Origin of the sequence: Flavobacterium sp. LAR06 (assembly GCF_041946075.1) — a bacterium.
Lineage (GTDB): Bacteria > Bacteroidota > Bacteroidia > Flavobacteriales > Flavobacteriaceae > Flavobacterium.
The window spans coordinates 1-115,343 of sequence record NZ_JAUTYT010000012.1 but is presented as its reverse complement, the minus strand read 5'-3'; the positions used below and the strand labels follow the sequence as shown (position 1 = coordinate 115,343).

The 115,343-nt window shown below is 32.2% G+C and carries 121 protein-coding genes and 1 tRNA gene (1 of these 122 running past the window's edge); 107 read left to right on the top strand and 15 right to left on the bottom strand.

The window, feature by feature from the left end:
* The 3 genes from Q7C23_RS17520 to Q7C23_RS17510 all read right to left on the bottom strand — a co-directional run.
* A protein-coding gene (locus Q7C23_RS17520; RefSeq protein WP_375033712.1) for a SusD/RagB family nutrient-binding outer membrane lipoprotein crosses the window boundary here: on the bottom strand, positions 1-685 show its 5' portion. 887 nt of this gene lie to the left of the window's left edge; the window shows 685 of its 1,572 coding nt (coding positions 1-685); the start codon lies at positions 683-685; its stop codon lies off the left edge, out of view.
* A 13-nt stretch (positions 686-698) separates the two neighbouring features.
* The gene (locus tag Q7C23_RS17515) at positions 699-3,824 is read right to left on the bottom strand and encodes a SusC/RagA family TonB-linked outer membrane protein (RefSeq protein WP_375033711.1); all 3,126 of its coding nucleotides are present in this window, start codon (positions 3,822-3,824) and stop codon (positions 699-701) included.
* Between the two features lie 84 nt (positions 3,825-3,908).
* Positions 3,909-5,609 carry a hypothetical protein gene (locus tag Q7C23_RS17510; protein ID WP_375033710.1) on the bottom strand — a complete coding sequence of 567 codons (1,701 nt, stop codon included), beginning with the start codon at positions 5,607-5,609 and terminating at the stop codon, positions 3,909-3,911.
* A gap of 183 nt (positions 5,610-5,792) precedes the next feature.
* On the opposite strand from Q7C23_RS17510, the gene rpsL reads away from it, so the two are divergent.
* From rpsL to ctlX, 37 genes are all read left to right on the top strand, one after another.
* Complete coding sequence (gene rpsL, locus Q7C23_RS17505) at positions 5,793-6,176, top strand: 30S ribosomal protein S12 (RefSeq protein ID WP_007136570.1); 384 nt, start codon at positions 5,793-5,795, stop codon at positions 6,174-6,176.
* 23 nt (positions 6,177-6,199) lie between these two features.
* A complete protein-coding gene (rpsG, locus tag Q7C23_RS17500) occupies positions 6,200-6,676 on the top strand; it encodes a 30S ribosomal protein S7 (protein WP_007803600.1) in 477 nt (158 codons plus the stop codon).
* Between the two features lie 10 nt (positions 6,677-6,686).
* Entirely contained in the window at positions 6,687-8,843 is a 2,157-nt protein-coding gene (gene fusA / locus Q7C23_RS17495; RefSeq protein WP_375033709.1) for an elongation factor G, read from the top strand.
* An 11-nt stretch (positions 8,844-8,854) separates the two neighbouring features.
* The gene (gene rpsJ, locus Q7C23_RS17490; protein ID WP_007803605.1) at positions 8,855-9,160 is read left to right on the top strand and encodes a 30S ribosomal protein S10; all 306 of its coding nucleotides are present in this window, start codon (positions 8,855-8,857) and stop codon (positions 9,158-9,160) included.
* A 403-nt stretch (positions 9,161-9,563) separates the two neighbouring features.
* The gene (gene rplC / locus Q7C23_RS17485) at positions 9,564-10,181 is read left to right on the top strand and encodes a 50S ribosomal protein L3 (RefSeq protein ID WP_007803612.1); all 618 of its coding nucleotides are present in this window, start codon (positions 9,564-9,566) and stop codon (positions 10,179-10,181) included.
* Positions 10,181-10,810 (top strand): 50S ribosomal protein L4, encoded by a 630-nt coding sequence (gene rplD / locus Q7C23_RS17480; RefSeq protein ID WP_026982957.1) that lies wholly within the window; start codon positions 10,181-10,183, stop codon positions 10,808-10,810. Before rplC ends, rplD begins: the two co-directional genes overlap by 1 nt.
* A 7-nt stretch (positions 10,811-10,817) precedes the next feature.
* Entirely contained in the window at positions 10,818-11,108 is a 291-nt protein-coding gene (rplW, locus tag Q7C23_RS17475; protein WP_017495018.1) for a 50S ribosomal protein L23, read from the top strand.
* Between the two features lie 9 nt (positions 11,109-11,117).
* Positions 11,118-11,942 carry a 50S ribosomal protein L2 gene (gene rplB / locus Q7C23_RS17470; RefSeq protein WP_007803623.1) on the top strand — a complete coding sequence of 275 codons (825 nt, stop codon included), beginning with the start codon at positions 11,118-11,120 and terminating at the stop codon, positions 11,940-11,942.
* Positions 11,943-11,948: 6 nt separating this feature from the next.
* Complete coding sequence (gene rpsS / locus Q7C23_RS17465; protein WP_012022488.1) at positions 11,949-12,227, top strand: 30S ribosomal protein S19; 279 nt, start codon at positions 11,949-11,951, stop codon at positions 12,225-12,227.
* A 6-nt stretch (positions 12,228-12,233) separates the two neighbouring features.
* Positions 12,234-12,647, top strand: coding sequence for a 50S ribosomal protein L22 (gene rplV, locus Q7C23_RS17460; RefSeq protein WP_007803631.1), 414 nt, complete (start codon positions 12,234-12,236; stop codon positions 12,645-12,647).
* Positions 12,648-12,652: 5 nt separating this feature from the next.
* Entirely contained in the window at positions 12,653-13,414 is a 762-nt protein-coding gene (rpsC, locus tag Q7C23_RS17455; protein ID WP_007803635.1) for a 30S ribosomal protein S3, read from the top strand.
* 19 nt (positions 13,415-13,433) lie between these two features.
* Complete coding sequence (gene rplP / locus Q7C23_RS17450; RefSeq protein WP_007803637.1) at positions 13,434-13,859, top strand: 50S ribosomal protein L16; 426 nt, start codon at positions 13,434-13,436, stop codon at positions 13,857-13,859.
* 13 nt (positions 13,860-13,872) lie between these two features.
* Positions 13,873-14,064, top strand: coding sequence for a 50S ribosomal protein L29 (gene rpmC / locus Q7C23_RS17445; RefSeq protein ID WP_007803639.1), 192 nt, complete (start codon positions 13,873-13,875; stop codon positions 14,062-14,064).
* A 17-nt stretch (positions 14,065-14,081) separates the two neighbouring features.
* Positions 14,082-14,342, top strand: a complete 261-nt coding sequence (gene rpsQ, locus Q7C23_RS17440; RefSeq protein WP_007803646.1) for a 30S ribosomal protein S17 — start codon at positions 14,082-14,084, stop codon at positions 14,340-14,342.
* 2 nt (positions 14,343-14,344) lie between these two features.
* The gene (rplN, locus tag Q7C23_RS17435; RefSeq protein WP_007803649.1) at positions 14,345-14,713 is read left to right on the top strand and encodes a 50S ribosomal protein L14; all 369 of its coding nucleotides are present in this window, start codon (positions 14,345-14,347) and stop codon (positions 14,711-14,713) included.
* An 11-nt stretch (positions 14,714-14,724) separates the two neighbouring features.
* Positions 14,725-15,039, top strand: a complete 315-nt coding sequence (rplX, locus tag Q7C23_RS17430; RefSeq protein ID WP_375033708.1) for a 50S ribosomal protein L24 — start codon at positions 14,725-14,727, stop codon at positions 15,037-15,039.
* 2 nt (positions 15,040-15,041) lie between these two features.
* Entirely contained in the window at positions 15,042-15,593 is a 552-nt protein-coding gene (gene rplE, locus Q7C23_RS17425) for a 50S ribosomal protein L5 (protein ID WP_017495015.1), read from the top strand.
* A 3-nt stretch (positions 15,594-15,596) separates the two neighbouring features.
* The gene (gene rpsN, locus Q7C23_RS17420) at positions 15,597-15,866 is read left to right on the top strand and encodes a 30S ribosomal protein S14 (RefSeq protein WP_007803655.1); all 270 of its coding nucleotides are present in this window, start codon (positions 15,597-15,599) and stop codon (positions 15,864-15,866) included.
* A gap of 105 nt (positions 15,867-15,971) precedes the next feature.
* The gene (gene rpsH / locus Q7C23_RS17415) at positions 15,972-16,370 is read left to right on the top strand and encodes a 30S ribosomal protein S8 (protein WP_017495014.1); all 399 of its coding nucleotides are present in this window, start codon (positions 15,972-15,974) and stop codon (positions 16,368-16,370) included.
* Positions 16,371-16,388: 18 nt separating this feature from the next.
* A complete protein-coding gene (gene rplF / locus Q7C23_RS17410) occupies positions 16,389-16,931 on the top strand; it encodes a 50S ribosomal protein L6 (protein WP_056195281.1) in 543 nt (180 codons plus the stop codon).
* 11 nt (positions 16,932-16,942) lie between these two features.
* The gene (gene rplR, locus Q7C23_RS17405) at positions 16,943-17,293 is read left to right on the top strand and encodes a 50S ribosomal protein L18 (protein WP_007803661.1); all 351 of its coding nucleotides are present in this window, start codon (positions 16,943-16,945) and stop codon (positions 17,291-17,293) included.
* Positions 17,294-17,296: 3 nt separating this feature from the next.
* On the top strand, positions 17,297-17,821 hold the full coding sequence (rpsE, locus tag Q7C23_RS17400; protein WP_085950926.1) for a 30S ribosomal protein S5: 525 nt from the start codon (positions 17,297-17,299) through the stop codon (positions 17,819-17,821).
* Positions 17,822-17,833: 12 nt separating this feature from the next.
* On the top strand, positions 17,834-18,016 hold the full coding sequence (rpmD, locus tag Q7C23_RS17395) for a 50S ribosomal protein L30 (RefSeq protein ID WP_017495010.1): 183 nt from the start codon (positions 17,834-17,836) through the stop codon (positions 18,014-18,016).
* Positions 18,017-18,027: 11 nt separating this feature from the next.
* Positions 18,028-18,480 carry a 50S ribosomal protein L15 gene (rplO, locus tag Q7C23_RS17390; RefSeq protein ID WP_026982954.1) on the top strand — a complete coding sequence of 151 codons (453 nt, stop codon included), beginning with the start codon at positions 18,028-18,030 and terminating at the stop codon, positions 18,478-18,480.
* Between the two features lie 13 nt (positions 18,481-18,493).
* A complete protein-coding gene (gene secY / locus Q7C23_RS17385) occupies positions 18,494-19,840 on the top strand; it encodes a preprotein translocase subunit SecY (protein ID WP_056195286.1) in 1,347 nt (448 codons plus the stop codon).
* 7 nt (positions 19,841-19,847) lie between these two features.
* Positions 19,848-20,063, top strand: coding sequence for a translation initiation factor IF-1 (gene infA, locus Q7C23_RS17380; RefSeq protein WP_007136545.1), 216 nt, complete (start codon positions 19,848-19,850; stop codon positions 20,061-20,063).
* 12 nt (positions 20,064-20,075) lie between these two features.
* On the top strand, positions 20,076-20,192 hold the full coding sequence (gene ykgO / locus Q7C23_RS17375) for a type B 50S ribosomal protein L36 (protein WP_072945378.1): 117 nt from the start codon (positions 20,076-20,078) through the stop codon (positions 20,190-20,192).
* A gap of 2 nt (positions 20,193-20,194) precedes the next feature.
* Positions 20,195-20,569 carry a 30S ribosomal protein S13 gene (gene rpsM / locus Q7C23_RS17370; protein ID WP_056245953.1) on the top strand — a complete coding sequence of 125 codons (375 nt, stop codon included), beginning with the start codon at positions 20,195-20,197 and terminating at the stop codon, positions 20,567-20,569.
* 8 nt (positions 20,570-20,577) lie between these two features.
* Positions 20,578-20,961: a 30S ribosomal protein S11 gene (gene rpsK / locus Q7C23_RS17365; RefSeq protein ID WP_007803677.1), complete on the top strand. Its 384-nt coding sequence runs from the start codon at positions 20,578-20,580 to the stop codon at positions 20,959-20,961.
* Between the two features lie 95 nt (positions 20,962-21,056).
* Positions 21,057-21,662, top strand: a complete 606-nt coding sequence (rpsD, locus tag Q7C23_RS17360; protein ID WP_026982953.1) for a 30S ribosomal protein S4 — start codon at positions 21,057-21,059, stop codon at positions 21,660-21,662.
* A 21-nt stretch (positions 21,663-21,683) separates the two neighbouring features.
* Positions 21,684-22,676, top strand: a complete 993-nt coding sequence (locus tag Q7C23_RS17355) for a DNA-directed RNA polymerase subunit alpha (protein ID WP_026109818.1) — start codon at positions 21,684-21,686, stop codon at positions 22,674-22,676.
* A 36-nt stretch (positions 22,677-22,712) separates the two neighbouring features.
* On the top strand, positions 22,713-23,201 hold the full coding sequence (gene rplQ, locus Q7C23_RS17350; protein WP_007803683.1) for a 50S ribosomal protein L17: 489 nt from the start codon (positions 22,713-22,715) through the stop codon (positions 23,199-23,201).
* A 245-nt stretch (positions 23,202-23,446) separates the two neighbouring features.
* The gene (carA, locus tag Q7C23_RS17345; RefSeq protein WP_375033707.1) at positions 23,447-24,565 is read left to right on the top strand and encodes a glutamine-hydrolyzing carbamoyl-phosphate synthase small subunit; all 1,119 of its coding nucleotides are present in this window, start codon (positions 23,447-23,449) and stop codon (positions 24,563-24,565) included.
* A 100-nt stretch (positions 24,566-24,665) separates the two neighbouring features.
* Entirely contained in the window at positions 24,666-25,958 is a 1,293-nt protein-coding gene (gene eno / locus Q7C23_RS17340; RefSeq protein WP_056195292.1) for a phosphopyruvate hydratase, read from the top strand.
* A gap of 155 nt (positions 25,959-26,113) precedes the next feature.
* Complete coding sequence (locus Q7C23_RS17335; protein ID WP_375033706.1) at positions 26,114-27,391, top strand: citrate synthase; 1,278 nt, start codon at positions 26,114-26,116, stop codon at positions 27,389-27,391.
* Between the two features lie 65 nt (positions 27,392-27,456).
* On the top strand, positions 27,457-28,371 hold the full coding sequence (locus Q7C23_RS17330; RefSeq protein WP_375033705.1) for a dimethylarginine dimethylaminohydrolase family protein: 915 nt from the start codon (positions 27,457-27,459) through the stop codon (positions 28,369-28,371).
* Between the two features lie 73 nt (positions 28,372-28,444).
* Positions 28,445-29,380: a citrulline utilization hydrolase CtlX gene (gene ctlX / locus Q7C23_RS17325; protein WP_375033704.1), complete on the top strand. Its 936-nt coding sequence runs from the start codon at positions 28,445-28,447 to the stop codon at positions 29,378-29,380.
* Positions 29,381-29,455: 75 nt separating this feature from the next.
* Here ctlX and Q7C23_RS17320 read toward each other — a convergent pair whose 3' ends face one another.
* Positions 29,456-30,085: a MarC family NAAT transporter gene (locus tag Q7C23_RS17320; protein ID WP_375033703.1), complete on the bottom strand. Its 630-nt coding sequence runs from the start codon at positions 30,083-30,085 to the stop codon at positions 29,456-29,458.
* A gap of 151 nt (positions 30,086-30,236) precedes the next feature.
* Here Q7C23_RS17320 and Q7C23_RS17315 point away from each other — a divergent pair, with 151 nt between their 5' ends.
* The 58 genes from Q7C23_RS17315 (at position 30,237) to Q7C23_RS17030 (ending at position 94,743) form a co-directional block, all read left to right on the top strand.
* A complete protein-coding gene (locus Q7C23_RS17315) occupies positions 30,237-30,602 on the top strand; it encodes a CoA-binding protein (protein WP_375033702.1) in 366 nt (121 codons plus the stop codon).
* Between the two features lie 162 nt (positions 30,603-30,764).
* Complete coding sequence (recR, locus tag Q7C23_RS17310; protein ID WP_375033701.1) at positions 30,765-31,385, top strand: recombination mediator RecR; 621 nt, start codon at positions 30,765-30,767, stop codon at positions 31,383-31,385.
* A 71-nt stretch (positions 31,386-31,456) separates the two neighbouring features.
* Positions 31,457-32,245, top strand: a complete 789-nt coding sequence (locus Q7C23_RS17305; RefSeq protein WP_375033700.1) for a polysaccharide biosynthesis/export family protein — start codon at positions 31,457-31,459, stop codon at positions 32,243-32,245.
* Between the two features lie 14 nt (positions 32,246-32,259).
* Positions 32,260-34,701, top strand: a complete 2,442-nt coding sequence (locus Q7C23_RS17300; RefSeq protein WP_375033699.1) for a polysaccharide biosynthesis tyrosine autokinase — start codon at positions 32,260-32,262, stop codon at positions 34,699-34,701.
* Between the two features lie 10 nt (positions 34,702-34,711).
* Complete coding sequence (locus Q7C23_RS17295) at positions 34,712-35,701, top strand: SDR family oxidoreductase (RefSeq protein WP_375033698.1); 990 nt, start codon at positions 34,712-34,714, stop codon at positions 35,699-35,701.
* A 24-nt stretch (positions 35,702-35,725) separates the two neighbouring features.
* On the top strand, positions 35,726-37,117 hold the full coding sequence (locus tag Q7C23_RS17290) for a UDP-glucose 6-dehydrogenase (RefSeq protein WP_375033697.1): 1,392 nt from the start codon (positions 35,726-35,728) through the stop codon (positions 37,115-37,117).
* A gap of 81 nt (positions 37,118-37,198) precedes the next feature.
* A complete protein-coding gene (locus Q7C23_RS17285; RefSeq protein WP_375033696.1) occupies positions 37,199-37,663 on the top strand; it encodes a UpxY family transcription antiterminator in 465 nt (154 codons plus the stop codon).
* Positions 37,664-37,960: 297 nt separating this feature from the next.
* The gene (locus Q7C23_RS17280) at positions 37,961-39,244 is read left to right on the top strand and encodes a nucleotide sugar dehydrogenase (protein ID WP_375033695.1); all 1,284 of its coding nucleotides are present in this window, start codon (positions 37,961-37,963) and stop codon (positions 39,242-39,244) included.
* A 14-nt stretch (positions 39,245-39,258) separates the two neighbouring features.
* Complete coding sequence (locus tag Q7C23_RS17275; RefSeq protein ID WP_375033694.1) at positions 39,259-39,681, top strand: adenylyltransferase/cytidyltransferase family protein; 423 nt, start codon at positions 39,259-39,261, stop codon at positions 39,679-39,681.
* A 1-nt stretch (position 39,682) separates the two neighbouring features.
* Complete coding sequence (locus tag Q7C23_RS17270) at positions 39,683-40,684, top strand: mannose-1-phosphate guanylyltransferase (RefSeq protein WP_375033693.1); 1,002 nt, start codon at positions 39,683-39,685, stop codon at positions 40,682-40,684.
* Between the two features lie 9 nt (positions 40,685-40,693).
* Positions 40,694-41,740 carry a dTDP-glucose 4,6-dehydratase gene (gene rfbB / locus Q7C23_RS17265; RefSeq protein WP_375033790.1) on the top strand — a complete coding sequence of 349 codons (1,047 nt, stop codon included), beginning with the start codon at positions 40,694-40,696 and terminating at the stop codon, positions 41,738-41,740.
* A gap of 44 nt (positions 41,741-41,784) precedes the next feature.
* Positions 41,785-44,190, top strand: coding sequence for an SLBB domain-containing protein (locus Q7C23_RS17260; RefSeq protein WP_375033692.1), 2,406 nt, complete (start codon positions 41,785-41,787; stop codon positions 44,188-44,190).
* Positions 44,191-44,197: 7 nt separating this feature from the next.
* Positions 44,198-45,274: a lipopolysaccharide biosynthesis protein gene (locus Q7C23_RS17255; RefSeq protein WP_375033691.1), complete on the top strand. Its 1,077-nt coding sequence runs from the start codon at positions 44,198-44,200 to the stop codon at positions 45,272-45,274.
* Between the two features lie 73 nt (positions 45,275-45,347).
* Positions 45,348-46,754, top strand: a complete 1,407-nt coding sequence (locus Q7C23_RS17250; RefSeq protein WP_375033690.1) for a lipopolysaccharide biosynthesis protein — start codon at positions 45,348-45,350, stop codon at positions 46,752-46,754.
* A gap of 2 nt (positions 46,755-46,756) precedes the next feature.
* Positions 46,757-47,761 (top strand): polysaccharide pyruvyl transferase family protein, encoded by a 1,005-nt coding sequence (locus tag Q7C23_RS17245; protein WP_375033689.1) that lies wholly within the window; start codon positions 46,757-46,759, stop codon positions 47,759-47,761.
* Positions 47,761-48,675 (top strand): glycosyltransferase, encoded by a 915-nt coding sequence (locus Q7C23_RS17240; RefSeq protein WP_375033688.1) that lies wholly within the window; start codon positions 47,761-47,763, stop codon positions 48,673-48,675. Before Q7C23_RS17245 ends, Q7C23_RS17240 begins: the two co-directional genes overlap by 1 nt.
* An 83-nt stretch (positions 48,676-48,758) precedes the next feature.
* A complete protein-coding gene (locus tag Q7C23_RS17235) occupies positions 48,759-49,934 on the top strand; it encodes an O-antigen polymerase (RefSeq protein ID WP_375033687.1) in 1,176 nt (391 codons plus the stop codon).
* On the top strand, positions 49,924-51,129 hold the full coding sequence (locus Q7C23_RS17230; protein ID WP_375033686.1) for a glycosyltransferase: 1,206 nt from the start codon (positions 49,924-49,926) through the stop codon (positions 51,127-51,129). The genes Q7C23_RS17235 and Q7C23_RS17230 overlap by 11 nt, the downstream gene beginning before the upstream one ends.
* A gap of 5 nt (positions 51,130-51,134) precedes the next feature.
* On the top strand, positions 51,135-52,340 hold the full coding sequence (locus Q7C23_RS17225) for an alginate lyase family protein (RefSeq protein ID WP_375033685.1): 1,206 nt from the start codon (positions 51,135-51,137) through the stop codon (positions 52,338-52,340).
* 4 nt (positions 52,341-52,344) lie between these two features.
* Entirely contained in the window at positions 52,345-53,463 is a 1,119-nt protein-coding gene (locus Q7C23_RS17220; protein ID WP_375033684.1) for a glycosyltransferase family 4 protein, read from the top strand.
* Between the two features lie 53 nt (positions 53,464-53,516).
* The gene (locus Q7C23_RS17215) at positions 53,517-54,710 is read left to right on the top strand and encodes a glycosyltransferase family 4 protein (RefSeq protein WP_375033683.1); all 1,194 of its coding nucleotides are present in this window, start codon (positions 53,517-53,519) and stop codon (positions 54,708-54,710) included.
* Positions 54,703-55,308 (top strand): sugar transferase, encoded by a 606-nt coding sequence (locus Q7C23_RS17210; protein WP_375033682.1) that lies wholly within the window; start codon positions 54,703-54,705, stop codon positions 55,306-55,308. Before Q7C23_RS17215 ends, Q7C23_RS17210 begins: the two co-directional genes overlap by 8 nt.
* Complete coding sequence (locus Q7C23_RS17205) at positions 55,295-55,915, top strand: acetyltransferase (RefSeq protein ID WP_375033789.1); 621 nt, start codon at positions 55,295-55,297, stop codon at positions 55,913-55,915. Before Q7C23_RS17210 ends, Q7C23_RS17205 begins: the two co-directional genes overlap by 14 nt.
* Positions 55,908-57,047, top strand: coding sequence for a DegT/DnrJ/EryC1/StrS family aminotransferase (locus Q7C23_RS17200; protein ID WP_375033681.1), 1,140 nt, complete (start codon positions 55,908-55,910; stop codon positions 57,045-57,047). The genes Q7C23_RS17205 and Q7C23_RS17200 overlap by 8 nt, the downstream gene beginning before the upstream one ends.
* Before the next feature lie 32 nt (positions 57,048-57,079).
* Positions 57,080-57,628 (top strand): dTDP-4-dehydrorhamnose 3,5-epimerase, encoded by a 549-nt coding sequence (gene rfbC, locus Q7C23_RS17195; protein WP_375033680.1) that lies wholly within the window; start codon positions 57,080-57,082, stop codon positions 57,626-57,628.
* Entirely contained in the window at positions 57,628-58,473 is an 846-nt protein-coding gene (gene rfbD, locus Q7C23_RS17190; RefSeq protein WP_375033679.1) for a dTDP-4-dehydrorhamnose reductase, read from the top strand. Before rfbC ends, rfbD begins: the two co-directional genes overlap by 1 nt.
* 68 nt (positions 58,474-58,541) lie before the next feature.
* The gene (rfbA, locus tag Q7C23_RS17185) at positions 58,542-59,426 is read left to right on the top strand and encodes a glucose-1-phosphate thymidylyltransferase RfbA (RefSeq protein ID WP_375033678.1); all 885 of its coding nucleotides are present in this window, start codon (positions 58,542-58,544) and stop codon (positions 59,424-59,426) included.
* An 85-nt stretch (positions 59,427-59,511) separates the two neighbouring features.
* Positions 59,512-61,482, top strand: coding sequence for a polysaccharide biosynthesis protein (locus Q7C23_RS17180; protein ID WP_375033677.1), 1,971 nt, complete (start codon positions 59,512-59,514; stop codon positions 61,480-61,482).
* 173 nt (positions 61,483-61,655) lie between these two features.
* The gene (locus tag Q7C23_RS17175; RefSeq protein WP_375033788.1) at positions 61,656-62,522 is read left to right on the top strand and encodes an ABC transporter permease; all 867 of its coding nucleotides are present in this window, start codon (positions 61,656-61,658) and stop codon (positions 62,520-62,522) included.
* A 50-nt stretch (positions 62,523-62,572) separates the two neighbouring features.
* The gene (locus Q7C23_RS17170) at positions 62,573-63,847 is read left to right on the top strand and encodes a polysaccharide ABC transporter ATP-binding protein (RefSeq protein ID WP_375033676.1); all 1,275 of its coding nucleotides are present in this window, start codon (positions 62,573-62,575) and stop codon (positions 63,845-63,847) included.
* Positions 63,844-64,746, top strand: coding sequence for a class I SAM-dependent methyltransferase (locus tag Q7C23_RS17165; RefSeq protein ID WP_375033675.1), 903 nt, complete (start codon positions 63,844-63,846; stop codon positions 64,744-64,746). The genes Q7C23_RS17170 and Q7C23_RS17165 overlap by 4 nt, the downstream gene beginning before the upstream one ends.
* Entirely contained in the window at positions 64,746-65,450 is a 705-nt protein-coding gene (locus Q7C23_RS17160) for a class I SAM-dependent methyltransferase (RefSeq protein ID WP_375033674.1), read from the top strand. The genes Q7C23_RS17165 and Q7C23_RS17160 overlap by 1 nt, the downstream gene beginning before the upstream one ends.
* A gap of 7 nt (positions 65,451-65,457) precedes the next feature.
* A complete protein-coding gene (locus tag Q7C23_RS17155; RefSeq protein WP_375033673.1) occupies positions 65,458-66,549 on the top strand; it encodes a glycosyltransferase in 1,092 nt (363 codons plus the stop codon).
* Positions 66,542-67,501, top strand: a complete 960-nt coding sequence (locus tag Q7C23_RS17150; protein WP_375033672.1) for a glycosyltransferase family 2 protein — start codon at positions 66,542-66,544, stop codon at positions 67,499-67,501. Before Q7C23_RS17155 ends, Q7C23_RS17150 begins: the two co-directional genes overlap by 8 nt.
* 122 nt (positions 67,502-67,623) lie before the next feature.
* Complete coding sequence (locus Q7C23_RS17145; protein WP_375033671.1) at positions 67,624-68,505, top strand: glycosyltransferase family 2 protein; 882 nt, start codon at positions 67,624-67,626, stop codon at positions 68,503-68,505.
* A gap of 66 nt (positions 68,506-68,571) precedes the next feature.
* Positions 68,572-69,507 carry a glycosyltransferase family A protein gene (locus Q7C23_RS17140; protein ID WP_375033670.1) on the top strand — a complete coding sequence of 312 codons (936 nt, stop codon included), beginning with the start codon at positions 68,572-68,574 and terminating at the stop codon, positions 69,505-69,507.
* Positions 69,494-70,363: a glycosyltransferase gene (locus tag Q7C23_RS17135; protein WP_375033669.1), complete on the top strand. Its 870-nt coding sequence runs from the start codon at positions 69,494-69,496 to the stop codon at positions 70,361-70,363. Before Q7C23_RS17140 ends, Q7C23_RS17135 begins: the two co-directional genes overlap by 14 nt.
* Before the next feature lie 215 nt (positions 70,364-70,578).
* Positions 70,579-71,607 (top strand): glycosyltransferase, encoded by a 1,029-nt coding sequence (locus tag Q7C23_RS17130; protein ID WP_375033668.1) that lies wholly within the window; start codon positions 70,579-70,581, stop codon positions 71,605-71,607.
* Positions 71,604-72,677: a glycosyltransferase family 2 protein gene (locus Q7C23_RS17125; protein ID WP_375033667.1), complete on the top strand. Its 1,074-nt coding sequence runs from the start codon at positions 71,604-71,606 to the stop codon at positions 72,675-72,677. Before Q7C23_RS17130 ends, Q7C23_RS17125 begins: the two co-directional genes overlap by 4 nt.
* Positions 72,677-73,825 carry a glycosyltransferase gene (locus tag Q7C23_RS17120; RefSeq protein ID WP_375033666.1) on the top strand — a complete coding sequence of 383 codons (1,149 nt, stop codon included), beginning with the start codon at positions 72,677-72,679 and terminating at the stop codon, positions 73,823-73,825. Before Q7C23_RS17125 ends, Q7C23_RS17120 begins: the two co-directional genes overlap by 1 nt.
* Positions 73,826-73,830: 5 nt before the next feature.
* Entirely contained in the window at positions 73,831-75,288 is a 1,458-nt protein-coding gene (locus Q7C23_RS17115) for a hypothetical protein (RefSeq protein ID WP_375033665.1), read from the top strand.
* Between the two features lie 53 nt (positions 75,289-75,341).
* Positions 75,342-76,382 (top strand): acyltransferase, encoded by a 1,041-nt coding sequence (locus tag Q7C23_RS17110; RefSeq protein ID WP_375033664.1) that lies wholly within the window; start codon positions 75,342-75,344, stop codon positions 76,380-76,382.
* Positions 76,383-76,577: 195 nt separating this feature from the next.
* The gene (locus Q7C23_RS17105; protein WP_375033663.1) at positions 76,578-77,744 is read left to right on the top strand and encodes a cytidylyltransferase domain-containing protein; all 1,167 of its coding nucleotides are present in this window, start codon (positions 76,578-76,580) and stop codon (positions 77,742-77,744) included.
* Complete coding sequence (locus Q7C23_RS17100; RefSeq protein WP_375033662.1) at positions 77,731-78,606, top strand: N-acetylneuraminate synthase family protein; 876 nt, start codon at positions 77,731-77,733, stop codon at positions 78,604-78,606. Before Q7C23_RS17105 ends, Q7C23_RS17100 begins: the two co-directional genes overlap by 14 nt.
* A 4-nt stretch (positions 78,607-78,610) precedes the next feature.
* A complete protein-coding gene (locus tag Q7C23_RS17095; protein ID WP_375033661.1) occupies positions 78,611-79,429 on the top strand; it encodes a polysaccharide pyruvyl transferase family protein in 819 nt (272 codons plus the stop codon).
* Between the two features lie 43 nt (positions 79,430-79,472).
* Positions 79,473-80,870, top strand: coding sequence for a UDP-glycosyltransferase (locus Q7C23_RS17090; RefSeq protein WP_375033660.1), 1,398 nt, complete (start codon positions 79,473-79,475; stop codon positions 80,868-80,870).
* 2 nt (positions 80,871-80,872) lie between these two features.
* Entirely contained in the window at positions 80,873-82,306 is a 1,434-nt protein-coding gene (locus tag Q7C23_RS17085; RefSeq protein WP_375033659.1) for an MBOAT family O-acyltransferase, read from the top strand.
* Complete coding sequence (locus tag Q7C23_RS17080) at positions 82,306-83,187, top strand: hypothetical protein (RefSeq protein WP_375033658.1); 882 nt, start codon at positions 82,306-82,308, stop codon at positions 83,185-83,187. The genes Q7C23_RS17085 and Q7C23_RS17080 overlap by 1 nt, the downstream gene beginning before the upstream one ends.
* Positions 83,188-84,354: a glycosyltransferase family 4 protein gene (locus Q7C23_RS17075; protein WP_375033657.1), complete on the top strand. Its 1,167-nt coding sequence runs from the start codon at positions 83,188-83,190 to the stop codon at positions 84,352-84,354.
* Complete coding sequence (locus Q7C23_RS17070; protein WP_375033656.1) at positions 84,351-85,889, top strand: glycosyltransferase family 2 protein; 1,539 nt, start codon at positions 84,351-84,353, stop codon at positions 85,887-85,889. The genes Q7C23_RS17075 and Q7C23_RS17070 overlap by 4 nt, the downstream gene beginning before the upstream one ends.
* The gene (locus tag Q7C23_RS17065; protein WP_375033655.1) at positions 85,886-86,884 is read left to right on the top strand and encodes a glycosyltransferase family 2 protein; all 999 of its coding nucleotides are present in this window, start codon (positions 85,886-85,888) and stop codon (positions 86,882-86,884) included. Before Q7C23_RS17070 ends, Q7C23_RS17065 begins: the two co-directional genes overlap by 4 nt.
* Complete coding sequence (locus Q7C23_RS17060) at positions 86,881-87,966, top strand: glycosyltransferase family 4 protein (protein ID WP_375033654.1); 1,086 nt, start codon at positions 86,881-86,883, stop codon at positions 87,964-87,966. The genes Q7C23_RS17065 and Q7C23_RS17060 overlap by 4 nt, the downstream gene beginning before the upstream one ends.
* Positions 87,963-88,889: an FkbM family methyltransferase gene (locus tag Q7C23_RS17055; RefSeq protein WP_375033653.1), complete on the top strand. Its 927-nt coding sequence runs from the start codon at positions 87,963-87,965 to the stop codon at positions 88,887-88,889. Before Q7C23_RS17060 ends, Q7C23_RS17055 begins: the two co-directional genes overlap by 4 nt.
* Complete coding sequence (locus tag Q7C23_RS17050; RefSeq protein WP_375033652.1) at positions 88,889-90,004, top strand: glycosyltransferase family 4 protein; 1,116 nt, start codon at positions 88,889-88,891, stop codon at positions 90,002-90,004. Before Q7C23_RS17055 ends, Q7C23_RS17050 begins: the two co-directional genes overlap by 1 nt.
* Complete coding sequence (locus tag Q7C23_RS17045) at positions 90,005-90,868, top strand: hypothetical protein (protein WP_375033651.1); 864 nt, start codon at positions 90,005-90,007, stop codon at positions 90,866-90,868.
* A 4-nt stretch (positions 90,869-90,872) separates the two neighbouring features.
* Positions 90,873-91,946: a glycosyltransferase gene (locus Q7C23_RS17040; protein WP_375033650.1), complete on the top strand. Its 1,074-nt coding sequence runs from the start codon at positions 90,873-90,875 to the stop codon at positions 91,944-91,946.
* Complete coding sequence (locus tag Q7C23_RS17035; protein ID WP_375033649.1) at positions 91,943-93,292, top strand: O-antigen ligase family protein; 1,350 nt, start codon at positions 91,943-91,945, stop codon at positions 93,290-93,292. The genes Q7C23_RS17040 and Q7C23_RS17035 overlap by 4 nt, the downstream gene beginning before the upstream one ends.
* A gap of 59 nt (positions 93,293-93,351) precedes the next feature.
* Positions 93,352-94,743 (top strand): exopolysaccharide biosynthesis polyprenyl glycosylphosphotransferase, encoded by a 1,392-nt coding sequence (locus Q7C23_RS17030; RefSeq protein ID WP_375033648.1) that lies wholly within the window; start codon positions 93,352-93,354, stop codon positions 94,741-94,743.
* Positions 94,744-94,748: 5 nt separating this feature from the next.
* Here the strand turns inward: Q7C23_RS17030 and Q7C23_RS17025 are convergent, their stop codons facing one another.
* Entirely contained in the window at positions 94,749-95,885 is a 1,137-nt protein-coding gene (locus Q7C23_RS17025; protein ID WP_375033647.1) for a DUF4105 domain-containing protein, read from the bottom strand.
* A gap of 37 nt (positions 95,886-95,922) precedes the next feature.
* A complete protein-coding gene (locus Q7C23_RS17020) occupies positions 95,923-96,906 on the bottom strand; it encodes a PorV/PorQ family protein (protein WP_375033787.1) in 984 nt (327 codons plus the stop codon).
* A gap of 274 nt (positions 96,907-97,180) precedes the next feature.
* Here Q7C23_RS17020 and Q7C23_RS17015 point away from each other — a divergent pair, with 274 nt between their 5' ends.
* Together Q7C23_RS17015 and Q7C23_RS17010 are read left to right on the top strand one after the other, a co-directional pair.
* On the top strand, positions 97,181-97,891 hold the full coding sequence (locus tag Q7C23_RS17015; RefSeq protein ID WP_375033646.1) for a CDP-alcohol phosphatidyltransferase family protein: 711 nt from the start codon (positions 97,181-97,183) through the stop codon (positions 97,889-97,891).
* 10 nt (positions 97,892-97,901) lie between these two features.
* Positions 97,902-98,759 carry a glycoside hydrolase family 25 protein gene (locus Q7C23_RS17010; protein ID WP_375033645.1) on the top strand — a complete coding sequence of 286 codons (858 nt, stop codon included), beginning with the start codon at positions 97,902-97,904 and terminating at the stop codon, positions 98,757-98,759.
* A gap of 140 nt (positions 98,760-98,899) precedes the next feature.
* Here the strand turns inward: Q7C23_RS17010 and lptB are convergent, their stop codons facing one another.
* From lptB to Q7C23_RS16990, 4 genes are all read right to left on the bottom strand, one after another.
* A complete protein-coding gene (gene lptB, locus Q7C23_RS17005; protein WP_375033644.1) occupies positions 98,900-99,640 on the bottom strand; it encodes an LPS export ABC transporter ATP-binding protein in 741 nt (246 codons plus the stop codon).
* Positions 99,641-99,727: 87 nt separating this feature from the next.
* A complete protein-coding gene (locus Q7C23_RS17000; protein WP_210665854.1) occupies positions 99,728-100,081 on the bottom strand; it encodes a carboxymuconolactone decarboxylase family protein in 354 nt (117 codons plus the stop codon).
* The gene (tatC, locus tag Q7C23_RS16995; protein ID WP_375033643.1) at positions 100,074-100,889 is read right to left on the bottom strand and encodes a twin-arginine translocase subunit TatC; all 816 of its coding nucleotides are present in this window, start codon (positions 100,887-100,889) and stop codon (positions 100,074-100,076) included. The genes Q7C23_RS17000 and tatC overlap by 8 nt, the downstream gene beginning before the upstream one ends.
* Positions 100,889-101,854: an SIS domain-containing protein gene (locus Q7C23_RS16990; RefSeq protein ID WP_375033642.1), complete on the bottom strand. Its 966-nt coding sequence runs from the start codon at positions 101,852-101,854 to the stop codon at positions 100,889-100,891. Before Q7C23_RS16990 ends, tatC begins: the two co-directional genes overlap by 1 nt.
* An 87-nt stretch (positions 101,855-101,941) precedes the next feature.
* Between Q7C23_RS16990 and recQ the strand changes: the two genes are divergently transcribed.
* Complete coding sequence (gene recQ / locus Q7C23_RS16985; RefSeq protein ID WP_375033641.1) at positions 101,942-104,137, top strand: DNA helicase RecQ; 2,196 nt, start codon at positions 101,942-101,944, stop codon at positions 104,135-104,137.
* 68 nt (positions 104,138-104,205) lie between these two features.
* On the opposite strand, the gene Q7C23_RS16980 is transcribed toward recQ, so the two are convergent.
* Positions 104,206-104,445, bottom strand: coding sequence for a hypothetical protein (locus tag Q7C23_RS16980; RefSeq protein ID WP_375033640.1), 240 nt, complete (start codon positions 104,443-104,445; stop codon positions 104,206-104,208).
* 249 nt (positions 104,446-104,694) lie between these two features.
* Here Q7C23_RS16980 and Q7C23_RS16975 point away from each other — a divergent pair, with 249 nt between their 5' ends.
* Both Q7C23_RS16975 and Q7C23_RS16970 read left to right on the top strand, forming a co-directional pair.
* Positions 104,695-106,254, top strand: coding sequence for an NAD(P)/FAD-dependent oxidoreductase (locus tag Q7C23_RS16975; protein WP_375033639.1), 1,560 nt, complete (start codon positions 104,695-104,697; stop codon positions 106,252-106,254).
* Positions 106,255-106,260: 6 nt separating this feature from the next.
* Positions 106,261-107,358, top strand: a complete 1,098-nt coding sequence (locus tag Q7C23_RS16970; RefSeq protein WP_375033638.1) for a hypothetical protein — start codon at positions 106,261-106,263, stop codon at positions 107,356-107,358.
* Positions 107,359-107,455: 97 nt separating this feature from the next.
* Here Q7C23_RS16970 and Q7C23_RS16965 read toward each other — a convergent pair whose 3' ends face one another.
* Positions 107,456-108,415, bottom strand: a complete 960-nt coding sequence (locus Q7C23_RS16965; RefSeq protein WP_375033637.1) for a quinone oxidoreductase — start codon at positions 108,413-108,415, stop codon at positions 107,456-107,458.
* 212 nt (positions 108,416-108,627) lie between these two features.
* Positions 108,628-110,037, bottom strand: a complete 1,410-nt coding sequence (locus Q7C23_RS16960) for an aminopeptidase P N-terminal domain-containing protein (RefSeq protein WP_375033636.1) — start codon at positions 110,035-110,037, stop codon at positions 108,628-108,630.
* A 262-nt stretch (positions 110,038-110,299) separates the two neighbouring features.
* Between Q7C23_RS16960 and Q7C23_RS16955 the strand changes: the two genes are divergently transcribed.
* Entirely contained in the window at positions 110,300-110,737 is a 438-nt protein-coding gene (locus Q7C23_RS16955; RefSeq protein WP_375033635.1) for an META domain-containing protein, read from the top strand.
* A gap of 56 nt (positions 110,738-110,793) precedes the next feature.
* Here Q7C23_RS16955 and msrA read toward each other — a convergent pair whose 3' ends face one another.
* Together msrA and msrB are read right to left on the bottom strand one after the other, a co-directional pair.
* Positions 110,794-111,402 (bottom strand): peptide-methionine (S)-S-oxide reductase MsrA, encoded by a 609-nt coding sequence (msrA, locus tag Q7C23_RS16950; protein ID WP_375033634.1) that lies wholly within the window; start codon positions 111,400-111,402, stop codon positions 110,794-110,796.
* Between the two features lie 7 nt (positions 111,403-111,409).
* Positions 111,410-111,964 carry a peptide-methionine (R)-S-oxide reductase MsrB gene (gene msrB, locus Q7C23_RS16945; protein ID WP_375033633.1) on the bottom strand — a complete coding sequence of 185 codons (555 nt, stop codon included), beginning with the start codon at positions 111,962-111,964 and terminating at the stop codon, positions 111,410-111,412.
* Positions 111,965-112,261: 297 nt separating this feature from the next.
* Here msrB and idi point away from each other — a divergent pair, with 297 nt between their 5' ends.
* The 6 genes from idi (at position 112,262) to Q7C23_RS16915 (ending at position 115,185) form a co-directional block, all read left to right on the top strand.
* Entirely contained in the window at positions 112,262-112,789 is a 528-nt protein-coding gene (gene idi / locus Q7C23_RS16940; protein WP_375033632.1) for an isopentenyl-diphosphate Delta-isomerase, read from the top strand.
* A 21-nt stretch (positions 112,790-112,810) separates the two neighbouring features.
* Complete coding sequence (locus tag Q7C23_RS16935; RefSeq protein WP_375033631.1) at positions 112,811-113,221, top strand: 6-carboxytetrahydropterin synthase; 411 nt, start codon at positions 112,811-112,813, stop codon at positions 113,219-113,221.
* A gap of 3 nt (positions 113,222-113,224) precedes the next feature.
* On the top strand, positions 113,225-113,683 hold the full coding sequence (locus tag Q7C23_RS16930; RefSeq protein ID WP_375033630.1) for a peroxiredoxin: 459 nt from the start codon (positions 113,225-113,227) through the stop codon (positions 113,681-113,683).
* Positions 113,684-113,740: 57 nt separating this feature from the next.
* Positions 113,741-114,709 carry a type I phosphomannose isomerase catalytic subunit gene (locus tag Q7C23_RS16925; protein ID WP_375033629.1) on the top strand — a complete coding sequence of 323 codons (969 nt, stop codon included), beginning with the start codon at positions 113,741-113,743 and terminating at the stop codon, positions 114,707-114,709.
* Positions 114,710-114,766: 57 nt separating this feature from the next.
* Positions 114,767-115,033, top strand: a complete 267-nt coding sequence (locus Q7C23_RS16920; RefSeq protein WP_026982865.1) for a hypothetical protein — start codon at positions 114,767-114,769, stop codon at positions 115,031-115,033.
* A 78-nt stretch (positions 115,034-115,111) separates the two neighbouring features.
* Positions 115,112-115,185, top strand: a tRNA-Thr gene (locus Q7C23_RS16915).
* Positions 115,186-115,343 lie beyond the last annotated feature (158 nt).

Sequence of the window (115,343 nt, the reverse complement as noted above, 5' to 3'; positions counted from 1 at the left end):
TCAATCTTAAAGAGTTTGCAAATTTGATAAGTTTTGCAGGGCTTTTGAAAAGCTGATCACCACTAGTAAGTATAGGTTCAGATGGAACAACCATTGCAGCTGCCTCTTTTAATTCTTTCATAAGATCCGTGTAAATCTTTACTTGAGAAGCAAATTTAGGTTTGATGTATTTGTCTAACTGTAAAGCTTGAAAATCTGGGTCAGCATTTCCATAAGAATAGTAAGGAACATCACCATAAGCATCGACAAGTTGTAAGAAAGTATAAGCTAACATTACTCTCGCTGCAGCGATTTGGTTATTGTTGTTTCCATAAACAGCAGCCTGAACTTTAAGATTTGGATCTGTATTCATTTGGATCATCGTCTTGAAGTCATTCGCAGTTAAATAGTAATCACCGTATAAACTTTGGTTGGTAACTTCTCTAAATTGGAAACGATCTTCTTCTGTATAATTTCTTTGTGCAGAATACTGAACCCATGGTAATGCCATTCTTCCTGAAGAAAAACTTCCTCTGGAGTTCGTCATTAAATTATATACAGCTCCGTTAAAAACTCCAGCAGGAGTAGTAGCTAAAATGTCTGGCTGGTTTGGGCTTACATTTAAGTCAGCTAAATTATCATCACAACTTACAGTAGTAGTAAGAAGTGTGGCAATCGATAATATTGATATGAATATTTTTTTCATCGTGATTTTTTTTTTAGAATTTTAATTCTAGATTCATTCCGTATGTTCTAGTTGAAGGTAAAGAACCTCCCTCTAAACCTTGTGTGTTACCACTGCCATATGAAGCCATCTCTGGATCCATTCCTTTCCAATCTAATCCCCATGTAAATAAGTTTCTGGCAAATAAAGAGAATCTGATATCAGCAAAAGGTCCGATTATTTTTTTTGGTAATGAATATCCAAAAGTAACTTCTCTTAGTTTTACATAGCTAGCGTCAAAAACGTTCATTGCATCAAGACCATAGTGCTGTTGAGCCCAAGCTTGTCCCGCTAATTCAGTTGTGTTTTTTGTTCCGTCTTCGTAAACTGCATCAACAACTACACCATTTTCTCTAAGACCAGGTGTTGCAGTGTGCTCTAACATACCAGAGTAAGATCCCCACATGTGTGAAGTAGAGAAATAACTTCCACCTTCCTGCATGTCAATTAAGAAACCAAAATTTAAATTTTTGTATTTAAAGTTGTTTCTTAAACCCATATTATAATCAGGAGTAATAGTTCCTAAAGATTTTTGTGCAGTAGGAATATAAGCTCCGTCAGCATCAACTACTTTATTACCATTAGCATCGTAAGTAAAATCAGTTCCGTAGATTTGTCCATACTGTTGTCCAACAACCGCTAATAATCTAGCTTGGAATGGAGCATTTGCAATCGTTAATTCGTTAACATCTGGAATTAGCTCAACTAATCTATTGTCGTTTTTAGCAAAGTTCCAAGTAATGTCCCATCTGAAGTCTGCTGTTCTTACAGGGTTCACCGTTACAGTAGCCTCAATACCTTTATTTTGTAATTTTCCTGCGTTTTGTAATGCAAAATTGTAACCAGTAGATGGATCAACTTGGATTGGTGTAATCAAATCTGTTGTTACAACATCATAGTAAGTTAAATCAATTCCTAATCTTCTGTCAAGTAAACTTAATTCTAAACCTACCTCTTTAGTAGTTTTTAACTCTGGTTTCAATAAAGGATTCCCAGCAGTTCCTGGCTGGCTGTATCTTGGTGCTCCTTGGAAGTTAATTGAGGTATCAGCTAAGTTTTGTTGTCTGTAAGCAAAAGTTGCGTTACCAGCTTGTGCCCATCCACCTCTAAGTTTACCATAATTTAACCAAGAGATATCAGTTAACTCTGAGAAAATAAAACTTCCAGTAACAGAAGCGTAGTTTACAGATTTGTATACTGTACTAAACCAATCTTGTCTGTCTGTAGCTTCTAAGAATAAAAAGTCATCATATCCTAATGAAACGAAACCATAAACACTATTAATTCTTTCTTTGTTATCTAAATTAGTAGATTGTGCAGGACTTGCGCTGTTTGATAAGTTGTATTGATTTGGAAGAACTAAACCTCCAACAGTATTTCCAGAAACTCTTGTTAAGTATGAATTTCTTCTGTTAACCCCTGCAAATGAATTAAGACTAAATTTATCAAATTTTTTGTCATAATGCAAACGACCTTCATAGTTGAAATCAGTTAAAGTTCTTGAGCTAGTTGTAAAGCTTGAAAGTGCTTGTGAACCAATAGCAACTCTTTCCTGAATAGCCAAGTTATAGATATCAGCATAAACGTTACCTACAGCATATAATTCTGGTGTAAAGTTGTAAGTGATTTTTCCGTTACCATAAATTCTGTTTCTTGTGTCATTTGATGTGTTCTCATTGATAATCCAGTATGGGTTATCTGAGTAGTTAGGCGTTGCATCATCCCAAGCAATTCTATTCCAAGATCTTTGAGCACCGTTTGCTAGTTTATAATCTTTCAATTCATCATAATCCAACTGTCTTTGACCCCATTGGTAAAATTTTTGCCCTAAACCATTATCACCATACCCAACTTCAGGTCTGTTAAAACCTCTTGTTTGAACATAAGTTACCATACTCTCAACTTTAAGCTTGTCGCTCATTTTTGTGTTAGCGTTAAGCGAGAAAGTGTTTTTTGTTAAACTAGAGTTTGGAACAATACCTTCTGTTTTTTGGTTTGTAAATGCAAATCTTACTCCAGAATCCTGAGTGTTTTTAGCGAAAGAGATCGAGTTAGTTCTTGTAATACCAGTATTAAAGAATGATCTAACATCGTTTTGTGGGTTTACCCATGATTTTTCTTTTAAATAATCATTAGAAAATTCCGGATCAAATGCGTTCCAAGGTAGATATTTTAAAGTTGGATCGTATTTTGGACCCCAGCTTTCGTCTGTAGCATAATCAGCAATCTTGTAAGTCTGACCGTTGATAACTTGTTCTTGAAAAGTTGAAGAACTACCTCCTCCATACTCATGTTGTAAGTTTGGCATGATGTACACGTTTTCGAACGTAATACCAGTGTTGAAAGCAATTTCCGCTTTACCACCTGATTTTTTTGCTGATTTAGTAGTGTACAAAATAGCACCGTTACCAGCTCTACTTCCGTAAAGAGCAGCAGCAGGTCCTCCTTTAAGTACAGTTACAGATTCGATATCATCTGGATTAATATCTGCAGAAGCATCACCGTAATCTCTACCTCCAGCACCTCTTTGAGTGTTGCTTGTGTTGTAGTTACCGTTGTCTAATGGAATACCGTCAATTACGATTAAAGGTCTGTTTTCTCCTGTTACAGATCCAACACCTCTAAGAACAACTCTTGTAGAACCTCCCATTGTAGACGGAGAAGTAACTTGCAAACCTGCAACGTTACCAGATAATGCAGAAACCGCATTATTAGTACCACCTTCATTAATGATGCTACCTTTTAAATCTTGAGCAGCATAACTGATGGATTTTTTCTCTCTTTTAATTCCTAAAGCGGCTGTAATAACAACGCTTTCAAGCTCTACTGAATCGTCAGTCAATTTTACGTTGATAACTGATGAGCTTGCCGCTATCTCTTGGCTTTTCATACCAATGTAGCTAAATACCAAAACTTGGCTTGTTGACGCTTTGATAGAGAATTTACCATCAAAATCGGTTTGCGTTCCAGATTTTGTTCCTTTCACCAATACACTTACACCTGGAAGAGGCATACCTGCATTATCAGAAACAGTTCCTGAAACAGCTCTTTCTTGCGCAAAAGTTAGTTGCGCCACTAGTACTAATAAAAGCACTAAGAATCCATTGAACTTTAGTTTCATTTTTAAATATTTTGAATTAGTCTCGCAAAACTCTTAATAATTTGTTAACTTTCCTAGTGATTTTTTTTTTTTTTTAATTAAACCCTAAAATTTAACATTATAACATAAGTTTACGATAGTGTTATATAATTGTAATTCGCTTGTGTTGGAACCCCCGTTTGTCAGAGTTATCGTTAGTAATCCGTTTGTTGTTTGAATAGTTGTGCCAATTCCTAATCCTATTAATTTTTTTATTTTTTCAGGGTCGGAAATCGTCGTTAAGTCTTGATATAAGCCATAATCTGTAATTGTGTTTGCATATATATTTTTTGAAAATTGATATCTGTACTCTGTAAGAATTAGTGAATTAAAGTTGGATTGCAGGCTGTTTTCTAAAAAGCCTCTAATGGAATTTATTCCCCCAAATCGAAAGAGTTCATTTGAAATGTAGTTTTTGCTCTTCAGGTAAAAATTTTGTGAATTTATGTTAATGAAATTTTTTTCATTAAGCTTGAAGTTATAAGACGCATTTAGATTGATGTAAAATTGTTGGCTTGGTTCAGCTGTATTTACGTTGTTATTTGTGTCTCTTTTTCCAAACCCAGTTATGAAGTTTAAAGTGGCTTTTTGCGCCATTAAATTATTGAGGTAATTTATTTTTTTGAACTCGTATGTTGAAGTGATGTATGAGTTTTTGAAATCGCTAATTGTTTTGCTGTTTGTGTTCTGAATGTCGCTGGATTCTGTTGATTGATATCCTAGATAGATTTTGGAATGGTAAGTAATGTAGTAAGCTAAATCGATTGCTGTTTTTGTGTTCTGAAAAGTGCTGTCTTGTTTGAAAATATTCAATTGTGCTTTTAGTCCCAATGAAGATTTAAATATATACGGGATTTCCAGTTTGGTGTTAAAAGTTGTTTGCTGGTTTCCGTCGCTTTTCCAGTATAATGAAAATTGTTCTCCGGCATGAAGGGTATTGAGTAGTGAAATGTCTAAGTACCCGTTTATGTTTATTTTTTGATCGTTGTCGTTTGAAAAACCAATGTATCCATCAAATGTATTTGCTTTTCTTTTTTCAAGATAAACGTAGATTTTGGTTGAGTCATTTGTGAATAGTATTTCTGGATATTTTGTTTGATTTGCAAAATCATAGCTATTGATTTCGTCGTAAAGTTGTTTTGTGATTTCTTGATTGAAAGTTTTGTGCAGGTATTTTTTATTGAGTTCTTTTAGATGTCCTTTCGGGAAAGTAGTCTTGTCTTTGCTGTTTGTGTAATTTAGAATAATGGAATTTACCTGTCTTTTTTTTTCGGATTTAAAATTTAGGCTTGCAAAAATTATTGAATCCTTTTTTTGAATATTTTCGAGTTTTATTTTGCTTAATGCAAATCCTTGTTTTTCTGCCTCGATTATTTTTTGACTTAGGTATGTTTCGGCTTCGTCGTAAGGTAAAATTAAGGTGTCCTTTTTGATTTTATCTAAAGCAAAAAAAGGATTATTTATACCTATATATATATGGATGTATTTTATTCGTGATTTCAGAGCGAGAATGGATATGTATGTACTGTCGTTTATCTTGTTTGTTTCCAGTATTTTATTGTCCAGGTAGCCTTTTTTGGAAAGCTTTTCTGAAGTGCTATTTATTTCGTTGTATAAGGATTTTATATTAGTGTGTTTAATAGTATAATTTAAGGAGTCAATCGTTTTGTTTTCAGGGTCGTTTGTTCCTTTAATTGTTAGATGAAAATTTTGAGCATAACAGCTTAGAGATATGCTTGAAAAAAATATGTATAATAACTGTTTCAAGGGGAATAATTTGATTTGTTAAAAGTATTGAAAATATATGTCGTTTGTTTCTAAAAAGATAAGCTTAAATAATGTTATTGAAAATTAATGGATTAACGTTTGTATAGTGAAAAATATTTTATACATTTGCAACCCCGTAAAAAGCGGGAATTTAATATACATAATAAATTTTTAGTATTAATTATGCCAACAATTCAACAATTAGTAAGAACAGGAAGAACTCAGATAACTAAGAAGAGTAAATCGGTTGCTTTAGATTCTTGTCCTCAAAGAAGAGGGGTTTGTACGCGTGTTTACACTACTACACCAAAAAAACCAAACTCTGCAATGCGTAAAGTTGCGCGTGTACGTTTGACAAATGGTAATGAGGTGAATGCATACATCCCTGGAGAAGGACACAATTTACAAGAGCACTCGATAGTATTAGTTAGAGGCGGAAGGGTAAAAGATTTACCAGGTGTTAGATATCATATCGTTCGTGGAGCGCTTGACACGTCAGGAGTTGCAGGAAGAACGCAAAGAAGATCTAAGTACGGTGCTAAACGCCCAAAAGAAGCAAAAAAGTAATTTAAAACTTTTAAGAAAAAGACATGAGAAAAAGAGCGGCAAAGAAAAGACCACTTTTACCAGATCCGAGGTTTAACGACCAATTGGTAACGCGTTTTGTGAACAACTTAATGTGGGACGGTAAGAAATCTACAGCTTTCAAAGTATTTTATGATGCAATTGATATCATCGAATCTAAGAAGCAAGATTCAGAAAAATCTTCATTAGAAATTTGGAAAGATGCTTTAACTAACGTTATGCCTCACGTAGAAGTACGTAGTCGTAGAGTTGGTGGAGCTACATTTCAGATTCCAATGCAAATTAGACCAGACAGAAAAATTTCTATGGCAATGAAGTGGTTAATACTTTATTCTAGAAGAAGAAATGAAAAATCTATGGCACAACGTTTAGCGTCAGAATGTTTAGCTGCTGCTAAAGAAGAAGGTGCTGCGGTTAAGAAAAGAATGGATACTCACAAGATGGCAGAAGCTAATAAAGCTTTCTCTCACTTTAGATTTTAATTCGTAAGAAATGGCTAGAGATTTAAAATATACAAGAAATATCGGAATTGCTGCTCACATTGATGCTGGTAAAACAACAACAACTGAGCGTATCCTTTTTTATACTGGGAAATCACATAAAATTGGTGAGGTGCACGATGGTGCTGCAACAATGGACTGGATGGCGCAAGAGCAAGAAAGAGGTATTACAATTACTTCTGCTGCTACAACTTGTGAGTGGAATTTTCCAACTGAGCAAGGTAAAATTTTGCCAAACTCATTGCCTTACCACTTTAATATTATTGATACTCCTGGACACGTTGACTTTACTGTAGAGGTGAATCGTTCTTTGCGTGTGCTTGATGGATTGGTTTTCTTGTTTAGTGCTGTTGATGGTGTTGAGCCACAATCAGAAACTAACTGGAGACTTGCAGATCAGTATAGAGTTCCACGTATGGGATTCGTTAACAAGATGGACCGTCAAGGATCTAACTTTTTGGCAGTTTGTCAACAAGTTCGTGATATGTTAAAATCAAATGCTGTTGCGATCACTTTGCCAATTGGTGAAGAAAATGATTTCAAAGGTGTTGTGGATTTAGTAAAAAACCAAGCTATCATTTGGCATGATGCAACTCAAGGGGCAACTTTTGATATTGTTGAAATTCCTGCTGATATGGTTGCTGAAGTTAAGGAATATAGAGATATTCTTATTGAAGCAGTTGCTGATTACGATGAGAACTTGCTTGATAAGTATATGGAAAATCCAGATTCTATCACAGAAGAAGAGATTAACAATGCTCTTAGAGCTGCAACTATGGACATGGCTATCATCCCGATGATTGCTGGTTCTTCTTTCAAAAACAAAGGAGTTCAATTCATGTTGGATGCAGTTTGTAAGTACTTGCCTTCTCCAATGGATAAAGAAGGTATCGAAGGAATTCATCCTGATGATGCTGAGCTATTAGAAGAAGATCAAACTAAAATCTTGCGTAAGCCAGATGTAAAAGAGCCGTTCGCTGCTTTAGCATTTAAAATTGCTACTGACCCATTCGTAGGTCGTTTGGCTTTCTTCCGTGCTTACTCTGGACGTTTAGATGCTGGTTCTTATGTTTTGAACACTCGTTCAGGAAATAAAGAAAGAATTTCTCGTATCTACCAAATGCACGCTAACAAACAAAATCCAATCGAATTTATTGAGGCTGGAGATATTGGAGCTGCTGTTGGATTTAAAGATATCAAAACTGGAGATACATTGTGTGATGAAAAACACCCAATTATTCTTGAGTCTATGAAATTCCCTGCGCCGGTAATTGGTATTGCAATTGAGCCTAAAACTAAAGCTGACGTTGATAAGATGGGTATGGCTTTAGCTAAATTAGCTGAAGAAGATCCAACATTTACTGTTAGAACAGATGAGGCTTCGGGGCAAACTATTATCTCAGGTATGGGTGAGCTTCACTTAGATATCTTGGTAGATCGTATGAAACGTGAATTTAAAGTTGAAGTAAACCAAGGTGAGCCTCAAGTTGAATATAAAGAAGCGTTTACAAGAACTGCAACACATAGAGAAACTTACAAAAAACAATCAGGAGGTCGTGGTAAATTCGGTGATATCGTATTTACGCTTGAGCCGGCTGATGAAGTTGATGGAAAAGTTCCTGTTGGATTACAGTTTGTTAATGCAGTAAAAGGTGGTAACGTTCCTAAGGAATATATCCCTTCTGTAGAAAAAGGTTTCCGTGAAGCTATGAAAACTGGTCCTTTGGCTGGTTATCAAGTGGATAGTTTGAAAGTAACTTTGACAGACGGATCTTTCCATCCTGTCGATTCTGATGCGCTTTCTTTTGAATTAGCAGCAAGAATGGGTTATAGAGAAGTGGCTAAGGCTGCTGGAGCAATTATTTTGGAGCCTATCATGAAAATGGAAGTTATTACTCCTGAAGAAAACATGGGGGATATCGTAGGTGATATCAACCGTCGTAGAGGTCAGGTTAATGACATGGGTGACAGAAATGGTGCTAAAACTATTAAAGCTGATGTGCCTTTGTCAGAGATGTTTGGATATGTAACAACATTAAGAACATTATCTTCTGGTAGAGCTACTTCAACTATGGAGTTTTCACATTATGCAGAGACACCTTCTAATATTTCAGAAGCTGTAATTAAAAAAGCAAAAGGTAACGCTTAATTCTTAAGAAAATGAGTCAAAAAATCAGAATAAAACTAAAATCTTACGATCACATGTTGGTAGATAAATCTGCTGAAAAGATCGTAAAAACAGTAAAAACTACTGGAGCAGTTGTAACAGGTCCAATTCCGTTACCAACTCACAAAAAACTTTTCACTGTGTTACGTTCTCCGCACGTTAACAAAAAAGCGAGAGAGCAATTTGAAGTAATGTCATACAAGAGATTGATTGATATTTATTCATCTTCATCTAAAACTATTGATGCTTTAATGAAACTTGAATTGCCAAGTGGGGTTGAAGTAGAAATAAAAGTATAATTTTTTATTATATTTTATATAGAAAAGCGAGACAGTAATGTCTCGCTTTTTTTATTGTTATGATTTCTTGTTTTATAATTTTTGATCATTAGCTTTAAGATTGTTGATGTTTTATTTTTGAGTGAAATGTCTTTTATTTAGGGCTTTGCGGACCATTTTTAAAGTTAAGATTGTGTAATTGTTAAGAAAAATGTTTTCGGGAGTAAAAATGCTTGTGATGAATTTTTATAATTAAAGCAAGATGTTTGAATGAAGCTTTGGAGCTTGAATTTTGATAATGAGCGATTTAATTTTTGTAACTGTTTGGTATATTCAATTTTAATGTCTACTTTTGCACTCCCTGTTTGGAAATTTCTGTTATTTTCAAATTGAAGGGAATTTTAGTAATTAATAATTAATATTTATGTCTGGGTTAATTGGTAAAAAAATCGGCATGACTAGTATTTTCGACGAAAACGGGAAAAACATTCCTTGTACAGTAATCGAGGCTGGGCCGTGTGTTGTTACCCAAGTCAGAACCAAAGGTGTTGACGGGTACGAAGCGTTGCAACTAGGTTTCGATGACAAAAACGAGAAACATTCTACTAAAGCGGCTTTAGGTCACTTTAAAAAAGCTGGAACTGTTGCTAAGAAAAAAGTCGTTGAATTCCAAGATTTCGCAACTGAACAAAAATTAGGAGATCTTATTGATGTTTCTATTTTTGCTGAAGGAGAATTTGTAGATGTACAAGGTGTATCTAAGGGTAAAGGTTTTCAAGGTGTTGTAAAACGTCACGGATTTGGTGGTGTTGGTCAAGCAACTCATGGTCAACATAACCGTTTAAGAGCGCCAGGTTCTGTGGGAGCTTCTTCATATCCATCTAGAGTATTCAAAGGAATGCGTATGGCTGGAAGAATGGGAGGAGATAATGTAAAAGTACAAAACCTTAGAGTTTTAAAAGTGGTTGCTGAAAAGAACCTGCTTGTTATTAAAGGATGTGTTCCTGGACATAAAAACTCTTATGTAATCATTCAGAAGTAATGGAAGTAAAAGTATTAGATTTCAACGGAAAAGATACTGGAAGAAAAGTTCAACTTTCTGATTCAGTATTCGCAATTGAACCAAACAATCACGCTGTATACCTTGATGTTAAGCAATATCTTGCTAATCAAAGACAAGGAACTCACAAAGCTAAAGAAAGAGCTGAGGTGACAGGAAGTACACGTAAGATTAAAAAACAAAAAGGAACTGGTACTGCTCGTGCGGGAAGTATTAAGAATCCATTGTTTAAAGGTGGTGGAACAGTTTTTGGACCAAGACCAAGAAGTTATTCATTCAAATTGAATAAATCTTTGAAAAGATTGGCTAGAAAATCAGCTTTCTCAATCAAAGCAAAAGAGGCGAATATCATCGTTCTTGAAGACTTTAATTTTGAAGCGCCAAACACTAAAAATTTCATTAACGTTTTGAAAGCTTTAGGGTTAGAAAATAAAAAATCTCTATTTGTGTTGGGAGAGTCGAATAAAAATGTATATTTGTCCTCACGCAATTTAAAGGCTTCTAATGTCGTAACTAGCTCGGAATTAAGCACTTACGCTATTTTAAACACTAACAATTTAGTGCTTTTAGAAGGTTCTTTGGAGTTAATTGAAGAAAATTTAAGCAAATAATAGGAATATGAGTATCATAATTAGACCTATAGTAACAGAAAAAGTAACCAAAGAAAGTGAAGTTTTAAACCGCTTCGGATTCGTTGTTGACAAAAAAGCAAACAAAGTTCAAATTAAGAAAGCTGTTGAAGCTGCTTATGGAGTAACTATCGTTTCAGTTAACACGATGAACGTAAGACCGGATAGAACTACAAAATACACTAAAAGTGGTTTGATCAGTGGAAAGACAAATGCAATTAAGAAAGCGATTGTTCAAGTACAAGAAGGAGAAACAATTGATTTTTACAACAATATCTAAGATAGAAAAATGTCAGTAAGAAAATTAAAACCTATTACCCCAGGTCAGCGATTTAGAGTTGTGAATGGTTATGACGCCATTACAACTGATAAGCCGGAACGCTCTTTGATAGCGCCGATAAAAAACTCTGGAGGTAGAAATAGTCAAGGAAAGATGACCATGCGTTATACGGGTGGTGGTCACAAGCAGAGATATCGTATTATTGATTTCAAAAGAACTAAAGACGGAATTCCGGCTACAGTGAAATCAATCGAATATGATCCAAATCGTACTGCATTTATCGCTTTGTTAGCTTATGCTGATGGAGAGAAAACTTATGTAATTGCTCAAAACGGATTGAAAGTTGGTCAGAAATTAGTTTCTGGTCCAGAATCTCAACCGGAAATTGGTAATACATTGCCTTTAAGCAGAATTCCTTTAGGAACTGTAATCTCTTGTATTGAGTTACGTCCAGGTCAAGGTGCGGTAATCGCTCGTTCAGCTGGTACATTTGCTCAATTAATGGCAAGAGATGGAAAATATGCTACAATTAAAATGCCATCTGGTGAAACAAGATTGATCTTGTTAACTTGTTCGGCTACAATTGGAGCTGTTTCTAATTCAGACCACCAATTAGTTGTATCTGGTAAAGCAGGTAGAACAAGATGGTTAGGAAGAAGACCTAGAACAAGACCTGTTGCAATGAACCCTGTTGATCACCCAATGGGTGGTGGAGAAGGACGTTCTTCTGGTGGACATCCACGTTCAAGAAATGGAATACCAGCAAAAGGTTATAGAACTCGTTCTAAGAAAAACCCGAGTAACAAGTATATCGTAGAACGTAGAAAGAAATAATAAGATATGGCACGTTCATTAAAAAAAGGACCTTTCGTTCATTATAAGTTAGACAAGAAAGTTCAGGAAAACGTAGAAAGTGGTAAAAATAGTGTAGTAAAGACATGGTCTAGAGCTTCTATGATTACTCCGGATTTCGTTGGACAAACAATCGCAGTTCATAACGGTCGTCAATTTGTACCAGTTTACGTAACAGAAAACATGGTAGGTCACAAATTAGGAGAGTTTTCACCAACTAGATCTTTTAGAGGTCATGCTGGAGCAAAAAATAAAGGTAAAAAATAAGAAGCAATGGGAGTTCGTAAAAGAGAAACAGCAGATGCGAGAAAAGAGGCTAATAAGTCTATTGCTTTCGCAAAATTGAATAACTGCCCTACTTCACCTAGAAAAATGCGCTTAGTAGCGGACTTGGTAAGAGGTCAGAAGGTAGAAAGAGCACTTAACATCTTAAGATTCAGTTCTAAAGAAGCTTCAAGAAAATTAGAGAAACTATTATTATCTGCAATCAACAACTGGGAGCAAAAAAATAGTGAAGGTAATTTAGAAGAAGCTGGATTATTTGTTAAAGAGATCAGAGTAGATGGTGGAATGATGTTGAAAAGACTTCGTCCAGCTCCACAAGGTCGTGCACACAGAATAAGAAAACGTTCTAATCACGTAACAATCGTGCTTGGAGCTATCAATAACACACAAAGCAATTCTTAAGCAGCATGGGACAAAAGACAAATCCAATTGGAAATAGACTTGGTATCATCAGAGGGTGGGACTCAAACTGGTATGGTGGAAATGATTACGGTGATAAACTTGCCGAAGATCACAAAATCAGAAAGTATATCCACGCTCGTTTATCAAAAGCTAGTGTATCAAAAGTAATCATCGAGAGAACTTTGAAACTTGTAACCGTTACTATCACTACTGCCAGACCTGGTATCATTATCGGAAAAGGTGGACAAGAGGTAGACAAGTTAAAAGAAGAACTTAAGAAAGTTACTGACAAAGAGGTTCAAATCAACATCTTTGAAATCAAAAGACCTGAATTAGATGCTTATCTTGTGGCGACAAGCATCGCTCGTCAAATCGAAAGCCGTATTTCTTACAGACGTGCAATCAAAATGGCTATTGCTGCTTCTATGCGTATGAACGCTGAAGGTATCAAAGTTTTGATTTCTGGTCGTTTGAATGGTGCTGAGATGGCGCGTTCAGAAGGTTTCAAAGAAGGTAGAATTCCTCTATCAACTTTCAGAGCTGACATTGATTATGCTTTGGCTGAAGCTCATACTACTTACGGTAGAATGGGTATCAAAGTATGGATCATGAAAGGTGAAGTTTATGGAAAGAGAGATCTTTCTCCACTTGCAGGAATGGATAAAAAACAATCTGGAACTGGTGGTGGTAAAGGTGGCGATTCTCCGAGAGGAGACAGAAAACCTTTTAATAAAGGTGGAAAACCAGACGCTCGTAAAAGAAAGTAAATTTTTAAACTAAAGAAAAATGTTACAGCCTAAAAGAACAAAATACCGTAAGGTACAGAAAGGTAAAATGAAAGGTAACTCTCAAAGAGGGCATGAACTTTCTAATGGAATGTTTGGTATTAAATCTGTACATGAAGATGGAATGTTCTTAACGTCTCGTCAAATCGAAGCTGCGCGTATTGCTGCAACTCGTTTCATGAAGAGAGAAGGACAATTATGGATCAAAATATTTCCAGACAAACCAATTACTAAGAAGCCTCTTGAGGTACGTATGGGTAAAGGTAAAGGTGCCGTTGAATATTGGGCTGCCGTTGTTAAACCCGGAAGAATTATGTTTGAAGTTGGAGGAGTTCCTTTATCAGTTGCAAAAGAGGCTTTACGTCTTGCAGCTCAAAAGCTTCCAGTAAAAACTAAATTCGTCGTTGCTAGAGATTTCGAAGCATAATTAAATTTATATTATGAAACAATCAGAAATAAAAGATCTTTCTGCAGCGGAGTTGCAAGAAAAACTTAGTCAAACTAAGAAAATATATGCTGACCTAAAAATGGCTCACGCTATTTCTCCAATTGAGAACCCACTTCAAATTAGAAGTGTAAGAAGAACAGTTGCAAGATTAGCTACAGAGTTAACTAAAAGAGAGTTACAATAATTGTATTCTGCTGAAAGATGGAAGAAAAAAGAAATTTAAGAAAAGAAAGAATAGGTGTTGTTACTTCAAATAAAATGGATAAGTCTATTGTTATTGCTGAAGTAAGAAAAGTAAAACACCCATTATACGGTAAGTTCGTGTTGAAAACAAAGAAATACGTTGCACACGACGAAACAAACGACTGTAACATTGGAGATACTGTAAGAATTAGCGAAACGCGTCCTTTAAGTAAAACAAAATGTTGGAGATTAGTTGAAATCTTAGAAAGAGCTAAATAATTATGGTACAACAGGAATCAAGACTAAAAGTAGCAGATAACACGGGAGCAAAAGAAGTTTTAACTATCCGTGTTTTAGGAGGTACCAAAAGAAGGTATGCCTCTGTTGGTGACAAGATTGTAGTATCTATTAAAGATGCAACTCCTAACGGTAACGTTAAAAAAGGAGCTGTTTCAACTGCAGTTGTTGTACGTACCAAAAAAGAAGTGAGAAGAGCTGATGGTTCTTATATCCGTTTCGATGATAATGCATGTGTTCTTTTGAACGCTGCAGGAGAAATGAGAGGAACTCGTGTTTTTGGTCCGGTAGCAAGAGAACTTCGTGAAAAACAATTCATGAAAATTGTATCATTAGCACCAGAAGTGCTTTAATTCGTTTTAAGATGATAAAGCTAAAAATAAAATCAGGAGATATCGTAAGAGTTATTGCTGGAGACCATAAAGGTGCTGAAGGTAAAGTTTTACGTGTTTACCGTGAGAAAAATAAAGCGATAGTTGAAGGTGTAAACATGGTTTCGAAACATACAAAACCAAGTGCTAAAAACCCTCAAGGTGGTATCGTTAAGAAAGAAGCTTCTATACAAATATCTAACATTTCACTAATTGATCCTAAAACAAAGGAAACAACTAGAGCTGGTATTAGAGTAGAAGGAGATAAGAAAGTAAGATTTTCAAAAAAATCTAATCAAGTACTATAGTAATGGCATATACACCTAGACTAAAAGAAGAATATAAGAGTAGAGTAATCTCTGCTCTTAAAGAGGAATTCGGATATACAAACGTAATGCAAGTTCCAAAACTTGAAAAAATCGTTTTGAGCCGTGGAGTTGGTGCAGCTGTATCTGATAAAAAACTTATTGACTATGCAGTTGATGAGTTGACAAAGATCACTGGACAAAAAGCAGTATCTACAATTTCAAAGAAAGACGTTGCGTCTTTTAAATTGAGAAAAGGGATGCCTATTGGAGCAAAAGTTACTTTACGTGGTGAAAGAATGTATGAGTTTTTAGATAGACTTATTACTTCTGCTTTGCCGCGCGTTAGAGATTTTAGTGGTATCAAAGCTACTGGTTTCGACGGAAGAGGTAATTACAATCTTGGAGTTTTGGAGCAAATCATTTTCCCTGAAATTGATATTGACAAAGTAAACAAAATTTCAGGAATGGATATTACATTTGTTACTACTGCAAAAACAGACAAGGAAGCAAAGTCATTATTGGCTGAATTAGGATTACCTTTTAAAAAGAATTAAGACATGGCTAAAGAATCAATGAAAGCCCGTGAGGTGAAAAGAGAGAAAACGGTAGCTAAGTATGCTGAGAAAAGAAAAGCTTTAAAAGAAGCTGGAGATTTTGAAGGTTTACAAAAATTACCGAAAAATGCTTCACCGGTTCGTTTACACAATCGTTGTAAATTAACAGGTAGACCAAGAGGTTATATTCGTCAATTTGGTATTTCACGTGTAACTTTCCGTGAGATGGCTAATAATGGATTAATTCCTGGAGTTAAAAAGGCGTCTTGGTAATCTCGCAATAAGTTACTACTTTTGCAAACCAAAAAATAATTTTTAATTGATTAAAGGTTCGGGAGGCGGGTGCCTCCCGAAAACCATAATCGCAATCAAATACATATGTATACAGATCCTATTGCAGATTATTTGACTAGAGTTCGTAACGCTGTGGCTGCAAACCACAAAGTTGTTGAAATTCCAGCTTCTAATCTAAAAAAAGAAATAACTAAGATCTTATTTGATCAAGGTTATATCTTGAGTTACAAATTTGAAGACAACTCTGTTCAGGGTTCAATCAAAATCGCTTTAAAGTATGATAAAGATACTAAAGAGCCTGTAATTAAAGATATCCAAAGAATTAGTAAACCTGGTTTACGTAAATATGCAGGTGCTGCCAAATTACCAAGAATCCTTAATGGATTAGGAATTGCAATTGTTTCAACTTCAAAAGGTCTTATGACTGGAAAGCAAGCGAAACAATTAAATGTAGGTGGTGAAGTAATTTGTTACGTATACTAATTTTAAAGACTAAATAAGATGTCAAGAATAGGTAAAAGCCCAATTGTAATCGCTGCTGGAGTAACTGTAGAAGTTAAGGACGGTATCGTTACGGTAAAAGGAAAAAAAGGTCAACTAACTCAGGAGTTTTCGGACATTACTGTAAAAGTTGAAGGCGATCAGGTTCTATTAGAAAGATCGTCTGATCATAAAGACCAAAGAGCAAAACACGGATTATACAGATCATTAATCAATAATATGATAATTGGTGTATCTGAAGGTTTTACAAAAGAACTTGAATTAGTTGGAGTTGGTTATAGAGCTTCAAACCAAGGTCAAAAGTTAGATTTAGCTCTTGGATATTCTCACAATATTGTTTTAGAAGTTGCTCCAGAAGTGGTTTTAGAAACAATATCTGAAAAAGGTAAAAACCCTATAGTAAAATTAACATCATTTGATAAACAACTTTTAGGTCAGGTTGCTGCGAAAATCAGAGGTTTCCGTAAACCAGAGCCATACAAAGGAAAAGGTGTTAAATTTGTGGGTGAAGTATTAAGAAGAAAAGCAGGTAAATCAGCTTAAAAAATAAGATTATGTCATTAACAAAATCTGATAGAAGACAGAGAATTAGATTCAGAATTAGAAAATCGATTAGTGGTACTGCTACTAACCCAAGACTATCTGTATTTAGAAGTAACAAAGAAATTTACGCTCAACTTATTGATGATGTAAATGGAGTTACTATATTAGCTGCATCTTCAAGAGAAAAAGAAATAGGAAAAGGTACTAACGTTGAAATTGCTGCTGCTGTTGGAAAATTAGTTGCAGAGAAAGCGTTAAAAGCTGGGATTGATACCATCACTTTTGATAGAGGAGGTTATTTATATCACGGTCGTATTAAATCATTAGCAGAAGGCGCAAGAGCGGCTGGACTTAAATTCTAATATATTATGTCTAAATACAAAAATGTAGAATTGGTAAAACCAAGTGGTCTTGAACTTAAAGATCGTCTGGTAAGTGTTAATCGTGTTACTAAGGTTACAAAAGGTGGTAGAGCTTTCGGTTTTTCTGCTATTGTAGTTGTAGGTGATGAAAACGGAGTGGTTGGTCACGGATTAGGAAAATCTAAAGACGTTTCTGAAGCAATTGCGAAAGCAGTAGAAGATGCTAAGAAAAATTTAGTAAAAATTCCTTTGAATGGACAATCTGTTCCTCACGAACAAAAAGGTAAATTTGGTGGTGCACGTGTATTCTTAATTCCTGCTTCTCATGGTACAGGAGTTATTGCTGGTGGAGCTGTTCGTTCAGTTCTTGAATCAGTAGGTATTCACGATGTATTATCTAAATCTCAAGGATCATCAAATCCTCATAACGTAGTGAAAGCAACTTTTGATGCTTTATTACAAATGAGAAGCGCTCACACTGTTGCAAAACAAAGAGGTGTTTCTTTAGAAAAAGTTTTTAAAGGTTAATTCAAGGAAATTATGGCTAAATTATTAGTAAAACAAGTAAGAAGCAAAATCAACTGTCCTCTTTCTCAAAAGAGAGGTTTGGAAGCTTTAGGTCTACGTAAAATGGGACAAGTTGTAGAGCATGATTCAAACCCTGCTATCCTTGGTATGATAAACAAAGTTAAACACTTAGTTTCTGTTGAAGAAGCTAAATAACAAATACTGTTATGAATTTAAGTAACTTACAACCAGCTGAAGGATCAACGCACAATCAAAATAAAAGATTAGGTAGAGGAGAAGGTTCTGGAAAAGGTGGCACTGCTGCAAGAGGTCACAAAGGGGCAAAATCTCGTTCTGGTTATTCTAAAAAGATTGGTTTTGAAGGAGGGCAAATGCCACTTCAAAGACGTGTGCCTAAGTTTGGTTTCACAAACATCAATCGTAAAGAATACGAAGGTGTTAATTTAGATACGCTTCAATTATTAGTAGACAATGGTGTGATTACTGATTCTGTTTCTATGACAGATTTCGTAGCAAATCGTCTAGCTACCAAAAATGAAATCGTTAAGATTTTAGGTAGAGGAGAATTGAAAGCAAAATTAAAAGTAACTGCCCACAAATTTACTGCTACTGCAAAAGCTGCTATTGAAGCTGCTGGTGGAGAAGCTGTAACTATATAACTTATCTATTAAGATGAAGAAATTTATTGAATCAATAAGTAATGTTTGGAAAATCGAAGAACTGAAAAACAGAATCTTAATTACATTAGGATTGCTTTTAGTATATCGTTTTGGTGCACACGTTACGCTTCCTGGAATTGACGCCACTCAATTAACTGGTTTAGCGGGACAAACTAAAAATGGTTTAGGATCTATCCTAGACATGTTTACTGGGGGTGCTTTCTCTAAAGCTTCAGTTTTTGCTTTAGGTATTATGCCTTATATTTCTGCGTCTATTGTGGTTCAGTTGATGGGAATTGCTATTCCTTATTTACAAAAACTTCAAAATGATGGAGAAAGTGGTAGAAAAAAGATTAATCAAATCACTCGTTGGTTGACTATAGCTATTACACTGGTTCAAGGTCCAACTTATATCTATAATTTATACAGAACATTGCCTGGTAGTGCATTCTTACTAGGCTTTAATTCTCCTGAATTTTTGTTCTCATCTGTTATTATTTTAGTGACAGGTACGATCTTTGCTATGTGGCTTGGAGAGAAAATTACAGATAAAGGTATTGGAAATGGAATTTCATTATTAATTATGGTTGGTATCTTAGCTCGTTTACCTCAAGCTTTTATTCAAGAGTTTACAACGAGAGTTACCAATAACAATGGAGGTCCAATGTTATTAGTTATTGAAATTATTGTGTGGTTATTAGTGATTATAGCTTGTGTATTGCTTACAATGGCAGTACGTAGAATCCCGGTTCAGTACGCTCGTCGTACAACAACTGGTGATTATGAGCAAGATTTAGCAGGTGGTAATAGACAATGGATTCCTCTTAAGCTTAATGCTTCTGGAGTTATGCCAATCATTTTTGCTCAGGCAATTATGTTTATACCTGCAGCTGTAGCTGGATTGTCTAAATCAGACACATCACAATCTATTGTTGGAGCATTTAGTAATATGTTCGGTTTTTGGTATAATTTTGTATTTGCAACTTTAATTATTGTATTTACATTCTTTTACACTGCAATTACGGTTCCTACTAACAAAATGGCTGATGATTTAAAAAGAAGCGGTGGTTTTATCCCGGGAGTTCGTCCAGGTGCTGAAACTTCGGATTTCTTAGATAAAGTGATGTCTTTAATAACTTTCCCAGGATCTTTATTCCTTGCTTTGATTGCTGTATTCCCAGCTATTGTTGTAAGTATTATGGATGTACAACAATCTTGGGCAATGTTTTTTGGAGGTACCTCATTAATAATTATGGTTGGAGTTGCAATAGATACTATTCAGCAAATCAATTCATACTTGTTAAACAAACATTATGATGGTTTAATGAAGACTGGTAAAAATAGAAAAGCGGTAGCTTAATATATTTATGGCAAAACAATCAGCAATAGAACAAGACGGATCAATCATTGAAGCATTATCAAATGCGATGTTCCGTGTAGAGTTAGAAAATGGACATATTGTAATTGCTCATATTTCTGGTAAGATGCGTATGCATTACATCAAATTATTACCTGGTGATAAAGTGAAACTGGAAATGAGCCCTTATGATTTGTCAAAAGCAAGAATTACTTATCGATATTAAAGGATATTCACTATGAAAGTTAGAGCATCAGTAAAAAAGAGAAGTCCCGAGTGCATCATTGTGCGTAGAAAAGGGAGATTGTACGTAATAAACAAAAAGAATCCTAGATTTAAACAAAGACAAGGATAATTATGGCAAGAATAGCAGGGGTAGATATCCCAAAAAATAAAAGAGGTGTTATAGCACTTACCTATATCTTTGGATTAGGAAGAAGTAGAGCTATTGAGATTTTAGAAAAAGCTCAAGTTAGCCAAGACAAAAAAGTTCAAGATTGGAATGATGACGAGATCGGAGCAATTCGTGAAGCTGTTGGAGCATTCAAAATTGAAGGAGAATTACGTTCTGAAGTTTCTTTGAACATCAAACGTTTAATGGATATTGGTTGTTACAGAGGTATCCGTCATAGATCTGGTCTTCCGTTAAGAGGACAAAGAACTAAAAACAACTCTAGAACAAGAAAAGGTAAAAGAAAAACTGTTGCTAACAAGAAAAAAGCAACTAAATAATAAGTAATATGGCTAAAGCAACTGCAAAAAAACGTAAAGTTATCGTTGAATCAACGGGAGAAGCTCATATTTCTGCTACCTTCAATAACATCATCATTTCTTTGACAAACAAAAAAGGTGAAGTTATTTCTTGGTCTTCAGCTGGTAAAATGGGTTTCAGAGGTTCTAAAAAGAATACTCCATACGCAGCTCAAATGGCAGCAGAAGATTGTAGTAAAGTAGCTCTTGAGGCTGGACTTAAAAAAGTAAAGGTTTATGTAAAAGGACCAGGAAACGGACGTGAGTCTGCTATCCGTTCTATTCATAACGGTGGAATTGAAGTTACTGAGATTATCGACGTTACTCCAATGCCTCACAACGGATGTCGTCCTCCAAAAAGACGTAGAGTTTAATTTTATTTATTCATAGTATAAACAAGGTAGAATATAGATTATCGAAGGATTTGACCTGAATTCATAATCTCTACCTTAAATTTAATTTTTTAGAAATGGCAAGATATACTGGTCCAAAAACTAGAATTGCTCGTAAATTTGGCGAAGCAATCTTCGGAGATGATAAATCTTTCGAAAAAAGAAATTACCCACCTGGACAACACGGGATGGCTAAAAAAAGAGGTAAAAAATCTGAGTATGCTGTTCAGTTAATGGAAAAGCAAAAAGCTAAATATTCTTACGGAATTTTAGAAAAACAATTCAGAAATTTATTCAAAAAAGCATCAGCTACTAAAGGTGTTACTGGTGAAGTTCTTTTACAATTATGTGAGGCAAGATTAGATAACGTTGTTTTTAGAATGGGTATTGCTCCTTCTAGAAGAGGTGCTAGACAATTAGTTTCTCACAGACACGTTACTGTTAATGGTGAAGTTGTAAATATCGCTTCTTACCACCTTAAACCTGGTGATAAAGTTGCAGTTCGTGAAAAATCTAAATCTTTAGAAGCTATCGAACGTTCTTTGTCAAATTCAAGTCATGTTTATGAATGGATTACTTGGAATAATGATCTTAAAGAGGGAACTTTTGTTTCTGTACCTGCAAGACTTCAGATTCCAGAAAACATTAAAGAACAATTAATCGTAGAGTTGTACAACAAATAATAATTGACTTAGTCGAAATTTATGGCAATATTTAATTTTCAAAAGCCCGATAAAGTTATCATGATCGATTCAACCGATTTTGAAGGTAAATTCGAATTTAGACCTTTAGAACCTGGTTACGGATTGACAGTTGGTAATGCACTTAGAAGAGTTTTGCTTTCAGCATTAGAAGGTTATGCAATTACATCTGTTCGTATCGAAGGTGTAGATCATGAGTTTTCTACTATTTCAGGTGTTGTTGAAGATGTTACCGAAATTATCCTTAATCTAAAACAAGTACGTTTCAAACGTCAGATCGAAGATATCGATAATGAAGCAGTTACAATTTCTGTTTCTGGTAAAGATCAATTAACAGCAGGTGATTTTCAAAAATTTATTTCAGGTTTTCAAGTTTTGAATCCAGACCTTGTTATCTGTAATTTAGATTCTAAAATCAAATTGAACTTCGATTTAACAATCGAAAAAGGTAGAGGATATGTTCCTGCTGAGGAGAACAAAAAACAGAATGCTGCAATTGGAACCATTTTTACAGACTCTATTTTTACTCCGGTAAAAAATGTAAAATATGCAATTGAAAACTTCCGTGTAGAGCAAAAAACAGATTACGAAAAATTAGTTTTTGAAATTAAAACTGATGGATCAATTAATCCAAAAGATGCTCTTACTGAAGCTGCTAAGGTTTTAATTCACCACTTCATGTTGTTTTCTGACGAAAGAATTACACTCGAGGCTGACGAAATTGCACAAACAGAATCGTATGATGAAGAGTCATTGCATATGAGACAATTGCTTAAAACTAAGCTTGTTGATATGGATTTATCTGTGAGAGCATTAAATTGCTTGAAAGCGGCTGAAGTTGATACACTTGGTGATTTAGTATCGTTCAATAAAAATGACCTAATGAAATTCCGTAATTTTGGTAAAAAATCTTTAACAGAGCTAGATGAACTTGTAGCGGTTAAAAATTTAACTTTCGGAATGGATTTAGCTAAATACAAATTAGATAAAGAATAATTCAATCCGCCACGGCGGATTAAATTTAAAATAGCAATGAGACACGGAAAAAAATTCAATCACTTAAGCAGACAGACTGGACATAGAAAAGCTATGTTGGCTAATATGGCTTGTTCTCTTATTGAGCACAAACGTATTAACACTACTGTTGCTAAGGCTAAAGCGCTTAAACAATTCGTTGAGCCTTTAATCACAAAATCAAAAGAAGATACGACTCATAATCGTCGTATTGTTTTTGCTTACTTACGTAGCAAATATGCGGTAACTGACTTGTTCAGAGACGTAGCTGCTAAAGTTGGAGACCGTCCAGGTGGATACACTCGTATCATTAAAGTTGGAAATCGTTTGGGAGATAATGCTGACATGGCAATGATCGAACTTGTAGATTTCAATGAACTTTACAATGGAGGTAAAAAAGAAGTTAAAAAAGCAAAAAGCCGTCGTGGTGGTAAAGCAAAAAAAGCTGAGGAAACTACTGAAGCTCCAGCTGCTGAGTCAGAAACGACTACTGAAGCTTCTGAATAATTATGAAAGTAATGATTCTATAAAAATCAAGGATAAGCTAATTTTTAGTTTATCCTTTTTTTTTGTTTTTTTTTAAAGAAATCAAAATATAACTTATTTCAATACTTAGGTTTTATTTTTATGAATGAAATTTTTAAAAAATCTTGGAAGCGCTCTTTTAAAGAAGTAAATTTGCAAAATATCTAATTACAAGTAAAACAAGTCTGGCTGGTTTTACACCGATTAAAAACAATACAAATTAAAGAATGAAATACACAACACGACAAAGCGCCATTTTATTACTAAGTGATGGGACTATTTTTCATGGAAAATCTATCGGGATTAGCGGTAAGACTTTTGGTGAAGTTTGTTTTAATACTGGAATGACGGGATATCAGGAGATTTTTACAGATCCTTCGTATTTTGGTCAAATTATGGTGGCTACTAATGCACACATTGGAAATTATGGTGTAAATGATTTAGAGATTGAATCTGATAGTATCAAAATTGCTGGTTTAGTTTGTAAAAACTTCAGTTTTAATTATTCCCGTGAAGATGCTTCAGGAAGTTTGGAGGATTACTTTGCAAAGCAAAATTTAATCTGTATTTCTGATGTCGATACTCGTGCACTTGTAAGTTATATACGTGACAATGGAGCTATGAATGCTGTTATTTGCACAGATGGGACTTCAATTGAAGAACTAAAAAAAGAACTGGCAAATGTGCCAAATATGGAAGGTTTAGAGTTGGCATCAAAAGTCTCAACTACTGAGCCTTATTTTTTTGGAGATGAAAATGCTACATATAAAATTTCTGCTTTAGATCTTGGGATAAAAAAGAACATATTGAGAAATCTTGCTAAAAGAGATTGCTACATTAAAGTTTTCCCATATAATTCTACTTATAAAGATTTAGCATCGTTTAATCCAGATGGATATTTCTTGTCAAATGGACCTGGAGATCCGGATCCTCTATTTGGTGCTATCGAAGTAGCAAAAGAAATTTTAGCTAATGATAATCCTTTGTTCGGAATTTGCTTAGGACACCAAGTTATTGCTTTAGCAAATGGAGTTCAAACTTATAAAATGTTTAATGGGCATCGTGGAATAAATCATCCAGTAAAAAATATCATTACCGGTAAAGGAGAAATTACTTCTCAAAATCATGGTTTTGCAGTTAATAAAGAGCAACTGGACAGTCATCCCGATTTAGAAATTACACATTTGCATTTAAACGATGAAACGGTTGCTGGTATGAGAATGAAAAATAAAAATTGTTTTTCAGTTCAATATCATCCAGAAGCAAGTCCTGGACCACATGATTCCTCTTATTTGTTCGATCAGTTTGTTGAGAATATAAAACTAGGTGCTGCTAAAACGATATAGTTAATAAATAAAGGTGTTTAATGGTAAGAATGCATTTTTTCTATTAAATATTTTTATAATTTCGAAAAAAAATATAATTTATTAATAAAAAACAAAAATAATGAGTATTATAATTAAAGTTCACGCAAGACAAATTTTTGATTCCAGAGGTAATCCTACTATTGAAGTTGATGTAGTTACAGAAAATGGTGTTCTAGGTAGAGCAGCTGTTCCATCTGGAGCATCAACAGGAGAACATGAAGCTGTTGAATTACGTGACGGAGGAAAAGCATTTCTAGGAAAAGGAGTTTTGAATGCAGTGAATAATGTAAATACTGTTATTGCTGAAGAATTAGTTGGAACTTCTGTTTTCGAACAAAACACTATCGATCAGTTAATGATTGATTTAGACGGAACGCCTAATAAATCTAAATTAGGAGCTAATGCTATTTTAGGAGTTTCTTTAGCTGCTGCAAAAGCTGCTGCAAATGAACTTGGATTGCCATTATACAGATATGTTGGTGGAGTTTCTGCTAATACGTTACCTGTTCCGATGATGAACATCATCAATGGTGGTTCTCACTCTGATGCTCCAATTGCATTTCAAGAGTTTATGATTTTCCCTGTAAAGGCAACTTCATTTACGCATGCTATGCAAATGGGAACTGAAATTTTTCACAGTTTGAAAAAAGTATTACACGACAGAGGTTTGAGTACTGCTGTAGGTGACGAAGGTGGTTTTGCGCCAAATTTAGCTGGTGGTACTGAAGACGCTTTGGATACTATTAAGTTGGCAGTTGAAAAAGCAGGATATTCTTTTGGTGACGAAATTATGATCGCTCTTGATTGTGCAGCTTCTGAATTTTATGTAAATGGTAAATACGATTATACTAAATTTGAAGGTGAAACTGGAAAAATCAGAACTTCTGAAGAGCAAGCTGATTATTTAGCTGAACTTGCTGCTAAGTATCCAATTATTTCTATCGAAGATGGTATGTATGAAGATGACTGGAATGGATGGAAATATTTAACAGATAAAATTGGAGATAAAGTACAATTAGTTGGTGATGATTTGTTTGTTACTAACGTTGAGCGTTTATCTACTGGTATTGAAAAAGGAATTGCAAATTCAATTTTAGTAAAAGTGAACCAAATTGGTACTTTGACTGAAACGATTGCTGCTGTAAACATGGCTAAGAATGCTGGTTATACTTCTGTAATGTCTCACCGTTCTGGAGAGACTGAAGATAATACTATTGCTGATTTAGCTGTAGCTTTAAACTGTGGTCAAATTAAAACAGGTTCTGCTTCTCGTTCTGATCGTATGGCAAAATACAATCAATTATTAAGAATTGAAGAAGAATTAGGAAGTACTGCTTATTTTCCAGGGTTAAAAGCTTTCAAGATTAAATAATTGTAAGGTTATATATAGATTTAAACCATCCATTTTTTAATGGGTGGTTTTTTTTTGGAGTTTTAACAAATTCATAGCAGTATTCCTTTTTTAATTAGTCTTAAATTCCTTAGATTTGATAAATTATTATTTTAAAGATTTATTTCCGATATATTATGTCAAAAATAGCTACATTAGAAGTAGATGGTCAAAAAATTGAGCTTCCGGTTATTACAGGGAGCGAAAATGAATCAGCTATCGATATTAACAAATTACGTGATTTAACTGGTGTTATTACAATTGATCCTGGTTACAAAAATTCTGGTTCTTGCAAAAGTGAAATCACCTTCTTAGATGGAGAGTTAGGAATCCTGCGTTACAGAGGGTATTCAATCGAAGATCTGGCTGAAAAAGCTAGTTTTTTGGAAGTATCTTATCTTTTGATTTTTGGTGAATTGCCAACAGCTCAGGAATTAGAGCAGTTCGAAAATGGGATCAAAAAACATACTTTGGTAAATGAGGAGATGAAAAATATCATCGATGGTTTTCCAAAAACAGCGCACCCAATGGGCGTTTTATCTGCATTGACAAGTGCTTTAACAGCATTTAACCCAAAAGCAGTAAATGTAGATAATGAAAAAGAAATGTATGAAGCCATTTGTAAAACAATGGGTAAATTTCTTGTAATTGCTACTTGGACTTATAGAAAATCTATGGGCTATCCATTAAATTATTACGATAACACAACAGGTTATGTTGACAATTTTATGCAATTAATGTTTAAATTGCCTACTGGACCTTATGCAGCAAATCCTGTTATAGTTGATGCATTAGATAAATTATTTATTCTTCATGCTGATCACGAACAAAACTGTTCTACATCTACAGTAAGAATGGTCGGTTCGTCTCATGCTGGTTTATTTGCTTCTATTTCAGCTGGAGTTTCGGCACTTTGGGGACCTCTTCACGGAGGTGCAAACCAAGCAGTTTTAGAAATGCTGGAGGAAATTAATAAAGATGGCGGAGATACTGATAAATTTTTAGCGAAAGCAAAAGATAAAAATGATCCATTCCGTTTAATGGGATTCGGTCACAGAGTTTATAAAAACTTTGATCCAAGAGCGAGAATTATCAAAAAAGCGGCTAAAGAGGTTTTAGAAACTTTAGGTGTTGAAGATCCAATTTTGGAAATTGCTAAAAAATTAGAAGCGGCAGCTCTTGAAGACGATTACTTCAAATCAAGAAACTTGTATCCAAACGTAGATTTCTATTCTGGTATTATTTACAGAGCATTAGGAATTCCGACTGATATGTTTACAGTAATGTTTGCTATTGGAAGATTGCCAGGCTGGATCGCACAATGGAAAGAAATGCGTGAAAACAAAGAACCAATTGGAAGACCTAGACAAATTTATACAGGACATCCTTTAAGAGACTTTAAGTCTAATAAATAAAATAACTTTAAAGCTTCACTTAACTGTGAAGCTTTTTTTATATTTGCTCAAAATATAATAGAGTTATGTTGCAATTAAATATAAAGAACGAAACGTCAAGATTGCGTGCAGTAGTTTTGGGTTCAGCCGTTCATAATGGGCCAACTCCATCTATTGACGAAGCCTACGATCCCAAATCATTGGAACATATTAAAGCGGGGACTTATCCTGTTGAAGAAGATATGGTTGTTGAAATGAATGCTTTTAATGCTGTTTTTCAAAAATATGATGTAACTGTTTATCGTCCGGAAATGATTGAAAATTACAATCAAATATTCGCAAGAGATATTGGTTTTGTACTTGATGATGTTTTTGTAAAATCAAATATTTTGCCTGATAGAGAACGGGAGTTAGATGCAATTCAATATGTAATCGATCAAATGGATCCTCTAAAAGTAGTTCGTCCTCCTGAAGAAGTTCATATTGAAGGGGGAGATGTAATGCTTTGGAATGATCATATTTTTATCGGAACTTATAAAGGAAGTGATTATAAAGATTACATCACTGCAAGAACTAATATGTATGGTGTAAACTATATTAAAGAATTATTTCCTAATAAAATTGTCAAAGAATTTGATTTAGTGAAATCTAAATTAGAAGCTCGTGACAATGCTTTACACTTAGATTGTTGTTTTCAGCCTGTTGGAAAAGATAAAGGAATAATTTATAAAAGAGGTTTCCGTGAAGAAGCTGATTATCTGTATTTGGTAAATCTTTTTGGAAAAGAAAATCTATTTCATATTGAAAGAAACGAAATGTATAATATGTTTTCAAATGTCTTTTCAATAGATGAAAATGTAGTGGTTTCTGAGAAAAATTTTACCCGTCTGAACAATTGGCTTCGCGCTAATGGATTTACTGTTGAAGAAATTCCATATGCTGAAATTGCAAAGCAGGAAGGTTTGTTGAGATGTTCCACTTTACCATTAATTAGAGATTAGAAAATAAAGTTTCAAGTTTGAGGTTGGTTAGTAAACTTGAAACCTGACACTTGAAACAAAAAAAATAAAGAGAATGAGACAAACAACAAATGCAATCGTAATGATTCGTCCAGTTGCTTTCAGGATGAATGAGCAAACGGCAGTAAATAATTACTATCAAAAAGTACTGGATGGACTTTTGCCAAGTACTGTAAATGCAAAAGCACAACAAGAATTTGATGCTTTCGTTGAAAAACTAAGAGCAGTTGGGGTTGATGTTACAGTTATAGACGATAATCTGGAGACTGATACTCCGGATAGTGTTTTTCCAAACAATTGGGTTTCTTTTCATGAAAATGGCGATGTGGCATTGTATCCTATGTTTGCTGAAAATCGTCGTCAGGAACGTCGTGAAGATATTCTGGACACTCTTGAAGAGAAAGGTTTTGAGATTTCTAATATAATGGATTATACATCTGCTGAAGAAGATGGGTTTTTCCTGGAAGGAACAGGGAGTTTGCTTTTAGATCGTGCGAATGGAAAAGCGTATTGTGCATTATCTCCACGTGCAGATGAAGAATTGTTTATAGAGTTTTGCGAAGATTTTGATTACGCTCCTGTAATTTTTGAAGCGTTTCAGACCGTTGACGGTGAACGTAAATTAATTTATCACACAAATGTGATGATGTGCCTGGGTGAAACTTTTGCAGTTATCTGTGCTGATTGTATCGATGATAAAAAAGAGCGTAAAATGGTTCTTGAAAATTTAAAAGCCGATAAAAAAGAGATTATTCTGATCACAGAAGCACAGGTGAATAATTTCGCAGGAAATATGTTAGAAGTTCGAGGTGCAAATGACAAGAAATACATTGTTATGAGTGCATCGGCACATCAAAGTTTGACACCAAAACAAATTGCTCAATTAGAAAATCATGCTGAAATTTTAAGTTCAAGTTTGGATACTATCGAAGCTTGCGGCGGAGGAAGCGCAAGATGTATGATGGCTGAAGTGTTTTTACCAAGAAATTAAAGGAATCCACAGAATATAAAAAAGGGATATAACGTATGTTATATCCCTTTTTATTTAGGTGAGAGTTAAATCTATTTACATCAGATTTCCTTTGATAATGTTAATGATTGAACTTACTATGTATTGAATACCAATTGATATTACGATAAATCCAACAATTCTGGAAATTGCGACAATTCCTGAAGCACCTAATATTCGGGCTAAATAGTGGGCACTTTTTAAAATGGCAAAAATGGCAACTGCAATCGCTAAAATGGCTAAACTCGAAATAATAATTTCATTCATTTGGTGATGTTCCTGATAGAAAGCAATCAATAATGATATTGAACCTGGTCCCGCTAACATAGGAATAGCTAAAGGAGTTAAAGCAATGTCATTTCTTTGGTGAGCTTCATTTTCAATCTTTTTATTAATTCCTCTCTTTTTATTGAATTTGCCGGAAAGTAAAGAAAAACCTGAATTTACAATCACAATTCCGCCGGCAATTCGAAGCGCATCAATACTAATTCCGAAAAAAGTCAGAACATATTGACCGATAAAAAAAGAGACAATTAGAATAATGAAAACATTTATAGCTGTCCATAATGAAATACGGGATCGTTCTTTTTGAGAATCATGTTGGGTAAGGCCTACAAAAATAGGGACTGTTCCAATAGGGTTCAAAACGGAAAATAGTGCAGCAAATAAATAAATGAAAAGATCCATAAAGTTTGGGTTAGTAATGTAAAAATAGATAATTTTTAATTGTGTAAAGTAAATTCATGTTAGGATAATGTTTTTTATTACTCCAATTCTACATTAATAACCTAAACCAAGCTCGTTCTTTTTGATTACTTTTGTACAATATTCTAAAATAATGAAAAATAAGAAAACTTTAGTTCTGGGAGCTACCACAAAATCAGATAGATATGCCTATAGAGCTATAAATATGTTGGTTCAAAAAGGACATACGGTATTGGCAATTGGTCAAAATACTGGCGAGGTTGCCGGAGTGAAAATTTACACGAAAGCAATTCCAGTTAAAAATATAGATACTGTAACTTTATACTTAAATCCTGCCCGTCAGCGCGATTATTATAATTATATTATCGAAGCGCAGCCAAAAAGAGTTGTTTTTAATCCTGGAACTGAAAATCCTGAGTTATATCAATTGTTAGAGCTGAATAATATCAAGGCTGAAGTTGCTTGTACTTTGGTCTTATTGGCTACTAATCAATATTAAGTTTTTTAAGAGCTAATTCAGCTATAAGTTTTAAGCAAAGTTCACGGAACTCCAATTAAATCAAAACAGGCTGAAGTAATTTTTTTGTTTTTAATGGAAAACAATAGGATTTCCACTTCTATCGGCACTAAAAAGAAACATTAAAGTATTACTTTTGTCGTCATGGAATTTTCATCAAAATTAATAGAAAAAGCAGTTAATGAAATGTCTCAATTACCGGGAATTGGTAAACGCACGGCATTGCGATTGGTTCTTCATTTGCTAAAACAACCGAAAGAGCAAACCGGTTTTTTGTCTCAGGCATTATTAAACATGCGGGAAGATATTAAATTTTGTGAAAGTTGCCACAATATTTCAGACACAAAAGTTTGTGAAATCTGTGCCAACGTGGCAAGAAATCATCAGACAATTTGTGTGGTTGAAGATATTCGGGATGTAATGGCTATTGAAAACACAGGTCAATATAAAGGAATCTATCATGTACTTGGGGGTAAGATTTCGCCAATTGAAGGTGTTGGTCCAAGTCAGTTAAATATTTCCAGTTTGGTTGAAAAAGTAAAAAGCGGAAAGGTAGGAGAAATTATTTTCGCACTTAGCTCAACGATGGAAGGTGATACCACAAACTTTTATATTTATAAACAAATTGCTGAATCTGAAATTGTAATTTCAACAATTGCCAGAGGAATTGCTGTTGGTGACGAATTAGAATATGCTGATGAAATTACACTTGGAAGAAGTATTTTGCATCGTGTTCCGTTTGAAAAAACGTTCAAAAACAACTAAATAAGATCAAATAAAAGTTAGATTTCCTGAAAGTTAAAGGAAAAGCTATATTTGCGATAAATTTTTTAATAATGACAAGAAACGGCTTTTATATAGTACTATTCGTTAGTGTGCTTTTTACATCCTGTATCCCTGTAAAGGATCTATGGTATCTGCAAGATAAAAACAATACAGGTGAGCAAAATACAGTTACTGCTGTAGAATCTAAACCATACAGATTACAGGTAAATGATATTATAAGTGTTAATATAAAAGCAATTGATCCAAAACTGGTTTCGATTTTTAATACCACAGAAAATGCGACAACAGCAAAGTCTGAATCCGGTTTGTATTTTGACGGATTTACAGTTGATGATCATGGTAATATTCGAATGCCAATCTTAGGAGAAATAAATGTTATTGGTTTTACTCTTGAGGAAGTTAGAGTTAAAATTGAGAAAAAATTACTTGAAGAATATTTTAAAAGCGAAGCAAATGTTTTTGTAACAGTAAAACTTGCTGGTTTCAGATATACAATAAATGGAGAAGTTGGAAGCACAGGAACAAAAACATTGTTTCAGTCGCATGTAAACATTATGGAAGCGGTTGCTAACGCAGGAGATATAACGACTGTGGGTAATAGAAAGGCTGTAATGATTATTCGTCAAACTCCAACTGGGGTTCAAATGAATGAAATTGATCTTACAGATGCTAACGTAATGAAATCGCCTTATTATTATTTGCAACCCAACGATTATGTTTACGTAAAACCGTTGAGACAGAAAACATGGGGAACGGGACAAACGGGTATACAGTCAATCGGTACTATAATTACCTTATTGTCATTGGCAACAACCGTATATTTAATTATCAAAAACTAAAGTAAATTCAAGAAATGTTAGATATAAAAGATTTTTCCATTTTTGAAAATCATTCAAATTTTGATTTTAAAGGATTTATATTAAAGATTCTTAGTTACTGGAAATGGTTTTTGGCTAGTTTAATCATTGCATTTACGATTGCCTATCAGGTAAACATCCGTAAAGAAAAGATTTACGGGATGAAAACAATGATTTCTATAAAGGAAGAAAGTAATCCGTTTTTTACATCTAATACAAGCTTAGTTTTTAATTGGGGAGGAATTTCAGATCAGGTAAATGGAATATCAACAATATTACAATCAAGGTCTCACAATGAGTTGGTTGTAAGTAAGCTACAGTTTTATATTGATTATTTTACACAAGGAAAGTATAATTTGGTAGATTCGTATGGTGCGGTTCCATTTTATATTGATATTGATAAATCGAAAGGTCAGCTTGCGAATGTTTTAATCCGTATAAAATTTTTAAGTCCTAATGAATATGAAATTAGAGTTCCATTTGAACAGAACTCAGTTTCATTAATTAACTATTCGGATAATTTATATTCCAGGACAGCTGTTCAGCCAGTCGAATTTGTAAAAAAATACAAAGTTGGAGAACAGGTTTTACTTCCGTTTCTAAATTGGAAATTACAGATTAATGACAACCCAGGTATTTATAACGGAAATGAATACTTTGTTCGATTCAATGATTTTGATGGGACAGTTTCTCGTTATAGAGGTATAAATGTTGATTCGGACGATAAAGGAGGTTCGATATTGACATTAGGAATGCAAGGCACCAATAAGGCTCGAATGGTGGAATATTTGAATGCGACAGTGAATATGCTGATCAAAATTCAACTTGATGGTAAAAATCAGTTTGCTACTAATACAATACGATTCATTGATAGTACTCTTGTTGCAATGGAATCTCAATTGAAGGACACGGGAAATGAGTTAAAATCATTTAGAAAGGATAAGAATATCTACGAGATAGAAGGTGGTGGCGCTAAGTTTTCGGATAAAATAATGGATTTTGATGTAGAAAGAGATCAGGTTTCTAGAAAGATAGCTTATTACAATTCCCTAAAAATGTATTTGAATAATAGTGTAGATTATTCAAGGTTGCCAGCTCCGTCTGTTGCAGGAATTGAGGATCCGAATATTGTTGCCAGTGTCTCAAAACTTATAGCGCTTTCAACACAAAGGTCTGAAATGGCATACGCAGTTAAAAGTGAAAAGATTTTTAAAGATTTTGATAATCAGATGCAGGCCGTTAAAAGTGTACTGTTAGAAAATATAGCTTCTGCAAAAGCGTCATTATTGTATGATTTGTCTCTGGTAAATGCTAAAATTGGTCAGGCTGAAAATACGGTAAAAAGGCTTCCTGAGGAGCAACAGGAACTGTTGAAGATTAAAAGAAAGTATGATCTAAATGATAATATTTATACTGAATTTCTTCAAAAACGAAATGAAGCAGAAATCGTAAAAGCTTCTAATTTATCCGATATTCATTTTATAGATCCAGCAAAAGATATTGGAGGTGGTTTAATTGGACCTAAGACCTCAGTAAATTATGTTTTGGCTCTTTTTCTAGGTTTGTTGATTCCATTATTGTTTGTTTTTGGAATTTTCTTTATAAATAATTCAATTCAGAATACTGACGATATTAGTAAGTTGACGCAGATTCCGTTGATTGGTGTTATTGGTATTAATAAGGATAACGTGAGTCTGGCGGTATTTGATAAGCCTAAGTCGGTGCTTTCTGAAGGTTTTAGAACCATTCGCTCATCCTTACAGTTTTTGTATAAAAAACAACAGGTTAGTGGTTCTAAAACGTTAATGATAACTTCTTCTATTAGTGGGGAAGGAAAAACATTTTGCTCGATTAATATAGCAACTGTTTTTGCTTTAAGTGAAAAGAAAACAGTGATTATTGGTCTGGACTTAAGAAAACCAAGACTAGCAGATGAATTTAATTTGAAGAATTCAATAGGTGTTGTAAATTATTTAATTAAGCAGAATAGTTTAGATGAAATTACGAATCCTACTCAAATTGCGAATCTTGATGTTATCCTTTCAGGGCCAATTCCACCAAATCCTTCTGAGCTTATTTTAAGCGATGCAATGACAGAATTGATAGATGAACTGAAGCAAAAATATGATTATATAATTTTAGATACACCGCCGGTTGGATTGGTTTCGGATGCAATAGAATTGGCTCAATATGCTGATGTCACCTTGTATATTGTTAGGCAAAATTATACTAAAAAGGATATGATATCGTTGTTAAATACCAGAATAAAAAGAGGAGAACTTAATAATGCCAGTATTGTTTTTAATGGTTATGAAAATAAAGCGAAGTATGGATCTGGTTATGGGTATGGCTATGGGACATATTCAAACGGATATCATGATGAAGAAGTTAAATTAAGTTTTTGGAAAACTATTTTAAACAAATTCACTAAAAGATAATTTGAAGTAAATGAAAGAATCAACTCAGAATACAATTCTAATTACTGGAGGGGCGGGATTTATTGGTTCCAATTTATGTGAGTATTTTTTAGGGTTAGGTCATAAAGTAATTTGTTTGGATAATTTTTCGACAGGTCATCGTCATAATCTAAAGGATTTTATAAATGATCCAAACTTTAAATTAATTGAAGGAGATATTAGAAATATTGCTGATTGTTCACTAGCTCTTGAAGAAGTTGATTACGTTTTGCATCAGGCTGCTCTTGGTTCAGTTCCAAGATCGATTAATGACCCTATAACGACAAATGATGTAAATGTGTCAGGTTTTTTGAATATGCTTGTTGCTTCTCGCGATGCGAAAGTGAAACGTTTTATTTATGCAGCGAGTTCATCGACATATGGAGATTCTCAAGGGTTACCCAAAGTTGAAGAAGTTATCGGCAAGCCTCTATCTCCTTATGCTATTACAAAATATGTAAACGAATTGTATGCTGAAATTTTTAGTAAAACATATGGTTTAGAAACTATTGGATTGCGTTATTTTAATGTTTTTGGAAGAAAACAGGATCCTAAAGGAGATTATGCAGCAGTAATTCCGAAGTTTGTAATGCAGTTGATGAATTATGAGAGTCCAATAATTAATGGTGACGGAGATTATTCAAGAGATTTTACTTATATTGATAATGTGATTCAAATGAATGAATTGGCGATGACAAGTCAAAATCCGCAAGCAATAAATACAGTTTATAATACGGCATTTGGTGATCGAAATACTTTAAATGATTTAGTTGGGTATTTAAAAAAATATTTATCTGAATTTGACCGTAATATCACTGATGTAGAAATAGTGTATGGTGAAAATAGAGCAGGTGATATTCCGCATTCATTAGCAAGTATAGATAAAGCAAAAAAGATTTTGGGGTATAATCCGAAATATTCTTTGCAGGAAGGATTAAAAGAAGCGGTTGATTGGTATTGGAATAATTTGCGAAATAAATAGAAATAGAATAATAAAATTGATAAAATGAAAATTACAAAAATTTGTTGTATCGGTGCAGGGTATGTTGGCGGTCCTACAATGGCAGTCATTGCTCAAAAATGCCCACATATTCAAGTTACAGTTGTCGATTTGAATGAACAAAGAATTAAAGATTGGAATGATCCCAATACAGATAATATACCAATTTATGAACCGGGTCTTTCAGAAATTGTAGCGGAGGCCAGAGGTCGAAATCTTTTCTTTTCGACAGAGGTAGATAAAGCAATTGATGAAGCTCAGGTAATTTTTATATCTGTAAATACACCAACCAAAACCTACGGTAAAGGGAAAGGTATGGCGGCTGATTTAAAATATATTGAACTTTGCGCAAGACAAATTGCAAAAGTGGCAAAGCAAAATAAAATTGTAGTGGAGAAATCTACTTTACCAGTTCGAACTGCTGAAGCAATTAAAAGTATTTTAGATAATACAGGAAATGGTGTTCAGTTTCAAATTTTGTCAAATCCCGAGTTTTTGGCCGAAGGGACTGCGGTAACAGATTTGTTAAATCCAGATAGAATTTTAATTGGTGGAGATACTACTCCCGAAGGTCAGGATGCTATTAATGCGTTAGTTGATGTTTATGCTAATTGGGTTGATAAAGATAAAATTTTAACGACGAATGTTTGGTCATCAGAGCTCTCTAAGCTTACAGCAAATGCATTTTTAGCTCAAAGAATTTCATCCATAAATGCGATGTCTGAATTATGTGAAAAGACTGGTGCTGATGTTAATGAAGTTGCAAGAGCAATCGGAATGGATTCCAGAATTGGTCCAAAATTCCTTAAAGCGTCGGTTGGCTTTGGAGGGTCTTGTTTTCAGAAAGACATTTTGAATTTAGTTTATATCGCAAAATCTTATGGTTTAAATGAAGTAGCAGATTATTGGGAGCAGGTCATTATAATGAACGATCATCAAAAAAGAAGATTTTCAAATAAAATCGTTCAGACATTATATAATACTGTGGCGGATAAAAAAATTGCATTTTTAGGTTGGGCTTTCAAAAAGGACACAAATGACACCAGAGAGTCTGCAGCCATTTATGTAGCCGATGATTTGGTCAATGAGCAAGCTAAAATTTCGGTTTATGATCCTAAAGTTTCAAGAAGCAAGATGCTTAATGACTTAGATTATTTAGGAACTAGAACAGCTGAAGAAAATGGTGCTGCATTAACTGTATTTGATGATCCATATGAAGCAGTTAAAGGATCTCATGCTATTGCAATTCTTACTGAATGGGATGAGTTTACAGCTTACGATTGGCAAAAAATATATAATTCTATGCATAAACCCGCATTTCTTTTTGATGGAAGAAATATATTAAATGCAAGAGAACTGGAAGAAATTGGATTTATTTATAAGGGAATAGGTTCTTAGTTTCTATTGATATTGAAATACACTTAAAAGGAAATGAATGAAGGAAGATGTGAACGTTTTATTTCAATATAAAGACAAATTATGACTTGGTATGTATTATATACAAAACCCAAATGGGAAAAAAAAGTAGCAGAAAAACTTAATCAAATTGGGATAGAGTGTTACTGCCCAACAGTTACACAAATTAGGCAGTGGTCAGATAGGAAAAAAAAGGTTGTTGTACCTCTTTTTAATTCTTATGTATTTGTTCAATTACCTGAAATTGAGAAAAATTCAGTTTTTACTGTTCCAGGTGTAATTCGATATTTATTTTGGTTAGGAAAGCCTGCTGTAGTGCGAGATGAGGAAATTAGTATTATTAAGACAAGTCTTCAGGCTTCGGATGTGATTGATGTTACGGTCTCTTCAATTCAGGTGGGAGATAAAATAAAATTAGAATCGGGAGCTTTTAGTAATCAGGATGCAATTGTACAGGAAGTTTCAAAAACACATTATATTTTGATACTGGAATCTCTAGGTTGTGTTCTAAAAGTGAAATATAGATAATTAGGTGTTTCGTACTAAAAAATCCAAAAACAGTTGATGAAATGTTAGATTTATACATTTTATTAGCTGTTTTTTTTATTAGCTGTTTTTTTACGTACTGATTGATAGAGAGTTGGTCATTTTAATTTTTTTTTTGTGATTTGTTTTTTGCGTATTACGGGAAACCGTATTGAATAAATTGACTTAAAATGCTATATTTGCTGAAAATGATTTTAGAGTATCTGTGCCAGTTTTTGTGGCTCAGATAGGCGAAGCCGTGGAGTAAATGGACTGAAAATATAAAAAAAGAAGTGTAAATTGGATCAAAGTGTAAAGATAGGGGTTATTGGTTTAGGTTACGTGGGATTGCCTTTGGCCAGATTATTTGCTACAAAATTTCCTGTAATCGGTTTTGATATCAATGAATCAAGAGTAGCATCTTTAAAATTAGGAATAGACACGACATTAGAAGTTGAAAATTCAATTTTAGAAAGTGTATTGATTGATAAATCTACGGAGGGAAATGGCCTATTCTGTACAACATTTTTAGAGGATATGTCAGATTGTAATTATTTTATAATTACAGTTCCAACTCCTGTTGATAAAAATAATCGTCCTGATTTAACCCCATTATATAAATCGAGCGAAACAGTCGGTAAAATATTGAAAAAGGGTGATATCGTAATCTATGAATCAACAGTTTATCCAGGAGTTACAGAAGAGCAATGTGTTCCCGTCTTAGAGAAAATTTCAGGATTAAAGTTTAATACTGATTTTTTTGCAGGATATTCACCTGAACGAATAAATCCTGGAGATAAAGAGCATACTGTTGAGAAAATTTTAAAAGTTACATCAGGTTCAACACCTGAAATTAGTTTGAAAGTTGATGCTTTATATAAATCAGTTATTACAGCTGGTACATATTTGGCGCCATCTATTAAAGTTGCAGAAGCTGCAAAAGTGATCGAAAATTCACAACGAGATATCAATATTGCTTTTGTAAATGAACTGGCTAAAATATTCAATCTAATGAACATTGATACACAGGAAGTTTTGGCCGCTGCAGCAACGAAATGGAATTTCTTGCCATTCAAGCCTGGACTAGTAGGTGGTCATTGCATCGGGGTTGATCCCTATTATTTAGCGCAAAGAGCACAAGAATTTGGCTACCATCCTGAAATAATTTTAGCAGGAAGGCGTTTGAATGATAGTATGGGAGAATATATCGCTTCACAGGTAGTAAAATTGATGATTAAAAAAGGAATCTCTGTTAATGGAGCAAATCTGTTGATGCTTGGGATTACATTTAAAGAGAACTGTCCAGATGTTCGAAATACTAAAATTGTTGATGTTATAAAAGCTTTAACAGAATATGGTATTTCAGTAATAATTTACGATCCTCTTGCAAGTACGGATGAAGTAAAAAAGGAATATGGATTAATCGTAACAAATTCGATTCCAATAGAAAAATTTGATGCTATTGTTTTGGGAGTAGCACATGCTGAATTTTTGAAATTAAATTTTTCAAAGTTGCAAAAAAGTAATAGTATGTTATACGATGTAAAAGGAGTTTTGGGTAATATAGTGGATAATAGACTTTAATTTTAATTTAAATTATGAAAGTAGGAATAACTTTTAGTGCTTTTGATTTGTTACATGCAGGGCATATTAAGATGTTAGAAGAAGCAAAAAGAGAGTGTGATTATTTAATAGTTGGATTGCAAACTGATCCAACATTGGACCGTCCTGAAAAAAATAGCCCATCCCAAACAGTAGTAGAACGGTATATACAACTAAAAGGCTGTAAGTTTGTTGATGAAATTGTACCTTATGCAACAGAACAGGATCTGGAAGATATTCTTCGTTCCTTTAAAATTGATGTTCGTATTATTGGTGATGAATATCGGGATAAAAATTTTACAGGACGAGTTTATTGTGAAGAAAAAGGGATCCTATTGTATTTTAATGTTAGGGATCATAGATTTTCAAGTAGTAATCTTAGAAAAGAGGTTGCCGAAAAAGAACTAAAAAAAAATTAAAATGAGCGCTTCAATAACTCATGTGATATTGACTGGTGGAATAGGGAGTCGACTTTGGCCACTTTCTCGTAAAAGTAAGCCAAAACAGTATTTGGAAATATTTGATGGTAAATCACTGTTTGAGATGACAGTTGAGCGTAATAGTCATTTGGCGAATAAGGTAATGGTTGTCGGAAATATTGATAATCATCATCTTAGTGGTAAAGTTATGGGGAAATCTAAAACTTCCTATATTAATATCGTTGAAGCGACTCCTAGAAATACCGCCGCCGCTATTGCCTTTGCAGCATTTGCATCGGAGCCAGAAGATATATTGATTGTAACTCCGTCTGATCATATTATTGATCAAATGGAAAATTACAATAGCGCCATAGATGAAGCAGTATCAAAAGCACAGGAAGGTTTTATAGTGACTTTTGGAGTCATTCCAACAAAGCCGGAGACAGGTTATGGTTATATCGAGTCAAAAGGTGATAACGTTATTTCTTTTCGCGAGAAGCCAAATGAAACTACTGCCAAAGAGTTTATTTCCCGAGGAAATTTTTTATGGAACAGCGGAATGTTTTGTTTTAAAGCTGGAGTTTTATTAGAAGAGTTAAGGCAGTATCAGCCAGATGTTTATGAGAAGTCAAAAATAGTTTGGGAAACAAACAAAGACGGTTTTTTAAATTTAGATTTGTCATTAGAAATTCCATCAATAAGTATTGATTATGCAGTAATGGAACGAAGTAAAAAAATAAAAGTAGTTCCTGCATCATTTTCATGGTCCGATTTAGGATCATTTGAATCTGTTTACGATTATCTAGTTTCAAAAGGCCATCTTGTAGATCAGAATGGTAATATGGTCATTGGATCTGAAAAACACACTGTTTTCTTGGGGCTAAAAAATACTATTTTTGTTTATACAGATACAGCCAACTTGATTTTACAAAAGGCAAGCTCGCAGGATGTAAAAGATATTTATAATAATTTAGAAAAACAGAATTCTGATTTATTAAATTAAATGGAGAAAATAAAAAAAATTCTTATAACTGGTGGGGCTGGTTTTATTGGTTCTCATGTAGTGAGACGTTTTGTAAATAAATATCCAGAATACCACATATTTAATCTGGACGCCCTTACCTATGCTGGAAATCTGGAGAATATAAAGGATATTGAACATAACCCAAATTATACTTTTATAAAAGGAGATATTGTTGATGAAACATTTATAAATAAACTTTTTTCAGTTCATAATTTTGATGGAGTATTGCATTTGGCAGCTGAGTCACATGTAGATCGTTCCATTAAGGATCCATTGGCATTTGTGAAAACGAATGTTATTGGAACTATGAACTTACTGAATGCTGCAAAAAATCAATGGATGGGTAATTATGAAGGTAAACGTTTTTATCACATTAGTACCGATGAAGTTTATGGCTCATTAGGAGCAGAAGGACTTTTCACAGAAACTACGCCATATGATCCAAATTCACCATATTCAGCCTCTAAAGCCAGTTCAGATCATTTTGTGCGCGCATATGGAGCGACTTATGACTTACCCTATGTTTTGACCAATTGCTCAAACAATTACGGTTCTTATCATTTTCCTGAAAAATTAATTCCACTTTTTATTAATAATATCATTAACAATAAATCCTTGCCGGTTTATGGCGACGGGAATTATACAAGAGATTGGCTTTACGTAGAAGATCATGCAGCAGCGATAGATTTAGTCTTTCATAAGGGAAAAAATCATGAAACCTATAATATTGGCGGATTTAATGAATGGAAAAACATTGATTTGGTTAAATTATTGTGTCAGCTTATGGATCAAAAGTTAGGACGAAATGAAGGAACTTCTCATCAATTAATTACTTATGTAAAAGACAGGCCTGGACATGATTTGCGTTATGCTATTGATTCAACAAAGATTAATAAAGAATTAGGCTGGAAACCATCGGTAACTTTTGAAGAGGGATTGGGAAAAACTATAGATTGGTATCTTAGTAATAGTGAATGGTTACAAAATGTTACTTCTGGTACTTATAAAGATTATTATAAAAAACAATATTCATAATTTAAATAATTATATCAACAAAAGTTAGTTTAAAAAAAAGCTCAATGAAAAAAATAATATACGTTCTTAGCTTGTTTGTCGTGCTGTTATCATCACAAGCTAGTGCGCAGGATATTCTAAAATCTCAGGATTTAAGTTCAATTAAAGTGGACTACTTATCAGATAACGATATTGCTAAAATAAAGGCCCAGCTTTTAAGCAAAAATATTAGTATTGAACAAGCAGAACCTATGGCTTTATCAAAGGGAATGAGTCAAGCGGAATTTGATAAGTTAAAGGTACGGGTGAAAGCTTCTTCAAACGGTATTCAAAATACAGCTAATATTAGCAATAATGATTTTGGTCGAGATCAGGAAATAGTACTTAACAACAAAGTAAAAGATTCTGCCAATGCTTTAATTTTTGGATCGGAGCTTTTTGATAATCCTAGTCTTAATTTTGAGCCAGATTTGAAATTAGCCACACCCATGAATTATGTTTTAGGTCCTGGTGATGAATTGCAAGTTAGTGTTTATGGTGTTCAGGAATATAATGCCAGTGTACCTGTAAGCGTTGAAGGGAAAGTTACTATTCAGTATGTTGGGCAGATTGCGGTTTCAGGTATTACAGTTGAAGCAGCAACACAAAAAATTAAAGCTGCAATTTCAAAGGTTTATAGTACAGTTCGTTCCGGACAATCGCAAGTAAGTGTTAGTTTGAGTAGAATTCGTACCATAAAAATTACAGTTGTAGGAGGAAAACAACCCGGCAACTATTCAATTTCATCCTTAGCTACGGTTTATAATGCACTGCATTTAGCAGGGGGCCCTGGCAAGAATGGGAGCTACAGAAATATTGAATTAATTAGAAATAATAGAGTTTATAGAAATATTGATATTTACAGGTTTTTGGTAAAAGGTGACCAAGCTGACAATGTTGGCTTAAAAGATAATGATGTTATCCGAATTCCTGCTTATAGACAACGAGTTACAATGGAGGGGGAAGTGAAACGACCTGGAGTTTTTGAAATGAAAAAAGGAGAGAGTTTTACTGATTTGTTGAATTTTGCATCAGGATTTAATGAAATTGCTTATACGGCGTCAGTAAATGTAGTCCAAAAGACTGGAAAAGAATATAAAGTTCACGATATAAATGAGGCTAATTTTAGTACCTATTATCCTCAATCTGGTGATGTTTTTAAAATTACCAGGATTTTGGATCGTTTTGAAAATCGTATTAAAATTGAAGGAGCAGTTTTTAGACCAAATTATTATTCTTTTACAGAAGGAATGAGAATTTCGGACCTTATCACGAGAGCAGAAGGTTTGAAGGAAGATGCTTACACAAAAAGAGCAAGAATCGTTCGATTAAAAGGAGATTTAACTACAGAAATTGTAACTGTGGATCTAAGCACTGCTTTAACAGGTGATTTAAATGAGGACATTGAATTAAAAAGAGAAGATATCGTTACGGTATATTCTGTTTTAGATTTCAGAGAAGAATACAAGGTTACGATTGAAGGAGAGGTTAAAAATCCAGGCGTGTACCATTATTATGATAATTTAACTTTAAATGATTTGATTGTTCAGGTTGGTGGCTTGACCGGTTCTGCCTCTAAAAGGGTAGAAATTGGAAGAATGGTTAAATCTGACGTTGTTAACAATGCAGATCTTAAACGAATTGAATTGGTTGAATTTGAAATTACAGCTGATAATAACGAGCAAGTCAAAAACTTTATTTTAAAACCTTTTGATGTTGTTGCTATACGCCGAGTAGCTATCTATGAAAAACCTCAAATGGTAATGGTTAGTGGGGCTGTAGGATATCCTGGAAAATATGTTTTAGCAAATAAAAAAGAAACGGTTTATAATGTCGTGATGAGGGCGGGAGGATTATCATCAATTGCGAATATTGATGGTGTGAAAATTAAAAGACCAATCAAGCAGGAACAGATTGATAAAATAAAAAGTGTAGACCTAAATTTATCAAAAAATGATACCTTAAAAGAAGAATTGGTTACAAAATTAGAAGATGAAGTGAAATATGCTACAATTCCTGTAAACTGGGAAAAAATTGTTAATGACAAGTATCATTATTCTAATGTTACTTTGTTTCCAGGAGATGAAATTATAGTTGCAGCTTATAATGAAGGAGTTAAGGTAACCGGTAGTGTATTGCTTACATCTGAGATACCATATAGAAGCGGGAAAGGATTTAGATATTATATTGATGCCGTAGGTGGTGTAGATGCTAAAGGATGGAAGAAAAAAGCTTATATCATATATCCAAATGGAAAAGCTTCCGTAACAAATTCATTTTTGTTCTTTAGATCTTATCCTAAAGTGAGACCCGATTCTCAAATAGTAGTTCCCGAAAAGCCTGAAACCCAAAAGATGAGTACTGGAGAGTGGGTAGGTATTGGTAGTGTACTTACTAGTTTGGCATTATTAATTGTAACCGCTTTTAAATAAAATTTTAATGGATAATAAAACTTTTACTAGTGACGAAATTTCGTTGAAAGAGTTGCTCGAAAAAGCAAGAGATTGGTATGCTTATCTTTATTCAAAATGGAAATTTATTGTACTGGCTGGAATTATTGGAGCTTCTTTAGGTATAATATATTCCTTAGTTAGAGAGCCTGTTTATACTGCTAAATTGTCTTTCGCATTAGAAGATGACCGGACAGGCGGTGGTATTGGAGGTGCATTGGGGCTTGCAACCACACTAGGTTTAGATATTGGCGGAAGTGCAGGAGGAGTGTTTACGGGGGCTAATTTGACGGAACTTTTTAAATCCAGGTCAATGGTGGAAAAAACGCTTCTAGCACCAGTTGTTGTGGATAACCAAGTAGTTTCTCTTGCCGAAATGTATATTCAGAATAATAAGTGGAGAGAACAGTGGGATAAGGATCCAAAGTTGAAAAAAATTCAATTTTTACCTAACAAACAAAGGTTGGGATTTAGCAGAGTACACGATAGCATTTTAGGGGTTATTTATGAGAAACTCTCTATGAACGGATTAAGTGTTGATCAAAAAGATAAAAAAATTTCGATCATAACCATGGAAGTTTCCTCAAAAAACGAATTATTTGCTAAATATTTTTGTGAGGCATTGGCAAAGCAAGTTGGACGTTTTTACGTAGATACTAAAAGTAAAAAAGCCCGAATAAATATGGATATACTAGAGCATCAAACTGATTCTATTCGACGAGAGCTTAATGGTGCGATAACAGGTGTTGCTATTGCAAACGATAATACTTTTAATTTAAATCCAGCATTAAATGTTCAAAGGGCTCCATCTGCCCGCAGGCAGGTTGATGTGCAGGCAAATACAGCTATATTAACAGAATTGGTTAAACAAACAGAACTGGCAAAAGTAACCGTACGAAAAGATACGCCACTGATTCAAGTTATAGACAGGCCTATTTTGCCGTTAGCGGTTGATCGTTTTGGGAAATTAATGGGGTTGGTTTTAGGAGGTTTTTTAGGTGGATTTTTTAGCGTTTGTTATTTTTTATTGAAAAAACATTTTAGCAGCTCTCAAATTTTAACTTAGAACGGTTTTAAGAATCTTAACAATGATGTGCGACTTAATGCTAATTGATACTTAATTTTTTTAAACGACTCAAATGAAATCTAAAAATAGTTCATTACTAAGAAATACCATTATTTATGGCATAGGTAGTTTTGGCTCAAAAATCTTATCTTTTGCACTGATTCCTTTATATAGTTTTTATTTAAACAAAGGGGAGTTTGGATATTTTGATTTAGTAACAACAGCAATTAGTTTGATTGTTCCTTTTGCAACATTACAAATTTCGGATAGCGTTTTTAGATGGTTATTAACCTCTGAAGGTAATTTAGAAACGAAAAAAAAATGTATTACAAATGGGGTTCTTTTAATCCTGGTTAATACAATCATAGTAGGAATTTTATCGAGTATTTTTTATTTATTTTATCCTCTAAAAGGCCATTTTATTATTACTCTTATTTGTATTAATGCAATGATTTATCCTTTTTTTCAACAAATTGCCAGGGGGTTAAATATGAATAAGCTTTTTGCCTTTAATGGAATCTTATATACTTTGATTTATTTACTAAGTAATATTGTTTTTCTGTTTGTATTTAAACTTTCTATTGATGCATTATTTTATTCAACATTTATTGCTTACTTTTTTTGCAGTTTTTTTTTATTCTTTCAGTTAAAAATATACGCTTATATTGACATACAGTATTTTAGTGTTAATTCAATAAAAGAACTTGTTAAATATTCTCTACCATTAATACCCAATACAATTAGTTGGTGGTTAATAAGTTCTGTGAATAAGTATTTAATTCTGGCGTATTTAGGTATTTCTGCCAATGGAGTTTTCGCAATGGCGAATCGATTTCCTGCAATCTTAGTTATAGTTAATCAAGTTTTTACACTGGCATGGCAAGAGGCTGCTATAATTAATTTTAATTCTGAAGATAAAAAGAAATATTATTCAGAAGTTTTCAAGAAACTAATTAAAATTCAGTTCTCTTTAGTGGTCTTGTTATCGTTGTCTTCTCGGTTTTTAGTGGAAGAATTAATTAGTGAGGAGTTTCATGACTCTTGGCTTTTTATGCCTGTGTTATATTTAAGCGTTGCTTTTTTATCTTTTTCAGGTTTTTTTGGTGCACTTTATCTTGGAGTTAAACAAACAAAGGAAATCTTTACAACGACTATTTTTGGAAGCCTGACCAATATCATTATAGGGGTTGTTTTAATACGATATTTTGGTTTAATGGGCATTGCGATCGCTACATGTTTTGGGTACGCAATATTATTTATTGTACGTTTATTTACGACAAGAAAAATACTGGAAATTGATTTTCCTATTCAAGTATTTTTTAAGTACCTCCTATGTGTTTCTTTGTCTTTCGCAATCGTATATATGTTTAACGCCAAAACATCATTATTGTCAATAATTTTCTTTTTAGCATTTTTCGGGATTGATAACAAAGATGTGATTAATGGCTTTTGGAATAAAATTTTATTAAAATTTAAATAATTATGAAACAAGATTTCAATAATAAAGCAAAAATTGAGAACTTAAGAAATATTGTGATAAACGCAATTTCGCACTATATTAATAGCGATTATGTTTTATTAGACGTTCCCAATCATCGCAATATAGGTGATATTTTAATTTGGGAAGGTGAACTAGAATTTTTAAAGAGTATCAAGCATAAATTAGTGTATACAAGTAATGTTTATACACATCAGAATTCTAAGATAAAAAAAGATAATGTTATACTTTTACATGGTGGAGGTAATTTTGGTGATGTTTGGCGTTTAAATCAGGAATTCAGAAACGGCATCATAGAAAATTTTAAAGAAAATAGAATTATTATTTTTCCGCAAACGATTCATTATCATGATAAAAGTAATATAGAAAAAGATGCTTTAATTTATAATAATCATCCAGACCTTATTATATGTGTAAGAGATAGTGTTTCTTATGAAATTGCATTAAAATATTTTGACAAATGTAAAGTGTTTTTAGCTCCTGATATGGCATTTTTTTTAGATTACACCAATTTTCATTCAGTAGCTAATGATAGGAATAAAACTTTGGTTTTAAAAAGATACGATAAGGAATTGGGGGACGAGGTAATATTGAAAAAAGTTCAACAAGATCTTATTGATGCGAATACTGATTTTGACATAAAAGATTGGCCAGGGTTTTATCCACAAGGGACACTTAAAAGACGTATTCAAGCTTACAGTATTAGAGCAGAAATTAAAGCTTCCAGATGGATGATAAAAAGGAAATTTTTCAATTCTTTTGTTGATGATAAACATGGGTTAAATTCGAGAAACTATAAAGAGTCGCTATTGAAAAAAGGAATCAATTTTATCAATCCTTATGATATAGTTTATTCAACTCGTTTGCATGGTTTTATTTTGTCAGTTTTACTAAATAAAGAGGTTTACATTTTTGATAATAGTTATGGTAAGAATAAAAATTTTTTTGAAACTTGGCTTCAAGATTTTGATAATGTAAAATTGCTCTGATGAAATTAAGTGTAATATTACCGATTTACAATGCACAGCAATACGTTAGTGAAGCAATTCAAAGTATTTTAGATCAAACGTACAAGGATTTTGAGTTAATTTTAATTAATGATGGATCAACTGATAATTCAATTGAAATAATTAAAACATTCAAGGATCCAAGAATAGTTTTAATCGATCAAGTTAATAAAGGACTAGCGGCTTCCTTAAATCATGGACTGGCAGTTTCTAAAGGAAAATATATCGCCCGAATGGATGCTGATGACATCGCATATCCGACTCGTTTTGAAGTGCAAATGAGCTATTTAGTTAAAAATCCTGAATTTAAACTTGTAGGGTCTGCAGTTGAAGTGATTGATAAAGAAGGTAAAACACTTTGCATTGATGCACCCTATACGGGGAATGCTTTTCTGAAAAAATTCATGAATAAAGTTGGGAATCCTTTTAAACACCCCACAGTAATCTTTGATAGAGATGTCGTTTTAGATTTGGGAGGATACAATGAAACTATTGGGAAGTATTTTGAAGATTATTTTTTATGGGTTAAAATCGCAAAATATCATAAAGTTGAAATTCTTAATGAAGTTTTATTGAAATATCGGATAACTCCAGGATCAATTATGAGCTCAATTAAGAATAAGGAATTCTCAGATTTTATGCTAAGAAGTATACATAAGGATACTTTTTCTAAAACTGATCAGGAAGAAATGCTTGCAATTAAAAATAGAGAAATTGTTGACAAAACATCTAGCATTGAGCTGTATAACAAAAGAATTCAGTTTATTAAATCTAACCGAATGAATAGGCTGTTTTTGTTTTTAAAGAAAAATTTTAATTTCAATACTGCCATGAATATTGCTATTATTGCAAAAAAAGTTAGGGTATTTAAAGGTATGTATATACAAAGTAAATGAAAAAGTGCTTTATTATTTTTTGCCTATTTTGTTATATTTATCCGGTTTTTATTAAGTTTTTACCACTTCCAAATGACAGGATATTGCAACTTTTTGGAATTGTGTTGTTGGTTTTTACCCCTAATTTAAGAAGTGCTATATTTAAAAACGTAAATATTTATAAGATCATATTCCTGTCAATATTTGTTTTTCTAATAGCTCTGTTTGCTCAATTACGAAATACGATGGGAGGGGATTTATATTTCGTTAAAGAGTGTTTAAGTGTACTGTTTTATTTCTTCTCTGCATATGCTATAGTGTTTGCTTTTAAAATAAATAAAAAAGATTTTAGTTTTGTTTATGTTTTAGATTGGCTAATTATAATTTTTTTAATTCAGGCAATAGTTTCTTTCATCTTTTTCTTTAGTACAGGCTTGTTTGATACTTACATTGGAATTTTAAAGGCAGAAACAAATCAAGGTTTATTGGATAGAACAGGACTGTTAAATAAAAGACTAATTGGTGTTGGTAGTGGTTTTTTTAGTGGGGTAATTAAATATGGATTTGCGCTCTTAATTTTAACTGTTTTACCTTATTTAGAGGGTTCGATTATTTATAAGAATAAAACTTTTTATTTTATTGCATATGTCATTATACTGATTACGGGAGTGATGACTGGAAGATTTTTTTTCGTGGCCATTTTTCTTGCTATTTTTTCTTTTATTTTATTACAAAGTAAAAATCCATTTGTGGGAATCTATAAATTGATCAAAATTTTTGCTTTTTCGATACCTGTTTTTATTTTAGTTTATTTTATCGCTCAATATTTTATGGATGGCGATCGATTAGATATAATATTAAATTTTGTTTTTGAAGTCTTTATTAATTTTATTGAAAATGGTGAAGTTGGAACAAGCTCGTCTGATGCGACAATTTCGATGTATGTTTTTCCAGACAACTTGAGTACATGGCTTTTTGGTGATGGACAAATGATGATGACTGATGGAAGTTATTATATGGGATCAGATGTTGGATATGTAAGACTCTTGTTCTATTTTGGAATTATCAGTACACTTATCTATTTTGGAATTCAGTTTTTTTATTATAAAATTTTAAAAAAACTTTCACCTAATAAACAAATACAATTACTATTCTCTATGATGCTGTTTTGGATTGTTTTATTAAATTTTAAAGGCATAGCAAATGGAGATCCATTTTTAGTATTATTTTTGGTTTGTCTTGTTTATATTAATAAAAGAGATTCATATTATGTCAAATAAGATAATGACTGTTTTTACAGCTTCATATCCTTTTGGAAAAAGGGAGACATATTTTGAAAATGAATTGGTATTTCTATCCAAAGCCTTTGATAAAGTGTATATTGTTCCAATTTATAATCCTACAAAAAGTGGTATTAGAAGAGTTGTTCCTGAAAACGTAATCGTCATTGAGCCAATTTTAAAGCAAGGAATAGGGCGGTTTATTGAAGGAATTGGATGTTTTAAATATAATAGTCTTTGGATTAGTGATTTTTTCTCGGGAAAAGTTTATAAGAGTATTTTTCGATTTAAAAAATGGATTAATTCCTGGATGTTATATAGTAAAGGTCTTTCTGTGTTAATAAAAATGGATTTACCTAAAAATTCTTACCTATATTCTTATTGGGCAGAAATTCCTTTTTTTGTTTCAGATGAAATTTCTTCCTTTAAAAGGATTGTCAGAATGCATGGAGGTGATTTTTATCTTAATCGTAATAATGGCTACCTGCCTTTAAGAAGTAAGATTTACCAAACAGCCGATTTACTTTTGCCAATTTCAAAGGATATACAAGAAACATTACTTAATCATTATGAAATTTCAAAAAGTAAAATTTTTTTAAGCTATTTGGGAGTTTTTAATAATGTCGGTACTTGTTCTATACAAACTATGGATAAGAAAATTCGATTTGTTAGTTGTAGTAATGTTTATGGATTAAAAAGGGTGCATTTAATATACGATGTATTGCTGGCTATGAATGAGAACATTCAAATTGAATGGCATCATTTTGGTGATGGAGATTTAATGGGCAATCTTAAAGAATATATTAATGAAAGAATTCAGCCAAACATTACTTTTGTCTTATATGGTCATTTGAATCAAAAGCAAATTGAAGAAATGTATGAGAATAATTACTATGATTGGTTTATTAACACTTCTCAGTATGAAGGATTACCTGTTAGTATTATGGAAAGTTTTTCTTATGGAATCCCTGCTATAGCTACTAATGTTGGAGGGACATCTGAGATAGTTAATGATCAAAATGGTTTTTTAATAAATACAGAAATAGGTTTGAGAGAGCTAGTCGAAAAATTAGAAAATATTGAGAGGAGTGATTATTTCAATAAACGTATTAAAGCTTATGAAACCTGGTTAAACAAGTTTGAAGCTAAACAGAATTATGAAAAAATGACAAATAGATTTTTTGAAATTAATTAAAGAAAATGAGAAAGATATTATTGATAGTATTATTTATGAATGTTTTTAATATAGGATATTCACAAAGCAAAAAAGCATTCAGTTTAGATAATGATGTATTGTTACAGAACAAGAAAATACTGAAACTAAATTCAGATGTAAATGTAACGACAGCATACCAAAGACTGCAAAAAGAAGGTGAAATAGTTCTAGCAGCACCCTTACCAAGTGTAACGAAAAAAAAATTGACTGCAAGTAGTACTGACATACATGATTATGTTAGTTTAGCTACATATTGGTGGCCAAATCCTAATAAAAAGGATGGTTTGCCTTATGTGGCAATTGATGGCAAGGTGAATCCAGAAGTAAAATCAGTTAAGGATTATAACAATTTAGTTAAGCTATCTTCTTATATTAAAACTTTGGGATTATTGTATTATTTTTCGGGAGACGAGAAGTACATACAAAAAGCAAATTTTTTATTAAGAACATGGTTTGTAAATGATAAAACCAAGATGAATCCTAATTTAAACCATGCTCAATTTATTAAAGGAGTCAATAAAGGCAGAATTGAAGGGACAATTGAAACTAGGTTTTTTGTTGATTTAATTGATGGCATGCAATTAATTGCTAACAGTGATAATTTTCAAGAAAAAGATTATAGTAGTATTAAAGGATGGTTTTCTGCATATTTAGATTGGTTAGAAAATAGTGAAATAGGAGCTAAAGGATTTGATCTTAAAAACAACATAGGAACATCTTATCATATGCAGCGAATATCATTTTATCTTTTGTTAGGAAAAGAAGATAAATTGAAAAAAATTCAGCAGGATAATTTGAAACGCCTCTTGGAGATTCAATTTGAAAACGATGGAAAGCAACCCTTAGAAGTTAAAAGATCTAGTCCTTGGAATTATAGTGTTGCAAATTTAGAATATTGGTTAAAAATTAATCAAATGTATAAGAATGTGAATGTTAATCTTGTTGATTACCAAGTTAATGGAGGTTATCCTCTGAAAAATGCGTTTGCCTATTTAAGTAAAAATAAAACAAAAATAGAGGATTGGGAATATAAACAAAAATCTAAAATTGATTTTAAAGATTTTGACAAAATAAGTAATACTTATTCAGGCAAGAGTATTAAGTTAATGCCTAATAAAAATGCTAAACAAAAGAAAGTTATTATGAATATTGAAGATGCTATTTTTATATTGACAAATAACAATATTTAGGTTAATGAGAATTTTGCATTTGACAAATGACTTTTCTGGGTCGACAGTTTATAAAAATTTAATAAGCGAATTAGATGGATTAGCTTTCTCTCAAGTGGTTTATAATCCTGTTAGGGAAATAAGCAGAATCAACAAAAATAAGATAGATTTTAAAAATGAAGATAGTGAAATTATCTATTCTAATATTTTGAATAATTTTAGTGATAGATTATTTTATCCTATAAAAATAACAAAGATTCTAAAAGATATTGAGGATAAAGTTGATTTAAAAAAAATAAACTTGATTCATGCTCATACTTGGTATAGTGATGGAGGAGTAGCATACGAAATAAATAAAAAGTATAATATACCGTATGTGGTAGCCATTAGGACTACGGATATAAATATTTTTTATAAATATTTATTCTTCTTAAGGCCATACGGTATTGAGATTCTTAAAAATGCAAGTAAAATTATTTTTATTTCTAAGGTTATTGAGAAGCAATTTCATGTATTGTTAAGCAATAGGTTTTTCGGAGAATCAATTGTAATTCCTAATGGTATTGACAAATTTTGGATTGTAAACAGTCGTTCTAAACAGATTAAAAAGGGTTTTGATTTTAATTTGTTGTATATCGGCAGTTTTATTAAAAGGAAGAATATTATGGCAATGCTTCAGGCTGTTGAATTGGTCCGAAAAGATGGTTATAATTGTCGTTTAACACTGGTTGGAGGTTCGGGAAGTGAGGAAGCTTCAATTTTAAAATTTATTAAAAAGAAAAGTTACTTTGAATATTTGGGAAAGATTTCAGATAAAGAGAATCTTTTACAAGTTTTTAGAAAATCTGATGTTTTTTTAATGGCATCCAAAGTAGAGACTTTTGGATTAGTATATTTTGAAGCGATTTCTCAAGGTTTACCCGTTATTTATTCTGAAAACGATGGAATTGATGGCTTTTATAATGGAATTGGAGAAGCTGTTAATGCTAATGAAGTAAAAGCTATTTCGAAAGGAATAATAAAAGTGATAAATAACTATAGCAATTATTCGTTGGATCAAGATAATATATTAATGAATCATAACTGGAGTAATATAGCATCTACATATCATGAAATATATAAAAAAGCATATATTTTAAGGTAATATATTCCGTTATAAATAGAAAAATAATTTAGACTTTTATTGAAAGTACATATATGATAAACATTCTTTATATTCACCAATATTTCAAAACACCTGAAGAACCAGGAGGTACCAGATCCTATTGGATAGCAAAAGAATTAATAAAAAAAGGATACCAGGTTACAATGCTAACATCCTCAAATAAGCTAGCGAACAAAATTGAATTAAAAAAGATAGAAGGAATTAATGTAATCTATATTGGCGAGAAGTACGATCAAAAAATGTCTGTTTTCAGAAGGATTTTTGCTTATTTTAATTTTATGCTAAAATCAACTACAATTGCCCTTAAACAAAAAAATATTGATTTAGTAATTGCTACATCTACACCCTTAACAATCGGTTTTCCTGCGCTTGTTTTAAGTAGATTTAAGAAGATTCCATATGTTTTTGAAGTTCGAGACCTCTGGCCTGAAGTTCCAATACAGATGGGAGGATTAAAAAATAAATTTGTTCAAAGGTTAGCTGTTTTGTTTGAACGTACGATTTATAAAAATGCAAAACATATTATTGCGCTTTCACCAGGAATGAAGGAGGGAGTTTTAAAATATGTTTCTGAGGACAAAGTTTCTATGATTCCAAATATGTCTAAAAAAGATGAATTTTGGCCAAGAACAAAAGATAACGCCTTAATGAATGAATTAGGATTGAAATCAGAAAGTTTTAAAATTATTCATTTTGGATCATTAGGTATTGCAAATGGAGCAATGACAATTATTGATTCTGCTAGAATTTTAAAAGATGATTCAACAGTTGAATTTATATTTTTGGGTGGCGGGGCGACCGAAGCTAGTTTGAGAGCGGAATGTGAAAAATTTAATTTATCTAATGTTCGATTTTTAGGCGAATTTTCAATGAAACAAACCTCCGAAATTGTTAATTTTTGTGATGTTTCTATTGTGAGTTTTATGGATTTACCTATTTTGTACACTAACTCTCCTAATAAATTATTTGATTCGCTTTCAGCAGGCAAGCCTGTTATCGTAAATTCGGCCGGCTGGACTAAAGATTTAGTGGAGCAAAATAATTGCGGTTATTATGTTAATCCAAATATTCCAAAAGAATTGGTTGATAAAATAAAATACTTGCAGCAAACTCCTCATGTTGTAACTCTAATGGGTGAGGAATCAAGAAAGTTGGCACTTCAAAATTTCGATAAGTCAATATTATGCAAAGAGTTTGTTAACGTAATTCAAAAACAGCATGTATAAATTAATTATTAAGCCAGCGCTTGATTTTTCTATTGCTTTCTTTGGTTTTATAATTTTAAGTCCGATATTTTTAATTGTTATCATCGGATTATTTTTTGCCAATAAAGGAAAACCATTTTTTTTTCAGTCAAGACCAGGTAAATATGGTAAGATTTTTAAAATTATCAAATTTAAAACTATGAATGATAAAAAAGATATTCACGGACATCTTTTGTCAGATGCTGAAAGGTTAACTAAAATTGGGTTATTTGTAAGGAAAACATCTCTCGATGAAATACCACAATTAATAAATGTTTTAAAAGGAGATATGAGCTTGGTTGGTCCACGTCCTTTATTGCCGGAGTATTTGTCATTATATAACGAATTTCAAAAACAAAGACATAATGCTAAACCAGGAATCACCGGATGGGCACAAGTTAATGGAAGAAATGCAATTTCATGGAATCAAAAGTTTGAATTCGATGTTTGGTATGTCAACAATATTTCCTTTAGCTTAGATTTTAAGATATTACTAAAAACAGCACAAAAAGTAGTTAAAAGTGAAGGTATTAATGCAGCCAATGTTGCTACAACGGAAAAATTTAATGGAGGATCTTAAATATCTGTATGGAGCCAGTGGGCATTGTAAGGTTATTATAGATGTTTTGAAAACAAATAACCTTTATGTAACGGCTATTTTTGATGATCAACCTAAATGGGAGACAATTAACAATGTACCAATTTTTAAACCTGTAAAATTAGCAACTTTACAGTCTGGTAAAATGCTTATTTCAATAGGTAGTAATCATGTGCGTAAATTGTTAGCTTCAAAAATAGATTGTACTTTTTTTACAGCAATTCATAGTAGTGCTATCATTTCGGAAAGTGTAAAGATTGGAGAAGGAACGGCTGTTATGGCGTCAGCTATAATAAATGCTGATTCAAACATTGGAAAACATTGTATTATTAATACGGGCGTAATTGTAGAGCATGATTGTATAATTAGTGATTTTGTTCATATATCTCCAAATGCATCTTTGGCAGGTAATATTACTATTGGGGAAGGCACACATGTAGGGATAGGAGCTTGTATGATTCAAGGAATAAAGATTGGGAAATGGGCTACAATTGGGGCTGGGGCAGTTATTATAAAAGATGTGCCAGATTTTGCCGTAGTTGTTGGAAATCCAGGGAAAATAATAAAATATAATAAACTAAATGAATAATTCAAAAATATGGTTATCATCTCCGCATATGGGTGGGAATGAGCAAAAATATGTACAAGAAGCTTTCGATACTAATTGGATTGCTCCATTGGGTCCAAATGTAAATGGTTTCGAAAAGGATTTAGAAACATACTTAAAATCAAATGCACATATAGGTGCATTAAGCTCTGGAACAGCGGCGATTCATTTAGGATTGATTTTATTAGGAGTTAAAGCTGGAGATGAAGTTATTTGTCAGAGTATGACCTTTTCTGCATCTGCGAATCCAATTATGTATTTAGGGGCAACTCCTGTTTTTATTGATAGCGAAAATGAAACATGGAATTTATGTCCGCATGCACTTGAAAGCGCTATTGTAGATAGGACTTCAAAAGGTAAGAAGCCAAAAGCAATCATTGCAGTTCATCTTTATGGAATGCCTTATAAAGTAGATGAAGTACATGCGGTTGCTGATAAGTACGGTATACCAGTTTTAGAAGATAGTGCTGAAGCTTTAGGTAGCCATTATAAAAATAAAAAATGCGGTACGTTTGGAGACATAGCGGCTCTCTCTTTTAACGGAAATAAAATTATTACCACTTCTGGTGGCGGGGCCATTGTAACACAAAGTAAGGAAACAAAAGATAAGGCGGTATTTCTTTCAACGCAAGCTCGTGATAATGCTCCACATTATCAGCATAGTGAAGTAGGATATAATTATCGAATGAGTAATATTTGTGCAGGAATCGGTCGTGGACAGATGGAAGTTTTGGATGCTCACATACAACTGAGAAGAGAGATGAATCAATTCTATTCATCTTACTTTGAAAGCATTGAAGGAATCACTGTTTTTACAGAACCTAATACTGATTATTATTCTAATCATTGGTTGTCTGCAATAATTGTTAATCCTGATAAAACAGGAGGAAAAACCAGAGAAGATTTAAGATTAGCACTTGAAGCAGAAGGAATAGAAAGTCGGCCACTTTGGAAGCCAATGCATTTACAGCCCGTTTTTGAAAGTTATCCTTATTACGGAAATAATGTTGCTGAGAAATTATTTGAAAATGGTTTGTGTTTGCCTTCAGGATCAAATTTGACAGTTGAAGATAAATTGAGAATTAAAGATGTTTTTAATGCCTTTTTTAAATAAAAAAACAAAAATTAACGACACTATAATTTAGCGTGAAAATAGAGAAAACATTTATAAATGACCTTATAATTATTGAACCATCTGTTATTGGGGACGAAAGAGGTTTTTTTTTTGAAGCCTATAATAAGAAGAAATTCAGAGATTTCGGAATAGAATTAAATTTTGTTCAGGATAATCAATCATTCTCTAAAAAAGGTACTTTAAGAGGTCTGCATTACCAAAACCCTCCATTTGCACAAGCAAAATTGATCCGTGTTTTAGAAGGTGAAATTATTGATGTTGCCGTAGATTTAAGAAAAGAATCTCCAACTTACGGTAAATCTTTCAGTATAGTCTTATCAGGTGAAAACAAAAAACAGCTTTTAGTACCACAAGGTTTTGCGCATGGTTTTTCAGTTTTAAGTGAAAATGCTTCGGTTCTGTATAAGTGTGATGAGTTTTATAATAAAGATTCTGAAGGGGGAATTAAGTATGATGACCCATCACTAAATATTGATTGGGGAATAAATTTAGAAGAAGCAATAGTTTCTGAAAAAGACCAAATTCTTCCTTTAATTGGAAATTGTAATAGCTTATTTTAATGAAAAAAATCCTTGTAACGGGGTCTAATGGACAACTGGGATCTGAATTTGCTGTTTTATCATCAGAATATCCTCAATATAAATGGTTTTTTGCTGACAGAAATAAAGTTACATTGGATGATCTGGATAAACTTTCGATTCAGCTGGACGAAATAAATCCCGACGTAATTTTAAATTGTGCTGCTTATACGGCAGTGGATAGAGCAGAAATAGAAAAGGAATTGGCTTTTACTATCAATCATTTAGCTGTTGAAGTAATAGCAAAATATGCAGAAAAGAATAATGTAAAATTAATTCAAGTTTCTACGGATTATGTTTTTGATGGATCTTCTTCTTCAGCTTTAAGTGAAGATGCTGAAACAAATCCAATAAATATATACGGTCAAAGTAAGAGGGCTGGTGAAATAGCATGTTTAAGAGAAAATCCAAATTCTATTATTATAAGAACATCTTGGGTGTATAGTAAATTTGGAAATAATTTTGTCAAAACCATGCAGCGTTTGATGCTGGAAAGAGAGGCAATTAATGTGGTTAATGATCAGATTGGATCACCAACTTATGCGCCAGATTTAGCAAATGCTATGATGGTTATCTTAGAATCTCCAAGATGGATTCCGGGGATTTATAATTATTCAAACGAAGGAGAAATAAGCTGGTACGAATTTGCATTGGCAATAAAGGAATTAGGGAATTACTCCTGTAAAGTTTGTGGCATTCCTTCATCATCTTATCCAACTCCTGCAAAACGACCTGAGTTTTCATTACTGGATAAGAAAAAAATAAAAGAGATTTATAATTTACATATTCTAAATTATAAAAAAAGTTTAAAAAAAATGTTCGTATAAAATTGCATGGATTTTATAAATTGGATTAAAGATATTACAAGGAAATCTAAAATCTAAAATCAGGAAATATGAAAGGAATTATTTTAGCAGGAGGTTCTGGTACACGATTGCATCCTTTGACACTTGCCATGAGCAAGCAAATGATGCCGGTTTACGATAAGCCAATGATTTATTACCCATTGTCAACATTGATGATGTCTGGAATCAATGAAATATTAATTATTTCAACACCACATGATTTACCAAATTTTAAAAAGTTATTAGGAGACGGATCCAGTTTAGGATGTAAATTCAGTTATGCAGAGCAAGCAATTCCAAATGGATTAGCACAAGCTTTTGTAATTGGAGAAGAGTTTATTGGAAGTGATGACGTAGCTTTAATTTTAGGAGATAATATATTTTTTGGATCTAATATGCAGGAATTGCTTAAATCAAACACTAAACCCAATGGCGGTGTCGTTTTTGCTTATCATGTTTCTGATCCCGAACGATATGGAGTGGTAGAGTTTGATGAAAATTTTAAAGCGATTTCTATTGAAGAAAAACCAAAAGAGCCAAAGTCCAATTACGCAGTTCCAGGACTTTATTTTTATGATAATTCTGTGGTAGAAATTGCCAAGAATATTAAGCCGAGTGCTCGTGGTGAATATGAAATTACAGATGTAAATAAAGTGTATTTAAAAAAGGAGCAACTAAAAGTTGGTATTTTAAGTAGAGGTACAGCCTGGCTGGATACAGGAACGTTTAACAGCTTGATGCAGGCAGGGCAATTTGTTCAGGTTTTAGAAGAAAGACAAGGATTAAAAGTGGGCTGTATTGAAGAAATTGCATGGAGGCAGGGATTTATAAATGATCGTCAATTAGAAGAATTAGCTCTACCATTAGTGAAATCGGGTTACGGAGCATACCTAATTGAATTTTTGAAGCAGAAGAAAAAAGGGGGTAAAATTTAAATTACACACATTATATATGTAATGAAAGCCTTTAATTTGTATTTTTGTAATACATACAAGATTTACAAAATCAAACCTAATCAAATTGAATACAGATAAGCAGACCAAAATAGCCGATTTATTGCATAATTCATTCTCTCCAAGGAATCTAAGAGCCCAGATAAATAATCTTAGTTATTTGCCTAGGTGGATTATTATTGGAATTGATGTATTGGTTCTGGCTTTTTCTTTTACATTCACCTATATGCTGTTTGAAGGAACGGCTTTAGGTTATATTATTACTTCTTACGACTTTTACTTTGTAGCAAGTCTAATTGCTGTGAATATATTTTTCTTTTGGTTATTTAGGACTTATTCAGGTATTATTAGGCACTCATCCTATATAGATGCAATAAAACTTTTATTTTCTCAAATGTCGGTTTTGGTGTTCTTTTTATTTTTCAATTTAGTTTTTGAATTATATACAGGACATAAAGCATTTTTAAATACAGCACTTTTCATTAATCTGGTTTTATCCTTCTGTGGATTGTTTTTATATCGTGTTATAGTAAAACAAACTTTTGAATTATATTTTTCAGAAAAGACAAATTCTAAACTGATAAGAACCGTAATCTACGGAACAGACGCAAATGCTATTTCAGTAGCAAATGCTTTGAAATTTGAAACGCCTTCAAGATTTAAAATTGTTGGTTTTGTGGATAAAAACAATCAAAATGCATCTAAGCGAATGCTAGATTTACCTATTTTGATTTTAAGAAAGAAGCTACCCGCTTTAATGCGCTCTGTAGCTGCTGAAGGAGTAATTATCGCAGATAAAAGTTTATCTAAAGAAGAGCAATTGATTATAGTTGATCAATGTTTAGAATTTAATTACAGAGTATATACAGTTCCGTTGATTTCGGATTGGGAAAATCAAAAAGAGATTTCTCAAAAAGTAAAAAACATTCAAATCGAGGATTTGTTAGAAAGAAAACCAATTGTTTTGGATAGTAAGTCAATTTCTAAACAATTGAAAGAAAAAACAATTCTTATTACTGGTGCGGCAGGATCTATCGGAAGCGAGATTGTTAGGCAAGTTCTGGGATTCAATCCGAAAGTAGTAATAATATTGGACCATGCTGAGACACCTCTTCATAATTTGTGTTTGGAGACATTGGCAATGAATTCACAAACAAAAATTGTTGCAGTAATTGCTGATGTGAAAAGTAAAAAAGCTTTAGAAAAAGTTTTTAAAAATTATAACCCTCATGTTGTTTTTCATGCTGCTGCATACAAACATGTTCCTTTGATGGAAGAAAATCCATCACAGGCAATCTTAACCAATATTAAGGGAACTAAAAACTTAGCTGACCTATCTTGTAAATATCGTGTTAGAAAGTTTGTTATGGTTTCAACAGACAAGGCTGTCAATCCAAGCAATGTGATGGGAGCGAGTAAACGAATAGCAGAAAAGTATGTACAGTCTTTATTCCTGAAAAATCAAAAAGAAAATGGCGACAGTGGTGTAACAAAGTTTATTACAACGCGTTTTGGAAATGTTTTAGGATCAAATGGATCTGTAGTACCATTATTTACAAAGCAAATAGCCGAGGGAGGACCTGTTACGATAACGCATCAGGATATTATTCGATATTTTATGACTATTCCTGAAGCTTGTCAGCTAGTGCTGGAAGCTGGTGCTATGGGTAACGGAGGTGAAATTTATATTTTTGACATGGGTAAACCGGTACGAATTATCGATCTGGCGAAAAAAATGATCAAATTAGCAGGATTCATTCCGGATAAAGAAATAAAGATAAAAATTGTAGGTTTAAGACCTGGAGAAAAATTATATGAGGAATTATTAAATGATACTTCTAAAACGTTGCCAACCTATCATAATAAAATTATGATTGCACAGGAAATTCAAGATGAATATGAAAATCTTCACACTGAGATTGATGAGCTAATTGGCATTGCAGATTTTTATGACAATGATGATATTGTTACTAAAATGAAAAAAATTGTTCCTGAATTTAAAAGCATGAACTCTGCTTTTGAAGTTTTAGATAAATAAGATTTAATATATAAATCAAATAGATAATAGTAAAAGGTGTTTTTTTAAAACGCCTTTTCGCTTTTTTGGGAATTTTTAACCGACTAAAAATCTTGTTAATTTGCAACGAACAGAAAGAAAGAATCTGAATTTAAAATAAAAATCTTACAACTTAATTTGTGAGCAATATAGAAATGAATACTACAGATAATAACAATGAATGGCTTTTTGAAATAACGCCAAAAAATAAATTCTTCACATTAAACCTTAAAGAGGTTTGGCACTACAGAGATTTATTATTTCTTTTTGTAAAACGAGATGTAATTACCGTTTACAAGCAAACCGTTTTAGGGCCGCTTTGGTACTTAATCCAGCCTTTATTTACCTCTATTACCTTTACTATCATTTTTAATAATGTTGCAGGAATTGATACAGGAACTGTTCCTCCTTTTTTGTTTAATCTGGCTGGTATTATGGTGTGGAATTATTTTACTTCCTGTTTAAATGGTACTTCAGATACTTTTAAATCTAATGCAGGTATATTTGGAAAAGTTTATTTCCCAAGATTTATTACACCGCTATCTGTTGTAATTTCTAATTTAATCAAATTTGGAATTCAATTTACAATCTTTGTTATCTTTTATATCATCTTTTATTTTAAAGGAGCCGATTTAAACTTAAATAGTTTTGTTCTGTTTTTCCCTGTTTTAATTATTATCATGGGGATTTTAGGATTAGGTTTAGGTATGATCATTTCCTCTATGGTGACCAAGTATCGCGATTTCAGTTATTTAGTTGGTTTCGGAATACAATTGCTTATGTATTTATCTGCAGTTATGTATCCGATGGAGCTGATAAAAGAAAAACTACCCAAATATGGCTGGATCGTGGAATATAACCCTTTGGCTTATGTTATAGAAACAGCTCGTTACATGCTTTTAGGTGTGGGTGAAATTTCCGTTTTAGGATTATCTTATACTTTAGGCGTAACTATAGCTGTTTTTTTTATAGGACTTTTGATTTTTAATAAAACAGAAAAAAGCTTTATAGATACTGTTTAAACTCCAATTTATTTCTAGATAATTCACAACCTACATTTCACAGTTCACAATTGAAAAAAGACATTATTTTAAAGGCAGAGAATATTTCTAAACAATATCGTTTAGGACAAGTTGGTACTGGTACATTGAGTCACGATTTTAATAGATGGTGGCATGAAATCCGTGGGAAAGAGAACCCATACTTAAAAATAGGGGATACTAATGACCGCTCTACAAAAGGAACTTCAGATTATGTATGGGCTTTGCAGGAAATCAATTTTGAAGTGGAGCGTGGTGAAGTTATAGGGATCATTGGTAAAAATGGAGCTGGAAAATCAACACTGCTTAAGATACTTTCAAAAGTAACAGCTCCAACAACCGGTAGTATTAAATCGCGTGGACGCATTGCTTCACTTCTGGAAGTAGGAACTGGCTTTCATGGTGAGATGACAGGACGGGAGAACATTTATTTAAATGGTGCTATTTTAGGAATGACTAAAAAAGAAATAGCATCTAAAATTGATGAAATTATTGAGTTTTCTGGTTGTGAGCGCTATATTGACACACCTGTAAAAAGATATAGTTCTGGAATGACTGTTCGTTTGGCATTTGCAGTAGCTGCTTTTTTAGAGCCTGAAATTTTGGTTATTGATGAGGTATTAGCTGTTGGTGATGCTGAATTTCAAAAGAAAGCTATTGGTAAAATGCAGGATATTTCCAGACAAGGTGGAAGGACAGTTTTATTTGTGAGTCATAATATGGCGGCGGTTAAAAGTCTTTGTACTAAAGGAATTGTTTTAGAACATGGAAAAGTTGTTTATGAAGGAGGAATTGAGCAATCAATTGAACATTATTTAAATGCAGATTATAATAAATCTAATATTTATACGTCAGATATAAAACTCGACGTTCCTTATATAAAGGAAATTGAAATTATTGCTAATCCTGGTAGTTTTTATCATGATTTCAATAAAGATCTTAAAATAAAGATAACTTTATCCACGCCTTATAAATTGACTGATCCTGCCGTTTCATATCAAATTGTTTCTATGAATGATGTTCCTGTAGTTCATGAATTAAATTTGTTTAAAGAAATTCCTTTCTGTCATGAAGTAGGAACTTATGAATTGATTTCTGAAATTAAAAAGTTGAGTCTCTATCCAGGAATTTATAAATTAAATGTTTTTTTTGCAGATAATTTTTTAAAAAAGAGATTTGATCAAATATATGAAGCATGTAGCTTTGAAATATTATTAAGCGAAAAAAGAGAATATTATTATCAAAATAATTCAGCAGTTTATAAAGAAAAAGAAACAGCTTGGACTATAAAAAAGATTGCCCCATGATTGTAAGTCCTTTAACTAAAAAAGCAAATATTAGAAAGATATTTGAAGTAGATTCTGATCAGGTTATAGATAACTATAAAAGACAGATTAATATCGACGTAAAAAGGTTCTTTGATAAAGAACTTGTAGTTTCTTTATATGAATGTCTTGATACAGGTTATAAGTTTTATTTTCCTTTTTCATTAATTGGAGATAAAGAATTTTATGAAGACCTTTCAAAAAATAGAAAAAATTATTATTCTGATAGATGGGAGCACAAAAAAACGCTTGAATATGTGAATAAAGAAGACTCTTTACTTGAAATTGGTTCTGGCTTTGGTTCATTTTTGAATTTGTTAAAAATGAATGATGTAATTAATACAAAAGGATTAGAACTTAATTCTTATGCTGTTTCAAAATGTGCATCGAACGGATTAAATGTTCAGCAAAGATTAATTCAAGAGGAGGCAAATATTAATAAGGGTAAATATGATGTTGTTTGTTCTTTCCAAGTATTAGAGCATATAACAGATGTATATGATTTTATAGAAGCATCTCTTGAAACAATTAATGAAAATGGTAAATTAATAATAGGTGTACCTAATAATAATCCATATTTATTTGTAAATGACAGATTGCATACTCTTAATTTGCCACCACATCATGCAGGTTTGTGGAATAAAAAAGCGTTAAAGTCTTTGGAAACTATTTTTAAAGTTAAGCTTGAACATTTAAAATTTGAACCTTTAGAAGAATCGTATAATTATTTTATTAATTTCCAACTAAAAAACAATAAGAATTTACTTATAAGAAAATCTCTGATATTTTTTAATAGGTTTTTTCCAAAAGCTTTAAAGAAAATTTTATGTCGCTTTATTAACGGTAGAAATGTGTTGGCTATTTATAAGAAAATATCATAATGGATAAAGATTTTATAGACATCGAATTTAATAAAGTCAATTTGGATAGATATTATATCAGAACCTCAATTTTGGACTCTCTAAAGACAGTATTACCTAGGTTAACAGCTAATTTATTAGATATTGGATGTGGTAAAATGCCTTATAAAAATTATATCTTAAAAAATAGTACAGTAAGCAATTATGTAGGACTTGATATAGAGGGAGCCTTAATTTATGATTCGGTTGTAAAGCCTGATTATACATGGGACGGTAAAACAATGCCATTTTCAGACAATACTTTCGATTGTGCCTTCGGAACGGAAGTTTTAGAGCATTGCCCTAATCCAGAAATAGTTTTGAAGGAAGTAAACAGGGTCTTAAAAAAAGAAGGGATCTTTTTTTTTACTGTTCCTTTTTTGTGGAATCTACATGAGGTACCTCATGATGAATATCGTTATACTCCTTTTTCATTAGAACGTCATTTGAAAAACTCAGGATTTAATAATATTGAAATAAAAGCTCTAGGTGGTTGGCATGCATCGATGGCACAAATGATTGGTTTATGGGTACGAAGATCACCAATGAAACCGATAAAGCGTAATGCTCTATCTTTTTTATTAAAACCAATAATTCTCTTTTTAATAAAGAAAGATAAAAAGATAAAAGTTACTTTTAAAGAAGGCCAAATGATAACAGGATTATATGGTGTTGCAAAAAAATAGAATCGCGATGGTATCACCATCATTTAATGCCTATTCCGAAACATTTATTCAAGCTCAAAAAAAAGGCTTGGAAGCTCAAGTCTTTTATTACTATGGAGCTAATCTTCCAACGCACTTAGAAGGTTTTGGCTTACTTCTCAAGACAAAAGAGTTTTTGTTTTATAAAATAAGGCGAAAATTTCGTTTTACCACTTTTAAACCTGAAGAGTTGGCTTTTATCGCCTCTCTGAAGAAAAATAAAATCCAATTAGTTTTTGCTCATTACGGCCCGGTAGGACATCGTTTAGTTAAAATTTGTAAATTTTTACAAATTCCATTGATTACACATTTTCATGGATATGATGCATCAGTTTACTCAACTATTGAAAAATGCAATAATTATTTAGAAGTTTTCAGTTATAGTAAATTTGTAATTGCAGTTTCAACTTCAATGCAAAACCGTCTAATTGAACTAGGATGTCCTAGAGAAAAAGTAACATATAATCCTTGCGGCCCAAACGATATTTTTTTTGATGTTAATCCTAAATTTAGTGAGGATACTTTTATTGGTATAGGGAGGTTTGTAGAAAAAAAAGCTCCGTATTATACTATTTTGGCCTTTAATCAGGTTCTAAAAAAATACCCAAATGCTAAATTGATTATCGGAGGTGGTGGTAATTTATTTGAAGTTTGTAAAAATTTAGTTTATCATTTAAAAATTGAAAAGAATGTTCTGTTACCGGGTATTTTATCAAAAGAAGAGTTTACTAATTATTTAGAAAACGCTCTCGCTTTTGTTCAGCATTCTGTAACTGCAATTAATGGTGACCAAGAAGGAACTCCTGTTGCTGTTTTAGAGGCAAGTGCCGCTGGCTTGCCTGTTATTTCAACTTTTCATGCTGGAATTTCAGATGTCATTCTTGATGGAGAAACCGGTTTTTTAGTTAAGGAGCATGATGTTGACGCCATGGCCAACAAAATGTTAGTTTTTCTTGAAGATAAAGAATTAGCAATGAAGTTGGGTGAAAATGGAAAACAAAGAATCCAATGTCTTTTTTCTATGGAAAGACATTTACAGAAACTTAATGAAATAATTCAATATGCAATTGTAAATGAATAAGCCACTTGTATCGATAATAATTCCTACGTATAATCGAGCAAATATTATCGGAAAAACTTTAGATTCAATTTGCGCACAAACTTATCAAAATTGGGAATGTATTATTATTGATGATGGTTCTACAGATAATACAGATTTTGTAGTTGCTGAATACACAGAAAAAGATTCTCGATTTAATTATTTCGCTAAACCAAATTATAAGCCTAAAGGAGCTAGTTCTTGTAGAAATTATGGATTGGATAACGCAAAAGGTAGATACATTATTTTTTTAGATTCAGATGATGTTTTGCTTAATTTTTGTGTTGAAAATAGAATTTCAAAGATTCAAAAAAATCAAGAAAATGACTTTTGGGTATTTCCTATGTTTATTCAAAATGAAAATCAAAATAAACATGCTGTCAAAATACCAATAAGTAATAATTATCTCAATGAATTTTTGTCATATAAAATTTATTGGCAGACTATGTGTACAACTTGGGATATTAATTTTATAAAAAAATTAAATGGTTTTAATGAGTTGTATCCGAGATTAAATGATCCTGAGGTTCATATTAGGGCTATGATTTTGTCAAAAGACCATTATACTGTTTTTACTAACGTCACACCAGATAGTATTTACATGGTAGCTCCTATTAAAGATAAAAATAGTTTTGCTAAAAATTACGGTAACTCATTAAATTTGTTTGTTCCGGATATTTTAAAAAAATTGGATGAAAATGGATTGAGTAGCAAATCAAATTATTTAAAAAATTATTTAAGTGATTACTTCTTATATTATCATCGCTATAATTCTCGAAAAAATAATTTATCTGTATTAAAAGTTTTTTATAAAAATAAAGTCATTTCATATTTTGTATATGTAGAAATTATAATTCAGTATTATTTAATTTTACTCTTAAGTAAAGGATTAAAAAAAATTAGAAAGAGAATAGAAAAGCTGTTGAAGATTTAAAAGAAAATAGGAAACTTCCAGAAAAACATATGATTTTTTTAGTCATAACGGAAAAGAATATAGTTTTTCCTATTAGGAAATATACTTATTGATTTCATGAAAAAAAATAGTACCAATTATTTATGAGTAAATTATTAGTTTCGATAATAGTTCCCTGTTACAACCAGGCTCAATATCTTTCAGAGGCTCTTCAATCGGTTTTAAACCAAACTTATGAAAATTGGGAATGTGTAATAATTAATGATGGAAGTAAAGATAATACAGAAGAAGTAGCTAAAAAATGGGTTGAAAACGATAGTAGATTTCTCTATATATATAAAGAAAACGGAGGCTTAAGCTCTGCAAGGAATGCGGCATTAAATGTAGTTGCAGGTGACTATATTCAGTTTTTGGACGCCGATGATTGTTTGCATGAAGATAAACTTATTAAATCACTTTTTCAAATTAAAGACCATTCAAATTATAACATCGTCGTTTCTCATTTTAAAATGTTCAAAAAAAATAGATATGATGAACTAAAACCTTTTTGTGAATTGAGTCAGGATATTTTGATGTATGATCAAATATTGCATGGCTGGGATTCGAAATTTAGCATTCCTATTCACTGTGGACTTTTCAGTTCTTCCTTATTTGATGATTTTCGTTTTCCTGAAAACTTACGGGCAAAAGAAGATTGGATTATGTGGCTGACTTTTTTTCAGAAAAAAATATCTGCCGTTTTCATTAATGAAATTTTGGCTTTTTATCGTATTCATTCTGAAAGTATGACACAAGAAGTGAAACTTATGGAAGAAAGTCATATTCAGGCTATTTTACATCTTCAAACTATTATGCCAGAAGAAGTTTATAATAAGTATTTAATAACTATCCTACAGCAAAAGGGGGAAGAAATTATTAGACTTAAGAAGCAAATTAAGAATTACAAGAACTCTAAAGGGTATAGGATTTTGGCAAGATTAAAAAGAAATAAAATATTATATTTTTTTTATAAATTTTTAAAATAGTTGAGATGAGTATTATTTTAAAAAATACAAAAGTTGTTTTATCTTTTTTAATAAAAGTATAATTTAATGGAAGCTGTCACAATTATTATACCGAGTTTTAATCATGCCGAATTTCTTAATGAAAGATTAAATTCTATTGAAAATCAGACATATAAAAATTGGGTTGCAATTATAATAGATGATTGTTCTACGGATTCTAGCATAAAAATTTTGAATGATTTTGTAAATAGAAATAAAACCAATATTGCATTTTATTTAATTAATGAAAATAATTCTGGAAGTGGATACCATTCCTGGAAAAAAGGAATAGAATTGTCTCAAACATCCTATATTTGGATAGCGGAGACTGATGATTTTTCAGATGTGTTTTTTTTAGAAAAACAAGTAAATATTTTAAACCGAAATCAAGATGCAGCATTAGTTTTTTGTGCTAGTCAATATATTGACAGAAAAGGAGATTATTTATACAATTCAAACAGAAGAACTCATGACTTAAATGTGTCGATAAATGAGTTTAAAGAATTACCAGGTTCAGTACTTACTAAAAAACTACCTATAGATAATTATATTACGAATGGGAGTAGTGTCGTTTTTAGAAAACCGAATGAAACTATTCCTATGGATGTTTTTAATAACAAACAATGTTCAGATATTTTTTTGTGGACATATTTAGTTCAGAACAGGACTTTTGTTTTTAATAATTCTATTTTGAATTTTTTTAGACAACATGAAAACTCTACAACAAAAATTAGTAATAGTTATTTTATGAAATCTATGTATCTGGAAAAATTTAAATACTTGTTATTTTTTGAACAAACAAAAAAGATTCAATTCCTTTTGGATGACTATACAAAGAATTATGTTATTGTCAAAAAAGATAGATGGTTTGATACTTCAATTTTTAATGAAATCACGCAACTTAAAAAGTTTAAAAGATACTATTTTTATAAATTAGCAAAATTGCTTATTAAAAAAATATATTATAAACATGTACGCAAGTAATTCTTTGGTCAGTGTAATTATTACTACCTTCAATAGGCCTCACTATTTGGAATTGACATTAAACAGTGTTGTTAACCAGTCATATGAGAATATTGAAATTATAGTAATTGACGATGATTCTGATGGAAATCAAAATATGGAGATATGCTCTGGATTCTCTAATGTTTATTATGAAAAAGTACTTAAAAGTGGCACTCCAGCCAAAGGAAGAAATATTGGCATTAAAAAAGCAAAAGGTGAATTTATTGCTTTTTTAGATGATGATGATGTTTGGATAAAAGATAAAATTAAAATACAAGTTGAAATATTACACAATAATCCAGATTTTGGTTTAGTACATTCCCCATGTCAGATTATTGATTCTAAAGGAAATTTAAAATCTGAAATTATCGGAAAAAGTTATCAATGGAGAAACAAGCATGGAGATGTTTCCTTAAATATGTTTGGTAATTTTACCTTGATGATGCCAACTCCATTAGTGAGAAAAGTGATAATAGATAAAGTTGGCTTTTTTAATGAAAAAATGTTGCCAATTGGAGAAGATGTAGAATTTTGGACTCGTTGTTCTTTTTTTACAAAATTTTATTATACCGAAAAAATTCTGGCATATTATAGAATTCATGAATTTAATATTTCTAAGAACAAAAATGAGCATATAGATTATCCTTTGCATCTAAAAGAAATATTAATTTATATGAGGAAAATAAAACGGATAAATTCACAGCAGTACGGTTTTTTTATACAAAAATGCATTAAAAAACAATATCCTTATTATAAAAAAAATTTTGTAAAAACATTGTACAATCTAATGAAATTAGATTTTTTTTGGTTTACTAAAATTAGAATATTAAAATAATACTTTTTAAATGTGATAATCTTTTTAATTAAATAATGTGAATTTCAACTTCAAATTTTAGATATAATTCAAAAAAAAAATGCAAGTGTAATTTATTCAAATGAAATTAATATTAATAGTACGTAAGAGTATACAAAGGCAATGTTGTTCATTGAAAAAAACATTCAAGTAAATTTGCATTACTTAAATATAATAATGGAACTATAATAATTAAAATGAGAAAAGGAAAAAATATAGCAAAAGATGTTCTATTAACAAATCCAGATTCAAATCATCGGGTAATTATCCCGTTGTACATTCCAAACGAGGATGATTATTATAAAGACGCTTTTACTATTTTTTCCTATTGTCTGTCTTCAATTCATAAAACCTCAGTTTCAAATATAAAAGTCTCTGTTATAAGTAATGGTTGTTGTAATTCAGTAAATGGGAAGTTGCTTCAATTGCAAGCAGAGCGCTCAATTCACGAACTTATAATCGAAAAAGAAAATGTTGGCAAAATAAATAGCATCTTAAAAGCATTGCGTACAGCCGAAGAACGTTTAATTACGATTACAGATGCTGATGTTTTATTTGATAACAATTGGGAAGACGAAGTTTTGGCAGTTTTCAAAGCTTTCCCAAAAGCTGGCGCAGTAAGTCCGGTTCCGGTTTTTAGAACACACTTTCGATTAACAAGCAATATTTGGTTTAACTATTTATTTTCTTCACGATTGAAATTTCGTCCGGTAAAAGATCCCGAAAGCATGACATTGTTTGCCAATAGTATCGGATGGCCCTGGCTTGATATTAAATATAAAGATGTTATTGCAACAATAAAAGGCAAGGATAATACAATTGCTGTAATGGGTAGCTCTCATTTTGTATGTACTTATAAAAGAGAGGTTTTTACTAATATGCCCAAAAATAATAGTATTTATAAATTAGGAGGAAATAGTGAGTTTTTATACACAGATCTTCCCGTTGTTATAGCAGGGGGATACCGTTTAGCAACTTATGGGAATTATGCCTACCATTTAGGAAATGTTTTAGAAGACTGGATGACTGAAAAGTTCACGATGTTAAAAACAGAAACTAAAAGACTGCAGAATATTGAAGGTTTAAAAAAGTTGAGTTCCAGACCTCTTTATTATTTTTTTACTGAAAAGGTATTTAGGAAAATTTTTAGACATCCCTTTATTTGTAAAAACATTTTAAAAAGAAAAGGACTTTCAGATAAACAATTAAATGATTTACTAAAATGATAACAATTGTTTTAACCAATCGTAATCGTGAATTACAGACTATAAAAAACTGTCTTGACTCTTTAGCAATGCAATCCAATCATGAGTTTGAATTGTTCTTTGTTGATTATGGTTCAAATGAAACTTATGTGCCTCATTTAGAAAAGCTCCTTTTAGAATATCCTGAAATTAAGTATTTGAATTGCCCTGTTTCCGGACAATTATGGAATAAATGCCGGGCTATAAATATTGTTTTACAACAATGTAAAAGGGCTTTTTTTTTTGTTGGAGATATTGATATGCTTTTTCACTCTGATTTTATCAGCAGACTTAACGAACTTAAAAATGAATCCAGAGTAACATATTTTCAAGTTGGCTTTTTAAGCGAAAAAGAAACAGCACTCCAGAAAAATTTTGATAATGCAACAATTAGTTTTACTTCAAAAAAAGAAGCTACCGGAATGACATTGTTTCCCACTCAACTATTAAAAGAAATTAATGGGTACAATGAATTTTATCACGGCTGGGGTGCCGAAGATACAGATGTTCATTTTCGATTAGAAAATCTTGGAGTTGAAATTGAATTTTACGAAAAAGAAATTCTGCTTAAGCATCAATGGCATCCAAAAACATATCGAACAAATTTAAGTACAGATCCTTATCATTTTAAATTAGAACGCATTAATCATTCTTATATTCATATTTCGAAAACGAGTAAACAAATAAAGGTCAACATAGATCAGGAATGGGGTGTTTTGCCCGAAAAAAAGGAGTATGCCAAATTATCGAATACTCCTGACTTGACAATAGAGATTGAGCCAGAAGTATCAAAAGTGAATGCATTATTAGCGCAATTAAATAATTTTGAAGATAAAGTCGTTTCTGTAATTGTTAAAGATGTCTCCAACAACAATAAAATAAAGCAATTAGTAAAAAGAATTTTAGGGAAAAAATATCTAAAATTTTTATCTGTAAAAAATGTAAATGATATGCTTCTCCAGGAAATTGTTTTGCATTACAGAAGTTTGCCCTATCAATATTCATTTAGTCAAAATGAAAGCCTAATTCATCTTAAAATTTATTTTAAGTAATGAAAATCCTAATGGTTTCAATTCCATCACTCCATTTTTTTCGATGGACAAGTCAGCTTCAGGATTCAGGGCATGAGGTGTATTGGTTTGACATTACCGGAATGAGTGCCAGAGTTGAAAGATTAAATTGGGTCACACAGAAAACGAACTGGAAACTAAAATGGAACTATCCTGGAAGAATTTTTTTAAAAAGTAAATTTCCTGAAATAAATTATAAAATTCAAAAAATTAACGAACGGGAAACAGCTAAAGTTTTTGAAGAATATTTGAACGAAATAAAACCGGATGTAGTACATAGTTTTGCGTTATACTTATCGTGTACTCCCATAATCTCGATTATGGAAAAATATTCAACTCAAAAATGGATTTATTCTTCCTGGGGCAGCGATATGTTTTATTTTCAAAATGACTCGAAATATTTAAAAGATATAAAATGGGTTTTGCCCAGAGTTAATTACTTGTTTACAGATTGTAAGAGAGATTATGTGATAGCAAAAAAATACGGCTTTGCAGGCGATTTTCTCGGTGTTTTTCCTGGTGGAGGCGGATTTGACCTGGCCCATATGGAACAATTTAAATTCCCCGAAAAACAACGGAAAATTATTTTAATTAAAGGTTTTCAAGGGAGATCCGGAAGAGCTATTTCGGTCTTAAAAGCAGTAGAATTGCTTGAAAAAGAATTGTCAAATTATACAATTGTTGTTTTTGGTTCTGATAATGAAACTTTAGATTATTCAAAGAGGTCCAAACTAAAAGATTGGCTCAATTTTCAAATCAAAGGAAAAATGACACATAACGAAGTTATTCAGCTTATGGGACAGTCTAAAATTTATATTGGTAATAGTAACTCAGATGGAATTCCTAATACATTGTTAGAAGCTATATGCATGGATGTTTATCCTATCCAGTCAAATCCTGGTGGCGCTACGGCAGAGATTATTAATCATGGTGTTAATGGTTTGCTAATCGAAAATTGCGAAGACGTTTCTGAAATTAAATCAAATATTTTGGATGCAATTGCGTGTGTGCCTAAAATAAATCAGGATTTAAAAAAACTTCAGAAAGAATTAGAATTTGAATATTTAAAAGGAAAAGTACAGGATAGTTATAATAGTTTAAGTGATGCGTCAATAGAAATTAAAGATTGATATAAGTGAAAAAGAGTATTTCGACACAAGAAGATATTAAACAATTGATTATTGATATTGAGCAAAAGTGGCAGGTAGACAAATGGATTATTGATGATATTCATGTCTGGCCTTACATCAGAATTAAAATCTACATTTATTTTTTGAATAAGCTGTTTTCAAGTTCAACGGAAAATAACGTTGCAAAAAATAAAGCTGTCACAGGATCGGTACTTGTAAAATACTTCGCGAAATGTATAAAGTTAGTAAGTGCTTTTTTTACCGTTATTTCTTTCTTCCTAAAATTACAAAATAAAAAGATTATTTTTTTTGGAGCACATTATCACCGCATTCTGCATAAAGGCGAGTTTTTTAACCGTTTTTATGATTCAATGATCGATTCTCATAATTTAAAGGAGGATGTTTATATGATTGAATACAGAAAAGTTTATGAAAAGAATTACAATAATAAAGCTATAATAAATTTAGACAAATATTTAGGTTGTTATAAGTTAATAATGAGTTTGATGAATAAATCAAGCCGTAAAAAAAGTGTTTTTAATTTAGAAGGATATGATGAATTTTATGAAACATTAAACATAAAAACACTTAGTATTGACAAAGTCAGTCTATTAAAATGGAGTAAGAAAATAATAACATTAGAAGGATTTTATAATCGTTTCTATAAAAAAGTAAAACCAGAAAAAGTAGTATTTTTAGGTTATTACGGTTTAGAAGATTTAACGGCTGCAATTGTTTTTGCCCGTAAATTAAATATAAAAACGATTGATTTGCAGCACGGAACTCAAATTAATAATATGGCATTTAGCAATTGGACCAAGATTCCACAAAATGGATTTAATACGGTTGTGAATGAATTTTGGACCTGGGACGAAGAATCAAAGAAAAATATTGAAGAGTGGGGTAATAAAAATAATATTGCAAAAGCCAAAGTAATAGGACAGCCTTATGTTTCATACTGGACACATCTTCACAGTAAAGTTGTAAGCACTAACAAAAAGATACTTTATACTTTACACCTCTCCAGAATTGAAGAAATGGTGAATAAGGATTTTATTTCTATAATTAAAAAATTAAATTATCAGTGGGTTCTGAGATTACATCCAAGAAATTCAATGAGTATTAATGAAATAGAAGAATATCTTTTTGCTAACGGAATTAAAGATAAAGTAACGGTTCAGAGTTCAGTAGAGATGCCTTTGCCGGAAATATTAAGCCAGTCTGCTCTACATCTTACAAATTATTCAGGTTGCTTGATCGAAGCGCGAATGATGAATATACCAACGGTAATTATTAATAAGTTAGGACTAGAAATCTACAAACAATACTTAGATAATAAATTAGTGTATTTTGTTGATTTTGAAGAACCAAATTTTAATTTAGTTTTCGAAAACTTAGTTAAGGATGTAGAAATAAACAAAGTTACTTCTGCTAAATTAGAAATTTATAATCCTCTCTCATAATCAGGAATAGTTTTGTACCCAACAAATAATTACTGTTAATTAAAATTTGAATTTTGAATATAAAAGAAAATTTTCTGTGGATTTCAAACCTGCGAGTTCTTGCTGTTATTGCAGTTATTTTTGTGCACACAGCCTCGCCTTTGGTTACCAAATTTGGTTTGTTACCAAATGCATTTTGGAATTATGCTAATTTTTATGATGCTGTATCTCGTTTTTGTGTGCCTGTGTTTGTAATGATTTCTGGAGCTTTATTGCTTAATAAAGAATATGAGATTGTTACTTTTTTCAAAAAACGCTTTGTTCGTATTCTCTTGCCTTTTTTATTCTGGAGTATTTGCTATGTTTTATATTCAATTTTTATAAAAACCAGTGATTATCAAAAAATGCATATTTTTGATATAATTAAAAAACTAATTAGATCTGTTTATTTTGGAAGTGCCTATCATCTGTGGTATGTTTATATGCTTTTAGGATTAATACTGATTATTCCAATACTTAATGCCTGGATAATAAAGGCAAAGAAAAATGAAATTCATTATTTTTTATTGTTGTGGTTTGTAACACTTTTATTTAAAAACCTAGGCCTGGAAAATTACAAACCACCAATAGAGTTGCTTTATTTTTCAAGATATGTGGGTTATTTAGTATTAGGTTATTATTTGTCTGTTATCGAAATTAAGAATACAAAAAAGTGGAAAATAGTAGCATTGCTCTTTTTTATTTCTGGTTCCTCTATTACTTTTTTTAGTACTTATTGGTTTTCAGTCTCAAAAGGAAAAACAGACAGTTTGTTATATGATTTTTTTAGTTTTAATGTACTTCTCGCTTCGATTGGAATCTTCGTTTTTTTTAGATTGTCTGATTTTTTTAATCGAAAAAGCAATTTAGTTATAACTCAAATAAGTCATTTTAGTTATGGCATTTATTTAGTTCATGTTTTGGTTTTATGGATATTAGATAGTTTTGCGATAAATGCTTCGTTGATTACTCCATTAATAGGTATTCCAATTACAGTTTTGTTATGTTTAAGTATCTCAACAATTATAATAAAAATTATTAATATGAATAAGTTTGGCTCTTATATTTCAGGCTAGCTTTGTTCTCTTAGTATAACCTTTTTGTTATATACTTGTTTCATAATTCATTTATAAGCAGGTGCTTTGACGCTGTAAGGTAAGAAGTTTTTTTTATTCTGATAGTTATGTGCCTGATGAGCATAATTTTAATTAGTATAATACATCGTTTTTTAAGTTTAAAAGTTATTTTTGGGTGCATTTAAAATGTTATATATGAAAAAAACAGCAATAATTCCATTACGTAAAAACTCAAAAGGGATTCCGGGGAAAAATAAAAAGAAAATGCTTGGACGTCCACTTTTTTCCTGGGCTCTTACTGCCGCTATTTTTTCAGAATTAGATGAAGTATATATTTTTACAGATGATGAAGACATAATCAATTATGTAAACAAGGAATATTTTTGGTCTTCAAAAGTAAAAGCACTTTTACGAAATGATGAAAATGCTTCTGATACGGCATCTACAGAAAGTGTTTTGTTAGAATTTACAGAAAGTCTTCAAAATGATTTTGATATTTTATGTTTATTACAGGCAACTTCACCAATGACAACAGCACAAGATATCAATGCTGCGTTAAATGAAATTATTGTAAACAAAAAAGCTTCTGCATTGACTGTTGTCAATACGCATCGTTTTATTTGGAATTCTGACGGAACTCCACAAAATTATGACGTGTTTAAAAGACCAAGACGCCAGGATTTTGAAGGTTTATTGATCGAAAATGGTGCTGTTTATACAACAACAAAAGAAGCGTTTTTATCTTCTCAAAATAGAGTAAGCGGTTCAATTGGTTTAGTAAAGATGCCTGAAGAATCACTTGTAGAAATTGATAGTTTAGCTGATTGGGAGATTGTGGAAGGTTTGCTTGCTGATCATCAGAAAAAGAAGAAAGTACACCAACGAATTGAATATTTAGTATTGGATGTTGACGGCGTTTTTACAGATGGATGTGTTTATTATGACGCCAAAGGAGAAATGGCCAAAAAATTTGATATGCGTGATGGAATGGGGTTAGAAATAATCAGACAAAATCAGGTTGAGGTAATCGTAATGACTTCAGAAAATTCTGAGTTAGTAGCACAGCGAATGAAGAAATTGCAAATAAAACATACTTTTTTAGGGGTTAAGGATAAGTTTTCGTTTTTAAGTCAGTTTCTTTTAGATAGAAATAGTAGTTTTGGAGCTGTTGCTTACGTGGGTGATGATGTAAATGATTTAGCAAATATTTGTAGTGTTGGATGGTCGTTTACACCAGCTGATGCAACAGAAATAGTCAAAGCAAATGCAGATTATATATTGACAAATGCTTCGGGAGATGGTGCAATTAGAGAAACTTGTGAAATTTTATTGAAATATAATAAACGTTATGAAGGATTATAAAAAACCTTATGTGATTGCTGAAATTGGATGTAATCATAAAGGCGAAATGGCCATTGCCAAAGAATTAATTAAAATTGCTAAAATCTTTGGAAATGCGGATGCAGTTAAATTTCAGAAACGTAACAATAAAGAACTTTTAACAGAAGAGCAGTACTATGCTCCACATCCAAACGCTTCAAATTCATATGGAAACACTTACGGTGAGCATAGAGAATATTTAGAGTTTGATGTAGAGCAGCATCGCGAACTAAAGACGTATTGCGATGAAATTGGAATTGTATATTCAACATCAGTTTGGGATACAACTTCTGCAAAAGAGATCACGTCATTAAATCCAGAATTTATTAAGATTCCTTCAGCCTGTAACAACAATTTTGAAATGTTAGGCTGGTTATGCGATAATTATCAGGGTGAAATTCATATTTCTACAGGGATGACTACTAAAAATGAGACGGAAATTTTAGTAGAGTACTTTACTGAAAAAGGAAGAAATAAAGATCTTGTTTTATACAACTGTACTTCAGGATATCCGGTTCCGTTTGAGGATGTTTGCTTGTTAGATATTAATTTGTTGAAACAAAAATTTGGGGATAAAGTAAAACATATTGGTTTCTCAGGACATCATTTAGGGATCGCTGTCGATATTGCAGCCTATACTTTAGGTGCCAATATTATAGAAAGACATTATACAATTGACAGAACCTGGAAAGGTACAGATCACGCGGCTTCATTAGAACCAATGGGGCTACGTAAATTAACCCGCGATCTTCATGCTGTTTATCAGGCATTAACTTTTAAGAGTTCTGATATATTGCCAATTGAACAAGTTCAGAGAGATAAACTAAAAAACAAAAAAGTCTAACCGGATGTTTTTTTCAAATAGAATAAGACTTTTTTGGTGGAATGAAAAATTAATTCAGGGTAAGTCCAAAGAAAATTACGGCGACATTTTAGGGAAATATCTTGTTGAAAAAATTTCAGGAAAAAAAGTTGTTTTTGCCTGGCCAAAGAAGTTTTCTATTCTTGATTGGTTTGCGCCCATTTATGTTACTGTAGGAAGTATTCTAGCCAATGTAAATGATAAATGTATTGTTTGGGGAAGTGGTATTATTGATCAAAAAGCAAAAATTAAAAACGCTGTTTTTTTAGCCGTTCGTGGTCCACAAACGCGTCAGTATTTGTTGAATTTGGGTTATACTGTTCCTGAAGTTTACGGAGATCCGGCCTTATTGCTGCCAAGATATTTTAATCCAAAAATTGAAAAAAAATATAAATTTGGTTTCGTACCGCATTATAACGATTACAAACTAGTACAGCATTGGTTTAAAGATACTCCAGATGTTTTGCTGATTGATATGATGACAAATGATATCGAATCTAAAACTATAGAGTTTTTACAATGCGAAAAAATAATTTCTTCTTCTTTACATGGAATTATTATTGCTCATGCATATGAAATTCCGGCAGTCTGGCAAAAAATTTCAGATAAGGTTTTCGGAGATGATATAAAATATCAGGACTATTTTGAATCGATTCAGTTGCCATTTTATACTCCTGAAATTAGAATTTCTCCTTTTACAGATACTCAAATGGAAAACTTGTTTGCAGATTTACCAAGTTTACCTCTAAAAGAAAATGTAGAAAAATTATGTGATGGCTTAATGGAAGTATGCCCCTTTAAATAAGGAACTTTTAGAAAAATCATCAAAGATTTGAATATGAAATAGAATGAAAAAAAAAATATTTATTTTCCTGCCAGATGGTGTTGGGCTACGAAATTTTGCTTTTACAAATTTTAAAGAAATTGGAGAAGAAAAAGATTATGAAATCACGTACTGGAATAATTCGGTTTTTTCTTTAAAAGATCATTTAGGATATAATGAGGTCGAAATTGAAAATCATACGACACATTCTTTAACGCCTCTTTATTCGAGAATTAGAAAACATATAGAACTTAATGTTTCTCAAAAAAAGTTTAAAGACTCAGTATACCAAACTTATAAATTTCCTTTTAGTTATAATGGCTTTAAAAACACTTTAAAAACATTATTTATTAAATTACTAATAGGTTTTAATTCGTCGGAGGATGGAATTTTAAGAATCAGAAAACGTATCAATGCCCTGGAACGTTCGACATCAAAATATCAATATTGCAAAGCACAATTACAGGAACACAAACCTGATTTGGTTTTTTGCACTACCCAAAGAGCGACACAATCTATTAGTGCATTACTGGCAGCTCAGGATCTTAACATTCCGGTAGTTTCCTTTGTATATTCGTGGGATAATGTGCCTAAAGCAATGCAGGTAGTCGAAGCTGACTTTTATTTTGTCTGGAGTGATTTAATGAAACAGGAAATTTTAAAATATTATCCTTTTGTAAAAGAATCTCAGGTTTTTGTTACGGGCACGCCTCAATTCGAGCCTCATTACAATTATAATTTGTTTAAAAGCAGAGAAGTTTTTTTTGAAGAAAATAATCTTGATATTTCGAAAAGATATATTTGCTTTTCTGGTGATGATGAAACAACCTCACCTTTAGATCAGTATTATTTGGAAGATTTGGCAAAAGCCGTAATAAGTCTAAATGCTAAAGGCGAAAATGTTGGTATTATCTATCGTAAATGCCCTGTTGATACAACATCTCGTTACGACGACATACTTAATTCTTATAAAGATGTAATAACTGTTGTGGATCCATTATGGAAAGTAGTGGGAAAAAAATGGAATGAAATTTTACCAACAAAAGAAGATTTGGGATTATTGCATAATGTATGCGCACATTCAGAATTTGTAACAAATGTCTGCTCTTCTACTGTATTTGATTTTGTCGCTCATGATAAACCCTGCATCTATTTTAATTATGAACAACCCCAATTAAAAAAGGGTATTAGAGATATAGGTCAGAATTATAAATATGTTCATTTTAGAAGTATGCCTAGTAAGGAAGCTGTTGTTTTCTGTAATAACAAGCTAGATTTGGAGAATCAGGTAAAACAAATTTTAGATAAGAAATTATCTAATGTTCCAGATGGTAAAAAATGGTATGGGATTGTTGCAGGAGAAAATCCAACTCTTGCGTCAGAGAACATATGGGACGCTATAAATAAGATTGTAATAAAATAATTATGTTTTTTAACTCTTTAGCTTTTGCTATTTTTTTGCCAATAGTCTTTTTTCTGTATTGGTTTGTTTTTAATAAAACGAAAAGCTCACAAAATGCCTTATTAATTGTTGCTAGTTATTACTTCTATTCTTGTTGGGATTGGAGATTTTTATTTCTGTTGGTTTTTTCTACATTCCTGGATTATTATACCGGAATTCAAATCGAAAAAGGAAAATCAGAACAAAGTCGAAAATTCTGGTTTTGGTTAAGTATAATAGTCAATTTAGGTTTCTTAGGGGTTTTTAAATATTATAATTTCTTTGCATCTTCTTTCGCAGAATTGCTAAATTCGGTTGGTGTTCAGGCAAGTCCAATTCTATTGAATGTTATTCTTCCTGTTGGAATTTCATTTTATACTTTCCATGGTTTATCTTATGTAATCGATATTTATTTTAAGCGAATCAAAGCCGAATATAATTTTATTGATTATTCACTTTTTGTTAGCTATTTTCCGCTTTTAGTTGCTGGGCCAATAGAAAGAGCGACTCATTTATTGCCGGAAATAAAAGTAAAACGAGAATTTGATTTAGAAAAAGCCAAAGAAGGTGTTTGCCAAATTATTTGGGGATTAGTCAAAAAAGTGGTTATTGCTGATACTTGCGCTACTTATGCTAATGCCATATTTGATAATTATACTTCAATGAACTCTTTCTCCCTTATCTTGGGAGCCGTTTACTTTGCTTTCCAGATTTATGGAGACTTTTCAGGGTATTCAGATATTGCATTGGGAGTTTCAAAATTATTTGGTTTAGATTTACTCCGAAATTTCAATTATCCTTATTTTTCAAGAGATATAGCAGAGTTTTGGCGTCGTTGGCACATTTCGCTGTCTTCTTGGTTTCGTGATTATTTGTACATTCCATTAGGAGGAAGTAAGGGCGGAATCTGGATGAAAATAAGAAATACGTTCATCATTTTTGTAGTTAGCGGATTTTGGCATGGAGCCAATTGGACCTATATTGTTTGGGGCTTCATAAATGCCGTTTATTTTCTTCCATTGCTATTGTCAAAAAGTAACAGAAATAATATGGATGCGATTGTATTAAAGCGGAATTTTGATTCAGTCAAAGTAGTAATGAGTATTCTTTATACCTTTTTATTGACGTGTGTTGCCTGGGTGTTTTTTAGGGCCAGAACAATCACGGATGCCGTTGCGTATTTAAAACGTATTATCTATAATAGAGAGTTTAGCTTTCAATATTTAGAAAATGAAAGGTATAATTATGAGTTGTTATTATTGATTGGCCTTTTTGTTCTGGTTGAATGGAATAATCGTACCAAAGTTGAGCCTCTTTCAGGAAGAAGAAATACTTTGAAAATGGCTTTAGCAGTTGGGGCAATCCTGGCTTTTGGAACTTTTTCAGATTATAAAGAATTTATATATTTTCAGTTTTAATGAAGAAATTTTTAATTTATACAGCCAAAATTATTGTTATAACTGTTTTGATAGCTGTTGTACTTGACGGATTGTATACAGCGGTTTTTATGCAATCTCAAAATAGAGGAAAAGTCGAAACTGTTTTTAATTCAAAAGCACAGAAATTTGATGTTGTAATGTTAGGTTCATCACGGGCAAATAACCATTTTGTAACGCAGATGTTTGAAGATAGAGGTTTAAAAGCTTTTAATTATGGTATGAGCGGGGGGCATTTGTTTGAAGCTTCTTTGTTATTAAAATTAATGGTTGAAAGAAAATATGTAATTAAAAATGTCATTTTAGAAGCTGATTTAAATCTTGCCAGTGATCATGGAACGGAAGGTATTTCAGCTTTATATCTTCCGTATATTCACAATTCAAAAATTATAAGAGACCATTTTGTATCACAAGAAGATTTTAATGAGGTGTATTATATTCCTTTTTATAGATATATCAGATATGAAACTAAAATTGGAGTCAGAGAGGTATTTTTTACAGCTATTCATAAAAAAACAAATCAACTGGAAAATTTCGGATATCATCCTTTGCAAAAACACAAGAATGGCAATATGAAGAATAATATTGTCAATTTAAACCCTTTGTCTCATAATAAATATTACGAAGAAATAAAAAACATCTGTAAAGTCAATAATATTAATTTTATTGCAGTAATGACTCCTATGTGTGAGAATGTTACGGGTATGAATTATTTTGATAAAGTTAAAAAGTTTTATCCAGAGATTCATAATTATGAAAACGTAGTAAAAGAAGATAAATATTTCTCGTCTTGTGGACATATGACTGACGAAGGGGCAAAAATATTTACAGGCAGAATTATTAATGATTTTTTCAAGAAATAAATGCATATAGCCTTTTTAACACCAGAGTTTCCCCATCCTAAAGTTACACATGCAGCAGGTTTAGGTACCAGCATAAAAAATCTTACAACCGCTTTAGTCAAAGAAGGACTTAAAGTTACTGTATTTGTTTATGGTCAGAAAACTCAGGAAATTATTACTGACAATGGAATCACCCTTCATTTAATTAAAAATAAGAAATATAAATACTTTGGGTGGTTTTTTCATAGAAAGCATATTCAAAAGTATTGTGATAAAGTCATTAAAGAAGAAAAAATAAGACTTTTAGAAGCACCAGATTGGACGGGAATTACTGCATTTATGAAGTTTTCAATTCCTTTGGTAATTCGTTTTCATGGTAGTGACACCTATTTTTGTCATCTGGAAAAAAGAAACCAAAAGCGCAAAAATTTTTGGTTTGAAAAATTGGCAATAAATAATGCAAGCGCATTTATTGCACCAACTGACTTTGCCGGAAATGTTTCAAAAGAACTTTTCAAAATAAAATCAAAGGAGATAAAAACTATTCATTATGGCTTGGAGTTAGAAAATTTCACAAATGATTTTCCAGACGTTTTCGAAAAAGGTTTAATTCTCTATGTTGGAACTTTGATAAGAAAAAAAGGGGTTTTAGAATTGCCCTACATTTTTAATAAAGCGCGAAAAGATTTTCCTCAGGCTAAATTAGTTTTAATTGGCAGTGATTCTTTTGATATAAAAACAAAATCAAATTCAACCTGGCAATTGATGCAGAATCAGTTCACAAAAGAGGATTTGAAAAATGTGGAATATATGGGTAAAATTCCATACAGTGAAGTTCAGAATTATATAAAGAAAGCAAATGTATGTGTTTTTCCAACCTTTGCAGAAACCTTAGGAATGGTGACTATCGAATCTATGGCAATGCAAAAAGCAGTTGTTAATAGTGATATAGGATGGTCTCAGGAATTGATTATAGATGCCGAAAGCGGTTATTTGGTCTATCCGAAAAATCATGATTTATATGCTAATAAAATTATTGAATTAATTCAAAGTGATACAGTTTGCCTGCAAATGGGTAAAGACGCGAGAAAAAGGGTTGAATCTAAATTTGATATCAATAAATTAGTAAATGAAAATATTAAATTTTATCAGAAGCTGATAAATCAAAACGCAAAAAAGCAATCATGATCGTTGTTTATCATAAAAATAATAGAATTATTACCATTGAATTTGGCGAGGAAAGACTTGTTTTTTCATCGATAAATATTTCCTCAATTTTATTTGAGATTGCTGAAATTTATTCCGATCAGTTAATAATTTGGTGTCATTTCGATTTAAAAGCTAGTTTAAATCTTTTAAATATTGATACTATTTTTCATCACAATAAAATAATGGCTTCCTATAATTTAGCAGGAAATTCATTTTTATCTGATGCTATTGGTTATATCGAAGAATCACCTTTTATAAAGGTTAACAAGGGTGTGAGTTATCCAACATGGCAAATGAGCAGTTCTGTTGGAGGAATTCATGCTTCAGTATTATTGGAATTGGGAAATAAACTCCATGAAGATAAAAATTTTGATTACTTTTTACACTCACTGGCAAAACTAGCAATGCCAAATGGACTTTTGTGCTATTCCGAACCTGGATTAATAAATGATTTTTCGAACAGCTTGATAGAATACCAAAATAGTAAATTTCAACTGTTTAGATTTGTGAAACAGCATTATAAAATGCGTTGGATATTTTTATTGTTTTTGAACTTATTTCTGTATGAAAGGAAAATGGCTTTTTTACCTCTTGTTTATAGTTTATTTTATAGAAAAAGAGAATTAAATGACACTACTTTAAAGATGATTAAAGTTCAGTCGACAAATAAAGTTGTTGAATTAGGAACGATTGATGTAATAATTCCAACAATTGGCAGAAAAAAATATTTATATGATGTATTGAAAGATCTTTCCTTTCAAACACATTTGCCTGAGAATGTTATAATTGTTGAACAAAATCCCGTATTAGGAAGCACCTCAGAATTAGACTATTTAACCAATGAAAAATGGCCATTTAAAATAAAACATATATTTACACATCAATCGGGAGCATGCAATGCTCGCAATGTTGCACTGAATGAAGTTTCTAGTGAATGGGTATTTTTGAATGATGATGATAATAGATTTGATCAAAGTTTATTGAGTAAAGTACTGGTCAATTTAAAAATTTTTGGTATTAAGTCTCTGTCTTTGTCCTATTTGCAATTAAATGAAATAAAACGAAATCTTATAGTATATCAATCTCCTATTTTTGGTTCGGGAAATAGTTTTATTCAGTCCAGTTTGTTATCAAAAATTAAATTCAATATGAAATTTGAATTTGGGTACGGTGAGGACTCAGATTTTGGCATGCAGCTTCGAAACCAAGGCATTGATGTTGTTTATTTTCCTAATCCAGAAATAACACATTTAAAGGCTCCAATTGGAGGTTTTAGAACTAAACCTGTTTTGGAGTGGGATAATGACGAAATTCAGCCGAAACCTTCGCCAACAATTATGTTAAAGAAACAACTGCATTTAACAACCAAGCAGATAAAAGGATATAAGACTATTTTATTTTTTAAATTTTATAAAGTACAGGAAGTAAAAAACCCAATTCAATATTTTTTGAATTTTGAAAAGCAATGGAAGCAAAGTTTGTATTGGTCAAATGAATTAAATAAAAAGAAATGAAATTTTCATTAATAGTTTGTACCTATATGAGACCGGAACCCTTGCTAAAATTATTAGCTTCAGTTCAGGCGCAAAATTTATATCCGGATGAAATTCTAATTATTGATGGATCTCTCAATGCTGATACAGAAAATGCCTTAAGTCAAAATCAAGTTAAAAATCTAAAATACTACATGGTAAGCAACGCAAATCGTGGACTTACCAAACAACGTAATTTCGGGATTTCAAAAGTGAATAACGATACGGAAATAGTTTGTTTTTTAGACGATGATACAATTCTTGAATCAAATTACTTTGAGAAGTTACTGTATACTTATGAATTGTTTCCTGAGGCACTTGCTGTTGGAGGCTACATTTCTAATGAAGTAGCATGGCAGAAAGTTCAGGAAAATTATATTTCAAAGATAAACGAATTTTGTTTTGATGGTTGGAAACGAAAAGATGGTAGTCGTTTTGTACTGAGAAAAAAAATGAATCTAGATAGTGATTGCCCACCAGGTTTTTCGTCTTTGTTCTCGCACGGAAGAAGTGTCGGATTTTTACCGCCAAGTAATAAAATATATGAAGTTGAGCAGTTGATGGGAGGAGTTTCTTCTTTTAGAAAATCTGTTTTTGAAAAACTTTCATTTTCTACCTATTTTGAAGGTTATGGTTTATATGAAGATGCTGATTTTACCTTAAGAGTTGCCAAAACTGGAAAATTATATTTGAATACAGAAGCTAAATTATCTCATTTTCATGATGAATCAGGGAGACCAAACAAATATAAATATGGTAAAATGGTCGTAAGAAATGGGTGGTATGTATGGAGAATTAAAAATCCAAATCCAAAGCTTAAAGACCGTTTTAAATGGAATGCGATTACGATATTATTAACGTTGATTCGATTTAGTAATGTATTTACTGACAAGAATAAAAATGAAGCTTTTACAGAAGCTTTTGGAAGAAGTATTGGTTGGTGGAGTTTGATTTTTAATAGACCACGTAAAATATGAAAAAAAATGTATTTATTTCCTTTTCGCTAGGTAATGGTTCAGTCTCTGATTATTTTATTTTGCTAGCTGAAAAACTAAAAAATGAATATCAAGTAATAATTTTTTCAGATACTGAAATTAAAGAAGATACAATAATTCCATCTGAAATTATTGTAAAATATTGGCCATCAAAGAGACCAACAAAAATCGCAGATGCATTTTTTTTATTCCGTAATATAAAAGAATATAAGCCCGTAATGACAATATCAGTCTTTGGTTCCGTAAATATGTTTTTGTTAATTGGATTTTTGTGTAGAATAAAAATAAGAATTGCCTGGATTAGAACTTTAAGCTCTCAGTTTCAACAAAAAAAAAGGCTTGTATACAGAAAATCTTTAGTTTACAAATTAGCCACTAATATTATTTCAAACTCTGAGGCAACAAGAGCGGATGCAATAAAAAGTTACTTTATTGCTAAAGAGAAAATAAAAGTTTTGCCTAATTCAGTGAAAAACCTATATTCAGAAATCAAGATTAATAGTTCTAATAATTTAAATGTAATTACATATGTGGGACGATTACATAAATCAAAAGGTGTAAGCATACTTATAGAAGCATTTTATAAAATTCATTTACTTTTTCCAGATTTTAAATTAATAATTATCGGTAATGGGGAAGAAGAAACTAATTTGAAGAAATTAGTCTATGATTTAGGGATTGACTCTTTTGTAGATTTTAAAGGGAATTTATCTAAAATTGAAGTTTTAGAAAATTTTAAAAAATCATATATGGCGGTTATTCCAAGTTTGTCTGAAGCGTTTGGCTATACTGTTATTGAGGCAATGAGTATGAAAACTTTGGTTATCGGATCTAATAACACCGGTATTAAAGAGATTATTCAGGATAATAAAACAGGTTTTTTATTTGAAAGTAGTAATGTTGATGATTTGGTAAAAAAAATCACTTTTGCTATACAACATTATGAACTAAGAGATAAGTTGGCCTTGCAAGGCTTTACTCATTTTAAAAATAATTACGAAGTAACACTAGCAGCCGATAGGGATTTATCGTATTTTAAGAGTTTAATTATAAAACAAAAATGAACAAATTTATTAAAGCCCAAATAATTTGTAAATACCTTCCTCCTATAATTTCACAATATATAAGAGATAAAGTCATATCTACGAAAGATGGAGAGTTACTTTCCCTTAACTTTAAAAAGAAAGCCATCACTGGAAGTTATTTTATAGGAAATACAAATGATTTTCACGCATTGAAATTTGGAGTACATGGTTATTTTGATTGGCGAAATGTAGTTCTGGTAAATGAAATTTTAAAATTAACTAAAGGAACCATAGTGGAAGTAGGTGCCAATATTGGAACCGAAACTATTTGTTTTGCAGATATTGCAGCAAAACAAAACATACAACTAATCGCCTTTGAACCTGTACCAAAAAATTTTGAAGCACTGGTCAAGATAAGCGATGAAAATAATTTTAGTAATGTTAAAATAATTAATCAGATAGTATCAGATAAAAAAGGTTTTTCCTATTTTAAAATGCCAACCGGAAATGATTCTGGTTCAGGTTTTATAACTACAACATCTGGTAAGGAAGGGTTTGAAGAATTTAAAGTTACTACTTTGAATTATGAATTAGCTAATGAAATGAAGAATGCAGTCTTTGTAATTGATGTTGAAGGATTTGAATTTAATGTGTTATTAGGAGGAACTAATATTATAAAAAAAGACAGACCTTTCTTGATAGTTGAGGTCAATAAAAATTATTTAGAAAAAAGGGGAGGAACAACATTGGAAAAATTTAATGATTTTTTATTAGAATTAGATTATATTCCATTTTATATTAATAAATTAAATATTAAACAAGTAGATATATTAGATTTTAAAGTAAAGCCAAATAAAAATTGGATATGTATTCCCAGAGAAAAATTGCTATTTAAAAAGAAGCTGTCGAATTCTATTTTTTTAAATGCATTAAACCCTTTTATAAATTATAAGATTCTTTAATGAAATTTCTGATTATAACAAATGTTATTCATATAAAGAACGACCAATACTTTGCTTATGCACCTTATGTTCGTGAAATGAATGTATGGCTTAAATTTGTGGATGAGGTAATAATTATTGCTCCTTTAAGAAAAGCAAAATCAACTGAAATTGATATTTCTTACAAAAAAGATAAAATAAATTTTATAAAAGTTCCAGATTTTAGTTTTACTAATTTTAAGAATAACATAATCTCAATTTTTAAATTACCATTGATTTGTTGGAGAATTTTTTGGGCTATGAAAAATGCAGACCATATTCATTTGCGTTGTCCTGGAAATATGGGAATGCTGGGGTGTTTTATCCAGATTATGTTTCCTAACAAAAAGAAAACTGCCAAATTTGCCGGGAATTGGGATTTTACAAGTAAACAGCCATGGACCTATAACTTACAAAAACGAATCTTAAACAATACATTCCTTACCCGAAATATGACAGTTTTAGTCTATGGTGAATGGGAAAATCAAACTAAAAATATAAAATCTTTTTTTACGGCGACTTATTCAGAAAATGAAAAAGAAATTGTTCAAAAAAAGGATTTAGACTCAGTTATAGAATTCATTTTTGTGGGAAGTTTAGTTACGGGTAAAAATCCACTATATGCTATAAGGTTAGTTGAGAAGTTAGTAGGAAAAGAAAATAATGTGATTTTAAATTTATATGGTGAAGGAATAGAGAGAAATATATTAGAAAATTATATAAAGAAAAATAAATTAGAAAAGAATATTTTTTTACATGGTAATAAAAATCAAGAAACAATAAAAAAAGCCTATCAAAAAAGTCATTTTATAATATTACCATCTAAAAGTGAAGGTTGGCCGAAAGCAATTGCTGAAGGAATGTTTTGGGGCTGTGTACCTATCGCGACTGAGGTTTCCTGTATTGCTCAAATGCTCGATAATGGACAAAGAGGAGTCATCTTGCAAATGAATTTAGATAAGGATGTGGTGCAACTTGAAACTATAATAAAAAATAAAATAGAGTTTTATACAAAAAGTGATAATGCTTCAAAATGGTCAACAAAGTATACTCTGGATTTTTTTGAGGATGAAATTAAAAAAGTAATAAATTATTAAATGAAGCATACCACCAAAAGCAGAATATTTAAAATACTTTCATTTTTTCCTAATCGTTTTGGATATTTTCTATATCATTTTTTGCAAAATATTGGAAGCAATTCAACATTTGATAAAAAAGTTCATGCGACATCCAATACCTATAAAACCGTCACAAGAATATTAAAAACCAATAATGTTGATATTGAAGACATAAGAATTGCTGAATTAGGATCTGGCTGGGTACCTATTTTTCCTTATCAGTTGATTCTGGAAGGAAAAGCTATGCATGTTGATACCTATGATATTAACGAACATTATAATACAAAAGAAATAAAAAAACTTAATCAATATTATAAAGACAAATATAACTTCGATATTGAAAGTAAAAAAAAATATCCTTTACTCAATAAAGTTTCCTATTTTCCTAAAACTGATATTTGCAAAGGAGATCTTAAAAATACAGACCTCGTTTTATCAAGATTTGTTTTAGAGCATGTGCCACCAAATATAATACGTGAGATTCATGATTTTCTTTTTTCAAAATTAAAATCGGGAAGTTATATTTTGCATTTAATTTCTCCAAGTGATCATAGGGCTTATAGTGATAATTCTTTGTCATTGCAAGATTTTTTAAAGTATAGTGAAAAAGAATGGAATCAAATACAAACCAAATTTGATTACCATAACAGATTAAGACTTCCGCAATATTTGGAACTTTTTAAGAATGATTTCGAAATAATTTTTTTTGAGCATGACATTATTAACTATGAATCAGAAAGTTTTAAAAAATTTAAAAAATTAAAAATCCATAATGATTTTGCAAAGTTTACAGATCAGGAATTAATGGCAGGAAGTATAAATATTTTATTGAAGAAGAAATAAATACATGAGAATTGTTCAAATCATAGATTCTTTAAATCCAGGTGGTGCAGAACGAATGGCAATAAATTATGCAAATGCTTTAGCTCAAAGAATTGAATTTTCGGGCTTAATTTCGACTCGTACTGAAGGTATATTAAGCAATCAGATAGAATCAAAGGTTTGCTATCTGTTTTTGAATAAAAAAAAACGTATCGATTTTTTTGCTATTAGTAGATTGAGAAAGTATTTAAAGAAAAACAGAGTTGATATAATTCATGCACACAGTTCTTCTTTTTTTATAGCTGTTTTAGTAAAATTCACTATGCCTAAAATAAAAATTGTTTGGCATGACCATTATGGTACCAGAGTAAGGGAAACTAAAAAAGAAAATAGGGTTTTGGTTTTTTTATCCATTTTCTTTTATTCTATTTTTGCGGTTAATCATGAACTTATTGAATGGAGTAAAAAAAACATGAAATGTTCACGAGTGATTTTTATTCCTAATTTTACAAGATTTCCTAAAATAGTTAAGCAGGAAACTAATTTAAAGGGAAATGATGGTAAAAGAATTGTGATCTTAGCAAATTTGAAAAATCCTAAAAATCATATTTTAATTTTAAAAGCCTTTTGCGAATTAAAGTTAAATGAAATGGGGTGGAGTTTGCATTTAATTGGGAAGGATTACTATGATATTTACTCTGATATTCTGAAAAATTTTATTAAATCAAATTCACTTGCTGACCATATATTTTTATATGGTGAAAAAAATGACATCAGGTATATTTTGTCACAATCAACGATAGGAGTTTTAACTTCAACACAGGAAGGTTTTCCTGTTACGTTATTAGAATATGGTTTAGAAAATTTGGCTGTAGTTTCTACCAATGTTGGATACTGTTCTATAATAATAAAAAATGAATTTACTGGTTTGTTATTTAATCCTTTTTCTGAATTTGAAATAAAAGAACAATTGTTAAAAGTTGTTGAGGATGATTCGGCAAGAATGAAAATGGGGAATAATTTGGGGCAATTAATTGATGAAAAGTATTCTGAGAAAAAAGTGATCGAGCAAATAATTTTGGCTTATAATAAAAAATGAAAAAAGGAATATTCTCATATGCTTTACTTCTCTTGTTGCATACTCTTGTAGCACTGGTAGTTTTTGTTGTGCCCTTTTTATCAAAAGTAATAGCGCTTCTAATTCCTGTAATTGGTTTTTACATTGTTTACAGAAATAAAAATGCAAACAACGAAGTTCTTTTAGTGACAGCATATTTGGTTGGTATAGAAGTTTTTTTGAGGATGACAAATGGGAATTATAATAACGAGTTTGTAAAGTTAAATATAATTGCTTTTATGTTCATCGGTATGATATATAGTAATTTTTCAAAAAATGCATTTATCTATTGGTTTTTTCTAATACTGCTAATTCCTGGAATTTTGATAACCTCCACGCATATAGATTATAATTTGGATGTTAAAAAATCATTAGTCTTCAACTTGTCCGGTCCATTGTGTTTAGCTATTTCAGCTATTTATATGTTTAAGCGGCGGGTTTTATTTTCAGATTTGCAAAAAATCATTGCCACTATAGGGCTGCCAATTGTTGCAACAACAGTTTATCTATTCTTATATAATCCAAGTGTAAAAGATGTCGTAACGGGTACACAATCCAATTTTGAAACATCAGGAGGATTTGGACCCAATCAGGTCTCGACAATTTTAGGATTAGGGATGTTTATTTTCTTTACTCAATTAGTTTTATTTTCTAAAACAAAAAAAGAGGTTTTACTAAATGGGTTTTTATTTCTTTTCGTTAGTTATCGCGCAGTGGTTACTTTTTCTAGAGGTGGTGTTATAACCGCAGTAATAATGATTATTTGTTTATTGTTTTTACTGTATTATTTCTCTAATGCAAAAGGCAGAACTAAATTTAGTTTAGTTTTTATATTAACAATCTTAATGACTCTGGGAATTTGGTCATATAGTTCCGTACAGACAGGAGGTTTAATTATTAAGCGATATTCCAATGAGGATGCAATAGGAAGGACTAAAAAAGACAAGCTGGGAGGTAGAGAGATAATTATGGATACAGAAATAAAACTCTTTTTAGATAACCCTGTTTTGGGTATTGGTGCTGGTATGGGAAAGGAAATACGAAAAGAGTCTTTTGGGATGGAAGTCGCTTCTCATAATGAAATTACGCGCATGCTAAGCGAGCATGGTTTATTTGGCATATTTGGATTATTGATACTTTTGTTAACCCCACTTGTACTCTATATAAATAACAGACAGCATCTCTATTTTTTATCCTTTTACGTTTTTTGGCTATTAACGATAAATCATGCTGCAATGCGAATTGCGGCTCCTGCATTTGTGTATGCATTAACTCTACTTTTTGTGCAGGTTAAACTCTCTGAAAAGGAAGAAAATTCGGTCGAGTAAATTCTATTTTTTATAATACATTTGTCGCTAACTAGAGAGACCAAAAGAAAATAGATTACATGAAATCAAATAAAAAAATGCATTTCGAAATATCGGAAAGGAAAATACTTCTTAGAGTTTTTGATGTTGCTTTTATTTTGTCAGCGCTGTTTTTGCTGAATTTTTTATTTGAGGTCCAGTATTTCAGTTTAAGTAGGACATACTATTTTAGGCCCATCATGTTAATTGCATACCTGACTGTTTTCGGATCAATTTTCGAAATGTACAATCTACAGGTTGCCAGTAATCAGTTTCAGATTCTTCGAAGTGTCATTCTTACCGTCACAACGACTGTTTTAGTTTATTTATTTACCCCCATTTTATCACCAGAGTTACCAAAAAAACGTTTGGTTATTCTGGCTTTTTATTTTACTATTCTGGGAGCATTATTAGCCTGGAGATACTTCTATGTGTATTTTCTGGCATCGCATCGTTTTTCGCAAAATGTAATTTTAATTTGTGATCAGAATCAGGTTGAAGAATTGGTTTTAGGACTTGAAAATGTCGATCCTCACTATAAAGTTTTAGGATTTGTTAATTCCGATTTAGTTTCAAATGAAGACTCAGATTTCTATTATGTAAAAGAAATTAAAAAGAATGATTTAGAAGTATTTGTTGCCAAAAACAATATTTCTGAAATTGTAATTGCATCACAAAAAACAGATGGTATTACTGCTGATTTGTATCAACAGCTGCTTCACTTGTTAGAGTCCGGAAATATTATTCGTGAGTATACGCAAGTATATGAAAGTAAAACACAACGAATCCCGGTGCATTATATTTCAAAAGATTTTTATCGTTTTTTCCCTTTTAGCAGAAGCAATAGTAATAAATTGTATTTGTCTTTAATTCGGGTACTTGAGTTTTTGCTTTCGTTTACGGGCTTGCTAATTTGTATTTTATTTATCCCTTTAATTTTAATCGGAAATCTTCTGGCTAATAAAGGAAGTTTGTTTTACACGCAAGAAAGAGTAGGGAAACACGGGGTTGTTTTTGAGATTTATAAGTTCAGGACAATGACGGAAAACACGGATATAAATGGTGCATTTGCTTCTTCAAATGATAAAAGAATAACTCCGTTTGGTAAATTTATGCGCAAATCAAGAATAGATGAACTTCCTCAGTTTATCAATATTTTGAAGGGTGATATGGCGGTAATCGGGCCTAGGCCGGAACGTCCTTACTTTGTGAACGAAATTGCTAAGGTTATGCCTTTTTATGAAACGAGACATGTTATTAAGCCCGGGCTTACGGGTTGGGCACAGGTAAATTATTCTTATGGAGAATCAATTGAGGAAAGTTTAATAAAGTTGCAATATGACTTATATTATATTAAACATCGAAGCATTTTCCTCGATTTGAGTATCACTTTTAAAACCATTACTACCGTTTTGTTTTATCGAGGACAATAAATGGTTTAGATAATAATCGGAATGCGTTTTTTATTTCTGATCACAACTCTTACTAAAACAAAACCACTTGTTAGTATCATTGGTGAAACAATTAATAGGTGTGCTTTGTTGATCATAAATAAGGTGTAAACGATCAAAAAGAGGATATGTAAAACCGCAAATCGATAGGTCCATCTTTTGTTTTTAAGAATTGATAACAAGATTAAAATCAACAGAAGAGGGCTGAATAAAAGCACATTGTAATTCATCGCTAACTCCTGGTGAAAAGAATAAAATCCCACCACTACAAAGAAGACCCCTATTAAAGATAAAATTGAGAGATAAATTTTGTCTACTATTTTATTATGTGCCAAAACTACAAATGCGAGTATAAAAAGATAAGTATAGACATTATTCCACCACGATGTTGGTGTTTCTTTCTCAAAAAGTAGTAATGTTTTACTTTTGTCAGCCAAAGGATGGTTTTGAAAAGTTGTTTTGTCTAAACTGTTTTTTAACTCAAACGGCAGGAATATCTTCGTTCCTAATTGATCAACTTTGGTTCCGAAAATAATACTGGTTCCCAATTGCTCATAAAAATGTCCGTTGAAATAAGGGAATAATATAGAGCGATAAGTAATATCTGTTTCGCCTTTTTTTACAATTACATTTTCATTTAAAGTCGAATTGATAACATCGACAACCATTGATGTACAGTTTTTATCAATAAATTTGTAGGTGTAATAACGGTCGTCAGAAAATATCGTTGCATTTAATTTGTCAAAAAGTTTTTGCTTCAATTCTGGTGATATAAGCAATTCCTGCTCAAAAACACTTCTTTTTTCATAGGTGTAATCATTTATAAAATCCCCATAAGAATGGGCAGTCGCAAAATATTGCAAGTCACCTTTGGCAAATTTGGCAACAAAATTGGGTGTTCTAAAATCGAATGTGCCATAGTTATAAACCACATCAATATTGTTGACTGGATCAGCTATTCTAATGGCTGTATGTCCAAAAAACGAATAGGATTCATTCCCAAGTCCACAAGTAAGTACGCTTACTTTGGCATCTTTTGATAAAGGTAAATTCTGGCTGAAACCAATAAAACTCAGTAATAATAGTAAACTAAAAAGTGTTTTTTTGAAAATGACATTTTTCATAATTTAGAATTTTAAGAAGTTTGATGGTTTGTAAAAATTATCTAAAGATACCTAAATCGACTTTTAAAGAAAAAATATTCGAATAAAGAGCGGTACTTTGGTTTCCTAAATCAGTTAGAGCGTAATCGACCTGAATACCTTTATATTTAAATCCTAATCCAATATTAGGCTGAAAATTTACTTTTTCAGTATTATCTAATTGCATTACGTTCTGGAAATTTCCAGCTCCGGCTCTTAAGAAAACCAAATCGGTATATCCAAACTCAAAACCAACTGCAGGATCAATACTTACTATTTTTGATGAAATAATATCGTTTGTCTGTTCAAAACGCATATTCAAATTTGTAGCGACCAAAAGACTATAATCATTATGAAAGTGAAAAGTTTTTGAAACTCCTAATTGTGCTTTTGGTAAAGTAATCTCTGTGCTTTCTGGTAATTCGTTATTTTCTCCCGGAATAGCGTTGGCAATTTTTGCGTATTCTTCTTCATCAATATTCCAGACATTATAAGTTGTTGTAATATCACGAAGCATTAATCCGAATTTCCAGTCATTTCGTTCAAACTGTAATCCAAAATCAAAACCAAATCCCCACGAATTAGCAAATTCTCCAATAATTCGACGAATTACTTTTGCATTAATACCGTATTGAAAACCTTCTACAGGCAATTTCCTTGCGTATGAAAAGGTAAAACCATAATCGGCAGTTGAGAACAAACGAATTCGGTTGTAATCAATATTTCCCTGGCTGTCAATTAACTCAGTTGTGTCCATGATGTCATCAACTCCAAAACGAATCATCGAGATCCCCCAGGCACTTCTGTCATCAATGGGGCTCGCATATCCTATATAATCATACTGCGCTATATTGGCAAAATAATTGGCATGCATTAAAGAGATCTGATGATCTTCAAGATGTGTAAGACCTGCCGGATTCCAATACACAGCATTTACGTCATTGGTTGAAGCAACCACGGCACTCGACATTCCTAATGCAGCTGCGTCGACTCCAATATTCATAAATTCATTCGAATATTTTCGAACAGTTTGTGCATATTGTTGCGTGCAGCTCCAAAACAATAAAAGCAGTAAGGTTTTCTTCAACGTATATTTTTTTGCAGACTGAGGCCTATTTTAATTTTTATCAAAAATATAATATTTTACTCATCTAATTTATTCCTTTTGATAATTATTGCGAAAGTCAAAATTTCAAATAAAAAACTCTTAAAAAAACGGCTTGTACATGCAGTTATTATACTAAATTTGTTCCTCACCATTATCAAATTTTATAAAGATGAATATTAAAAAACACATTCCTAATTTAATTACATTAATCAATCTTTTCTGCGGTTGTATTGCAGTTGTTTTTATTTCTGAAGCCAATTATGAAATGGCTTTTTATATGGTTTGTTTAGGAATCTTTTTCGATTTTTTTGATGGTTTTTTTGCCCGATTGTTCAAAGTTTCAAGCCCGCTTGGTTTACAGTTGGATTCTTTGGCTGATATGGTAACTAGTGGTGTTGCTCCAGGTTATGTAATGTATAGTTTGTTTGCAAACAGTGCTCACGAATTGGGAAACAATCCGGCGATTCCGTTTTTAGGATTTATCGTGACTTTAGGTTCTTGTTATAGATTAGCAAATTTCAATATTGATACTCGTCAAACCGATTCGTTTATTGGCTTACCAACGCCGGCAAATGCATTGTTTATTTTGAGTTTGCCTTTAGTTTTGAAATATTCCGATTCATTAATGATGTTAGAAATTCTAACCAATCAATGGGTTTTATTGGTTATTACTTTATGTAGTGCTTATATTTTGAATGCTGAAATTCCGTTATTTTCTTTAAAAATCAAGAAATTTAGCTTTAAAGAAAATGCACTTCAAATATTATTTTTGATAGTGTCTGTTTTAATGGTGCTTTTGTTGCATTATATAGCTATTCCGTTAATTATCATTTTTTACGTGTTGTTGTCAGTTGTCAATAATATTTTTTTGAAAAAGTAGTTTTATCCGAATGGCAAGAAAAACGACAAGACGAACTTCTTATTCCCGAAAAACACAACCAACTCGTTCTGCTTTTAGTAGATTGATCCGCTTTATCGCATACTCTTTTTTAGCATTGCTTTTCATTGGAACTGTTTATCATTATCGCGCCGGATTGGCTTATTACCTCGGATTTAAATCGGATAAAGTTTTAGAGGAAGATGAGGTTGACAAGCATCTTTCTGATGTTCGAAACATTCGGGTTTTGGAGAATCATAAAGGGAAAGTGATTGGTATTGATGTGTCTGAATTTCAGGGAAAGATCGATTGGGAAGAGGTTGAAGTTCTAGAGGAAAAATATCCGGTTCATTTTGTGTTTGTTCGTGCTACTGCCGGAAACGATCGGGTAGATGGACAATTTAAAAAGAATTGGGAAGGCGCAAAAGAGAATAAAATAATGCGTGGCGCGTATCATTATTATCGGCCAAACGAAAATTCTATCGAGCAGGCCAATCTTTTTATTAAAACTGTGAAATTACAAAAAGGAGATTTGCCTCCTGTTTTAGATATTGAAAAATTGCCAAAAAATCAACCTTTGGATAGTTTGAAAAAAGGTTTGAAAAGATGGCTAACTAAAGTTGAAAAGCATTATCAGGTTCGCCCAATAATTTATACAGGAGAAAGCTATTATGACGATTTCTTAAAAGAGGAATTCAGCGAGTATTTGTTTTGGATTGCCAACTACAATTTTTATAGAGAAAAAATCGAAGACGATTGGCTTTTTTGGCAATTTACAGAGAAAGCTTCTTTGCCGGGAATCAAACACAGAGTAGATGTTAATATCTATAATGGCGATTTAGAACAGTTGCAGTTTATTACAGTTGAGTAATGGTGTTCAGTGTTCAGTTTAATCGTGTTCAGCGAAAACTGCTAACTAACAAACTGAACACTAAATAGTATTTAGTGTTAGGGCTTTTAGTGTTCAGTGAAGAACTGATAACTAACAAACTGAACACTGAACACTATTTATTAAAATTCAAGTTTCTTTTTACGTAACTCGAAGTTTTGTCCAAGATAAACGCGGCGAACCATTTCATCTTCAACTAATTCTTCCGGAACTCCGGCTTTCAAAATTCCTCCTTCAAACATTAGATATGTTTTATCTGTGATCGCCAGGGTTTCCTGAACGTTGTGATCGGTAATTAAGATTCCGATGTTTTTATTTTTTAATTGTGCCACAATTCTTTGGATGTCTTCAACCGCAACCGGGTCAACTCCCGCGAAAGGTTCATCCAATAAAATAAATTTAGGATCTGTTGCTAAAGCGCGTGCGATTTCAGTACGACGACGTTCTCCTCCCGAAAGTAAATCGCCTCGGTTGGTACGGATATGCTCTAAACTGAATTCTTCAATTAGGCTTTCCATTTTTGCAATTTGCTCATCTTTCGTCAGTTTAGTCAATTGCAAAACACTTAGAATGTTATCTTCAATGCTCAATTTTCTAAAAACCGAAGCTTCCTGTGCTAAATAACCAATCCCTTGTTGTGCACGTTTGTACATAGGGTAATCAGTAATATTCAGATCGTCCAGATAAATGTTTCCCTGATTTGGTTTTACCAATCCCACAATCATATAAAACGAAGTTGTTTTCCCAGCACCATTTGGACCCAAAAGCCCCACGATTTCTCCTTGATTTACTTCAACAGAAATTCCTTTTACAACACTACGTCCCTTATAGGTTTTGATTAAATTATCGGCTCTTAATTTCATTTTCTTAGTTTAATCGTTTAAACGTTTGAATCGTTTATTCGGCACAAATTAACGAATAAACGATTCAACAAATTAACCTATTAACAATTATTTAGTTTCAGCTTCTTCTAAAGCTTCCCAAAATTCGTAAGCTCTCCTTAAATGCGGAATTACAATTGTTCCTCCAACCAAAGTTGCGATACCCATTGCTTCCATCATTTCTTCTTTGGTAACACCTTCTTTGTGGCTTGTTTCTAAGTGATATTTTACGCAGTCATCACAACGCAAAACTGCCGAAGCCACTAATCCTAAAAGTTCTTTTGTTTTTACATCAAGAGCTCCTGGCGCATAAGCGTTGGTGTCAAGGTTGAAAATTCGCTTTACAATTTTGTTATTGTCAGCTAATAGTTTTTCGTTCATTTTAGAACGATAGTCGTTAAATTCTTGAATTAATTCAGACATTTTCTTTTAATTTATTTCTATAAACAACTTTTGAAATCAGGATACTCACCTCGTAAATTAGCAACATTGGTATTGCTACAATAGTCTGGCTTACTACGTCCGGAGGAGTTACGATTGCGGCAATAATCAAAATGATAATCACAGCATACTTCCAATATTTTCTTAAAAAAGCAGGAGTTACTAATCCTAATTTGGTTAAGAAATAAATAGCGATCGGCAATTCAAAAAAGATTGCACTTCCTAAAATACTTGTTTTTACCATTCCCATATAGGAGTCGATTGTAAACTGATTCTTTACGACATCACTTATAGAGAAAGTCGCCACGAAATTAACTGACATCGGAATAACAACAAAATAGCCAAATAATACCCCTAAAAAGAAAAGTAAAGAAGAAGTGAATATAAATACTCTCGCATTTTTTCTTTCTTTCTCATATAAGGCAGGACTAATGAATTTCCAGATTTCGAATAAAATATAAGGAAAACTTAAAATGAAACCAGCCAAAATACACATCCAGACAAAGATGTTTACCTGACCTTCCATTTCCGTATTCTGAATAATGAAATTCAGTTCGGTGATACAGATGCTGTCGGCAAAACCTAGTTGATGTGATAAATCGCAAAACCAGCGATAAGTAAAAAAAGATGGTTTGGTCGGGCCTAAAATAATTTCATCAAATAAATAATCACTAATAAAATAAGTTACAAATGCCATAATCAGTGTTGCAGTTGTACTTCTAACTAATAACCATCTTAGTTCTTCAAGATGGTCTAAAAATGACATCTCGCCAAGGTTCTTTTTTGCCATTATACGATTCCTTCTTTTAAAATGTCATGTAAATGTAATACTCCTTTGTACTCACCATTGTCAGCGACAATTAATTGTGTTATTGAAAAATCTTCCATCATATTCAAAGCGTCTACCGCCATGGTTTCGGAAGAGATTAATTTAGGGTTTTTAGACATAATATCTTTTGCCGTTAAGTCTGCAATAGTATCTACGTCGTTTAGCATTCTTCGGATGTCTCCATCGGTAATAATTCCAATAATTTTGCCCTCTTCGATTACGGCAGTAACGCCTAATCTTTTCTCAGAGATTTCAAAAATAGCTTTTTTGATTGAAGTCTCTGGTGTAACCATTGGTTTTAACGAATGTTCAATCATGTCTTTCACACGAAGTAATAGTTTTTTTCCTAAAGCACCACCTGGGTGATATACGGCAAAATCTTCTGGTTTAAAATCGCGCATTTCCATCAAACAAACGGCTAATGCATCACCTATTACAAGCTGTGCTGTTGTACTGTTTGTTGGGGCAAGGTTTATTGGGCAGGCTTCCATCTCAACTGTAGTGTTCAGGACGTAATCAGAGCCTTTTGCTAAAGATGAAGTTATGTTTCCTGTGATGGCAATTAAAATGTTTCCGAAACGTTTCAATAAAGGAACAAGGACTTTTATTTCAGGACTGTTACCGCTTTTTGAAATGCAAATAATGATGTCTTCTTTTTGAATCATTCCTAAGTCGCCATGAATAGCTTCTGAGGCATGTAGAAACATAGAAGGGGTTCCGGTTGAGTTAAAAGTAGCAACCATTTTTTGGGCAATTATTGCGCTTTTTCCTATTCCGGTAACGATCAATCGGCCTTTGGTTTCGTAAATGCGTTGAACAGCTTCGTAGAAATTTTCGTCAAGAAAATCAATTAACTTTGTAATCGCTTCACTTTCAGATAGTATGGTTTTTTTGGCGATCGCCAATATATTTTCTTTTGAAATCAAAACAGAATATTTAAAATTTGTATGTATAAAAGAAAGTTGTATCTTTATGTGTTGCAAATTTATACAAAATATCCATTAATATAAAGAATGAATTCAAACGAAATTGAAATACACAAGGAATTAAAGAAGTATTTCGGCTTTAGCCAATTTAAGGGCTTGCAGGAGCAAGTCATTACGAGTATTTTAGATAAGAAGAATACTTTTGTAATTATGCCAACCGGCGGTGGAAAGTCTCTTTGTTATCAATTACCCGCTTTAATTCAAGACGGAACAGCTATTGTTGTTTCTCCTTTGATTGCTTTGATGAAAAATCAGGTTGATGCGATTCGAAGCCTTTCTTCAGAAAACGGAATTGCCCATGTGCTAAATTCCTCCCTCACAAAAACAGAAATTGCACAAGTAAAAAAAGACATTACCTCAGGTTTAACCAAACTATTGTATGTGGCGCCGGAATCTTTGACAAAGGAAGAATATGTGGCTTTTTTACAGAGTGTGCCCATTTCGTTTGTCGCAATTGATGAAGCGCATTGTATTTCAGAATGGGGACATGATTTTCGGCCGGAATACCGAAATCTAAAAAATATAATAAAACAATTAGGTCAGGTACCAATTATAGGACTTACCGCAACTGCAACCCCAAAAGTTCAGGAAGATATTCTGAAAAACCTTGATATGTCTGATGCAAATACTTTCAAAGCATCATTCAATAGGCCGAACTTGTACTACGAAGTTCGCACAAAAACGAAAAATATTGAATCGGATATCATTCGATTTATCAAACAACATAAAGGCAAATCCGGAATTATTTATTGCTTAAGCCGTAAAAAAGTCGAATCTATTGCCGAAGTTTTACAAGTAAACGGAATCAGTGCTGTTCCTTATCACGCAGGTCTGGATGCTAAAACCCGTGCCAAACACCAGGATATGTTTTTGATGGAAGACGTAGATGTGGTGGTAGCAACAATCGCTTTCGGAATGGGAATTGATAAACCAGACGTTCGTTTTGTAATTCATCACGATATTCCAAAATCACTTGAGAGTTATTACCAGGAAACGGGTCGTGCCGGTCGTGATGGAGGAGAAGGACATTGTTTAGCTTATTACTCTTATAAAGATGTAGAAAAGCTGGAGAAATTCATGTCAGGAAAACCAGTCGCTGAACAGGAAATTGGTTTCGCCCTTTTACAGGAAGTTGTGGCTTACGCCGAAACCTCAATGTCACGAAGAAAGTTCCTATTGCATTATTTTGGTGAAGAGTTTGACAGCGAAACCGGAGAAGGCGCAGATATGGACGATAACGTTCGTAATCCGAAGAATAAAATCGAAGCACAAGATCAGGTCGTTAAATTGTTGGAAATCGTTCGTGACACCAAACATATTTACAAATCAAAAGAAATTGTGTTTACTTTAATTGGTCGCATAAATGCAGTTATTAAGGCACATAAAACAGATACACAGTCTTTTTTTGGTTCAGGATCAGATCATGACGAAAAATATTGGATGGCTTTGCTTCGACAAGTTTTAGTTGCAGGTTATTTATCAAAAGATATTGAAACGTATGGTGTAGTGAAAATCACTAAAGAAGGTTTGAACTTCATTAAAAAACCCGTATCCTTTTTGATGTCTGAGGATCATGAATACAATGAATCTGAAGATGAAGCAATCGTAACAGCATCAAAATCATCAGGAACAGCTGATGAAGTTTTAATGGGGATGTTGCGCGAACTTCGTAAAAAAGTTGCTAAGAAACTAGGAGTTCCTCCATTTGTGGTATTTCAGGATCCTTCTTTAGAAGATATGGCTTTGAAATATCCAATTTCCTTAACGGAATTGTATAATATCCATGGAGTTGGCGAAGGAAAAGCAAAAAAATACGGTGGCGAATTTGTAGCTCTGATCAGTCGTTATGTTGAAGATAATGATATTATCCGACCAGACGATTTAGTAGTTAAATCTACCGGAGTAAATTCGGCCAATAAACTATATATCATTCAGAATATAGATAGAAAGTTATCTTTAAATGATATTGCTTCTGCAAAAGGTTTAACGATGGACGCTTTGATCAAAGAAATGGAACAGATCGTTTATGCTGGTACAAAACTGAATATTAAATATTGGGTTGATGATATGCTTGATGATGATCAGCAGGAAGAAATTCACGATTATTTCATGGAATCAGAATCAGATAAAATCGAAGATGCATTGAAGGAATTTGATGGTGATTATGATATTGATGAATTAAGGTTGATGAGAATTAAGTTTATTAGTGAAGTAGCTAATTAGTTATAAGTTAAATGTGAGATGTGAAATGTATTTTTGATACATACATCTCACATTTTTCATTTCACATCTCACTCAGAATAAACCTCCCCACGATGCGGTTTCAAAGCATCTCTTACCGAAATCATATTTTCTTCTGTAACCACCATAAAAGCAGTCGCGTGCATGTCGTTTACAATTTTAAAACCTGTAATATTTAGCGGAAGCTTTTCTATAGCGATATATTCTTTCAAATGAATTTCGTGATGTTCGGCTGTTTTTGCTGATGCCGGACCACGAAAATCCCAAATTAATTTTATTTTTCTAGACATTTTTTTAAGGGGCATAGGTTCAGAGATGCAAAGGTACAAAGTCTATTTCTACGAAGAAGAGAAAAGTTGCTACATAATTAACCGCAAAGTGCGCTAAGATTTTTTAAAGGTATGGTTTTACGAAAAAAAATACACAAAGTAAAATTAAATCTTTGCGCACTTTGCTGTTAATTATATAATCTCATTTCAAAATGTTATTTTTGCATGTTCTTTTCATAAATAGAAAAGCTAATTGAAAAATAAAATACAATGCCAAGAGAACTTTTACTTCAGGTAACTCCGGAAATAGCTGCAAACGAATTGTTGCTAAAAGACTATTTGTCTAAACAAATAAAGGTTTCTCCTAAGGAAATTCAACATATTTCTATTTTAAAACGTTCGATTGATGCGCGTCAAAAAGCGATCAAAATCAATTTGAAAGTAATTATCTATTTGCAGGGCGAACCTTTTCAGGAAACTAAAATCGAATTACCTCTATATAAAGACGTTTCTTCTGCGCAGGAAGTAATCGTAGTTGGAGCAGGTCCGGCTGGACTTTTTGCTGCATTGCAATTAATTGAATTAGGCTTAAAGCCAATTGTAATCGAACGCGGAAAAGATGTCCGCGGTCGCCGACGTGACTTAAAAGCAATCAATGTGGATCATTTAGTAAACGAAGATTCTAATTATTGTTTTGGAGAAGGCGGGGCCGGAACCTATTCTGACGGAAAATTATATACACGTTCAAAAAAACGTGGCGATGTTACCAGAATTTTAGAACTTTTAGTAGCTTTTGGAGCTTCTGAAGATATTTTGGTTGAAGCGCATCCACATATTGGAACGAATAAATTACCTAAAATCATTGAAGATATTCGAAATAAAATCATCGAATTTGGTGGTAAGGTTTTGTTTGATACCAGAGTAACTGATATTTTGGTGAAAAATAATGAAGTTGAAGGAATCGTAACGCAAACAGGAGACAAAATTCTGGCGAATAAATTAATCTTGGCAACAGGACACTCGGCGCGTGATATTTTTGAATTATTAGATAAAAAGAAAATTTTTATAGAAGCAAAACCTTTTGCTTTAGGGGTTCGTGCAGAACATTCGCAAGAACTAATAGATAGTATACAGTACAGTTGTGATTATCGTGGCGAGCATTTGCCTCCGGCACCATATTCTATCGTAAAACAAGTAAACGGACGGGGAATGTATTCGTTTTGTATGTGTCCGGGTGGTGTTATTGCACCTTGCGCTACAAGTCCGGGTGAAGTGGTTACAAATGGCTGGTCGCCATCTAAACGGGATCAGGCTACGGCAAACTCAGGAATTGTGATCGAATTGAAATTGGAAGATTTTAAACCTTTTGCAAAATTTGGAGCTTTAGCCGGAATGGAATTTCAAAAAAGTATTGAACAAAAAGCATGGCATTTGGCAGGAGAGACTCAAAAAGTTCCGGCTCAGCGTATGGTTGATTTTACCCAAAATAAAGTTTCGGCTGATATTCCGAAAACGTCTTATGTTCCGGGAACAACTTCGGTTGAAATGGGGCAGGTTTTCCCTGGGTTTTTATCACAGATTTTACGTGAAGGTTTTAAAGAATTCGGAAAATCGATGCGTGGTTATTTGACTAACGAAGCGATTTTACATGCTCCGGAAAGCAGAACATCATCTCCCGTTAGAATTCCGAGAGATCCTTTAACTTACGAGCATTTACAAATAAAAGGTTTGTATCCATGTGGAGAAGGAGCGGGTTATGCGGGTGGAATTATTTCAGCTGCAATTGATGGTGAAAAATGTGCTTTAATGATTGCTGAAACTTTAAAATAATATATTTTGATAAAAGATTTCTTTTCTAATTTATTTGGCAGAAATAATGATCCAAAATCGATTGTTTCTTTTGATGTTGTTGATTCAATTTATTCTTATTTATATGATGAAGAGAATAAATTAGAGATTAAACTAATAGGGATTTATGATACGGTTTCGGTAAATTTATATTCGTTTCCAAATTCATTTAATAATGAAGAAGCGCAAAATGGAATTAAGAAAGCGGGATTGAAAAATGCTTATGAAGTTTTAAATGAATTGTATAAAAAACTCAATATTGGAGCTATCTCAGAAGAGGATATTCAGGCAGAATTAGAATACGATTATATTCATATTCAATTTTATACGGAGCCGCCAACTCCGGAAATGAAAAAACATTTAAAACATGTTTTGCATAATTTCGTCATTTTCTTTTGTTGCACCAATAGTTTAGAAACTAATGATTTTAGAATTTTGTACAATAATAGTTATTTTCTTGATTATGTCAGAGGAATACTTGATACGGAATATATTGACATTAATGACCCGAAAAATGATGTTCAGAAAATAGGTTTTAAAGAATTCGGAAGAGTTTTGCAAGGCATTTGCCAGTATATGCAAATCGAATTACCTGAGGGTATCGAGCTTCCATCAGAAGATAATTTATTACCGGAAGAAATCGAGATAAACCAGGGAACTTTTGAAGAATTTATCACGCTGGTTTCAAGAGGAAATGTCGAAGAAAAATTACTTCAAAAACAAGCTAAAAAGCTTTTGAAGAATTTTAAAAAAGAATCAAAAGAATATCATAAGATTGTTGAAAATCATTGGAGTTTTTTTGAAAGTATAGATTGCTGGAACAGTGATTGGAAATTTGATCCCGAAGATGCAGAATATTTTATCTCAGAAATGATTGGCGAAGATTTGAATTTCGAATATCCAGACGAAACATACAGTCATGATTTGTTCCCTTATCTTCAATCGGCTTTAGAGAAGCGTAATTTTGAATTAATGACCTACAATACACAGGGGGATAATTATTTGTTTTTTGTAGCCAATAAGAATGAGGTTGACAGAATCTTAGAATTGTCTGAATTGACGAAGATTGAGATTAATCAGTTGTAGTATAAAGTGTTTTAGAAAAAATCGCCACGAATTCACGAATTATTATAAAAATTAAAATTCGTGAATTCGTGGCGAAAAACTTAAGTGAGTCTTTGTTTTACGGAATCAGAATTATTTTTCCGGTACTTTTTCGGCTTTCCAGAAAATCGTGCGCCAATTTTCCTTCAGATAATTTGAAAGATGTTGGTGTTGAAAGTGTAATTTTTCCTTCGGTAATCCAATAGAATAACTGGTTGGCTCTTTTGATTCGTTCTTCTTTGGAGTTTAAATAACTCCACAAATCGCCACCAGTTAAAGTTTTAGAACCATCCATCAACATTCTTGGATCTACCGGCGCTGGATCACCGCCTGCCATTCCGAAGAAAACGACTTGTCCGCATTCTTTTGTGACTTCGAAGCTTTCTATCAATGTGCTTCCTATACTGTCATAAACCACATCCACGCCTTTTGGTGCTATTTTGAAAACTTGCGATTTCCAATCGTCCTTATAAAGAAAAACATGATCTGCACCTTGCTCAAAAGCTACTTTTGCTTTGTCTGATGATGAGGTTAAACCGATAACATTGGCGCCTGAAAGTTTGCTGATTTGTGTTAGTGTCTGACCAACTCCACCAGCAACGGCATGAATTAAAACCGTTTCGCCTTTTTGAGTTTTATGACTGTCTGTTGCTAAATAATGTGCAGTTAAACCTTGCAATAAAATAGCGGCTGCGGTTTCAAAAGAAATGGCTTCTGGTAAGGGTAAAACATGATTTGTGTTTACGGCAACCATTTCGGCATTGGCGAAGGGAGCATCGGCGAAAGCCACACGATCTCCAACTTTATACTCCGGATGATTATTAGCGTCAACTACAATCCCGGCACCTTCATAACCGGCAATAAAAGGCGGATTTCCTTTTAAGTGATAATTTCCCTTTCGTCTGTAAACATCGGCAAAGTTTAATCCGATGGCTTTCATTTCGACTAAAATTTCATCGCTTTTTAGTTGTGGATTCGGTATTTCTATATATTCTAAAACATCTGAATTTCCAAAAGAAGAAAAGGTAAGTGCTTTCATTTTTTTATATTTTTAGGAATACAAAAGTACGGTAAAATCCACTTTAAGTTTGAAAAGCTTTTCTTAAAACTGCATAAAAAAACCTCGTTTAAAATTGAAACGAGGTTTTGTTTTTTTGCTACAGATTAAAAGATTAAAGAAAGATTTTTCGGCGTAACTCTTAGATTATAAAATTTGTGAAAATCTTTTAAGCTGTGCCTAAAAATTATAAATTAAATTTTAGGGAATTTCATTTCATTGAAAGTACTTTTTTGTGCTGCCATTTTTTCGACTTCTTCCCATTTTCTAGGTGATTCTGCTGATAGATTTTCATAGGAATCTTTTTTGATTGCAATGTCATCTTCGATTCGAACACCAATATTCCACCATTTTTTATCGCATTTACTGTTTGCCGGAATATAGATTCCCGGTTCAACAGTAAGCACCATGTTTTCTTTTAAGGTTCCTCCGTAATTTCCTTTATCATGAACGTCTAAGCCAAGGAAATGGGAACAGCCGTGAGGATAATATAGTCTGACATCTTTAGGATCTGTAATGATTCCTAATTTAATTAATCCGGCAGCGATTACTTCTTTTGATTTTTTATTTAAATCCTGAATAGGAGTTCCTTCTTTACAGATTTTAAAAACTTCTTCCTGAGCATCATAAACCAATTGGTAAATGGCTTTTTGTTCTTCAGAAAACTTGCCATTTGCCGGAACTGTTCTCGTTACGTCTGCAGAATAGCCATGATATTCTGAGCCAACATCCATTAGTAATAATTGATTATCCATTTTTGTGCTGTTGTTTTCTCCATAATGCAAAATACAGCCATTTGCGCCAACACCTACGATTGGTGGATAACCTTCGCCCTCGGCACCGTATTTTTTGTGAATGTAAGCGTGAATTCCGTCAGCTTCGTTTTCGCTCATATCCGGGCCAACAGCTTTCATAACTTCGTTGTGGGCAACACAGGAAAGTTTAACAGTTTTGCGCATTAATTCCATTTCTTCAGGAGTTTTGATTTCTCGAAGGGAGTTGGTAATTTTGGTGAAAGTTTTTGCTGAAGCTTTATCGTCACTTACAATACCGGCTTTTGTTTTGAAAATCTGAATTAGATTAAATAAATCTGCAGGATCGTAGGTATTGTCTTGAATTCCAGGTGATGATTCGTCAAAAATAATTTCATCAAATTTTTTGAAGTCAATAGCAAAGGCATTAAAATCGGAACCATTATAAGCTTTTGGAAATCCTAATTTAGATTTGGCTCCTTCAACGCCTAAACGTCTTCCTGTCCACATTTCTCTTCCAGCATTTCTTTCTCTGACAAAAAGTACTTCGTTGTAAGTTTCACCGGTTCCCTGATTTTCTTTAAAGATTAGTAATACACCGTCTGGTTCTTTGTAACCCGTTAAATAATACATATCAGGATTTTGATGGTAGTTGTAATTAACATCTTTGGAGAAAACTCTTTCCGGGTAAGAGAAAACAACTGCGACAGAATTAGCTGGCATCAAATTTCTAAAAGCTTCGCGTCGGCCTTTGTGAAATTCTTTTGAAAGATAATCTGCTGGAAGGTTTTCTTGTGCCTGAATAGGGACGGCACTAATTAATAAGGTAAACAATAAAAGAAATTGCTTCATTTTTTTGGTTTTTTATTGATGATTTTAGTTTTTTGATCACCGCAAATTACAAAAAAAATATAATTGTATGTTTTAATTTAAGTGTTTGATCTATAGTTTTTTAATTAAAATAAAGTAACTTAGAGATCAGAAATTGAAATTTCATAATCAAATCTGAGGTCTTTTTATGAAATATTAAATTTTTATAAAACTTGCAGTCGGGCACGAATATTGAGAAGTACCATTCTATAAAAACAATTTTAATCTTTTAAAAACAATATTTATGAAAAAATATACTATTGCAGTCGTTTCAGTTTTAACATTATTACTTACTTCATGTATGGCATCAAAAGAAGTCAAAAACACAGCTAATATTTATGATACAACTTGGGAATTAGAATATATTTCAGGACCAAGAATTGCTTTTGAGGGATTGTATCCAAATAAAAAACCACAAATTACTTTTGACCAGAAAGAAACAAAAGTGTTTGGGAACAATGGATGCAACGGATATAGCGCACCTTATACCTTAAATGGAAAATTATTAACTTTTGGCGAGCCTGGACCAGCAACGATGATGTTTTGCGAAGGTGGGGGAGAGCAGCAGTTTTTGCAGCAAATGAAAAAAATAACAAGTTATGCTATTGATAAAGACGGAAAACTAAATTTAATTGAGGGCGATGTGCCAATGATGAGATTTAAAAAAGTGGCTAAACAATAGTTTTAAGACCAATAAAAAAAGGGAAATGAGTTAATTCATTTCCCTTTTTTTATGGTTTATTTCTTTTTGAGTTTGTCTTTGAAGACTTTTTCAAATTTCTCTATTTTCGGCTGAATTACCATTTTGCAATACGGTTGATTTTTATTGTTTGCATAATAATTCTGGTGATAATCCTCGGCTTTATAAAACTTTTTAAAAGGCTCTACTTTTGTAACAATCGGGCTGCTATAAACTTTTGCTTTATTGAGTTCAGCAATGATACTTTGAGCTGCTTTTCTTTGTTCGTCATTTTTATAGAAAATGACAGAACGATATTGTGTTCCAACATCTGCACCCTGACGGTTTAAAGTGGTTGGGTCGTGAACCGTAAAGAAAACCTTGAAAATTTCATTAATATCTGTTACAGTTTTGTCATAAGTAATCTGAACAACTTCGGCGTGACCTGTTTCACCTGTGCAAACTTCTTCATAAGTAGGATTCGCGATATTTCCTCCGGAGAAACCAGAAACAACAGATTTTACTCCATCCAAATTTTCGTAAACTGCTTCAACGCACCAGTAGCACCCACCACCAAGCGTTATAGTTTCAAGGTTTGAAGCTTTTTTATTTTGTGCAAATCCGTTTAAGGATAAAGCAAGTAAGCAAATTAAAATCGTATTTTTCATTTTTTTATTATTTGTTATCAGGAATAAAGTCAAGGGCAATTGAGTTCATGCAATAGCGTTTTCCTGTTGGTTCGGGGCCATCATCAAATAAATGGCCCAAATGCCCGCCACAGCGTCCGCATAAAGCTTCAATCCTTTCCATTCCAAGTGAATTATCTTCTTTATAAACCACGCTCTTTTTATTGTCTTGTTCAAAAAAACTTGGCCATCCGCAGCTACTGGAAAATTTGGCTCCAGATCTAAAAAGTTTGTTTCCGCAAGAAGCACAGTAGTAAGTTCCTTTTTCATCGCTATTCCAATATTTTCCTGTAAAAGGTCTTTCGGTATCGGCCTCACGCATTACTGCGTAAACATCTTCTGGTAACACTTTTTCCCATTCTGCATTACTTACGTGCAATACAGTTGTATCAGTATTTGAGTAATAAGGATTTCCGGACTTATTTATTTTGTTTTCCATAACAATAGTTTTTGTGTTTTGCTTTTTTGTTGATTGGCCACATGCCTGCAAAATAAAAAGCGGAATTAAAAAGCAAAGGCTGAAAAATTGGGTTCTTGTTTTCATAATTTTTGAGAGGCTGTAATTTTATAAACCAAAGGTACGACGAGAGTTACTTTGGAAATGTCGTCTAATTTACAATTGAGATTTTTTTAAGTATGTTTTAACTTTTTTTTATTTACGTAAAAGTAATGCATATAGTTTTTTAAGCTTATTTTTAAACGTTTTTAAATAAATAGGTGTTTTTAAAGTCTTGAATAGTAAAGACTTGTGAAAATGTAGGCTCGTTAAACTTTTCACAATCTTTTTCAGGATTTTCAAGCCATTTCTTTTTTCGTATTTTTGTTTTGTACAAAACGCCATATGATAGAAGAAAACGTAATATTAGTAAATCAAAATGATGAGCAAATTGGCTTAATGCCAAAATTAGAAGCGCATGAAAAAGCACTTTTGCACCGCGCATTTTCTGTTTTTATCTTAAACAGTAAAAACGAGGTAATGTTACAACAGCGTGCTCATCAAAAATACCATTCTCCTTTACTCTGGACAAACACCTGTTGCAGTCATCAGCGTGAAGGTGAAAGTAACATTGAAGCCGGAAGCCGAAGATTATTTGAAGAAATGGGGTTTAAAGCGGAACTGAAAGAACTTTTTCATTTTATATATAAAGCTCCTTTTGATAACGGATTAACAGAGCATGAGCTCGATCATGTTATGATTGGGTATTTTAATGAAAACCCTGAGATTAACCATGATGAGGTAGAGGACTGGAAATGGATGAAGATTGAAGATATAAAAGAAGATATTGAAAGACAGCCCGAAATTTACACTGTTTGGTTCAAAATAATATTTGATGAATTTTATCATTATTTAGAAGACCATAAAATTTAACCAAGACAACCAAAAGCCCAAATGAAAGTAACCATATCAAGAAAAGCACATTTTAATGCTGCACATCGATTGCACAGGAAAGATTGGACGTTTGAGAAAAACAATGCTGTTTTTGGAAAATGTAATAATCCCAATTTTCATGGTCATAATTATGGTTTAACAGTGAGTGTTACAGGAAAAATTGACACAGAAACTGGTTTTGTTTTAGATGTGAAAGTATTAGCGGATATTATACATGAAGAAGTAGAAATACCGTTTGATCACAAAAATCTGAATCTGGATGTTCCGGAATTTCAGGATTTGAACCCAACTGCTGAGAATATTGCGGTTGTGATATGGAATAAAATTAGAAAAAAAATTCATGCCGACTTTGATTTAGAAGTTGTTTTGAATGAAACGGACCGCAATTTTGTAACTTATAAAGGAGAATAGTAAATGTCATTAAAAATAGGAGATATCGTTCCGAATTTTACTGCTAAAGATAGTCATGGAGAAGTTTTTGAAAGCCAAAGTTTTTTGGGTCGAAAGCCACTCGTGATCTATTTTTATCCAAAAGATAATACTCCAGGTTGTACTACTGAAGCATGCAGTTTTCGGGATCAGTACGAGGATTTCAAGGATTTGGGTGCTGAGGTAATCGGGATTAGCAGTGATAGCGTAAAATCGCATCATAAATTTGCCAAGAAACATGAATTGCCTTTTATATTGTTATCAGATCCTGATAAAAGACTGAGACAAGTTTTTGGAGTTCGAAATAATTTATTTGGTCTTTTGCCGGGAAGAGTAACTTATATTATAGACAGAAATGGTGTTGTAATTTATATTTTTGATAGTATGAATGCAGCCAAACATATTGAGAAAGCCTTAGAAACAATTAGAGAATTAGTATTATAAACTAAAGAATTAGTATTAGTTCAAAAACGATTTAATAAAGATATTAGCCGAAAAAAAATGAAACCAAACTTATACCCTTTACAATTCGAGCCCATTTTAAAAGACAGAATCTGGGGCGGAGAAAAATTAAAAACCATTCTGAATAAACCAATAGTTTCTAAAATTACCGGTGAAAGCTGGGAATTATCAACTGTTGAAGGCGATGTAAGTGTTGTTGCAAATGGCTTTTTAAAAGGAAAATCATTAATGGATCTTATTGATGAAACGCCAAATGAAATTTTAGGAACAACAGTTTACAAACGTTTCGGAAAACAATTCCCATTACTTTTTAAATATTTAGATGCTCGTGAAGATCTTTCTATTCAGGTTCATCCAAATGATAAATTGGCAAAAGAGCGTCATAATTCTTTTGGTAAAACGGAGATGTGGTTTGTAACTCAGGCTGATGCCGATGCAAGAATTATTGTTGGTTTTAAAGAAGATTCGAGTAAAGAAGAATATTTAAAGCACCTGAACGACAACACACTAGTTTCTATTTTAGATGACGTTAAGGCAAAGGTTGGAGATGTTTTCTTTTTAGAAACGGGAACCGTGCATGCAATTGGTGCAGGATTAGTTGTGGCCGAGATTCAGCAAACTTCTGATATTACCTATCGTTTATATGATTTTGATCGTGTAGATGCTCAGGGGAATAAAAGAGAATTGCATGTAGATTTAGCTCTTGATGCTATCAATTATAAAAAAGTAGATACGCAGAAGAAATACGATACAAAAGCCAATACTTCAAATACTGTTGTAGATTGTCCTTATTTTACGACCAATTTTATTCCGTTAAAAGATAAACTGGAAGTTTCTAAATCAGGAGAAACATTTACCGTTTATATGTGTATTGAAGGAAGCTTTGAAATTGAATTTGATGGTTTTAGACAAACCTATATAAAAGGAGATACAGTTTTGGTTCCAGCTGAGATAAATGCATTTATTTTGAACGGAAAAGCTTCTATTTTAGAAATTTACATTTCATAGGGCTAAATATAAAGATTATATGTACTTTTGCAGACGCAAATTAAAATTAAAATAAAAATGGCAAACGTTAAAAATTTAAAGAAAGACATCAACTTCGTATTAGGAGATATTATTGAGGCAATTTACTTATTTGAAATGTCTACTACAGGAAATCCTACTCCAGAAACGAATGCTTTGATCGATCAGGCTATTGCTGCTTTCGATACTTTGATCACAAAAGTGAACGCAAAGAACGTTGAAAACAAAAAAGCGCACTTCAAACAAATCAATGTTGAATTGGAAGAAACTGCTAATCAATTGATTGCTAAAATCAACGAATTGTAAGCGAAAAAAAGTATAAAAAAGTGCAAATTTATTTTGGTAAAACGAAAAACCGCTTTATATTTGCACCCGTAATGAGTCGCCAGCGTAGCTCAGTTGGCTAGAGCAGCTGATTTGTAATCAGCAGGTCGTGGGTTCGAGTCCCTCCGCCGGCTCAACATAAAACCATCACTTTTTAGTGGTGGTTTTTTATTTAAATTTATTGCAAATTTATTTTGGTAAAAACGAAAATCCGTTTTATATTTGCACCCGTAATGAGTCGCCAGCGTAGCTCAGTTGGCTAGAGCAGCTGATTTGTAATCAGCAGGTCGTG

Coding starts and splice junctions, on each gene's coding strand:
- Q7C23_RS17245 (WP_375033689.1), top strand. CDS start 46,757: ATGAAACAAGATTTCAATAATAAAGCAAAAATTGAGAACTTAAGAAAT.
- carA (WP_375033707.1), top strand. CDS start 23,447: ATGAAATACACAACACGACAAAGCGCCATTTTATTACTAAGTGATGGG.
- eno (WP_056195292.1), top strand. CDS start 24,666: ATGAGTATTATAATTAAAGTTCACGCAAGACAAATTTTTGATTCCAGA.
- rplX (WP_375033708.1), top strand. CDS start 14,725: ATGATAAAGCTAAAAATAAAATCAGGAGATATCGTAAGAGTTATTGCT.
- Q7C23_RS17030 (WP_375033648.1), top strand. CDS start 93,352: ATGAAATCAAATAAAAAAATGCATTTCGAAATATCGGAAAGGAAAATA.
- rpsQ (WP_007803646.1), top strand. CDS start 14,082: ATGGAAGAAAAAAGAAATTTAAGAAAAGAAAGAATAGGTGTTGTTACT.
- Q7C23_RS17220 (WP_375033684.1), top strand. CDS start 52,345: ATGAGAATTTTGCATTTGACAAATGACTTTTCTGGGTCGACAGTTTAT.
- rpsK (WP_007803677.1), top strand. CDS start 20,578: ATGGCTAAAGCAACTGCAAAAAAACGTAAAGTTATCGTTGAATCAACG.
- Q7C23_RS17060 (WP_375033654.1), top strand. CDS start 86,881: ATGAAAAAAAATGTATTTATTTCCTTTTCGCTAGGTAATGGTTCAGTC.
- rplP (WP_007803637.1), top strand. CDS start 13,434: ATGTTACAGCCTAAAAGAACAAAATACCGTAAGGTACAGAAAGGTAAA.
- Q7C23_RS16965 (WP_375033637.1), bottom strand. CDS start 108,415: ATGAAAGCACTTACCTTTTCTTCTTTTGGAAATTCAGATGTTTTAGAA.
- Q7C23_RS16925 (WP_375033629.1), top strand. CDS start 113,741: ATGAAACCAAACTTATACCCTTTACAATTCGAGCCCATTTTAAAAGAC.
- Q7C23_RS17335 (WP_375033706.1), top strand. CDS start 26,114: ATGTCAAAAATAGCTACATTAGAAGTAGATGGTCAAAAAATTGAGCTT.
- idi (WP_375033632.1), top strand. CDS start 112,262: ATGATAGAAGAAAACGTAATATTAGTAAATCAAAATGATGAGCAAATT.
- rpsG (WP_007803600.1), top strand. CDS start 6,200: ATGAGAAAAAGAGCGGCAAAGAAAAGACCACTTTTACCAGATCCGAGG.
- Q7C23_RS17290 (WP_375033697.1), top strand. CDS start 35,726: ATGAAAATTACAAAAATTTGTTGTATCGGTGCAGGGTATGTTGGCGGT.
- Q7C23_RS17120 (WP_375033666.1), top strand. CDS start 72,677: ATGAAAATCCTAATGGTTTCAATTCCATCACTCCATTTTTTTCGATGG.
- Q7C23_RS17210 (WP_375033682.1), top strand. CDS start 54,703: ATGTATAAATTAATTATTAAGCCAGCGCTTGATTTTTCTATTGCTTTC.
- Q7C23_RS17155 (WP_375033673.1), top strand. CDS start 65,458: ATGGTATCACCATCATTTAATGCCTATTCCGAAACATTTATTCAAGCT.
- Q7C23_RS16920 (WP_026982865.1), top strand. CDS start 114,767: ATGGCAAACGTTAAAAATTTAAAGAAAGACATCAACTTCGTATTAGGA.
- tatC (WP_375033643.1), bottom strand. CDS start 100,889: ATGGCAAAAAAGAACCTTGGCGAGATGTCATTTTTAGACCATCTTGAA.
- Q7C23_RS17175 (WP_375033788.1), top strand. CDS start 61,656: ATGAATACTACAGATAATAACAATGAATGGCTTTTTGAAATAACGCCA.
- rpsD (WP_026982953.1), top strand. CDS start 21,057: ATGGCAAGATATACTGGTCCAAAAACTAGAATTGCTCGTAAATTTGGC.
- Q7C23_RS17125 (WP_375033667.1), top strand. CDS start 71,604: ATGATAACAATTGTTTTAACCAATCGTAATCGTGAATTACAGACTATA.
- Q7C23_RS16930 (WP_375033630.1), top strand. CDS start 113,225: ATGTCATTAAAAATAGGAGATATCGTTCCGAATTTTACTGCTAAAGAT.
- Q7C23_RS17095 (WP_375033661.1), top strand. CDS start 78,611: ATGTTTTTTTCAAATAGAATAAGACTTTTTTGGTGGAATGAAAAATTA.
- rpsL (WP_007136570.1), top strand. CDS start 5,793: ATGCCAACAATTCAACAATTAGTAAGAACAGGAAGAACTCAGATAACT.
- rplC (WP_007803612.1), top strand. CDS start 9,564: ATGTCTGGGTTAATTGGTAAAAAAATCGGCATGACTAGTATTTTCGAC.
- Q7C23_RS16935 (WP_375033631.1), top strand. CDS start 112,811: ATGAAAGTAACCATATCAAGAAAAGCACATTTTAATGCTGCACATCGA.
- Q7C23_RS16955 (WP_375033635.1), top strand. CDS start 110,300: ATGAAAAAATATACTATTGCAGTCGTTTCAGTTTTAACATTATTACTT.
- Q7C23_RS17075 (WP_375033657.1), top strand. CDS start 83,188: ATGCATATAGCCTTTTTAACACCAGAGTTTCCCCATCCTAAAGTTACA.
- Q7C23_RS17305 (WP_375033700.1), top strand. CDS start 31,457: ATGACAAGAAACGGCTTTTATATAGTACTATTCGTTAGTGTGCTTTTT.
- rplB (WP_007803623.1), top strand. CDS start 11,118: ATGTCAGTAAGAAAATTAAAACCTATTACCCCAGGTCAGCGATTTAGA.
- Q7C23_RS17330 (WP_375033705.1), top strand. CDS start 27,457: ATGTTGCAATTAAATATAAAGAACGAAACGTCAAGATTGCGTGCAGTA.
- Q7C23_RS17000 (WP_210665854.1), bottom strand. CDS start 100,081: ATGTCTGAATTAATTCAAGAATTTAACGACTATCGTTCTAAAATGAAC.
- Q7C23_RS17315 (WP_375033702.1), top strand. CDS start 30,237: ATGAAAAATAAGAAAACTTTAGTTCTGGGAGCTACCACAAAATCAGAT.
- Q7C23_RS17270 (WP_375033693.1), top strand. CDS start 39,683: ATGAGCGCTTCAATAACTCATGTGATATTGACTGGTGGAATAGGGAGT.
- rplO (WP_026982954.1), top strand. CDS start 18,028: ATGAATTTAAGTAACTTACAACCAGCTGAAGGATCAACGCACAATCAA.
- Q7C23_RS17205 (WP_375033789.1), top strand. CDS start 55,295: ATGGAGGATCTTAAATATCTGTATGGAGCCAGTGGGCATTGTAAGGTT.
- Q7C23_RS17070 (WP_375033656.1), top strand. CDS start 84,351: ATGATCGTTGTTTATCATAAAAATAATAGAATTATTACCATTGAATTT.
- Q7C23_RS17105 (WP_375033663.1), top strand. CDS start 76,578: ATGAAAAAAACAGCAATAATTCCATTACGTAAAAACTCAAAAGGGATT.
- rpsN (WP_007803655.1), top strand. CDS start 15,597: ATGGCTAAAGAATCAATGAAAGCCCGTGAGGTGAAAAGAGAGAAAACG.
- Q7C23_RS17250 (WP_375033690.1), top strand. CDS start 45,348: ATGAAATCTAAAAATAGTTCATTACTAAGAAATACCATTATTTATGGC.
- Q7C23_RS17040 (WP_375033650.1), top strand. CDS start 90,873: ATGAGAATTGTTCAAATCATAGATTCTTTAAATCCAGGTGGTGCAGAA.
- Q7C23_RS16980 (WP_375033640.1), bottom strand. CDS start 104,445: ATGTCTAGAAAAATAAAATTAATTTGGGATTTTCGTGGTCCGGCATCA.
- Q7C23_RS17320 (WP_375033703.1), bottom strand. CDS start 30,085: ATGGATCTTTTCATTTATTTATTTGCTGCACTATTTTCCGTTTTGAAC.
- recR (WP_375033701.1), top strand. CDS start 30,765: ATGGAATTTTCATCAAAATTAATAGAAAAAGCAGTTAATGAAATGTCT.
- Q7C23_RS17085 (WP_375033659.1), top strand. CDS start 80,873: ATGTTTTTTAACTCTTTAGCTTTTGCTATTTTTTTGCCAATAGTCTTT.
- Q7C23_RS17090 (WP_375033660.1), top strand. CDS start 79,473: ATGAAAAAAAAAATATTTATTTTCCTGCCAGATGGTGTTGGGCTACGA.
- rplR (WP_007803661.1), top strand. CDS start 16,943: ATGTCATTAACAAAATCTGATAGAAGACAGAGAATTAGATTCAGAATT.
- secY (WP_056195286.1), top strand. CDS start 18,494: ATGAAGAAATTTATTGAATCAATAAGTAATGTTTGGAAAATCGAAGAA.
- msrA (WP_375033634.1), bottom strand. CDS start 111,402: ATGAAAAATACGATTTTAATTTGCTTACTTGCTTTATCCTTAAACGGA.
- Q7C23_RS17230 (WP_375033686.1), top strand. CDS start 49,924: ATGTCAAATAAGATAATGACTGTTTTTACAGCTTCATATCCTTTTGGA.
- rplV (WP_007803631.1), top strand. CDS start 12,234: ATGGGAGTTCGTAAAAGAGAAACAGCAGATGCGAGAAAAGAGGCTAAT.
- infA (WP_007136545.1), top strand. CDS start 19,848: ATGGCAAAACAATCAGCAATAGAACAAGACGGATCAATCATTGAAGCA.
- Q7C23_RS16975 (WP_375033639.1), top strand. CDS start 104,695: ATGCCAAGAGAACTTTTACTTCAGGTAACTCCGGAAATAGCTGCAAAC.
- recQ (WP_375033641.1), top strand. CDS start 101,942: ATGAATTCAAACGAAATTGAAATACACAAGGAATTAAAGAAGTATTTC.
- Q7C23_RS17160 (WP_375033674.1), top strand. CDS start 64,746: ATGGATAAAGATTTTATAGACATCGAATTTAATAAAGTCAATTTGGAT.
- Q7C23_RS17080 (WP_375033658.1), top strand. CDS start 82,306: ATGAAGAAATTTTTAATTTATACAGCCAAAATTATTGTTATAACTGTT.
- Q7C23_RS17035 (WP_375033649.1), top strand. CDS start 91,943: ATGAAAAAAGGAATATTCTCATATGCTTTACTTCTCTTGTTGCATACT.
- Q7C23_RS17100 (WP_375033662.1), top strand. CDS start 77,731: ATGAAGGATTATAAAAAACCTTATGTGATTGCTGAAATTGGATGTAAT.
- rpsS (WP_012022488.1), top strand. CDS start 11,949: ATGGCACGTTCATTAAAAAAAGGACCTTTCGTTCATTATAAGTTAGAC.
- rplF (WP_056195281.1), top strand. CDS start 16,389: ATGTCAAGAATAGGTAAAAGCCCAATTGTAATCGCTGCTGGAGTAACT.
- Q7C23_RS17275 (WP_375033694.1), top strand. CDS start 39,259: ATGAAAGTAGGAATAACTTTTAGTGCTTTTGATTTGTTACATGCAGGG.
- Q7C23_RS17165 (WP_375033675.1), top strand. CDS start 63,844: ATGATTGTAAGTCCTTTAACTAAAAAAGCAAATATTAGAAAGATATTT.
- Q7C23_RS17055 (WP_375033653.1), top strand. CDS start 87,963: ATGAACAAATTTATTAAAGCCCAAATAATTTGTAAATACCTTCCTCCT.
- rpsM (WP_056245953.1), top strand. CDS start 20,195: ATGGCAAGAATAGCAGGGGTAGATATCCCAAAAAATAAAAGAGGTGTT.
- lptB (WP_375033644.1), bottom strand. CDS start 99,640: ATGAAATTAAGAGCCGATAATTTAATCAAAACCTATAAGGGACGTAGT.
- Q7C23_RS17150 (WP_375033672.1), top strand. CDS start 66,542: ATGAATAAGCCACTTGTATCGATAATAATTCCTACGTATAATCGAGCA.
- Q7C23_RS17215 (WP_375033683.1), top strand. CDS start 53,517: ATGATAAACATTCTTTATATTCACCAATATTTCAAAACACCTGAAGAA.
- Q7C23_RS17285 (WP_375033696.1), top strand. CDS start 37,199: ATGACTTGGTATGTATTATATACAAAACCCAAATGGGAAAAAAAAGTA.
- rfbD (WP_375033679.1), top strand. CDS start 57,628: ATGAAAAAAATCCTTGTAACGGGGTCTAATGGACAACTGGGATCTGAA.
- Q7C23_RS17025 (WP_375033647.1), bottom strand. CDS start 95,885: ATGAAAAATGTCATTTTCAAAAAAACACTTTTTAGTTTACTATTATTA.
- rpsC (WP_007803635.1), top strand. CDS start 12,653: ATGGGACAAAAGACAAATCCAATTGGAAATAGACTTGGTATCATCAGA.
- Q7C23_RS17260 (WP_375033692.1), top strand. CDS start 41,785: ATGAAAAAAATAATATACGTTCTTAGCTTGTTTGTCGTGCTGTTATCA.
- rfbA (WP_375033678.1), top strand. CDS start 58,542: ATGAAAGGAATTATTTTAGCAGGAGGTTCTGGTACACGATTGCATCCT.
- Q7C23_RS17020 (WP_375033787.1), bottom strand. CDS start 96,906: ATGAATATTGGAGTCGACGCAGCTGCATTAGGAATGTCGAGTGCCGTG.
- Q7C23_RS17050 (WP_375033652.1), top strand. CDS start 88,889: ATGAAATTTCTGATTATAACAAATGTTATTCATATAAAGAACGACCAA.
- rplE (WP_017495015.1), top strand. CDS start 15,042: ATGGCATATACACCTAGACTAAAAGAAGAATATAAGAGTAGAGTAATC.
- Q7C23_RS17130 (WP_375033668.1), top strand. CDS start 70,579: ATGAGAAAAGGAAAAAATATAGCAAAAGATGTTCTATTAACAAATCCA.
- rpmD (WP_017495010.1), top strand. CDS start 17,834: ATGGCTAAATTATTAGTAAAACAAGTAAGAAGCAAAATCAACTGTCCT.
- Q7C23_RS17045 (WP_375033651.1), top strand. CDS start 90,005: ATGAAGCATACCACCAAAAGCAGAATATTTAAAATACTTTCATTTTTT.
- Q7C23_RS17225 (WP_375033685.1), top strand. CDS start 51,135: ATGAGAAAGATATTATTGATAGTATTATTTATGAATGTTTTTAATATA.
- Q7C23_RS16960 (WP_375033636.1), bottom strand. CDS start 110,037: ATGAAGCAATTTCTTTTATTGTTTACCTTATTAATTAGTGCCGTCCCT.
- msrB (WP_375033633.1), bottom strand. CDS start 111,964: ATGAAAACAAGAACCCAATTTTTCAGCCTTTGCTTTTTAATTCCGCTT.
- Q7C23_RS17300 (WP_375033699.1), top strand. CDS start 32,260: ATGTTAGATATAAAAGATTTTTCCATTTTTGAAAATCATTCAAATTTT.
- Q7C23_RS17140 (WP_375033670.1), top strand. CDS start 68,572: ATGGAAGCTGTCACAATTATTATACCGAGTTTTAATCATGCCGAATTT.
- ctlX (WP_375033704.1), top strand. CDS start 28,445: ATGAGACAAACAACAAATGCAATCGTAATGATTCGTCCAGTTGCTTTC.
- Q7C23_RS17065 (WP_375033655.1), top strand. CDS start 85,886: ATGAAATTTTCATTAATAGTTTGTACCTATATGAGACCGGAACCCTTG.
- Q7C23_RS17200 (WP_375033681.1), top strand. CDS start 55,908: ATGAATAATTCAAAAATATGGTTATCATCTCCGCATATGGGTGGGAAT.
- rplN (WP_007803649.1), top strand. CDS start 14,345: ATGGTACAACAGGAATCAAGACTAAAAGTAGCAGATAACACGGGAGCA.
- Q7C23_RS17015 (WP_375033646.1), top strand. CDS start 97,181: ATGAATATTAAAAAACACATTCCTAATTTAATTACATTAATCAATCTT.
- Q7C23_RS17515 (WP_375033711.1), bottom strand. CDS start 3,824: ATGAAACTAAAGTTCAATGGATTCTTAGTGCTTTTATTAGTACTAGTG.
- rplW (WP_017495018.1), top strand. CDS start 10,818: ATGAGTATCATAATTAGACCTATAGTAACAGAAAAAGTAACCAAAGAA.
- Q7C23_RS17355 (WP_026109818.1), top strand. CDS start 21,684: ATGGCAATATTTAATTTTCAAAAGCCCGATAAAGTTATCATGATCGAT.
- ykgO (WP_072945378.1), top strand. CDS start 20,076: ATGAAAGTTAGAGCATCAGTAAAAAAGAGAAGTCCCGAGTGCATCATT.
- rplQ (WP_007803683.1), top strand. CDS start 22,713: ATGAGACACGGAAAAAAATTCAATCACTTAAGCAGACAGACTGGACAT.
- fusA (WP_375033709.1), top strand. CDS start 6,687: ATGGCTAGAGATTTAAAATATACAAGAAATATCGGAATTGCTGCTCAC.
- rpmC (WP_007803639.1), top strand. CDS start 13,873: ATGAAACAATCAGAAATAAAAGATCTTTCTGCAGCGGAGTTGCAAGAA.
- rpsJ (WP_007803605.1), top strand. CDS start 8,855: ATGAGTCAAAAAATCAGAATAAAACTAAAATCTTACGATCACATGTTG.
- Q7C23_RS17145 (WP_375033671.1), top strand. CDS start 67,624: ATGAGTAAATTATTAGTTTCGATAATAGTTCCCTGTTACAACCAGGCT.
- Q7C23_RS17010 (WP_375033645.1), top strand. CDS start 97,902: ATGGCAAGAAAAACGACAAGACGAACTTCTTATTCCCGAAAAACACAA.
- Q7C23_RS17295 (WP_375033698.1), top strand. CDS start 34,712: ATGAAAGAATCAACTCAGAATACAATTCTAATTACTGGAGGGGCGGGA.
- rpsH (WP_017495014.1), top strand. CDS start 15,972: ATGTATACAGATCCTATTGCAGATTATTTGACTAGAGTTCGTAACGCT.
- Q7C23_RS17135 (WP_375033669.1), top strand. CDS start 69,494: ATGTACGCAAGTAATTCTTTGGTCAGTGTAATTATTACTACCTTCAAT.
- Q7C23_RS17255 (WP_375033691.1), top strand. CDS start 44,198: ATGGATAATAAAACTTTTACTAGTGACGAAATTTCGTTGAAAGAGTTG.
- rplD (WP_026982957.1), top strand. CDS start 10,181: ATGGAAGTAAAAGTATTAGATTTCAACGGAAAAGATACTGGAAGAAAA.
- Q7C23_RS17240 (WP_375033688.1), top strand. CDS start 47,761: ATGAAATTAAGTGTAATATTACCGATTTACAATGCACAGCAATACGTT.